The sequence below is a fragment of the Williamsoniiplasma luminosum genome (assembly GCF_002803985.1).
Lineage (GTDB): Bacteria > Bacillota_I > Bacilli_A > Mycoplasmatales > Mycoplasmataceae > Williamsoniiplasma > Williamsoniiplasma luminosum.
The window spans coordinates 576,713-692,055 of sequence record NZ_CP024963.1 but is presented as its reverse complement, the minus strand read 5'-3'; the positions used below and the strand labels follow the sequence as shown (position 1 = coordinate 692,055).

The 115,343-nt window shown below is 28.1% G+C and carries 118 protein-coding genes and 1 tRNA gene (2 of these 119 running past the window's edge); 72 read left to right on the top strand and 47 right to left on the bottom strand.

The features are described 5' to 3' along the window. The 9 genes from recD2 to ELUMI_RS04540 form a co-directional block, all read right to left on the bottom strand. Nucleotides 1-1,595: the 5' portion of an SF1B family DNA helicase RecD2 gene (gene recD2, locus ELUMI_RS03045; RefSeq protein ID WP_025734233.1), read on the bottom strand. 613 nt of this gene lie to the left of the window's left edge; the window shows 1,595 of its 2,208 coding nt (coding positions 1-1,595); it begins with the start codon at nt 1,593-1,595; the stop codon falls past the left edge of the window. A gap of 121 nt (nt 1,596-1,716) precedes the next feature. Further along, nucleotides 1,717-2,649 carry a hypothetical protein gene (locus tag ELUMI_RS04600; RefSeq protein ID WP_025734234.1) on the bottom strand — a complete coding sequence of 311 codons (933 nt, stop codon included), beginning with the start codon at nt 2,647-2,649 and terminating at the stop codon, nt 1,717-1,719. Next, entirely contained in the window at nt 2,649-3,248 is a 600-nt protein-coding gene (locus ELUMI_RS03035) for an FMN-dependent NADH-azoreductase (RefSeq protein ID WP_025734235.1), read from the bottom strand. Before ELUMI_RS03035 ends, ELUMI_RS04600 begins: the two co-directional genes overlap by 1 nt. A 50-nt stretch (nt 3,249-3,298) precedes the next feature. Beyond that, nucleotides 3,299-6,079 (bottom strand): DNA topoisomerase IV subunit A, encoded by a 2,781-nt coding sequence (gene parC / locus ELUMI_RS03030; protein ID WP_198514011.1) that lies wholly within the window; start codon nt 6,077-6,079, stop codon nt 3,299-3,301. 9 nt (nt 6,080-6,088) lie between these two features. Next, nucleotides 6,089-8,032: a DNA topoisomerase IV subunit B gene (gene parE / locus ELUMI_RS03025; protein WP_025734237.1), complete on the bottom strand. Its 1,944-nt coding sequence runs from the start codon at nt 8,030-8,032 to the stop codon at nt 6,089-6,091. Nucleotides 8,033-8,130: 98 nt separating this feature from the next. Then, a complete protein-coding gene (locus ELUMI_RS03020) occupies nt 8,131-8,562 on the bottom strand; it encodes a hypothetical protein (protein ID WP_156921418.1) in 432 nt (143 codons plus the stop codon). A gap of 317 nt (nt 8,563-8,879) precedes the next feature. Next, on the bottom strand, nt 8,880-9,509 hold the full coding sequence (gene udk / locus ELUMI_RS03015; RefSeq protein ID WP_025734239.1) for a uridine kinase: 630 nt from the start codon (nt 9,507-9,509) through the stop codon (nt 8,880-8,882). Nucleotides 9,510-9,651: 142 nt separating this feature from the next. Then, complete coding sequence (locus ELUMI_RS03010; protein WP_025734240.1) at nt 9,652-10,044, bottom strand: hypothetical protein; 393 nt, start codon at nt 10,042-10,044, stop codon at nt 9,652-9,654. Nucleotides 10,045-10,068: 24 nt separating this feature from the next. Next, entirely contained in the window at nt 10,069-10,284 is a 216-nt protein-coding gene (locus tag ELUMI_RS04540; protein WP_025734241.1) for a hypothetical protein, read from the bottom strand. A gap of 343 nt (nt 10,285-10,627) precedes the next feature. Between ELUMI_RS04540 and ELUMI_RS03005 the strand changes: the two genes are divergently transcribed. Beyond that, entirely contained in the window at nt 10,628-11,551 is a 924-nt protein-coding gene (locus ELUMI_RS03005) for a lipoprotein (protein WP_025734242.1), read from the top strand. Nucleotides 11,552-11,690: 139 nt separating this feature from the next. Here the strand turns inward: ELUMI_RS03005 and ELUMI_RS03000 are convergent, their stop codons facing one another. The 5 genes from ELUMI_RS03000 to ELUMI_RS02980 form a co-directional block, all read right to left on the bottom strand. Then, nucleotides 11,691-13,805, bottom strand: a complete 2,115-nt coding sequence (locus ELUMI_RS03000) for a PTS transporter subunit EIIC (protein ID WP_025734243.1) — start codon at nt 13,803-13,805, stop codon at nt 11,691-11,693. A gap of 2 nt (nt 13,806-13,807) precedes the next feature. Further along, on the bottom strand, nt 13,808-15,256 hold the full coding sequence (locus ELUMI_RS02995; RefSeq protein ID WP_025734244.1) for a glycoside hydrolase family 1 protein: 1,449 nt from the start codon (nt 15,254-15,256) through the stop codon (nt 13,808-13,810). 299 nt (nt 15,257-15,555) lie between these two features. Next, nucleotides 15,556-17,007: a glycoside hydrolase family 1 protein gene (locus ELUMI_RS02990; RefSeq protein ID WP_025734245.1), complete on the bottom strand. Its 1,452-nt coding sequence runs from the start codon at nt 17,005-17,007 to the stop codon at nt 15,556-15,558. Between the two features lie 220 nt (nt 17,008-17,227). Beyond that, the gene (locus ELUMI_RS02985; RefSeq protein ID WP_025734246.1) at nt 17,228-18,325 is read right to left on the bottom strand and encodes a DUF871 domain-containing protein; all 1,098 of its coding nucleotides are present in this window, start codon (nt 18,323-18,325) and stop codon (nt 17,228-17,230) included. 189 nt (nt 18,326-18,514) lie between these two features. Beyond that, complete coding sequence (locus ELUMI_RS02980) at nt 18,515-19,243, bottom strand: SDR family oxidoreductase (RefSeq protein ID WP_025734247.1); 729 nt, start codon at nt 19,241-19,243, stop codon at nt 18,515-18,517. Between the two features lie 206 nt (nt 19,244-19,449). Here ELUMI_RS02980 and ELUMI_RS02975 point away from each other — a divergent pair, with 206 nt between their 5' ends. From ELUMI_RS02975 to ELUMI_RS02955, 5 genes are all read left to right on the top strand, one after another. Then, on the top strand, nt 19,450-22,119 hold the full coding sequence (locus ELUMI_RS02975; protein WP_025734248.1) for a glucose PTS transporter subunit IIA: 2,670 nt from the start codon (nt 19,450-19,452) through the stop codon (nt 22,117-22,119). Between the two features lie 151 nt (nt 22,120-22,270). Then, a complete protein-coding gene (locus tag ELUMI_RS02970) occupies nt 22,271-23,356 on the top strand; it encodes a glucose PTS transporter subunit IIA (RefSeq protein ID WP_025734249.1) in 1,086 nt (361 codons plus the stop codon). A 51-nt stretch (nt 23,357-23,407) separates the two neighbouring features. Then, the gene (locus tag ELUMI_RS02965; protein ID WP_100618544.1) at nt 23,408-24,022 is read left to right on the top strand and encodes a hypothetical protein; all 615 of its coding nucleotides are present in this window, start codon (nt 23,408-23,410) and stop codon (nt 24,020-24,022) included. Next, complete coding sequence (locus ELUMI_RS02960) at nt 24,012-24,551, top strand: DDE-type integrase/transposase/recombinase (RefSeq protein WP_100618543.1); 540 nt, start codon at nt 24,012-24,014, stop codon at nt 24,549-24,551. Before ELUMI_RS02965 ends, ELUMI_RS02960 begins: the two co-directional genes overlap by 11 nt. Nucleotides 24,552-24,578: 27 nt before the next feature. Next, nucleotides 24,579-26,159: a PTS transporter subunit EIIC gene (locus ELUMI_RS02955; protein WP_156921442.1), complete on the top strand. Its 1,581-nt coding sequence runs from the start codon at nt 24,579-24,581 to the stop codon at nt 26,157-26,159. A gap of 74 nt (nt 26,160-26,233) precedes the next feature. Here ELUMI_RS02955 and mtnN read toward each other — a convergent pair whose 3' ends face one another. The 9 genes from mtnN to ELUMI_RS02910 form a co-directional block, all read right to left on the bottom strand. Next, nucleotides 26,234-26,902: a 5'-methylthioadenosine/S-adenosylhomocysteine nucleosidase gene (mtnN, locus tag ELUMI_RS02950; protein ID WP_025734834.1), complete on the bottom strand. Its 669-nt coding sequence runs from the start codon at nt 26,900-26,902 to the stop codon at nt 26,234-26,236. Next, a complete protein-coding gene (locus ELUMI_RS02945; RefSeq protein ID WP_198514010.1) occupies nt 26,890-27,549 on the bottom strand; it encodes a hypothetical protein in 660 nt (219 codons plus the stop codon). Before ELUMI_RS02945 ends, mtnN begins: the two co-directional genes overlap by 13 nt. Before the next feature lie 155 nt (nt 27,550-27,704). Then, nucleotides 27,705-28,817 carry a nicotinate-nucleotide adenylyltransferase gene (locus ELUMI_RS02940; RefSeq protein WP_025734832.1) on the bottom strand — a complete coding sequence of 371 codons (1,113 nt, stop codon included), beginning with the start codon at nt 28,815-28,817 and terminating at the stop codon, nt 27,705-27,707. 86 nt (nt 28,818-28,903) lie between these two features. Continuing rightward, complete coding sequence (locus ELUMI_RS02935; RefSeq protein WP_025734831.1) at nt 28,904-31,642, bottom strand: DUF262 domain-containing protein; 2,739 nt, start codon at nt 31,640-31,642, stop codon at nt 28,904-28,906. 2 nt (nt 31,643-31,644) lie between these two features. Beyond that, nucleotides 31,645-32,949, bottom strand: a complete 1,305-nt coding sequence (gene dcm / locus ELUMI_RS02930; RefSeq protein WP_025734830.1) for a DNA (cytosine-5-)-methyltransferase — start codon at nt 32,947-32,949, stop codon at nt 31,645-31,647. Between the two features lie 75 nt (nt 32,950-33,024). Then, nucleotides 33,025-35,820, bottom strand: a complete 2,796-nt coding sequence (locus tag ELUMI_RS02925; RefSeq protein ID WP_025734690.1) for a DEAD/DEAH box helicase family protein — start codon at nt 35,818-35,820, stop codon at nt 33,025-33,027. A gap of 156 nt (nt 35,821-35,976) precedes the next feature. Continuing rightward, on the bottom strand, nt 35,977-36,912 hold the full coding sequence (locus ELUMI_RS02920; protein ID WP_025734691.1) for a 1-phosphofructokinase family hexose kinase: 936 nt from the start codon (nt 36,910-36,912) through the stop codon (nt 35,977-35,979). 30 nt (nt 36,913-36,942) lie between these two features. Continuing rightward, nucleotides 36,943-39,150: a PTS transporter subunit EIIC gene (locus ELUMI_RS02915; protein WP_025734692.1), complete on the bottom strand. Its 2,208-nt coding sequence runs from the start codon at nt 39,148-39,150 to the stop codon at nt 36,943-36,945. A gap of 28 nt (nt 39,151-39,178) precedes the next feature. After that, on the bottom strand, nt 39,179-39,913 hold the full coding sequence (locus ELUMI_RS02910) for a DeoR/GlpR family DNA-binding transcription regulator (protein ID WP_025734693.1): 735 nt from the start codon (nt 39,911-39,913) through the stop codon (nt 39,179-39,181). Nucleotides 39,914-40,098: 185 nt separating this feature from the next. On the opposite strand from ELUMI_RS02910, the gene ELUMI_RS02905 reads away from it, so the two are divergent. Continuing rightward, nucleotides 40,099-40,860, top strand: a complete 762-nt coding sequence (locus ELUMI_RS02905; RefSeq protein ID WP_025734694.1) for a hypothetical protein — start codon at nt 40,099-40,101, stop codon at nt 40,858-40,860. Between the two features lie 347 nt (nt 40,861-41,207). Here ELUMI_RS02905 and ELUMI_RS02900 read toward each other — a convergent pair whose 3' ends face one another. Further along, a complete protein-coding gene (locus tag ELUMI_RS02900; protein ID WP_025734695.1) occupies nt 41,208-43,274 on the bottom strand; it encodes an ATP-binding protein in 2,067 nt (688 codons plus the stop codon). Between the two features lie 254 nt (nt 43,275-43,528). Beyond that, nucleotides 43,529-44,152, bottom strand: coding sequence for a J domain-containing protein (locus ELUMI_RS02895; protein ID WP_025734696.1), 624 nt, complete (start codon nt 44,150-44,152; stop codon nt 43,529-43,531). 375 nt (nt 44,153-44,527) lie between these two features. Here ELUMI_RS02895 and ELUMI_RS02890 point away from each other — a divergent pair, with 375 nt between their 5' ends. Further along, nucleotides 44,528-45,175: a phosphotransferase family protein gene (locus ELUMI_RS02890; RefSeq protein ID WP_084040372.1), complete on the top strand. Its 648-nt coding sequence runs from the start codon at nt 44,528-44,530 to the stop codon at nt 45,173-45,175. 16 nt (nt 45,176-45,191) lie between these two features. Here the strand turns inward: ELUMI_RS02890 and ELUMI_RS02885 are convergent, their stop codons facing one another. The 6 genes from ELUMI_RS02885 to ELUMI_RS02860 all read right to left on the bottom strand — a co-directional run bounded on the left by ELUMI_RS02885 (nt 45,192) and on the right by ELUMI_RS02860 (nt 50,339). Further along, entirely contained in the window at nt 45,192-46,901 is a 1,710-nt protein-coding gene (locus tag ELUMI_RS02885; RefSeq protein WP_025734698.1) for a DEAD/DEAH box helicase, read from the bottom strand. Between the two features lie 113 nt (nt 46,902-47,014). Further along, nucleotides 47,015-47,872, bottom strand: coding sequence for an HAD family hydrolase (locus tag ELUMI_RS02880; RefSeq protein WP_025734699.1), 858 nt, complete (start codon nt 47,870-47,872; stop codon nt 47,015-47,017). Further along, a complete protein-coding gene (locus tag ELUMI_RS02875) occupies nt 47,872-48,411 on the bottom strand; it encodes a tRNA (cytidine(34)-2'-O)-methyltransferase (protein WP_025734700.1) in 540 nt (179 codons plus the stop codon). Before ELUMI_RS02875 ends, ELUMI_RS02880 begins: the two co-directional genes overlap by 1 nt. Then, entirely contained in the window at nt 48,398-49,009 is a 612-nt protein-coding gene (locus ELUMI_RS02870) for a non-canonical purine NTP pyrophosphatase (RefSeq protein WP_025734701.1), read from the bottom strand. Before ELUMI_RS02870 ends, ELUMI_RS02875 begins: the two co-directional genes overlap by 14 nt. A 105-nt stretch (nt 49,010-49,114) precedes the next feature. Beyond that, a complete protein-coding gene (locus ELUMI_RS02865) occupies nt 49,115-49,837 on the bottom strand; it encodes a hypothetical protein (protein ID WP_025734702.1) in 723 nt (240 codons plus the stop codon). Between the two features lie 64 nt (nt 49,838-49,901). Beyond that, on the bottom strand, nt 49,902-50,339 hold the full coding sequence (locus tag ELUMI_RS02860) for a hypothetical protein (protein WP_025734703.1): 438 nt from the start codon (nt 50,337-50,339) through the stop codon (nt 49,902-49,904). A gap of 468 nt (nt 50,340-50,807) precedes the next feature. On the opposite strand from ELUMI_RS02860, the gene ELUMI_RS02855 reads away from it, so the two are divergent. After that, complete coding sequence (locus ELUMI_RS02855) at nt 50,808-51,560, top strand: phosphotransferase (protein WP_025734704.1); 753 nt, start codon at nt 50,808-50,810, stop codon at nt 51,558-51,560. Between the two features lie 65 nt (nt 51,561-51,625). Here ELUMI_RS02855 and cdd read toward each other — a convergent pair whose 3' ends face one another. Continuing rightward, nucleotides 51,626-52,054, bottom strand: a complete 429-nt coding sequence (cdd, locus tag ELUMI_RS02850; protein ID WP_051449475.1) for a cytidine deaminase — start codon at nt 52,052-52,054, stop codon at nt 51,626-51,628. Between the two features lie 64 nt (nt 52,055-52,118). On the opposite strand from cdd, the gene ELUMI_RS02845 reads away from it, so the two are divergent. Continuing rightward, nucleotides 52,119-53,111 (top strand): hypothetical protein, encoded by a 993-nt coding sequence (locus tag ELUMI_RS02845; protein ID WP_025734706.1) that lies wholly within the window; start codon nt 52,119-52,121, stop codon nt 53,109-53,111. A 133-nt stretch (nt 53,112-53,244) separates the two neighbouring features. Here ELUMI_RS02845 and ELUMI_RS02840 read toward each other — a convergent pair whose 3' ends face one another. The 11 genes from ELUMI_RS02840 to rpsO form a co-directional block, all read right to left on the bottom strand. Next, nucleotides 53,245-54,024, bottom strand: a complete 780-nt coding sequence (locus tag ELUMI_RS02840) for an ABC transporter permease subunit (protein ID WP_025734707.1) — start codon at nt 54,022-54,024, stop codon at nt 53,245-53,247. Next, complete coding sequence (locus tag ELUMI_RS02835; RefSeq protein WP_025734708.1) at nt 53,999-54,739, bottom strand: ABC transporter ATP-binding protein; 741 nt, start codon at nt 54,737-54,739, stop codon at nt 53,999-54,001. Before ELUMI_RS02835 ends, ELUMI_RS02840 begins: the two co-directional genes overlap by 26 nt. Nucleotides 54,740-54,758: 19 nt before the next feature. Further along, nucleotides 54,759-55,136 carry a hypothetical protein gene (locus ELUMI_RS02830; protein WP_157843908.1) on the bottom strand — a complete coding sequence of 126 codons (378 nt, stop codon included), beginning with the start codon at nt 55,134-55,136 and terminating at the stop codon, nt 54,759-54,761. A 237-nt stretch (nt 55,137-55,373) separates the two neighbouring features. Then, nucleotides 55,374-56,300, bottom strand: coding sequence for an ABC transporter permease (locus ELUMI_RS02825; protein WP_025734710.1), 927 nt, complete (start codon nt 56,298-56,300; stop codon nt 55,374-55,376). 1 nt (nt 56,301) lies between these two features. Further along, a complete protein-coding gene (locus ELUMI_RS02820; protein WP_025734711.1) occupies nt 56,302-58,842 on the bottom strand; it encodes an ABC transporter permease subunit in 2,541 nt (846 codons plus the stop codon). Further along, nucleotides 58,826-60,391, bottom strand: a complete 1,566-nt coding sequence (locus ELUMI_RS02815; protein ID WP_025734712.1) for an ABC transporter ATP-binding protein — start codon at nt 60,389-60,391, stop codon at nt 58,826-58,828. Before ELUMI_RS02815 ends, ELUMI_RS02820 begins: the two co-directional genes overlap by 17 nt. A gap of 2 nt (nt 60,392-60,393) precedes the next feature. Beyond that, the gene (locus tag ELUMI_RS02810; protein ID WP_025734713.1) at nt 60,394-62,166 is read right to left on the bottom strand and encodes a hypothetical protein; all 1,773 of its coding nucleotides are present in this window, start codon (nt 62,164-62,166) and stop codon (nt 60,394-60,396) included. 290 nt (nt 62,167-62,456) lie between these two features. Then, nucleotides 62,457-64,145, bottom strand: a complete 1,689-nt coding sequence (locus ELUMI_RS02805; RefSeq protein WP_025734714.1) for a hypothetical protein — start codon at nt 64,143-64,145, stop codon at nt 62,457-62,459. A 425-nt stretch (nt 64,146-64,570) separates the two neighbouring features. Next, nucleotides 64,571-65,305, bottom strand: a complete 735-nt coding sequence (locus tag ELUMI_RS02800) for a DxFTY motif-containing membrane protein (RefSeq protein ID WP_025734689.1) — start codon at nt 65,303-65,305, stop codon at nt 64,571-64,573. Between the two features lie 78 nt (nt 65,306-65,383). Then, nucleotides 65,384-65,457: transfer RNA gene (locus tag ELUMI_RS02795), tRNA-Gly, on the bottom strand. A 48-nt stretch (nt 65,458-65,505) separates the two neighbouring features. Further along, nucleotides 65,506-65,772 (bottom strand): 30S ribosomal protein S15, encoded by a 267-nt coding sequence (gene rpsO, locus ELUMI_RS02790; protein ID WP_025734688.1) that lies wholly within the window; start codon nt 65,770-65,772, stop codon nt 65,506-65,508. Between the two features lie 802 nt (nt 65,773-66,574). Between rpsO and ELUMI_RS04625 the strand changes: the two genes are divergently transcribed. From ELUMI_RS04625 to ELUMI_RS02550, 50 genes are all read left to right on the top strand, one after another. After that, the gene (locus tag ELUMI_RS04625) at nt 66,575-66,700 is read left to right on the top strand and encodes a hypothetical protein (RefSeq protein ID WP_275667560.1); all 126 of its coding nucleotides are present in this window, start codon (nt 66,575-66,577) and stop codon (nt 66,698-66,700) included. Nucleotides 66,701-66,761: 61 nt separating this feature from the next. Further along, entirely contained in the window at nt 66,762-67,316 is a 555-nt protein-coding gene (locus ELUMI_RS02785) for a hypothetical protein (RefSeq protein ID WP_025734687.1), read from the top strand. Between the two features lie 35 nt (nt 67,317-67,351). Beyond that, nucleotides 67,352-67,744, top strand: a complete 393-nt coding sequence (locus ELUMI_RS02780) for a hypothetical protein (RefSeq protein ID WP_025734686.1) — start codon at nt 67,352-67,354, stop codon at nt 67,742-67,744. Then, complete coding sequence (locus ELUMI_RS02775) at nt 67,744-68,100, top strand: hypothetical protein (RefSeq protein ID WP_025734685.1); 357 nt, start codon at nt 67,744-67,746, stop codon at nt 68,098-68,100. The genes ELUMI_RS02780 and ELUMI_RS02775 overlap by 1 nt, the downstream gene beginning before the upstream one ends. A gap of 154 nt (nt 68,101-68,254) precedes the next feature. Next, complete coding sequence (locus ELUMI_RS04535; RefSeq protein WP_156921433.1) at nt 68,255-68,428, top strand: hypothetical protein; 174 nt, start codon at nt 68,255-68,257, stop codon at nt 68,426-68,428. 148 nt (nt 68,429-68,576) lie between these two features. Beyond that, entirely contained in the window at nt 68,577-69,056 is a 480-nt protein-coding gene (locus ELUMI_RS02770) for a hypothetical protein (protein WP_025734684.1), read from the top strand. Nucleotides 69,057-69,067: 11 nt separating this feature from the next. Next, on the top strand, nt 69,068-69,304 hold the full coding sequence (locus ELUMI_RS02765; protein WP_025734683.1) for a hypothetical protein: 237 nt from the start codon (nt 69,068-69,070) through the stop codon (nt 69,302-69,304). A 149-nt stretch (nt 69,305-69,453) separates the two neighbouring features. Next, nucleotides 69,454-69,684, top strand: a complete 231-nt coding sequence (locus tag ELUMI_RS02760) for a hypothetical protein (protein WP_025734682.1) — start codon at nt 69,454-69,456, stop codon at nt 69,682-69,684. Nucleotides 69,685-69,696: 12 nt separating this feature from the next. Then, entirely contained in the window at nt 69,697-70,041 is a 345-nt protein-coding gene (locus ELUMI_RS02755; protein ID WP_025734681.1) for a hypothetical protein, read from the top strand. A gap of 16 nt (nt 70,042-70,057) precedes the next feature. After that, entirely contained in the window at nt 70,058-70,219 is a 162-nt protein-coding gene (locus tag ELUMI_RS02750; RefSeq protein WP_156921432.1) for a hypothetical protein, read from the top strand. Nucleotides 70,220-70,282: 63 nt separating this feature from the next. After that, the gene (locus ELUMI_RS02745; RefSeq protein ID WP_025734679.1) at nt 70,283-70,774 is read left to right on the top strand and encodes a hypothetical protein; all 492 of its coding nucleotides are present in this window, start codon (nt 70,283-70,285) and stop codon (nt 70,772-70,774) included. A gap of 13 nt (nt 70,775-70,787) precedes the next feature. Further along, nucleotides 70,788-71,135 (top strand): DUF3850 domain-containing protein, encoded by a 348-nt coding sequence (locus ELUMI_RS02740; protein WP_025734678.1) that lies wholly within the window; start codon nt 70,788-70,790, stop codon nt 71,133-71,135. Between the two features lie 17 nt (nt 71,136-71,152). Beyond that, a complete protein-coding gene (locus tag ELUMI_RS02735; protein ID WP_025734677.1) occupies nt 71,153-71,401 on the top strand; it encodes a hypothetical protein in 249 nt (82 codons plus the stop codon). Beyond that, the gene (locus ELUMI_RS02730) at nt 71,373-71,753 is read left to right on the top strand and encodes a P-loop NTPase family protein (RefSeq protein WP_025734676.1); all 381 of its coding nucleotides are present in this window, start codon (nt 71,373-71,375) and stop codon (nt 71,751-71,753) included. The genes ELUMI_RS02735 and ELUMI_RS02730 overlap by 29 nt, the downstream gene beginning before the upstream one ends. A 5-nt stretch (nt 71,754-71,758) precedes the next feature. Beyond that, the gene (locus ELUMI_RS02725; protein ID WP_025734675.1) at nt 71,759-71,977 is read left to right on the top strand and encodes a hypothetical protein; all 219 of its coding nucleotides are present in this window, start codon (nt 71,759-71,761) and stop codon (nt 71,975-71,977) included. Between the two features lie 3 nt (nt 71,978-71,980). Continuing rightward, entirely contained in the window at nt 71,981-72,238 is a 258-nt protein-coding gene (locus tag ELUMI_RS02720; RefSeq protein ID WP_025734674.1) for a hypothetical protein, read from the top strand. 232 nt (nt 72,239-72,470) lie between these two features. Continuing rightward, complete coding sequence (locus ELUMI_RS02710; RefSeq protein WP_025734672.1) at nt 72,471-72,812, top strand: hypothetical protein; 342 nt, start codon at nt 72,471-72,473, stop codon at nt 72,810-72,812. Nucleotides 72,813-72,826: 14 nt separating this feature from the next. Next, entirely contained in the window at nt 72,827-73,246 is a 420-nt protein-coding gene (locus tag ELUMI_RS02705) for a 6TM ABC transporter family protein (RefSeq protein WP_025734671.1), read from the top strand. Between the two features lie 120 nt (nt 73,247-73,366). Then, on the top strand, nt 73,367-73,681 hold the full coding sequence (locus tag ELUMI_RS02700; protein WP_025734670.1) for a hypothetical protein: 315 nt from the start codon (nt 73,367-73,369) through the stop codon (nt 73,679-73,681). A 60-nt stretch (nt 73,682-73,741) separates the two neighbouring features. After that, a complete protein-coding gene (locus ELUMI_RS02695; protein ID WP_156921431.1) occupies nt 73,742-74,080 on the top strand; it encodes a hypothetical protein in 339 nt (112 codons plus the stop codon). A 4-nt stretch (nt 74,081-74,084) separates the two neighbouring features. Beyond that, nucleotides 74,085-74,555, top strand: coding sequence for a hypothetical protein (locus ELUMI_RS02690; protein WP_025734668.1), 471 nt, complete (start codon nt 74,085-74,087; stop codon nt 74,553-74,555). Nucleotides 74,556-74,749: 194 nt separating this feature from the next. Next, nucleotides 74,750-75,373, top strand: coding sequence for a transporter permease (locus ELUMI_RS02685; protein ID WP_025734667.1), 624 nt, complete (start codon nt 74,750-74,752; stop codon nt 75,371-75,373). Continuing rightward, nucleotides 75,366-76,946: a relaxase MobL gene (locus ELUMI_RS02680; RefSeq protein WP_025734666.1), complete on the top strand. Its 1,581-nt coding sequence runs from the start codon at nt 75,366-75,368 to the stop codon at nt 76,944-76,946. The genes ELUMI_RS02685 and ELUMI_RS02680 overlap by 8 nt, the downstream gene beginning before the upstream one ends. A 118-nt stretch (nt 76,947-77,064) precedes the next feature. After that, nucleotides 77,065-79,821: an Mbov_0397 family ICE element conjugal transfer ATPase gene (locus ELUMI_RS02675; RefSeq protein ID WP_025734665.1), complete on the top strand. Its 2,757-nt coding sequence runs from the start codon at nt 77,065-77,067 to the stop codon at nt 79,819-79,821. A 14-nt stretch (nt 79,822-79,835) separates the two neighbouring features. Further along, nucleotides 79,836-80,222: a hypothetical protein gene (locus ELUMI_RS02670; RefSeq protein WP_025734664.1), complete on the top strand. Its 387-nt coding sequence runs from the start codon at nt 79,836-79,838 to the stop codon at nt 80,220-80,222. A gap of 6 nt (nt 80,223-80,228) precedes the next feature. Continuing rightward, nucleotides 80,229-82,673 carry a type IV secretory system conjugative DNA transfer family protein gene (locus ELUMI_RS02665; protein WP_025734663.1) on the top strand — a complete coding sequence of 815 codons (2,445 nt, stop codon included), beginning with the start codon at nt 80,229-80,231 and terminating at the stop codon, nt 82,671-82,673. A 223-nt stretch (nt 82,674-82,896) separates the two neighbouring features. Further along, nucleotides 82,897-83,274: a hypothetical protein gene (locus ELUMI_RS02660; RefSeq protein ID WP_025734662.1), complete on the top strand. Its 378-nt coding sequence runs from the start codon at nt 82,897-82,899 to the stop codon at nt 83,272-83,274. A gap of 78 nt (nt 83,275-83,352) precedes the next feature. Next, nucleotides 83,353-85,401 carry an Mbov_0396 family ICE element transmembrane protein gene (locus ELUMI_RS02655; protein WP_025734661.1) on the top strand — a complete coding sequence of 683 codons (2,049 nt, stop codon included), beginning with the start codon at nt 83,353-83,355 and terminating at the stop codon, nt 85,399-85,401. 30 nt (nt 85,402-85,431) lie between these two features. Then, on the top strand, nt 85,432-85,680 hold the full coding sequence (locus tag ELUMI_RS02650; protein WP_025734660.1) for a hypothetical protein: 249 nt from the start codon (nt 85,432-85,434) through the stop codon (nt 85,678-85,680). 2 nt (nt 85,681-85,682) lie between these two features. Next, nucleotides 85,683-86,153 (top strand): hypothetical protein, encoded by a 471-nt coding sequence (locus ELUMI_RS02645; protein WP_025734659.1) that lies wholly within the window; start codon nt 85,683-85,685, stop codon nt 86,151-86,153. A gap of 132 nt (nt 86,154-86,285) precedes the next feature. After that, nucleotides 86,286-87,194, top strand: coding sequence for a hypothetical protein (locus tag ELUMI_RS02640; RefSeq protein WP_025734658.1), 909 nt, complete (start codon nt 86,286-86,288; stop codon nt 87,192-87,194). Nucleotides 87,195-87,441: 247 nt separating this feature from the next. Further along, entirely contained in the window at nt 87,442-88,038 is a 597-nt protein-coding gene (locus ELUMI_RS02635; RefSeq protein WP_025734657.1) for a type II toxin-antitoxin system antitoxin SocA domain-containing protein, read from the top strand. Then, nucleotides 87,995-88,609 carry a hypothetical protein gene (locus ELUMI_RS02630; protein WP_156921430.1) on the top strand — a complete coding sequence of 205 codons (615 nt, stop codon included), beginning with the start codon at nt 87,995-87,997 and terminating at the stop codon, nt 88,607-88,609. The genes ELUMI_RS02635 and ELUMI_RS02630 overlap by 44 nt, the downstream gene beginning before the upstream one ends. A 360-nt stretch (nt 88,610-88,969) precedes the next feature. Then, nucleotides 88,970-89,470 carry a hypothetical protein gene (locus tag ELUMI_RS02625; RefSeq protein WP_025734655.1) on the top strand — a complete coding sequence of 167 codons (501 nt, stop codon included), beginning with the start codon at nt 88,970-88,972 and terminating at the stop codon, nt 89,468-89,470. 1 nt (nt 89,471) lies between these two features. Further along, complete coding sequence (locus ELUMI_RS02620) at nt 89,472-90,092, top strand: DUF1281 family ferredoxin-like fold protein (protein WP_025734654.1); 621 nt, start codon at nt 89,472-89,474, stop codon at nt 90,090-90,092. A 1-nt stretch (nt 90,093) separates the two neighbouring features. Beyond that, the gene (locus ELUMI_RS02615) at nt 90,094-90,600 is read left to right on the top strand and encodes a hypothetical protein (RefSeq protein WP_025734653.1); all 507 of its coding nucleotides are present in this window, start codon (nt 90,094-90,096) and stop codon (nt 90,598-90,600) included. 2 nt (nt 90,601-90,602) lie between these two features. Continuing rightward, nucleotides 90,603-90,938, top strand: a complete 336-nt coding sequence (locus ELUMI_RS02610) for a hypothetical protein (RefSeq protein WP_025734652.1) — start codon at nt 90,603-90,605, stop codon at nt 90,936-90,938. Nucleotide 90,939: 1 nt separating this feature from the next. Further along, nucleotides 90,940-91,104, top strand: coding sequence for a hypothetical protein (locus ELUMI_RS04530; RefSeq protein ID WP_156921429.1), 165 nt, complete (start codon nt 90,940-90,942; stop codon nt 91,102-91,104). Beyond that, complete coding sequence (locus ELUMI_RS02605; RefSeq protein ID WP_025734651.1) at nt 91,097-91,339, top strand: hypothetical protein; 243 nt, start codon at nt 91,097-91,099, stop codon at nt 91,337-91,339. The genes ELUMI_RS04530 and ELUMI_RS02605 overlap by 8 nt, the downstream gene beginning before the upstream one ends. Next, nucleotides 91,332-91,736 carry a hypothetical protein gene (locus ELUMI_RS02600; RefSeq protein WP_025734650.1) on the top strand — a complete coding sequence of 135 codons (405 nt, stop codon included), beginning with the start codon at nt 91,332-91,334 and terminating at the stop codon, nt 91,734-91,736. Before ELUMI_RS02605 ends, ELUMI_RS02600 begins: the two co-directional genes overlap by 8 nt. 1 nt (nt 91,737) lies before the next feature. Next, on the top strand, nt 91,738-92,043 hold the full coding sequence (locus tag ELUMI_RS02595; RefSeq protein WP_025734649.1) for a hypothetical protein: 306 nt from the start codon (nt 91,738-91,740) through the stop codon (nt 92,041-92,043). Next, complete coding sequence (locus ELUMI_RS02590) at nt 92,036-92,713, top strand: hypothetical protein (protein WP_025734648.1); 678 nt, start codon at nt 92,036-92,038, stop codon at nt 92,711-92,713. Before ELUMI_RS02595 ends, ELUMI_RS02590 begins: the two co-directional genes overlap by 8 nt. 1 nt (nt 92,714) lies before the next feature. Then, nucleotides 92,715-93,158, top strand: a complete 444-nt coding sequence (locus ELUMI_RS02585; RefSeq protein ID WP_025734647.1) for a hypothetical protein — start codon at nt 92,715-92,717, stop codon at nt 93,156-93,158. A 2-nt stretch (nt 93,159-93,160) separates the two neighbouring features. Beyond that, complete coding sequence (locus ELUMI_RS02580) at nt 93,161-93,904, top strand: SprT-like domain-containing protein (RefSeq protein ID WP_025734646.1); 744 nt, start codon at nt 93,161-93,163, stop codon at nt 93,902-93,904. 185 nt (nt 93,905-94,089) lie between these two features. After that, entirely contained in the window at nt 94,090-94,719 is a 630-nt protein-coding gene (locus ELUMI_RS02575) for a hypothetical protein (RefSeq protein ID WP_157843907.1), read from the top strand. A gap of 47 nt (nt 94,720-94,766) precedes the next feature. Then, a complete protein-coding gene (locus ELUMI_RS02570; RefSeq protein WP_025734644.1) occupies nt 94,767-96,059 on the top strand; it encodes a hypothetical protein in 1,293 nt (430 codons plus the stop codon). 165 nt (nt 96,060-96,224) lie between these two features. After that, nucleotides 96,225-96,704 (top strand): hypothetical protein, encoded by a 480-nt coding sequence (locus tag ELUMI_RS02565; protein ID WP_025734643.1) that lies wholly within the window; start codon nt 96,225-96,227, stop codon nt 96,702-96,704. A gap of 117 nt (nt 96,705-96,821) precedes the next feature. Continuing rightward, nucleotides 96,822-101,831 (top strand): Mbov_0399 family ICE element protein, encoded by a 5,010-nt coding sequence (locus tag ELUMI_RS02560; protein WP_025734642.1) that lies wholly within the window; start codon nt 96,822-96,824, stop codon nt 101,829-101,831. A gap of 186 nt (nt 101,832-102,017) precedes the next feature. Next, a complete protein-coding gene (locus tag ELUMI_RS02555; protein ID WP_100618542.1) occupies nt 102,018-102,485 on the top strand; it encodes a hypothetical protein in 468 nt (155 codons plus the stop codon). A 1-nt stretch (nt 102,486) separates the two neighbouring features. Further along, nucleotides 102,487-102,762 carry a hypothetical protein gene (locus ELUMI_RS02550; protein WP_025734869.1) on the top strand — a complete coding sequence of 92 codons (276 nt, stop codon included), beginning with the start codon at nt 102,487-102,489 and terminating at the stop codon, nt 102,760-102,762. A 17-nt stretch (nt 102,763-102,779) separates the two neighbouring features. Here the strand turns inward: ELUMI_RS02550 and ELUMI_RS02545 are convergent, their stop codons facing one another. Further along, on the bottom strand, nt 102,780-103,103 hold the full coding sequence (locus tag ELUMI_RS02545) for a hypothetical protein (RefSeq protein WP_156921449.1): 324 nt from the start codon (nt 103,101-103,103) through the stop codon (nt 102,780-102,782). A gap of 467 nt (nt 103,104-103,570) precedes the next feature. Here ELUMI_RS02545 and ELUMI_RS02540 point away from each other — a divergent pair, with 467 nt between their 5' ends. The 12 genes from ELUMI_RS02540 (at nt 103,571) to ELUMI_RS02485 (ending at nt 113,346) form a co-directional block, all read left to right on the top strand. Then, nucleotides 103,571-104,038: a hypothetical protein gene (locus tag ELUMI_RS02540; protein WP_100618542.1), complete on the top strand. Its 468-nt coding sequence runs from the start codon at nt 103,571-103,573 to the stop codon at nt 104,036-104,038. 1 nt (nt 104,039) lies between these two features. After that, on the top strand, nt 104,040-104,765 hold the full coding sequence (locus tag ELUMI_RS02535; protein WP_025734316.1) for a hypothetical protein: 726 nt from the start codon (nt 104,040-104,042) through the stop codon (nt 104,763-104,765). Nucleotides 104,766-104,961: 196 nt separating this feature from the next. Beyond that, nucleotides 104,962-105,153, top strand: coding sequence for a hypothetical protein (locus ELUMI_RS02530; RefSeq protein ID WP_025734317.1), 192 nt, complete (start codon nt 104,962-104,964; stop codon nt 105,151-105,153). A gap of 1 nt (nt 105,154) precedes the next feature. Then, complete coding sequence (locus ELUMI_RS02525; protein WP_025734318.1) at nt 105,155-105,469, top strand: hypothetical protein; 315 nt, start codon at nt 105,155-105,157, stop codon at nt 105,467-105,469. 1 nt (nt 105,470) lies between these two features. Continuing rightward, on the top strand, nt 105,471-105,821 hold the full coding sequence (locus tag ELUMI_RS02520) for a hypothetical protein (protein WP_025734319.1): 351 nt from the start codon (nt 105,471-105,473) through the stop codon (nt 105,819-105,821). A gap of 149 nt (nt 105,822-105,970) precedes the next feature. Beyond that, the gene (locus tag ELUMI_RS02515; protein WP_025734320.1) at nt 105,971-106,396 is read left to right on the top strand and encodes a single-stranded DNA-binding protein; all 426 of its coding nucleotides are present in this window, start codon (nt 105,971-105,973) and stop codon (nt 106,394-106,396) included. 499 nt (nt 106,397-106,895) lie between these two features. Continuing rightward, nucleotides 106,896-107,456, top strand: a complete 561-nt coding sequence (locus tag ELUMI_RS02510; RefSeq protein WP_025734321.1) for a hypothetical protein — start codon at nt 106,896-106,898, stop codon at nt 107,454-107,456. A 2-nt stretch (nt 107,457-107,458) separates the two neighbouring features. Further along, nucleotides 107,459-107,659 carry a hypothetical protein gene (locus ELUMI_RS02505; RefSeq protein ID WP_025734322.1) on the top strand — a complete coding sequence of 67 codons (201 nt, stop codon included), beginning with the start codon at nt 107,459-107,461 and terminating at the stop codon, nt 107,657-107,659. A 1-nt stretch (nt 107,660) separates the two neighbouring features. Beyond that, nucleotides 107,661-109,790: a type IA DNA topoisomerase gene (locus ELUMI_RS02500; protein WP_025734323.1), complete on the top strand. Its 2,130-nt coding sequence runs from the start codon at nt 107,661-107,663 to the stop codon at nt 109,788-109,790. After that, a complete protein-coding gene (locus tag ELUMI_RS02495) occupies nt 109,790-110,092 on the top strand; it encodes a hypothetical protein (protein WP_025734324.1) in 303 nt (100 codons plus the stop codon). Before ELUMI_RS02500 ends, ELUMI_RS02495 begins: the two co-directional genes overlap by 1 nt. 1,117 nt (nt 110,093-111,209) lie before the next feature. Further along, nucleotides 111,210-112,388 (top strand): Mbov_0401 family ICE element transposase-like protein, encoded by a 1,179-nt coding sequence (locus tag ELUMI_RS02490; protein WP_025734325.1) that lies wholly within the window; start codon nt 111,210-111,212, stop codon nt 112,386-112,388. Nucleotides 112,389-112,893: 505 nt separating this feature from the next. After that, nucleotides 112,894-113,346, top strand: coding sequence for a hypothetical protein (locus ELUMI_RS02485; RefSeq protein WP_025734326.1), 453 nt, complete (start codon nt 112,894-112,896; stop codon nt 113,344-113,346). An 86-nt stretch (nt 113,347-113,432) separates the two neighbouring features. On the opposite strand, the gene ELUMI_RS02480 is transcribed toward ELUMI_RS02485, so the two are convergent. The 3 genes in view from ELUMI_RS02480 to rbfA are tightly spaced (at most 48 nt apart) and all read right to left on the bottom strand, a layout consistent with a single transcriptional unit that may run on beyond the window. Next, nucleotides 113,433-114,176: a nucleotidyl transferase family protein gene (locus ELUMI_RS02480; protein ID WP_025734327.1), complete on the bottom strand. Its 744-nt coding sequence runs from the start codon at nt 114,174-114,176 to the stop codon at nt 113,433-113,435. Then, nucleotides 114,176-115,039 carry a tRNA pseudouridine(55) synthase TruB gene (truB, locus tag ELUMI_RS02475; protein WP_025734328.1) on the bottom strand — a complete coding sequence of 288 codons (864 nt, stop codon included), beginning with the start codon at nt 115,037-115,039 and terminating at the stop codon, nt 114,176-114,178. Before truB ends, ELUMI_RS02480 begins: the two co-directional genes overlap by 1 nt. Nucleotides 115,040-115,087: 48 nt before the next feature. Further along, nucleotides 115,088-115,343: the 3' portion of a 30S ribosome-binding factor RbfA gene (gene rbfA, locus ELUMI_RS02470; RefSeq protein ID WP_025734329.1), read on the bottom strand. It continues 98 nt past the right edge of the window; 256 of the gene's 354 nt are visible here — the last part of the coding sequence; its start codon lies beyond the right edge, outside the window; it ends in the stop codon at nt 115,088-115,090.

Below are 115,343 nucleotides of genomic sequence, written 5' to 3'. Positions count from 1 at the left end.
AACATTTTTTCAACATTACTATCAAAAAGAGTTTCGATTTCTCTATGCCCTTCTCAATCAAATTCATCAATGGTGTTGGTTTCAATCGCTTTGGCCAAAGCAATGATTCCATTGCCTTCTTTTTGACGATGAATTTGATTTAATTTGACTTTTTTGAAAACATTTGAACGAATTAAATCTTCAAAAATGTTTCCATAACTAACTGATGGTAATTGATTATAATCCCCAACTAAAACGATTTTTTTTAACTCGCCTTTGGCATTTAATAAATTTGCAAATAAATGATTATCAACCATTGAAATTTCATCGATGATAATCAAATCATAAGTTAAGGGATTGTCTTTGTTTTTTCTGAAATTATCTTTTTCATCAGCTTCTAATAATTTATGAATTGTTCCGGGAATTGCTAATTTTAATGTTTCTTTCAATCTCGCACTCGCCTTACCAGTTGGAGCGGCAATTGTATAATTTGTCTTGCGATAAATTTTTTCATACAACTTGATCATCCCTTGAATCAAACGTGTTTTCCCAGTTCCAGGACCACCAGTAATTAAGGTCACCGGATTTTGAATAAAAATTGTTAAGGCTTTGATTTGATCATCATCATATTTGAAATTTAAAATTCCAGTTTCAAAAGCAATCTCTTTTTCGATGGCCTTTATTTCTTTTTCATAATCTGGTTTTAATTTGGTTGTCGTTTTTTGTTTCAAGATTTCAATCAGTGAATCAACAATGACTTGTTCATCTTCTCAAGCTTCGCTTGAGTAAAATTTTTCACCATCAATATAGACTAAATTATTTTCACAAGCATAAGTTAATCCTTGTTCATATTCTTCTTCAGTTAGTGCTAAATCCTTGATTGTTTTTCGCTTGATAATTCCAAATGAGGTATATGTATCACCACTATTAAAAGCGATATCAACGGCATTTTTTTGAATTCAATAACCAATTCTTTCGCTGGATTTCACATCTAAACCAAAATGCACCGCCACCTTATCAACTTCGTTGAAAGGTTTAATTTTGTGTCTTTGAGCAAAACTAAAAAAATGATTTTCAAAAACAACGTTTGCTTCTCGTTCTGACTCACACAAAATTTTGACTGAATTATAAATATCAATTTTCAACCCATTTTCATAAAATAAAATTTGTAAATGATTTTCTTGATCCATCATTTTTAATTGCGTTTCAATGATCATTGCTAAATGTTTTGGTAAATCTTTGACACTATAAAGTGCTTGATAATTTTCTTTAATTTTAGCAATGGTGTTTTCATTAAAGTGTTCAACAATTAATTTGGCGTATTTTTTTCCAACTCCTGGAAAATTATTTCCAGATAAAAAATTAATCACGGCTTCTGGGGAATTAACTGGAGCTGGTTTAAAATTCATCACATTAAAACTCTTCCCATAAACAGCGTGTTCTTCAATTGTGCCTTGAATTTCATAAAGCATTTTTATTTTCATACTTGAAATTGAACCTTTGATTTTGATTTGCATTTTAGCATTATTTTCCATGCAAAAAAGCGCCATTGCTCAACCGTTATCTTTTTTAGTTAATATTTTAGTAATATAACCACGTATAATTTTGTGTTCCATCTTAAATATTTTACTAGATATCCATTTGGAATAAAAAAATAAATTTTGTTTGTGCTGACAAACAAAATTTATTGCAAATTTATTTTATTTCAAACTTGCTTTCAAGCAAGCAAAAACGCGATTATCTCGCGTTTAAGTTTTCTTGTTGTTTATGTGCTAATCTCTCATATTTCAACATATGAACGCCATCTTTTGCTCAGATACCTCTCATTGTTGCAATAGTGATTTGGAAAATATATGTGACATACAATAAAGTCATTGATAATCTTGCTAAAGCTGCAAAGATTGCGAAAACTTTTCAAGCTCCGCTGTTGTTGCTTGCTGCATAAAAGATATCCATAATTGCCCCAATCAAACGAATGATTGCCATAATCAGAACTCCGATTAATTCTAAAGTAATGATTACAAGTCAAACAATTGAAATTCCATTCATAATTTTAGCTTTTGCTGAATCATGATCGTTAAATTCTTGTTGAGTGTTTTTTGGTAAAAAGAAAATTGATGTAATTAAACCAATCACAAACATTAAACCTAAGAAAATCATCAAGATTAATGGTCCAACTCCGACAACTGTTTTATTGAAAATGTCAGCAAAAGCAATTTTTGAAGCCCCTGTCATTGTAAAAATAAAGAAACTTCCAATCGCAATCACAGAACCAATTAAAGCAATTGGTCCCATGACTTTGGCGATTGTGTAACGTGGGTTAATTGATGATTTTACCTCTTCGTTTGGCATTGATGCCATGATGAAGGGTGTGAAAATTCCACCCAATGATAAACTTAGTGCTGAAATAATAAATCTGTTGTCTGAAATTACTTCATCAGTGTTATTCTTAACAAAGATGATGATTCAAACTCCAGCATAAATTGATTTTCATGCAAAATAAGTGATGATAGCTAATCCTATCCCTGATGTTACGACATAACTGGGTGTTGAATTGGTGTGTTTATTGAAAAAATAAAACGCCATTCCAAACATCATCACAGCCATGAAGATACCAAGATATTGGGCAATATATATAAAACCCCTTGGTACTCTACTATAATTGTTCATTAAAATTCACGTGCTCCTTTTTTAATTTGCTCTTCTAATGTTAATGCTGCCTCACTTGGACTCATTTGATTTAAAGGTGGAAGTTTTGTGCCTGCTAATAAGATTGGTGTATTTACCTTAGCTCCGACAAATTCTCATGTCCCTTTTAAATTTTCAGTATGATTACCTCATGTATATCATCCAAATGGTGCGCCTTGAGTCGTGATTATTTGCACTTTTAAATGCGGTAATAATCCAATCGCCTCTCCTTTTTTTGAATATTTATAAGAAAATGTTTCATTCGCTAACAAAACATGATCCAAATAATTTTTCATTAATCCGGAGATGTTAAAATTGTTCATTGGTGAAGTGACCACAACCTTATCAACATCTTTTAATTGTTGAATATATTTGTGGGCATCTTCCTGGTTCCAATATGTTACAGCATTCGCCGTCGTTAACGTGATGCCAGCCATTTTCTCATTATTTAAGTTTAAATAAATAACTTCATCATGTGGATTAAGTTCTTGATAATATTTTAAAAATAAATCAGTTAATCCTTTTGTGTATGATTTTTCACAAGGAGTTGATGAAGCATTGATTACTAATAATTTACTCACTTTCTTTACCTCCTTCTTAATATTCTAACAAGAAAAAAAGAAAAAAGATTTTACTCATCAAATAAATCGTCAAAATCTAATTGAATGCTTTTATCGTCCTTTTTCTTGTTTTCTGCGACTTTTTTCTTTTTTTCTTGGTCTTTTTTCGGTTTTTGAATCGGAGTTGAAAAATTTCCAAGCACCGAACTAATGTTGCCAAGCATATTTGATAAGCTTGGCATTTCAGCATTTAATTTTGCTTCTGCATCTTTTTTCTCATTTTTCGAAACAATAACTTTTGCGCTGACCTGTCCGCGATTTGCATCGCGGGTTTCCTTATTTTTTGCCATCTTGTCAGCTTTGGAAATATAAATTTCACCATCTGCCACGATTGATGATTCTGGGGCAATATCCCCGTTAATAACAATAAAATCTTTTTCTAAACTTGCATTATTTATGTCTTTAATGCCTGAATCATGTGTCTCGTTGCCAATATTTTGTCTGCGTAATCCGTTGATGATCAATTCTTGATATTCATCATTGCCATCTAAAACATGCACAATATCATTGTTGTCAACAACAAAACCAAATAGCACATCTTCTTTACCGCGTTTACGTTCTGGGAATAATCTCACCCCTCGTTTTGGTCGGACAAAAATTGGAATTTCATTTTGATCAAGACGTTTATAATTATCTTTACTTGTTAATAACATGATGTCGTCATCATCTTCTAAAGGCTTGCTGGCAATAATTAAATCATCTTTAAGATTAGCAGTTTTAACTCCTTTGGAAGTGGTTCCCTGAACTGGAATATCTTCAATGTTGTATCTCACTCCATATCCATTTTGGGTGATCACAACAACCCTTCTTGTTTTGGAAGTGACTAAGCTTGCACTCACAATTCGATCATCATCTGTTAGTTTCATTAACTTAAATGCACGTGTAAAAATCTTGGTTTCTAAATCATAAATTGGAGTTCTTTTAATTAAACCATTTTTACTTGCTAACAAAATTTGTTGGGTTGCTTGTTCAAAATCAGAAACGATGAATGCGGAAATAATTTCTTCATTTCCATCCATTGTGGCCAAGGCATTAATATGCACACCCATCTCTTTTCATTTACTCATTCCAACTTTATATAACGGGATTGAATAGTAAGTTCCGACATTTGAAATCAATAACAAATGGTTTAAATTTGAAACTTCTGCATGTGTGATTCACATATCATTTGGTTTTCGACCGAAAGTGTTAATTTCATTTTTAGCGACAAGATTTGGTTCAATCGCTTTGATGTATCCATCTTTGGAAACCCAAAGATGGAATTTTTTTTCAACTAAAGTGTCTTTGAATTCAACTTCTAAATTTTCGACTAATTCTGTCATTTCAGTTCTTCTGGCAATCGCATATTCTTTTTTAACTTCTTTTAAATCACTAATAATTTCTTTATTTAATTCTTCTTCATGTTTTAAAACAAGTTTTAAATGCGCAATTTGGGCAGTTAAACTGGCATTTTCTTCAGTTAATTTAACAACGTCCGTTGAAGTTAAACGATATAAACGCATATCAACAATCGCTGTTGCTTGGGCTTCGGTAAAGCCAAATGGGGCAGCAACTAAATTTTCAATTGCATTAGCACGATTAGTTGAAGCGCGAATAATTGCAATCACTTGGTCTAAAACTGACATTGCTTTAATTAATCCATCAACAATTTCAATGCGTTTTTCAGCTTTATTTAAATTGAATTGTGATTTAAGTGTAAAAACTTGTTTGTAATGATTAATGTATGCTTGCAGCATCGGAATAATCCCTAATTGTTTTGGTTGTTTATCAACAATTACAACGTTGTTGTAATTGTAAGAAATTGAAAGGGGAGTGTTTTTAAATAAAAATTTACGCACAGTTGTTAAGTTGGCATTATCTTCTAATTCAATCACAATTCGTAAACCTTCACGATCAGTTTCGTCGCGAATTTCTTGAATTCCTAAACCTTGATTGTTGTCAATCACATCCCCAATTTTGCGCACAAGTTCTTGTTTGACAACTTCATATGGGATTTCATCAATGACAATATTACCATTCTCTTCATGTCATTTTGAGTTGATAACAACTTTTCCTTTACCGGTGATAAAAGCATCACGAATTCCGTCCATTCCTTGGACAATTCCTCCGGTTGGAAAATCTGGACCTTTAACAATTCCTAGAATTGTGTCAATTCTAGCACCTGGAGTTTTAATTAAAGCAATTGTTGCATCAATAATTTCTCCAAGATTGTGTGGAGGCATGTTGGTGGCATAACCGGCTGCAATTCCAGTTGCTCCATTGGTTAAAACGTTGGGAAAATAAGCTGGAAGCACAGTTGGTTCTTTTTCACTATCATCAAAATTGGGGGCAAAAACAACAGTGTTTTTGTCCAAATCTTGTAATAATAAACTGGCAATTTTGGCCAAGCGAGCTTCAGTATAACGCATGGCTGCTGCCTCGTCACCATCAATTGAACCATTATTTCCTTGCATGTCAATCAACGGCATATTTAATTTTCAACTTTGACTCATTCGAACCATTGCGTCATAAATACTTGTATCCCCATGAGGATGGTATTTACCAATTACTTCCCCAACAACACGCGCAGATTTTTTATGTGCTTTTTCAAATCAAAGCCCTAAATCTCCCATTGCATATAAAATTCGGCGTTGAACTGGTTTTAAACCATCTCGCACATCAGGGAGCGCTCTTTCTTGGATAATATATTTTGCATAACGACCAAAACGATCACCCATTATGTCTTCTAATGGAAGACTGATGATTCCTTTTTCGTTTTCAACTTGTGAATTATCAATTCCTTTTTTAGCCACAATAACCCCCTATTCTATTTCTTGTTCAGCAAACAAGCCTTTTTGCTCATCTTCTAATGTGAATTGAACATTCACGTCAATTCAATCTTTACGTTTTTCAGCATCATCACCCATTAAAATTTTAAAGGCGTTTTCAGCTGCTAATGCATCTTCAATGGTGACTAAAATTAATTTACGACGTGCTGGATCCATCGTTGTTTCTCATAATTGATCAGCGTTCATTTCTCCCAATCCTTTGTAACGTTGGATATCAAATTTCTTTTTACTTTCTTTCATGATGTTTGCCAATTCAATTTCATCTCAAACATATTGGAATTTTTTATCTGTATATGTCAATTTATATAATGGTGGTAAAGCCAAAAATACATGTTTTGCCAAAATCAATTCTTTCATATAGCGGAAAAAGAAAGTTAATAATAAAGTCTGAATATGTGCCCCATCAGTATCAGCATCAGTCATAATAATAACTTTGCCATAATTGGCATCTTTGACATCAAAATCAGAACCAATTCCAGCTCCAATTGCATTAATGATCGTATTAATTTCTTCATTTTTCATTAAATCAACTAATTTAGCTTTTTCAGAGTTGATGACTTTACCTCTTAGTGGTAAAATTGCTTGAAAACTACGATCACGTCCAGATTTAGCACTTCCTCCAGCTGAATTACCTTCAACTAAATAAAGTTCATTCATTTCACGTTTACGACCTTGAGCTGGAGTTAGTTTGCCTAACATTTTGTTTCTCGAAGTATTTTTTCCTTTAGCATCTCGCACTGCTTGACGAGCTTTTCGGGCTTCATCTCTTGCTTTACGTGTGATTAAGGCTTTTTCAATAATTTTAGTTGCTTGAATTTTGTTTTCTTGTAATCAAAAATTCATGTAATTAAAAGTGGTTGATTCTGTGGCCCCTTTTGCTTCAATCGTTCCAAGTTTTGATTTGGTTTGACCTTCATATTGAATTAAATTTTCCGGAATTTTAACTGTGACAATGGCTGTTAATCCTTCACGTAAATCATTTGAATCCAATCTCGGATCTTTGTCTTTTAAAATTTTTGAAGCTTTGGCATAATCATTGATTGCGCGAACCAAACCTGATTTAAAACCAGTAATATGTGCTCCACCTTCACTAGTTTTAACGTTATTGGCAAAACCTAAAATTGTTTCATTATAATCTTCAGTATATTTTAAAGCGATTTCAACTTCGATTTTTGAGTTAGTTCCTTCAATTTTAATTGTGTCGGTGATCGGGGTGAATTCTTCTGTTAAATCTTTAATAAATTCATGTAATCCATTTTCAAAAATGTATTCAATTTTTTTCTCAGTTTGAGCATCTGTTAAGGTGATTTTTAAATTTGAATTTAAAAAAGCAGATTCTTTTAAACGTTCACTAATCGTTGAAAAATTGAATTTGGTTACAGGAAAAATTTTGGGATCTGGTAAAAAATTCACAACTGTTCCAGTTTTATATGTATTCCCAATTTCAATTAATGGGGTTTTTAATTTCCCACCATTTTCAAATTCTAATTCGTGAATTTTTTTATCACGATAAATTGTGACTTTAAATTTACTTGACAAAGCATTAACAACACTTGAACCAACCCCATGTAATCCTCCAGCAGTTTTATAACCTCCATCACCAAATTTTCCTCCAGCATGGAGAATGCTAAAAATTACTTCTGCTGCACTTTTCCCAGTTGCATGCATTCCAGTTGGAACTCCACGACCGTTGTCTGTGACTGTCACTGATCCATTTTTTTCTAAAACGACATCGATTTCACTAGCATGACCAGCTAGGGCTTCATCAATTGAGTTATCAACAATTTCTCAAACCAAATGATGAAGTCCACGAACATCTGTTGAACCAATATACATTCCGGGACGTTTTCGAACTGCTTCTAACCCCTCCAGAACTTGGATACTTTTTTCATCATAAGTGGTTGTAATTTTTGCCATAAATCTCCTTTTTAACATATTAATTATAGAGAATATTTCCCAAGTAAAAAAGGAAAAATCATTTTTATGATTTTTCCTTGGTTGATCGTTTTAAAATTTTATGTTTTTTCAACAACTTTTTTGGTTTTTTTAAATTGGAAAAAAACACTTGCAGTCATGACTGCTGCAACCCCAGAAATGACGATTCCAGAAACTAAAACAATTGTAATTGGAGAGTTAGGACCGAGGGTTTTATCACCGTCTGGTGGGGTTTTAATAAAATCCAACATTTTCAAAAGCGAATTTGTATCGTTGGCTGCTTTATCAATTCTGCTATAAATAACTGCAAACATAATTAGCAAAGCAACCGAAAAGATTAAACCAAAAACAGCCAAAAGATTTTGGTGTTTTTGACTAACACCATTTTTAACATTTAATTGACGATAGACTAAAACAGATAATGTGATCAGAATATTAAAAATCATAAAAATCATACTCAATCAAAGCACAACATGTAATCAACTTTGAGTATTCACTAAATTATAATCCATTCAATTTCATCAGCTTGCTCAAACATTGCCATTATCTGTTAAGAAATTTAGGTTTGTAAAACCATGAATCACTAAAACGATGAGAAAAGCAAAGACAATTAAAAACGAAAAACAAGAGAATAAATGAAAAAGATTATTTGAAAATTTTAAAGAACGCTTCATAAATATGACCTTCTTCTAGACTTTTTATTAAGTCATATTAATTTTATCAAAGCACAAAAACAATAAAATAGAAATTGCATTTTTTTTGTAAAAAATGCACTATTTTATTGTTAAATTATGGTTTTATTGATGAATTAATTCATTTTTTGAAGTTTTTATTTTGCTAAGATTTCTCGCACTTTTGTTGCAACAAGATCAATGGCAATCTCATTTCCGTCATGAAAAGGAATGATTATATCTGCTTGATTAATACTTGGTTCAACAAAAACATCATGCATCGGTTTAACTGTGGTTAAATATTGTTCAATCACATTGTCAAAAGTACGACCACGTTCTTTGATATCACGCTCTAATCTTCTGATTAAACGAATATCATCACTTGTTTTGATGAAAATTTTTAAATCTCCTAATTTCATAATTTCTTGAATTTGTAAAGCTAAAATTCCATCTAAAATTATGACATCAGCTGGAGCAAATTCTGTTCATTCTTTTTCACGAGAATGAGTGACAAAATTATATTGTGGCAGTTTAATTGCTTGGCGATTTTTTAGTTTGATTAAATCTTTACACAAAAGGTCAACATCAAAACTATTTGGGTGATCAAAGTTTAAGTTTTGTTTTTCTTGCAAAGTTAAATTTGAAAAATCCTTATAATAGTTATCCATTGATAAATAACTCACTGATTTATCTTTCAAAATTTGATTTGCAATTTTAGTAGCAACACTTGTTTTACCAGAAGCAGTTCCTCCAGCAATAATAATTAAAAATACAGGTTTATGGTTCATTGTTTTTTACTCCATATAGCATTATAAAACAAAAACCTAAAAAATCTAAAATTTCTTTGACATTTATTTATGTTTTATCGAGATCAAAATTATTCTCTGGAAAAAAACTTCCTTTTTAACAAGAAATGGAAGTTTTTTTCAATTAAAGAGATTTTTTAACAAGTGGATTTTCACATTTCAGACATTTTAATTCCATATCATGCTTGGAACTAAAATCATAAAAACACAAACCACATTCATATTTATATCTCTTTGGTTTTTCAGCAAGCATTTTTTCAATTTCAGCTTGTAAATCTGCATGATTATTAAGTCAATTGACATTTTTAAAAGCATTTATTTTTGTATGATCAATATCAAGGTCTTCAAAATATTTATTCAAATATTCAGACACATCGGTTGTATAACCGATATGTTTGATTATTGGGCTATGCACTTTTAAATGCACTTGTTCTGCATAATATTTAAATTTTCGATTATGTCTTCCATTCGATGAAGTATCTCGGACTTCGATTTGATGACAATATTGATGCACCATTTCGTGTAATAAAGTTGCTAAAGTTTACTTATAATCTTCATTAAAAGCAAGTCCCCAAATAATAATTTCGTGATATTCATGTTCATGATAAGTTCATAGTTTCCTCGGGGTAAAGTTCCCTCGAATAAAACTTCTTTGTCTATGGTTAGATGCAATAGAAATAATCGCATCTTCTTTTAACTCGTTGTTAAACAAATCTTTGTTCATTTTTTTATAAGCTTTATATAATTCTTTAATCACATAATCAGTTTGAATTGAGTTTTGTTCAATTATTTTATGCTTCTTATTTAAAATTAATGAATTGAGTTTTTACATAATAAGATAAGAGGTTTTTTGCCTCTATTAATTATCTTAATCCAAATAAATTCAAAAAATAAAACATTTTAAAAGGTTGATACTTTTATCTTACAAAAAACTTATAAAGCAGATTTTTAGTAAGAATTAAGCCTTAATAATGAATTATTCTAACTTTTTTGACAATATTTTAATCAATTATTAAAAACTTGCATTTAAATTGGGAACAAATGATGTGTTTAAAATATATAATAATATTTAAGATAAAAACTGTGAAGGGAGTTTAAAAATGAAAAAATTATTAATCTTATTAGGGAGTTTCGGAATGCTCGCAACAACAGCAACCTCTGTTGTTGCTTGCAATCCACAAGTTGAAACTTCAATTAAATATACTAAGCAAAAAACAATTGCACCAACAGGAAATACTTACTTTATGTTTGATAAATCCTTAATTAAAGATTATGACAAAGTTGATGTTGTGGAAGTTGATGAAAATGGGTGAGAAGCAATAAATACAGGATCTAATATGTTAACTCGAGTTTATTTGAACAATAAGTTTGATGAATCTAGTAATGAAATGATGTTCGTGGCTTCGGCAGGCAAGTCTGAAGGAAGAACATACGTTAAATTTAAAGGGGTTAACCGATACAATCCAGCCCGATATCCAGTTTTATTTGGACCATCTTTTGTTGTTGATATTGAAAAATTAGACATTAAAAGCATTAATGTAAATGCATATGTTGGTCAAACCGAACAAGTAATTAAAAATGAAATTGAACGTGTATTATCCGATGTCTCTGGAGCTTCAATAAAAGAAAATATCGACTATAAAATTAAATGACCTGATTCAATTATGAGTGTTGGTGCTGAAATAAAAATTGAAGCCGTGAAAGACATTAAAGCTCAAAAAGGTTCTGACAAAATTTATGGAAGTTTTATTTTTCAGATGAAAGAAGATACCAGAAAACCGATTAATAATTTAGCTTATAAAATATCAGCAAAAGTTGGTGAAAAAGTTGAAAGTGTTGAAAGTAGAATTCAAAACGAAATCAAGAAACTATCACCCAAAGCTAAACTCAATGAGGATTATTGAATCATTTTTAATAACAGCAACCAAAATGGTGTTATGATGTCTGGAAGTGTAGCGGTTCAAACACATCCAAATTCAATGAAAGTTAAAGGCGGTTTTGAGTTCATTGTTTTCAAAGCATAGACGAATAATTTAACCATCTATAAATATCCCCTCCCCCCCTTCTTTTTTTGCACAAAAGGGTTATTTTTTAATAGAAAAAAGCATCTTTAAATGGTGATTTAAAGATGCTTTAGTTATAGTATAGTTTTGAAATTTAAAATTATGCTGTTTTAATTTTTAATTTAGCCTTTCCTTCTTTAAGAATTGGTATTAATGAGACTTCTTCAAGAATTGGTTGTTGATATTCACCTTTATAAACTTCATTAATAATATTTGTGTAATTATTTTTTAAAGCTTTTAAGGTTTCATCATAATTTTGATTTTCAAAAGTTTTGTTAATTAAATTAATTGTTTGCTCATTAATTTTTACAATATTTTCATATTGTAATTTAGCTTGTTTTTCACATTCAGCAATTTTAGTTTTTAAAATTTGAATTTTATTTTCTAAAGTTGTAATTGCTTTTTGGCTTTTGTTAACTTCTTTTAATTTATCTAATTTAATTTCGCTTTTGTCTAATTTAGCAACAAAATTATTATATTTAATATCATTTTTTAGATAAATTTGTTGTAACTTAATATGTTCTTTATCGTTTTGAATTTTTTCAATTTCTGCTAATTCAGCTTTGAAACTTTCAACATTAAGATCTTGATTGTTATTTAAAGCAATATATTTTGCTGCTAAATTTGTTAATTTTTTGATTTTTTGTTTAGCTTGAACTTTTCCATCTTGACCAAATAGGAAAGCAGTGATTAAACATGCTGATCCAGCAGCCATGGCAAAAGTTACTAATGTTCATAAAATATCAGCAACTCCTCCATTAGCATCACCAGCTAGAGTTCCTGTGATGGTATTCATCACAGCTAAAATTCCAAGTCCACCTTGTGAAAAGTAAGGAATTTTCATTATTCCAAAGAATAATCCTCCAATTCCAGCACCAATACATCCAAAGATTAGAGTTTTAAATCTAATTAGTGTAACCCCAAACATCATCGGTTCTGTGACTCCGAAAGCACATGGAATAGCTGCCTCAATTGATTGTTTTTTCAACATACGATCTTTAGTTCTAACAGCAATTCCAAGACCAGCCCCCATTTGTCCAAAGGCTGCAATTTGAGCACCCATCAACATTGGAATTGCAATAGTCATACCAGCTGTTGAATCAGCCAGTCATGGGCCCATGACTAGCATCACCAAAGTCATGTGAGCTCCGGTGATAACTAAGAATTGTCATGATAATGAATAAAACATCACCCCAAGTCCATATGGAATTTCTGATAATAAATTCACAGCTCGTCCTAAAATATTTTCAAAAATTCCAATTACTGGTGCAAGACCAATAAAAACAACAACTGTTGTAATAAACAAGGCGATTGCTCCAGCAAATAAATTATTTAAAAGGTTTGGAACAACCTTATCAACTCCAATTTTTATGTATTTGAATAAAAAGGCTGCGGGAATTAAAACAAAAATACTTCCCATCACTGGTCCCATTTTAATTTTGAATCAACCATCCAAAACATTAACTAGTTGAATGTTTCAACCTTGTAAGATTAATGATGGTGCACAAAGCATAAAGCCTAAAACCGCACCAAATGTTGGGTTTAATTTTAAATATTTAAAACCATTGAAAAGGATTAAAATACCTAAAAATGACATGGCTCCAGTTCCACCAATATAAAATAGAATTCCGATAATAAATGTTATATTATGACCGCCTTGAGCAATTCATTCAGCTTTTTGTTGTAAAAAGCTATTTGCAACAATTACTTGACCTTGAATATCCATAATTGCCATTTGTTGGATTGAAGGGATTACTTTTGCTAATGCCAAAATCGCTTGGATCGAAACAATGATTCCCAAACCAATAACTGCCGGAATCATCGGCATTACAAATCCTTTAATCATATTGAGTAATTTATTTGTCACGCTTAAATGTTCTTGTCCTTGAACTTTTTCAACTTTAAATTCACCGATTTCACCACTTGTTGTGGGTTTGGTTTGAAGCGTTTCAAGATAATTGTTAAAAGCATCAAAAACTTTAGAAACTTCCATCCCAATAATAACTTGTAATTCGTTACCCAATCAATTAATTCCTTTGACCAGTCCTTGTTTTTTTTGCTCCAGAATTTTAGCTTCATTAACTTTGGTTTTATCTAAAATTTTAAATCTTAACCTTGTAACACAATGATAAATTTCACCAAAATTTTCCTTCCCGCCAACTGCTTCATATGTGGTTTTTAAAAACTCATCATATTTATTTTTCGTTTTTGCCATAATTATAATTCACCACTTTCCATAAAATGTTTAAATCAATCAAATGATTTTTTCTTGAAACGATTTCCAGTTCCATTGTGAAAATCATCATAATCAACATAAACTAAACCATATCTTTTTGACATTTCATTAGTTCCTCCTGAAACTAAATCAATCACACCTCACATGGTGTAACCAAAAATATTCACACCATCTTCAATTGCTTCCTTAATTGCCAAAAAGTGTTGTTTTAAATAGTCAATTCTATAATCATCTTCAACTGTTTTTTGATCATTTAATTTGTCATCATAACCCATGCCATTTTCAGAAATAAATAAAGGTAAATGGTAACGATCTCATAAATCATTTAATGTGTATCTCAAACCTTGAGGATCAATTTGTCATCCTCACTCAGTTGCTTTTAAAAATGGGTTTTTTCCTGTGGCTGATAAATTACCACTTGTATTTTCAACTGTTTTTCCAACAGTTCCTGACATGTAATAACTAAATGATAAGAAATCAACTGTATTGTTTTTTAAAATATTCATTTCTTCGGGATTAGTATCAATTTTGACATTCAATTTTTCAAATAATTTCAACATATAAGTTGGATATTCACCAATGGCTGCCATATCATAGTAGAAATAACGATTAAGTTCTTGGTGTTTTTGTCATTCAATTATATTGATTGGATTACAATCAATTGGATAGGCTGTCATGTTGGCAATCATTGATCCAAAAATCTTTTTGTTCAACATTTCATGTCCCAGTTGCACAACTTTAGCTTGTGCTACCATCTGGTTGTGCAATGTTTGAAATCTTAATTGATCATAACTCATCCCAGGATGGTCTTCAAGAAAAGCAACCCCACCCATCATTGGGACAAGTGCACTAATATTAATTTCATTAAAAGGTAGTCAATAATCGACCAAGTCTCCAAATTCAGTCATTAAAGTTTTAGCATATTTAATAAACATCTCGATTACTTGCTTGTTCATTCAACCACCATATTTTACCCCAATTGGATATGGTGTATCAAAATGATGCATCGTTACCATAATCTTTAGTCCCTTTTGTTTACAATAAGTTAACAAATTACGATAAAATTCTAATCCTTTGGGATTTGGGGTTGATTCATCTCCATTGGGATAAATTCTTCCTCAGGAAATTGACATACGATAAATGTCAAGTTTAGCTTCTGCTAATAAATCAATATCTTCTTTATATCGATTGTAATGATTTGATCCAAAACGTTTTGGATAATGTAAACCTTCTTTGTTTTCGATTGCTGGTTCAACAAATGCTCTTGCAAAACCTTTGCGTTTTGAACCAGGGGAAGCACGGTCTTCTAATTTGATATAGGGGATCATTTCCCCCATATTCATAGATTTACCATCTTTGTCAAATTCACCTTCGAATTGATAAGCAGCTGTCGCTCCTCCTCAAAGAAAATCTTTTTTTATAAATTTCATAATTTTACTCCTATTGAAACCCGAAGATTCCAACACTCTTTTATTTTGTGGTAATGAACAATAAAAATAAAGAAAAACACTTAAATAAAAAAGTGCTTTTAAATAAAGAAAATTATTTTTAATTTTTGAAATTTTAGATTAAAAAAATGAACAATGCAATCTCGAAACCAAGATCAACATTAGTTCATTTTTATCTAAAATTTGAATGCGTATTATAATTAAATAATGAATAAAAAAACATTTAAACAAAATTCTCTATCACGCCAATATTTTGATATTTATTATCATTTTTTATGAAATTATAATTCGCCAGTTTCTTGAAATTTTTTAAATCAATAGAATGATTTTTTCTTAAAACGATCACCAGTTCCGTTATGTAAATCATCATAATCAACATAAACTAAACCGTATCTTTTTGACATTTCATTAGTTCCTCCTGAAACTAAATCGATCACACCTCACATGGTGTACCCAAATACATCAGCTCCATCATCAATCGCATCCATAATTGCTTTGAAGTGTTGTTTTAAATAGTCAATTCGATAATCATCATCAACTGTTTTTTTGTCGTTTAATTTGTCATCATAACCCATTCCATTTTCAGAAATAAATAAAGGTAAGTGATAACGATCTCATAAATCATTTAATGTGTATTTCAAACCTTGAGGGTCAATTTGTCATCCTCATTCTGTTGCTTTTAAGAATGGGTTTTTCCCTGTTCCTGTTAAATTACCACTAGTGTATTGAACATCAGTTGTCCCAACAGTTCCTGACATATAATAACTAAATGATAAAAAGTCAACTGTATTATTTTTTAAAATTGCCATTTCTTCTGGATTAGTATCAATTTTGACTTTTAATTTTTCAAATAATTTCAACATGTAAGTTGGATATTCACCTTTAGCAACCATATCAAAGTAGAAATAACGTTGAGTTTGTTGATGTTTTTGTCATTCAAGAATGTTAACTGGATTGCAATCAATTGGATAAGCTGTCATGTTTGCAATCATACATCCGATATTTTTTTTGCCCAGCATTTCATGCCCTAGTTGGACAACTTTTGCTTGACCAACAAATTGATTATGTAATGTTTGAAATCTTAATTGATCATAACTAGTTCCTGGAAAATCTTCAAGGAAAGACGCACCACCCATCATTGGGACAATTGCAGTCATGTTAATTTCATTAATTGGAACTCAAAAGTCAACTAAGTCTCCAAATTCAGTAAAACAAGTTTTAGCAAATTTCACAAACATATCAATTACTTGTTTGTTCATTCAACCACCATATTTTTTCCCAATTGGATATGGTGTTTCAAAATGAGACAAAGTTGCCATTACTTTTATCCCTTTTTCTTTGCAATATTTTAAAACTTTTCCGTAAAATTCTAACCCTTTTTGATTTGGTTCTAGTTCATCACCATTTGGATAAATTCTTGATCAAGAAATTGACATACGATAAATATCAAGTTTAGCTTCTGCTAATAAATCAATATCTTCTTTTCATCGGTTGTAATAATCTGATCCAAAACGTTTTGGATAGTGTAAACCTTGTTTATTTTCAAACACTTCTTCAACTCATGCTTTTGTAAATGATTCAAAATTCAAAGGAATAGATGCTCGATCTTGTAATTTTATATAAGGAATCATTTGTCAAACGCTTAAAGAATGACCGTTATTTTCGAAATTTCCTTCAGCCTGACTTGCAGAGGTTGCACCTCCTCATAAAAAATCTTTTTTTCTATTTTCCATATTTTCACTCCTATATTGATTGAATACCTAAAGTTTCAACACAATAATATTTTCTATTAATTTGAAATAAACAATAGATAACCACTAGAACAAAATAGTACTTTTCAATAAAGAAACTTATTTTTAATTCTTAAAAAATTAGATGAAAAACATTTCAAACAAAGAGTGAAAATTTTTGTTTGGAATGTTTAAATTTTTAATAATTATTGCGTTTAAAGTTTTAAAATTCAAATTTAAAAACTGCTCAAGGTTTAACATAATCTAGTAAAATTATTTCGTTGGGATCAATTTTCCCAACCAAATTATATTGATTATTTTCTATTTCAAAATTGTCTTTTAAAATAATGTGTGCTTCGCCTTTGTAGCTATTACCATTTTCATTCATAATCACAACATCCCCACGATTAAAAATTGATTGTTTATTTTTTGGTGTTACTTTAAAATCTTTAAAAACAATTCTTGAATAAACAGAACGAATAAAAAATTCTGCAATATCTCCACGACTAAAATGTTGGGGAAAATTTAAAATTGTTTTTTCTTCTTGAGTAATATCATTTTCTAAAATTACTTTTAAAGCGATCGTATCACGATTGATTTCAACAACCTCTTCTAATTCTTCTTGACTAGCAAATGCGTTTCCGAACATCACATTATTTATTTCATTTGAATAAAACAATAATTTTGCTTGAGTTGAGCATGGTAAATTTCTAGTCGCTTCTAGGGTTGGTAATTCCTTATTCACACTAGCAACTCCTTGATTTCCAAAATGAGAACCAATAAATGCTGCAGTTTCGATGTTATGTTTGACAAATTTTTGGTTGCAATCATGAAAAAAAGCTAAAGGTAAAGCAGTATTTTTTTGAGGATAGAAATTGTGGCACCCACTAATTCTTGTTCTTGCAGGTTGATAATCTAAAATAGTATCAATCAAATGGTCGTTACTACTCATATTAATTTGAATATCAACTCCATACTCGTTGTGTGATATAAAAGCTAATTCCATCGCTGTTAGTGGTAGATCAAAACGAAGGCATGAAATTCCCATTGCTTTAATTTTTTCATAATTATTTTTTGGAACATTTAACAGTTCAAAACTTGAAGGAGCAACATCAGCAATGACATAATATCCTAACTTGCTTGCATATTTTGTAGCTTGGATTGTCATTTCCAGTTCTTTTTGTTGTTCTTTTTTTAAATGTACAAAACTTACAAACACTAGTTCATAGCCTAATTTTTTAGCACGCTCCAAATAATCTAAAGTTTCATTTAATGGCGCTTGTTCTGGATAAATAGTTATCCCAACTTTTTTCTTTTGCATATTTTTCTCCTTTAACATGTTAAAAGGTGCAAAATATTTAATTTGTTTTTAAAATTTGATGAATTTATCTAAACAATTTTTAAACCCGATTTTGACCTTCTTAAGTATTTTAAAAATTAATCAATTTAAAATCTTAATTTAAAGCAAAAACAAAAAATGCTTTTATAAAAAGAAAGCATTTTTTGAATTTTAAATTTTTTGTTGAGTATGTGTGATCAGCAGTTCTTTAATACTGATGTGTTGCGGTAGTTCATAAGTATATAAGATTGCATCAGCGATATCTTTAGCAATCAAACCACCTTTTAAACGATTCTTATTAATCAAATAAGCATCTAAGACTTCTTGATTGGTTGTTGTATCCAATAAATTAGTATCAACCATTCCAGGTTCAATTAAAGTAAAACGCACATTATTTTCAGCATTTTCTCGTCTGGCTTGTTCAGTGATTGCATTAACTGCAAATTTAGCTCCGTTGTATAAAGCATGATCAATTGAAGTTCAACGTCCAGCCACGGATGATAAATTAATAATTGTTCCATGTTGACGAGCATTCATATCTTTTAAAACACAATCCATCCCGTTCACAACCCCTTTAATATTTACATCTAATGTGTCATATTTGTCTTTAAGCGACTGGTCCACATATTTATCCATTGGCATAATTCCAGCATTATTAATTAATAAATCAACTGGTCCATAAACCGCTTCTGCTTTTTTTATTGCTTGACGAATTTGTTCGATGTCAGTGACATCGACTTTGGCAGTAATTTTATGTCCAATGTCCATTTCATCTAATAACTGAACACGTCGAGCCATCAATAAAACTGGATATCCTTTTTCTGCAAATAATTTCGCTGTTGCTTTACCGATTCCAGATGATGCTCCTGTAATGGCGACTAGTGGTTTTGTTGGTTTCATATAACACTCCGTTTTTCTATTCAAATTATACACCTATTCAAAAGTCACTAATTCATAACTTATTTGTTTTTTAGACAAGAAAAGCCAGGAAAAGGCATTTTAAATGAAAACACTATCTGATTTAGAAACTGTTTTTTAATTTATTTGAAGACAAATTTTTATTTTTATTAATCATAAAATAAACGGGAAAGGAAAAAGAAAATTAAATGAAAAAAATACAAATTTATTCTCCAGTTGATGGGGAAATTGATTTAATCGAAAACCTTAATGATGGCATTTTTAGTGAAAAAATGTTGGGTGACGGTTTTTTCATTAAACCAAAAAAGAGTGCATTTTATTCACCGATTGATCATGGAAAAATAGCTTTAATTGCAGATACAAAACATGCTTTCTTTTTTGAAATTGAAGGTGTTAATGTTTTAATGCATATTGGTTTGGACACTGTCGGACTTGATGGTAAACCATTTGATCTAAAAACAAAATTAAATCAAGATGTTGATTTGAAAACTAAAATTGTTGACGTTGATTTAGATATGATTGAAAAATCAGGATTAAGTTCAGTTTGCCCAATTACAATTGATGGTATTGACAAGACTTTTGAATTTAAATTATTAAATCAAAATAAAGCTGTTAAACAAGGTGATTTAATTGGTGAGTTTTTATTAGTTGAAAACCAAGAAAACATTCATGAAATTCAAATGAGTTTCAGAGAATTTTTCCAAGGAGATAATACATATCGGAAAGTTGGAAAACAAATCAATAAAGCAGTTGGTGGTCCTGAAAACTATACAGAAGTATTCAACTGTATGACTAGATTACGTTTTCGAACTATTGACACCAACAAAGTGGATGTTGATGCAATTAAAAAAATTCCACTCGTAAAAGGAATTATTTGAAATGGTAATCAATTACAAATTATTATTGGACAAGATGTATTCAGACTTAAAGATGCAATAATTCTTTTAAATCAGAATGGAAGTGATGAGTTCCTTACAAAGAAACCTCAATCAAAAGGACCTGTTTTTTTTAGATTTTTGTCGATGTTTGGAAACATTATGATGCCGCTAATTCCGGTCTTTATTGGTTTAGGGATGTTTCAAGCTGTTCTTGGAATATTGAGTTATGATGGACTAAATCTAGTTCCAAAGGATATTTTAAATAATAAAATTAGTCCCGATTCTCCAATATATTGAGTTGTTTTATGGGTCATGGGTAGAGCTGCGACATTATTTATTGGAATTTTAATAGCCTATAGTGCTGGTAAATTCTTCGAATTCAATAGACCGATGTCTATTGCTATTGGACTTATTTTATGTGCCCCATTTATGTTTGGAAATGGGGGTCCAACCATGCAAGGGCAACAATGAATATTGGCACAAGGAGATCCTTTAAATACAGGTATTCTGGTTATTGATGGAAATATGGAGCATATGGGTATGGCGCCAATAAATGCCTATGTTATTGCTCCACAAAATACTAAAATTTTCGTAATTATAGCAGCTATTTGATTAGCTAAACAAGTAGATAGTTGAGTTGTTAAATGAATTCCTTCATATATCGAATTGACATTTAGATGAGTATTTGTCGTAGGTTTAGTAACAATTCCAACATTCTTTGTTTTTGGACCAATATGATTTTATATTGAAAAAGTTTTAGGAATTGGAATTCATTATATTTCTAAAGCACCAATAGGTCTTGGGGTTGGTTTCCTTTTTGGGATTCAAATGTTCTTTGTTTTATTTGGGGCACATGTTGTTCTGATGACAATTTATTCAATAGATACAATGACACATCAAGGATTTTCAACATTCCAAGAAGTTGGTAATCTATCAGTTTGAGCACAATGAGGAGCAACTCTTGGTGTGGCAATTGTAACTCGAAATGCGGCGACCCGACGCGATGCGATAAGTACCGCGATCCCGGCAATATTTGGTGTTGCCGAACCACTATTGTTTGCGGTGAATTTACCAAAAAGACGACCATTATATGCCGGGGCATTAGCTTCTTTTGTAGTTGGTATTATGGCTAGTCTGTTAGGTGTTACAGCAAGGGTTACTACCGGAATCGGAATATTAGGAATTGTTGGTTACTTTTCTAATTCATCCGGATTTGGATTCGATGGTGTAACGCTTGGATATTTACCAGGTTGATTAAATGGATTATATATGTTACTTTGTTGAATAGCTGCTGCTGGTTTAGCAATGGGATTAACCATGTTAATGTACAGAGAAAGAACTTCAGAAAAAAAACAATTAATCAAAAACGATAAATTATTTGTTAAATATTTATTAACTAAAAAATACATTAATGAACAACAAGCACAAGATTTATTAAAAAATTTAGTTTCAATTTCTGCTTTAATTTCAAAAGAAGATGCAAGCAAAATAAAAAGTATTGAAAAACAATATCAAAAAATTGCTAAAGTACAAGATAATCTCGCACATGTTGAAACACAATTGATTTTATATAAAGACAAATTTATTTTAAAAGGCAAAAAATTAATGCAAAAGGGTAAAGATAAACAAGCAGAACTATTATATGGAAAATACGATGTGAAACCTTTTGAAGAAAAAATAGCAAAATTGAAAATCGAACTTAAAAAAATAAGTAGCGAAGTTGATGATCGTTTTGTTTATGACTTTCAAAATAACTTAAAAGATAAATATTTAAAAATAGTAAATGGAATGAAAAAACTTAATGAGATGGAAAAAGATAAAATCAGTAGAAAATATAATAGTATTTTAAATTCATTAAGAATTGCTTATCGCTTAGATGAATTTGATGAAGCTGAAATAAATTTTGCCAAAGAAATTAGTGAAATGGAAAAAGCAAATAAGTTAGAATTAAAGAATCAAAAAATTCAAGTTCGTACATAAGTTTTAATAAAAAAAATAAACAAAAAATAATCTTTAAAGAGATAAATTAAAATTACCACTTTCATAAAATGAAAGTGGTATTTAATTTTTTGGTTTGTTTTGGAATTTAAATATCTCTGTTTTAAGATTGAGAGGAAAGGAAAAAAATAAAATGAAAAAAATTAAAATTTATGCTCCAGTTGATGGAGAAATTGATTTAATCGAAAACCTTCATGATGGCATTTTTAGTGAAAAAATGTTGGGTGATGGTTTTTTTATTAAACCAAAAAATAATGAATTTTATTCACCAATTGATCAAGGTACAATAGCTCTAATTGCAGACACAAAACATGCTTTCTTTTTTGAAGTTGAAGGTGTAAATATTTTAATGCATATTGGTTTAGACACTGTTGGACTTGGCGGTAAACCTTTTGATGTAAAGACAAAAATTAATCAAGACATTTCTTTAAAAACCAAAATTGTTAATGCTGATTTAGATATGATCGAAAAATCAGGATTAAGCACAGTTTGTCCAATTACGATTGATGGAATTGGTAAAGATTTTGAATTTAAATTATTAAATCAAAATAAAACTGTTAAGCAAGGGGATTTGATTGGTGAGTTTTCGTTAATTAAAAACGCAGCAAAACAAAAAATAAAACCAAACTTTTTGGAATTTTTTGAAGGCGATAATACTTATCGCCGAATCGGTAAGAAACTTAACAAACTAGTTGGCGGACCTGCTAATTATGAAGAAGTTTTCAACTGTATAACAAGATTGCGTTTTAGAATCATTGATGTTGATAAAGTTGATGTTGATGCAATCAGAAAAGTTGAACTAGTAAAAGGGATAGTTTGAAATGGTAAACAAATTCAAATTATCATCGGTCAAGATGTTTATAAGGTTAAAGATCAAATCGTGATTTTAAACCAGGAAAAAGAAGGGGATTTCACTACCAAACATAATGTTAAAGTCCCAATTTTTTACCGATTTTTAGGAATGTTTGGAAATATTATGGTTCCTTTAATTCCTGTTTTAATTGGAATGGGATTGTTTCAAGCAATTTTAGGAATCTTGAGTTATGACGGGATTGGTTTAGTTCCAAAAGATATTTTAAATAATATCATAACCCCTGACTCTCCAATCCTTTGGGTTATTTTATGAGTGATGGGTAAATCAGCATTCATGTTTTTTGGAATTTTTATTGCATATTCTGCTGGTAAATATTTCGATTTTAATAGACCGATGTCGGTGTAAACACGGAAAAAATAATTCTACACATTCAAAAAAGAAAGTGTGGAATTTTTTATGCCAAAACAACTAACTAAAGAACAATGAATTAATGTTATAGAAATCTATAAAGAACAAGGGATGAACGATGCTGTAAAGTGATACTTAAAGATAAGGAAACACAACCCAACTTTAAGAGAACTTAGACGTTGAATTAGAAAAAAAGCAAAATTATTAGATAATTTAGGTATGGAAACATTTAAAAGCAAAAAAGGTTCAGGAAGACCAAACAAAAGAGACGACTCTGATATTCCCCAAATTATTAATGATTTAACAGAAGAACAAAAAAATGAAATTCTTGAACATTGAATCAAAGAACAACGAAACAAAAAAGAAAAGGAAAATTTAAACACATTTGACACGCTATCTAAACCACTAAAAGCCAAAATTTTAGGCATGCATAGAACAACAATGTACAAAAAAGCAGTTGTTAGAAAATATAAGTTTGACTATTTAAGAAAGAAAGTTACGGACATTTTCAAGAAGAACAATAAAATTTTAGGCAGCAAAAGAATAACAGTCGAATTAGCGGAAGAAGGTATCATTATTGACGAAAGAACCCTTAGAAACTACATGGTTAGATGAAATTTAGTTTGCTTAACAAGGCAAAAAAAGAAAAAAAATGGAAAATAAAAATACTGATGTTAAATTTGAGGATCTTGTAAGAAGAAACTTTAATCCTGAAGAAGACAACATAATAGCAACTGATGTTAGCTATATTCCTGCTGATGCAGCTGAAAATTTTGCTTATTTATCGATTGCTATTAGTCATAAAACTAAAATGATTGAATCATGAAAATTATCTCAATCAAATAACGTCCAACTCGTTTTAGATACAATTGATGGTTTAAAAAGAAAAAACTTTATCTTTCATTCTGATCATGGTTTTCAATATTCTAGTTATAAAGTTCTTGATAGATTAAAAACTATTAATGCCAAAACCTCGATGGGAAGGGTTGGGAATTCATTAGATAACCGAGAAGCTGAATATTTCTTTGGTTGTTTAAAAGGAGAATATTTAAATCAGCTAGCTACTACAAAAATGAAATTTGATGAAATTTATAAGTGTATATCAGAATATATAGAGTGATATAATTTTAAAAGAAAACAAAAAGTATTGAATTGAAAAACGCCAGCTTCCGCTAGCGCTATTAATTCTTAAATTGTAGAATTTATTTTTCCGTGTTTAGTGGCTATTGGTGTTATTTTGTGTGCACCATTCATGTTTGGAAATGGGGGAGCTGGTATGCAAGGACAACAATGAATATTAGCCCAAGGAGAACAATTAAACACTGGAATTATCGTGATTGATGGTAGTTCGATGGTTGGTATTCCACCATTAAATGCATATATTATTACTCCTCAAAATACTAAAATATTTGTCATTATTGCTTCAATTTTTTTAGCTAAAAAAATTGATAATTGAATTATCACTTGAATCCCTGCACAAATAGAATTAACATTCAGATGATTTCTTGTGATTGGTTTAACAACATTACCTGCTTTCTTTGTTTTTGGGCCAATCTGATTTTATCTTGAAAAAATTATCGGAATCGGAGTTCACTTCTTAACTAAAATCCCTGGAGGGATTGGAGTTGGAATTAGTGGAGCAATTATCCAAATTGCTGTATTATTCGGGGCTCATGTGCCGCTTGGTTTCATTTTTGGAATTGACGCAATGGTACACCAAGGATTTGGAAGTTTTACATTTGTCACTGATGTCGGAGCTTGAGGGCAATTTGGAGCCTTAATTGGAGTTTGATTAATTACTAAAAACGCGACAACAAAACGTGATGCGGCTAACTATTCCATTGCTGCAATTTTTGGAATTAGTGAACCGATGTTGTTCGGGGTTAACTTACCAAAAAGATGACCGTTGCTTGCTGGAGCCACTGCTGCGTTTTTTGCTGGTGTTTTAGCTGGACTACTTGGAGTGACTGGAAGAATTAATTCTGGGGTCGGAATTTTCTTATTGATCGGATTCTTTTCTAATTCTTCTGGAAATGGTTTTGATGCTGTAACACTTGGATATTTACCTGGATGACAAAATGGATTATATATGTTGTTATGTGTTGGGGTTTCTATTGGTTTAGGAATTCTGTTCACAATGTTCCTTTATAAAGAAAGAGTTTCAGAAAAAAGACAATTAATTAAAAATGATAAATTATTTGTTAAATATTTATTAACTAAAAAATACATTAATGAACAACAAGCACAAGACTTATTAAACAATTTAATTTCAATTTCGACTTTAATTTCAAAAGAAGATGGCAAAAAAATTAAAGACATTGAAAAACAATATCAAAGAATTGCTAAAGTTCAAGATAAAATTTCTCACACTGAAACGCAATTAATTTTATACAAAGATAAATTTATTTTAAAAGGTAAAAAATTATTAAAAAGAGGTAAAAAACCTCAAGCAGAATTATTATATGAAAAATATGATACAAAAGCATTCGAAGATAAAATTGCTAAATTTAAAATCGAACTAGAAAAATTAAAAGGTGAAATTGATGATCAATTCATTTATGATTTCCAAAATCATTTAAAAGATAAATATTTAAAAATTGTTAATGAAATGCCAGAACTTAATGAAGTTGAAAAAGATAAAATTACTAGAAGATATCAAAGTATTTTAAATTCATTAAGAATCACTTATCGTTTAGATGAATTTGATGATGCTGAAATTAATTTTGCTAAAGAAATTGGGAAAATGAAAAAAGCCAATAAGTTAGAATTAAAAACTAAAAAAGTTCAAGTTCATACTTAGAATTTCAAAAAAATAATTAACTAAAACAAAAGAGTCTCGTGAAGACTCTTTTGTTTTGAAATAAATATAATAAATTAAACTAAATCATTAATCTTTTTAGCAGCTTGAGGTAAAAAGTCATCAAATTCTAAAGTTGATTTATGATCACTTGCCACTAGATCGCTAATGATCTTCACACCAACAAAAGGAATGTTAAATAAATGCGCAACTTGCATGTAAGCGGCTATTTCCATTTCAACAATTTGAGCATTAAATGGTAATCGACCAATTACATTATCAACAATGCTTTTATTATCAACAAAAACATCCATTGTCGCTGCATTAACAATTTTAAACTCTTGATTCATTTGCTTAAATTTATTAATTCTTTGATCAATTAAATTTTTATCACTTTCAAAATAGACTGGCATTTTTGGAACTTGTCCATGTTGATAACCAAAACTTGTCACGTTTGTTGTTGGATAACTGGCCTTGTCAACAATGACAACATCACCTTGTTTTAAACTAGTGCAGATGGCACCAGATGTCCCGATATTAATGATTTGTTCAACATGATTATATTTAGTTAATAAATAACTTAAACAAGCACTAGCATTGACGGTTCCAATTCCAGACACACAAACAACAAGTTTGTTATCTTCGGTTTTAAATTCTTGAAAAACGGAATTTAAAACCGGAATAAGTTTGCGTGAATTAATAATAACCTCTAATTCTTCAAACATTGCTCCAATTATAATTTTCATTTATTTTTTCCTTGTTTTCTTGTTTGTTCTAAGATAAAGTTTGTAAATCCTATATACAATTCTATTCATGATTCCATTTCTGAAACATCTTTTTGAAAAGATGGATTAATATGAAATAAATCATTTTTTTTATCAAATTCTTTGAAAAAATCTACTTCATTTTTTTTATTTATAAACTTATTTTTATTTGGTATTTTAACAACACCACTCTCTCATTTGGCAGCTTTATTATTAATAATAATTGCAACTATTTCTGAAATTAAATAGAATAAAAAATTAAAAGATCAGAAAGTCATTTCAATTTCCAAACTTGTTTTAAATTCAATTTTACTTCGAAGAAAAATAAAAATAAAACCTACAAAACCCGAAATAACCAATATAGAACACACCCTATAATATGGTGATATTCATTTTCTAAAAGAAAATCAAACTTGATGTTCTCTAACTCACTTTTCAAAAATTGTTCAACTAAATATTTCTACAAACGATTGAAATAAATTAAATTCATTAATTTTGTCTTCAAGTTCTTTGATGTTAATTTTTTTGAATTTTTGAGTTTTATTTTTAATTAATTTCTTGGCTTGTTTTTTTCAAATTGATTTTATTTCAAATGAATAATCGGCCTTTTTTTTACAAAAAAAATCCATGTTAATTTTTTTTGTAAATTCCTCTCTGGTTTTATCATCGAGTCAATATCAATTTGTGTATCCGAGTTTTAGAAGAAAATATATTATATAAAGAATAACAGGCCCTAAAAATACCGCCGCTTCTATTCCTATTAGTTCTAAAACTGTAAATGACATTAATCCTTCTCTCCTTTAACAAAATAATTATAAGTATTGGTTAATAATAAACCAATACTATTTGGTCCATGTTTTTTAATTGCTTGTTCATATTGCATTTTAACTAGTGCGATAAATCCTTGTTCAATATCTTCAAAACATAGTTTACGCATTGTTTCAACTTCATCATAGTCGCGTTCCAGACTAATTTTATCAGCACAAAAAACAATTTTATCTAATAAACTCATATCAATTGAACCAACTGTATGATTAAAAACAGCTTGAAGAATTTCTTGATCTTTAATTAATCAATCTTTTTCTAAATGCAACATCCCAGTAAAAGAATGCCAAATCGGAAATGGTTCTTCAATTAAAAATGGTAGATAATGTTCTAAATATCATAAGTTCTTTTCTCTTGTTCAACATTTTGCAATATCATGCAATGTTCCAGCAACCAACGCTTTATTTTCATCAGCTCCTCATTTAACAGCAAGTTTTTGCGCCATTTTACCAACATTAATTGAATGTTGGTAACGTGCTTCATCCATTTGACCACCCATGCGTTCTGGTAAATATAAAAGATGGAAATTAATATATTCGTTAATTTTTGGAATTTGCTTATTTAAGTTTTTCAACTGACGAATATCAGTTGAACTTAAAAAGTTATTATTAAATGTAAAAGTTTCTAAAGCATATTTTTTTACTATTTCTTGGTTAAAGTTTTTTTCATCGCGTAAAAAAACTTTAAACGGCATGATTTTAATTAATTGATTGAAGTTACTTCATTGTTCAAAAGTATCTAATTGATCACTACCCATAATAAAAGCAAAATCATTATCAGGATAATGCTTAATAATATAACTTAAAGTTTCAAAAGTACTAGTTGGACGATTATTCGAAATTTCATATTGATTAATTCGAATAAAATCATATTTTTCTTCAACAATTCGCAACATTGCTAAACGGTCTTTAATGGATGATAATTGGGCTTTTTTAAACGGATTTAAATAAGCTGGAATAAACCAAACTTCTTCAAAACCTAATTTTTCATAACATGTTTTAGCAATATTGACATGATCGGTGTGGATTGGGTCAAAACTGCCGCCAAATAGGGCGATTTTCTTTTTATTCATGTAATTATTTTACATTATATTAAATAATAACCTCAACATAATAAAATATTAATCTATGATGATTAACAATTCCTTAATTTATAAATTTAAATACTATAAATTTCTAACAATATTTTAACTATTTGTTCTGTTCTTTCTTTTATATCTTTAAAGTTGAATTCATCCTTTTTAGAAAGATCCATTAATTCTAAATTATTGTTTTTGAAACCTTTATATTGATAATAATCTTTAATGTTCGGATCTGTTTTGTAACTTTTATTTTTTTCTTGAAAAATTTTGTTTTGGGCTTTACTATTTGGACTTCCGTTAATTAACAATTCATTACCAATGGTTTCTAAAAGTTCGTTGTGCTTTTGAATAACAACTGATTCATCATTTGTGTTCAAACCTTTCATTAACATTTTTTTTCATTCTTCAGTTAAAGTTTGAGGTACAATATGTTCTCTAGTTCCTTCAGAAATTTTAAACCATTCGTAATTTGAATCGATATCTAGTGAGAAATCATTAGATATTCAAAAATTAATTCTTCTTAATAAGTTTTTAAAGGTTTTATCATAGATTTTTAATTTTAAGTTGGTAATGAATTCTTCATTTGAAGGAGTTGTAAGTTTTCCCATAATTTCACTAGAATTAAATTGTTTTTTTAAAAATTCAGCAGTGACATTAGAGTTTCCAATTAGTTTTTCAAATATTTTTTTCATTGTTTGTGTTAAAGATTGCCCTCGATATAAAATTACTTGAAATCTATTTTCATAATTTTCAATAACGAATATTTTTTTTCTTAATTCATTATGATTTATAAGTTCTCCATCATTATTTATATGTTTTTGTACCAAAAACATAAGCAAAGGTGTATAGATACTTCTTTTTTCTAAATTTATAAGAATATCACTTAAAACATATGTTGAATTATCTTGGTTTTGATAAATTTTTTTATCAGTAACACTTCTGAAAAGAATAATATGCTTATTTAAAAAATTTATTAATTCAATATATTGTTCATTTGTCATTTTCTCATTTTTTTTATTTTTGAATTTGCCAATTTCTTTTAAAATAATCTCTTTAAAGACTGTGTATAGTTCATCTTTGTTATTTGAAACATTTTGAATATTTTTATATATTTCATCGTTTTCTTCTAAATAGTATTGATAATAATTTACAAATGCAGCTATAAAATTATTAATTTGAGCAGAATCTAATTTTTTGTTGTTTTTAAAATTTTCTAAAATCTTGGAATTAAATATTGAATTAATATTTGCTTCATGTCCAGCTTCTAATATTTCATCTTCAATGTTCATCATAATGATGTTTTTAATTAATTCAATTGTTTCTAATTCAACTTTTTTAGTATTCATATTTTCAAAAATTTCAAATTCATTGTTTGAGCTATCGACAGTTATTGTGAAAATTACTTTTGTTAAAAGAAATTCGGTTAAATCAAATAATTCTTGATCAGATAAAATTTCTGAATTAATTTTTTTGTCTTTTATATACCAAAAATTTTCCCAAATTAGAGAGTGAGGGTTTTTTACATCTTTTCCTGCTAAAAGTTCTTTGAATGCCTCTTCATCTGGATTATTCGTAACCCTTAAAAACCTCTTTTCAATAAGATTTTCGTGATTTTTATTAGATAATAAATCTTTTAAAAAAGGATCTGGTACAATGTCCCTATCTAAAGCTTCATCATAAAGAGATTTCAAAATTATTATTAATGAAGTAAGTCTTTGTTGTCCATCAACAATTTTTAAAATATTATGATCAATTTCTTGTTTATTAGGTCTATTAACCAAGAGAGTACCCATGTAATGAATTTCATTACCTTTTTCACAATTTGTAGCCTTTAAGATATCATCAAAAAGTTTTTCAATCATTTTTTTATTCCATTTATAATCCCTTTGATAAATGGGTATTTTAAATGTGAGTCCGTTGTTTTTTATATTATGCATAAGTTCACCAAATGTTTTTATTTCAGATTTCATTGGTTTATTTTTTTGCTTTGATTCATTTACTATTTTATCTTCTAATTCTAAAACACTTTGGTATTTATGCTCATCATCATCACTTTTAGTTTTTCTATTCATTTTTGTACTTGAATTAGTTAATCTATTAAATTTTTCTCTTGAACCAAATGAAAATTTAATAGCCAATTCTTCAATCTTTTCTTTTTCTTCGATAGACAAATTATTATAATTAATTATATTATTAAAATATTTATAGAACTTGTTTGCATCCGTTTCTTTTTCAATGTCTATTAATTTGGCAAATTTTTTCATCGATAGGTTATGTATTTCTTTTAACAAACATATAAAAAATGAATTATAAAAAACAATATCTCTAAAACTTTTAAAAAAACTAATTTTTGCTTCTTCTTCATTTGAATCATAATCAGTATTAGTGTTTAATTCACTATTTTTAGCAGATTCTAAATAATCATCAAATTGGTCTGTCATCTCTTTGCTTAATAAATAGTTTTTCACTAATTCATCATTTGGGATTTCAGCAAAATATAAATTTGTTCTAAATTCAACATTCCCATCTAAAATCATTCGATAATCAGAAATATAATTATTTTTATTAAAATCAACAACTTCTAAAACTCCCAAAGCAATTAAAGAAATTATATTTTGACGAAGTTTTGATCAAGACCAAGTTGCAATATATTGTTTTGCTCCAGCATTTGGGTCATTGTATTTAAAAAGATATTTATCTTTACTATCATTTATGATCACAAAAGAAAAATTTTTCAAAAAGGGAAATACTTCCTCTTGTCACTCATTAATTATAGATGCTACATTTGTACCTATTTTTCAAATTTCTAAATTCATAATTATTCTCCTAATTCATTCATGTGGTTAAAAATTCCCACCAATACATTTACAGCAATAGAATTACCTGCTTGTCTTAACAAAATATCTTTTTTGTTAAAATTTTTCAAAACATTTTCAAAGTCTTTTTCTTCAAAACCCATGAACATATAACATTCTCTTGGTGTTAAAAATCGATATTTCGATTTATTGATTAAACCAATTTGATTTATTTGTTTTTCTAAATCAGAACCTTTTATATCAATAACTCCAGCATTTGGATTTCTGTCTTGTTTTGTTGTAATGGTTCTACAATTGGGTAAAAAACCCGCTTCATCTCTTCTAACTTTTGTTTTAATCTTTTTTTCTTGATTAGAACAAAATAATTTTGGGTTTTCTTCATACATCCTTCTTCTAGATGGAGTGTCATTGGGAACTGATGACATAAATTCCTTAATTTGTTCTTGATTCAATTCTTTATAATCAACTTTTATAATTTCATTTATTTTTTTAGTTATCTCAAAAAGATCAGAAACAGAATTTGGCACATTTTCACTTTCTACAACTTCTTTTATTGTAGAAAGTGTATCTTTGAAATTATCTCCAGCTTTTAAAACACTTAAAGCAAAAACTCTTGTTCTTTTTTGTGGCGTGCCGAAATCTTCAGCGTTCAATAAATATGTTTGAGTGTTGTAACCTAGTTTTTTTAAAAATTTAAGTCAAACTTTATAATCTTCAATATGTTTAGAAGAAAGCATATTCCTAACATTTTCTAACAATAAAAATTTAGGTAATTCACCATTTGTTTTAAGTTCTTTTAAAATTCTTTCAATTTCTCAAAGTAGACCAGACCTAGTGCCTGAATCTTTACTCATACCTCTATTTCCACCATGAAAACTTCCAGCTGTTGATAAATCTTGGCAAGGAAATGAATATGTTAACAAATCAAAACCTTTAGTTTTTTGATACAGTTCCTGACCATTAATTTTTGTAATATCAGATAAGTTGTTATTTAATTTTAATGATGAATATAACACTTCTTTATTCTCTCGACTTAATTTTTTAATTGATTCAAATTTGGCTGGTGTTTTTGAATCTAAAGAGAGAGTGAAGGTTTTTAAAAAATTATGAATTTCTTGATCAGATAAATTTTTTGCAATGTTTTGATTATGATTATGAATTGCATGATAAGAAATATTGGCTCAAACATCCCATTCACTAGTAGCAACAATTTCATAATCCATTATCTTTTTTTGTTTTAAAATTTCTAATGCTTTATGTTGTGCTCCAATACCTGCAAATGTTTCAAAAACTCTAATTTTTTCCATATTTTATCTAACCCTTCGCATATAAAAAGGTTATCTTTTTTTTTTTTTTTTTCAAGAGCCAAAAAATAAAAAAGCCTATAAAGGCTTGATTTTGAATTGAAATTGGATTTTTTTGATTCCATTTTCAGTTTTTATCTCATTTTTTTGCAAAATGTGATCTACGAGTCCGATAAAAGTTCCGTACTTTTTAGTGTTAAATTTTTCTATTATTTTATTGCTTTTGTAAATAATATATACTGGGAGATTATTGTTTAATATTGCCAGTAAATCTTTAGATTTTTGATTATCTAAGGATCACCCATCAGGAGAATCCCAATGAAGAATATTTTCATTTTCATCAAAATAATTTTTATGACCAAATTTAGAATTTTGTGTATTTTCTCCTGCATTAATAAATATTTTATTAGATATTTCTTGAACACCTTTCATAATTGTTTTAGCCTCAATCGTTCCATTTTTAGAATAATCATTCATGATAACTTGCATTTGAAATTGAGATAAAATCATTTTATTAAAGTCATTAAGTTCATTAGGAATCAAAACTTCATTATTTAACTTAAATGTTAAAAGATATTCAAGTTCTCTTAACAATTCTGTTTTAGAAAAAATTGTTTCCAGTGCTCGAGTTAAATTTGGTTTATATTTATTAACTGTGGTTCTGTTAGTATAAAAATAAGATATAAATAATTCTTCTAAAAAAGGATCAACTTTATTTTCTGTTTTTATAATTTTTAAAAATTCTTCAATTATTTTCTGATGATTTAAAGTCGAAAAATTCATTAATATGTCTTTGTCTTTCGAACCTATTTCCAAATTTTCTTGATTGCTAATTAAATTTTCTTGATTTAATTTTTGGTAAAATTCGTATGTTTCTAGCTGACTATTAAAGAAGAATTCTTCATACTCATCATACGTATTAATTTTTTCAAAATAACTATCAAATAATGAATCAAATGCATTAAATTTGGCATATTCTTTTAATTTATCAATTATTATTTTTTTATTCATTGGATTAAAATGAACAATTGAATTTCCTGGCATTCATTTTTCCCTTGTATTAAATTCATTATCTTTAATGCTAGAAATAATTTGAGTTGTGTTTTTAATGTTATCACCCATTAATAGTTTAGTTAATCAAAATGGATGATATTTTTTATTAACTTTTAGATCTACATTATTTACAAAATCATAAACTGATAAAACCTTATTTTCTTGTTTTCTAAGACCACGACCAAATTGTTGAATATAAATCAAAAAAGACGAAGTTGGTCTTAAGAATAAAATATTGTTAATTTCAGGAATATCAATTCCTTCATTAAAAATGTCAACAACGCAAAGAAAATTTATGTTTCCTTTTTTAAAATTTTCTAAAATTTCTTTTCTTTCTTTATCATTACTATTAGAAGTTAGCGCTTTTGATTTAAGATTTTGTGTCTCTAAAAAATCTGATGTGTTTTGGGCATGCTCAATATTTACACAAAATAATATAGCCTTAACATCATCATCTTCATATGGGATAATTTTTTCATTAATAGTTTTTAAAATTAATTCATGTCTGTTTTTGGTGTTTAATTGTTTTGCTAATTTAGTTAAATCTTTATTAATATCTAAACCAGTTAAAACAGTAGAAGTATCATCAACAAAGAAATAATCAAAATCTGATAAATGGCCCGAATCTATAGCTTCGTGCAAAGACATATTAAAAAGAATTTGATTATCAAAGTATGAAGCTATATTAACGCCATCGGTTCTTTCTGGAGTAGCAGTCAAACCAATTATATGTTTTGTGTTTTTATCTATTTTAGAAATAACATCTTTTAATCCAGAAGCTTCTGAATGGTGAACTTCATCAATAATAACTAAATCAAAATGCTGATTAACTAGTCATTCTTGATTAAAAAGAGCTGATTGGTATGATGAAAAGATGAAAGCTTCATTTTTATAATTATTACTTTGATTTAAACTATTGAAAAATTTAAATATATCATCGTTTTGAATTTCGCTAAATGTATTTTTTAAACTTATTATTGCTTGTTCCAAAATTTCATTTTTTGGTGCTAAATATAAAACTTTAGGTAAATCGTGATTTTTATGAACATCAGGATTCTCATAATATTGTTTAACAAAAGACATAATTGTAAACGTTTTGCCAGTTCCCGTTGCCATTACCAACAGATGTTTTTTATTTCCATTATTTATATTTTCAAAAATTTTATTAATTGCAACTTTTTGGTATTCAAAAAGTTGCATAGGTTCATTTTTGGTAACAATGGAATGAAAATCTGTATCTTTCAAATCAGGTTTAATAAATTGGTTTTTAAATCTTTCCATTTTACTTTCAACAATATTTAGCATATCTTGATTTGTAATATTAAAAAAATGAAGATCATCTTCTCAAAGCATGTCAAAATAATTATTAATTTTTTCAAATAATCTAGGATTAAAATTTGAATCAACTCTAACACTAGACTCTTTCCCGGTTTTTAATCCTTTATCTGTCATATTTGATGATCCGACAAAAGCAGAAGAATTATTATTTTCACTTTTTACAAAAATAATATTTTTAGAATGTAATCTTTCCATATTTAACAAATAAGAGTTTTCAATTATAATTTCAACTTTTTTATTTTGTTTTTTAAAAGTTTTAAGCGCATGTAAGTCCAAAAATTTAGATGTTCCATCAAATGTTGTAGTAATAATTTTAAAAGTTTTTAAAGCTTTGGCTTCATCGATTATTTCCTGCATAAATTTAATTCCTTTTTTAGAAATAAATGGTGAGATAATCTTAATTTCTTCGACATTATTATTTTCTTTTTTAATATATGCTTCTAATTTTTTAAAAATAAATTCATTTTGTTTAACAGTATTCATATAAACAGTTTAACAGATAAAAACGAAAAAATAATTGTTAAAAAACTCGATTTTTACTACAAAAAATAAAACAAAATCTCTATTTTATTAAAAGTTAAAAATGAAAGCATTACTTTTGTAGGTTGGTCGCCTCGTAAGTCATGCTTTCATTTTTTGCTATAAATTTGTAACTTTAATATCTTCGATGGGTACAGTAAGTTCATTAATTAATTCTATTGATGCAATTTTATTCGAATAAGCTGTTGCACTTCCGCAAATAATCGATTTCTTTAAAGCTTGGGTGTAGTCATTCGTTTTTATAAATTCACTGATAAAACCACCCAACATGCTATCCCCGGCTCCAGCAACATTAACGGTTTGTTTATTTCAATTACCAATTGGACATTTTAAAATTTGATTTTTATTTATAAAAATCCCTCCATCACTGCCCATTGAAATTAAAATATTTTGAGCGCCTTTTTTTAATAATGATTGTGCTGCTTGAATTATTTCTTTTTCATTTGATATTTGCATTTTCGTTGTAAAAGCCAATTCTTCAAGATTGGGTTTTATTAAAAAAGGTTTTTTATCTATGCACAAATTTAACGATTCGCCAAAAGCATCAATAACACAATGTCCTTTTAAGGAATTAGTAAGTTCGACAATCTCTGAATAAATATTAGACATATTTGATGGAACACTACCAGTAGCAATTACATAATCACCTTCTTGAAGATTATTTTTCAAATATTCTTTCATTTTATTAATTTCGATTTGATTAATACTTGGAGCCTGAACACTACATTCGGTTTGTTGAGCATCAATTAGTTTTAAATTAATTCTAATATCTCCTTCTGATTTAAATTTTTTATATTTAATGTTGATTTTGTCTAAATTAGTATAAAAATAATTTTCAAAATCACCATTAGAAAAAATGATTGATTCATTTTTTACATTTAAATTATTTAAAATCATCGAAACATGAATTCCTTTACCAGCTGGGTACATTTCTGTAAAATAAGGTCTATTTGTTTTATCTTTAATTAGTTCATCAAATTTTAAAATGTAATCAATTGCAGGACTTAACGAAATTACGTATATATTATTTGCCATATTTGAATTTTTTCTTTCTATGTTTATATTTTACTTTTGATTTAATGCAACTTTTGGATTAATTAATTTTTCGGAAATTTCTAACTTGTGAATATCATTAAAATATAATGCTTTAAATTTTGAAAGATCTTTATTTTTAATTAATTCAACTTTTTCAACTTGTTTTTCAAAATTTTGATAATACTTTTCAGTGATTTCGCTTAGATATAAACGACTATTTTCAATATCTGTTGTTATTGTTTTAATTTTTGTTTCTAAGTTTTGAATTTTATCTAATTGAGAGTCTTTATTTTTAAAGGAATTAACTACTATTGATTTATTTGCTTCATTAGAATTTATCAACTTTTGGTTTTTGTTAAATGATTTTGCATCATGATCTTCTTGTTTTTCTAAAAGTTTTTTTAATTTGAATTCTAAATTATTTTTGACAACCAGTTTAGATTTTCCATATTTTTTTAATTCTGTTTTTAGAATTTTTAGGTTTTTCAATTCAGCTTGAATGTCTAAATATATTTGATTTAAATTCGATTGATCTTCTGATTGAATCAATTTCGCTTTTTGAATAATTTCATTAATTAACTTTTTATCCAAATTTTTATTCTGAAGATTGTCAATGAATTGATTTATTTTATTTGTTAATTCTTGGTCATATTTTTCTAAGATAATTTTTAAAAATTCTAATCTTTTAATTGCTTCTTCATAATTTTTGTTGTTTTTTAGATGTTTAAGTAAATGAATCAATTCATTCGCATTAAAGTCAATTTTGCTTTTTAAGAATTCTTCTTTAGCAAATGATCTAGTAGTAATTGTTGCTAAGGTTTTTTCATTTTTTTCTTCTTTTCACAAAAGGACTGTTAAAATTATTCCCAAAGCAAATGCTGATAAATCAATGATAATAGCATAAACTAGTTTATCAGTATATGCTAGGAAACCAACGATTCCTCCTAGTCCGGCTAGATTATTTAAACCAACACCAAAAATTCCAATCGCTCAAGCACCGATTCCCCCAGCTAATACTCCAGTTATAAATGGAATTAATCTTGGTAAATTAACAGCATAAATACATGATTCAGTTGGACCCGAAATAATTCCAGGAACAGCAGCTGCAACTGCAGCAGACTTATCAGTTGCTTTACGGCTTCGTAATGCAACTCCAATGGTTGCCCCCATTTGTGCTCAAGCTGCAGCAAAAGCTGCTGCTAAAAATATTGATGGGTTAGCACCAGGTTGACCTAAAGCAGTTACGGCGGCAAAGAATAAAATATTATGTACACCCAACACAACCAATGGTTGTCAAGTTAAACCAACAATTAAAGCTCCAATTCCGAATGGCAAGCCCATAAATCAATTAAATGCAGTTAATAGGGATGATTCAACAACTCCCATCACAGGTCCGAATACAAAGAATGCTAACAACCCTCCTATGAATAATGATAGAAATGGATTTAATAAAAAATTAACTGTTGAATTAAGATATTTTTCCATTATTTTTTGAAAATAAGCAATAACAACCCCAATTAAAATGAAGGCTAAAATTGTTGAATGGAACGGTTTTAAAATAATTTCTCAATTACCTAGTTCAAATAATTTAATTCCATCAATTGGAATAATTGGAGAGACCATTATTAGCCCCAAAGCGATGGCGATTGGTGTTTTTCCACCTAAATATCTAACTGTTGATCACAAAGCGATTACACCCATCATTTTAAAGCCTGTACTCGCTATTATGTTAAGAACTAAATCAAAAACATTATAATCTTTACCTAGAACGGCATCTTTAATTGTTGAATCAGATCCTAATCCGGATCTAATTAATAATTGTTGAAAGGCCATTAATAGACCAACCCCAATTAAAAATGGGATTAAGGGTCCAAAAATCGCTGATATAGATTTAATAAATCTTTTGTATCATGCTACATTTTGTTTTATGTTTTTGTTCTCATAATGAATTTCAAATTCGTTCAAATTCTTCTTTGGGGTTTTTGCAATTTCTTTTTTAAATATTTCCGTAACTATTGATACATCTGGTCCAATTATGAGTTGTAACTCACCATTAGACCATAATGCACCTTTTAAATTAGTGATTGTTTTTAATTCTTCGACGACTGGAATGTTAGGATCGTGTAATGCCAAACGCATTCTAGTCGCACAATGATAAACATCTTTAACATTATTAAATCCACCAATTTTTTCTAAGATATTATGAACAAGCAATTCATGCTTATTATGTTTATTCATAGAATTTCTCCTTTTTTGCTTATAAATTTTAAGCAGGAATAAAATTTCCTTTGTATTCAGAGGGTGTATTTTCACTTATTAATGTTGTAGCATTTTTGGTTTCGACTTTAATTTTATTTTTAGAATTAAATTTACTTGAGTCCATTAGAATAAAAGATTTTTCAGAATTTTTTATCACTCGTTCTTTAACCATAGCTTCTTTAATGTTAGTGGTATAGAAATTATTTTCATCAAGACTGTTCATTCCGATAAAAGATTTATTAAAATAAAAATTATCGATAAATTTTAATGATAATTCTCCAGCAGTTGCATGGGTTGATGGAATGATCACCCCACCAACTAAACAAACTTCAAAATCTAATTCTATCAACTCAAGCGCAATAGAATATCCATTAGTGACAATGGTGATATTTTTATTGATTAAATATTTAATCATTTGTTTAGTAGAAGTACCTGTATCAATAAAGATTAAATCTCCATCTTCGATTAATTCAACAGCTTTTTTAGCAATTAGATCTTTTGCACCAAGATTGATTCTGCTTTTTTCTTCATCAAAATGTTCTTGCATTTTTTTAGAATTCGAATTTAAAGATTTAGCTCCGCCATAAACTTTAATAATTTGTCCTTCGTTATGCAATTCATTAACATCAGATATAATCGTTTGAATAGTTGAATTAGTTAATTCGGCTAACACTTTGTTTTGAACAAAGTCTTTTTCCTTAATGATTTTAATGATTTTTTCTCTTCTTTCATCTTTTAACAAAATAAAACCCTCCTATCCATAATATAACACGAGTTTTAAAATAGTTTAAAATTTATTAAAAATATTTAAAATAGTTTAAAACTTAAATGTTATTTTCGTTATCAATATTATAAACCAATGAACACATTCAAAAAAATTATAAATCACAGGAAAAAAGCATTTTATAATAATGATGAGGTGAAAAAATGAAAAAAATTTATTATTTATTGTTGGGTGTGTCGCCTACTTTAATGCCTTTTTCAAAGAATGCAATTGATATGATAGCTATTAACGACGATAAGTTTCAAATAAGTGTTGATGAATGCAATGTAGACGATTGAAATGAAAAGTATATTGTTATTGATTTTTCGATAATGACAACAACTCAAAATTCCGGATTTAGAACATTTGATTTAGAAGTAGAGAAAAGAATTACAATTGATAGAAATGGTAAAAAGGAAATTATTATTAATTGAAAATATTATTCTGATAATAAATGATCAAAAATACACAAAGAAGGTATTAAATGAAATCACAAAGGATTTTGAATAGGAGAAATGATAAATGATTTTTTTAAAGATAATCAAATAATGTTATTTAAAAATTTAGTTCGTGGTGAAAGATTTGGATACGATATCCAACAACCTGATGCAATGATGGCACAATTATTTATGATTGTATTTAAATTGCATTTTTCGACATTGACCGTAAATTATACAAGCCCAGAATGATTTATAGCAATTACTAGTATTGGTGGTTTTAGCACTTCTGCAAAAGATACTCCTAAATATATGAAATTAAGAAAAACTAGAGAAGGTAGGCATGAACTAAATTTAAATTATTTTACTAAAAATAAAGAAGATCAAAGAGAAATTATGGAAAAATGTTTTGATTTTATTTTTTACTCAAATATTTTTTCAAAATATAATATCGAAGATCTATGACATAAAAATTGAATAAAACTTTAAAAATGAATTTACACAAAATTTATAAACTCCCATTTATTTTTGCCAATTTACAGCCTATTAAATTATTATCTAAATCGAGGTTTGTTGTTTCTTCTTAAGAAATTACAACATAATCAAAAGAATTATGTTGTTTAACTAATTTTGCAAATGATGGGTATGAAATATCGTATAAAACTACAAAATTTTACATTTTTGAATTCTAAATTTTTTTTCTCTATGATTATATTTTCTAGCCATAATAAAATCCATTTTCTTTACACATAATCTTAAAAACCGTTTTATTGTGATTTTGATTATGTGTTCTGAAAAAGAATTAACTGTAACTTAAAAAATTACATTAAGTTATTTTAGCTATTATTCATTTTATTTATCATTTTAGAAAATACATTAAACATTTTAGATATACCATCATGAAGATCATCTTTCTTATTAGAATCAAAGTCATTACCATGAATAATGTCATTTATATAGGAAATGTTCTTTTGCATTATTTTAAAATCATATTTCTCAATATTAAAATCTTGAATTATTTCATCCGCAAAATCAATCAATTCATTCGGAAAATCCTTATATTTTGTCTTTATTTCAATTGCTTTAAAACGACGTTTAATTTTTGACCCATCTTTATATTTTTTTAAGTAATCGGCAAAACTCTTATTTTCTTTAGTTTTTATATTGTTTTCGATTTCTGCTATAGTTTTTAAAATTGAAATTATCGATTCGAATTTTTTATCATCTAATTCTAGATCATCTGAATTATTTGTTTTATTAAATATACTAAAAAAATATTTTATTTCATTATTCTTATAAACAACCTCAAAGTTTCAAATAATATAATACACAAGAAAGATTTCGCTAAACATTCTTATTAATGCATAAAATGTATATTCGTATTTTATTAGTATTTTTTTATCAACTTCTTTGTTGGTAGTTATTTTATAAATTTCCGATAATATCTTACGAATGTAATCAACTCTATGATCTATTATATGTCTATCGCCCAAATTATTTCACATGTCCAATGTTGATGATCTAATGTTTTTTGCTATTTCAGCCTTAATTTTTAGCGGCTTTCTATCAATCTCTTTGTTAATTCTAATTATTTTTTTCTCTTCATTAGTTAAATTTTCTTTATAAAATTTTTTCACACAATCATGAATTTTGTTATTTATTTTAGAAAAAATTTCAATTAATTCTTGGTCTATTTTATTTTTATTTTTATCTATTAAATGGGTTCTCACCATATTTGTATCTAAACCCATTTCATTAGTTAAATTAAAACTTATATAAATTAAAGATTTTTTTGTGTTTAAATCAAAATCATCTTTTTCTTTAATGAAATCTTTTGTATTTATAAAATTTTTTACACCATTTATGAAAAGGATTCTATGAGGCTTAGAATTTTTATCTTCATTTGATTTTTCTAAAAACATATTATTAATTCTATCTAAATGAGTTTCATCTATAGAATCATTATCTTCTGTTTCTGGTTTAAGACTTCTTAATCCAAAATTTATATTTGTGTTTATATAATATTGTTTTTCTAAAGGATATTTTATTTGTTCAAAAACTTTATTTGGTTCGTATATTTCATCATTAATTGGTTTAGTGTATTCAATGTCAATACAAACTTTATTATCTTTATGTAAATATTCTGCATTTATTTTTCATATAAAATAATTATTATCATCTATAAATTTAAAATCCGATTTTATATCGGATGGTGTAAAAACATCTTTCTTGTCTACTATTTTTTTATTTTCTTCATCCGAAATAGTTAATTGTTCTTGGATATAACTTGGAATAAAAATAAAATTAACTTTGAAGTTTTTAGATAATGTTAAATAGGCTAATTGTTGTTGGATATTTTCAAAAAGTTCTTTATATATTAAGTTAGGAGAAAAACACTCATTTAATTTATTTTCCAATATTATTATTGTTTTAAAATTTTTAAAATCAATTGGGTTAGCATCAATAATTTCTATCTCTTCTATTTCATTATTTGAATCATTTAAATATTTTCACCACTCTATTTTTTTATGCAAATTATTTATAGAGTGTATTTCTGTTTGATTACAAAATCTTAAACATGAGAAAAAACCATTTCCTTTTGAACCCGTAAAAATTCTTTCTTCTAAAATTCCATCTTTATTTATAATTCTTGGTTCGTTTGTTTTTTTATTACTAACATCAACAATTTTTAAATTTTGAAAATCTTCTTGAGAAAACCCATTACCATTATCAGAAACAATTATTTGATTTAATTTTGCATTAAATAAAATTTCAACATTTGTAGCATCTGCATCATATGCATTTTTTATTAATTCCATTAAGGCTTGTTCATCAGTAATAAAAAATTGATCTCTCTGGTTTTTTATGTAATTTATAGATGCTTTTAAAAAATCTTTACTCATTATTATCTCCTATGATTATTATAGCAATATTAAATTTTAGAATTGGCAATAAATTAGTATCTATTTATTGCCAATTGTAATTTTCTACTTGAACAAAATATAATTTTAATAATTTAAATGTTTTTCATAGATTACAAAATGTTAAAAACAACACATTTTTTTTATCAAGATGGTGCTTTTAACATGTCGAATTCAAAATTCGTTTGAGTATGTTTAATGTTTTATAATTAATTACCCTTAATTAAAGATATATATTATGACAAGTTTCTTATTTGTTTAATCAAATCATAAGCCATATTTATTTTAGTCATTATTTCCTTAGCTTCTTCAGTTTTGTTTCTATCAGGATGATATTTCAAGGCAAGTTTTCGATATTTGGTTTTTAAAGCTTGATCAGAAATATCCTCATGAATCCCAAGTGTTTGATAAGCTTGATTCAGAGAACTTGCTTGTTCAACCATATGATCATCAATGACTTGTTTGAGGTTTTCAATTTCTTCTTTCAAATCATCAATTGCTTGTTGAATCGGTTGTTGTTTTGCTAATGTGCTGCACAATTTTATTATCTCTTCTAATAATTTGATTTGGCCTCGAGATATTCTCATTATTTTCTTTAAAGTTTTCACAAAAGTTTCTTTTGTGATTTTTTCTTGTAACGCTAATTTTTCTGCTTCAGCATTTAAGACAAATTGTAAGTTTAAATTAATTAATGGATCATTGTCATCATTTTTATCAACTTTTTTAATTAACCATGAAAACAAGAAGATTCCAACTTCCAAAGCAGTAATAATAACAAAACATATCATTCAATCAAGACCAGTACTAAACTTGATAATTAAACCGATTCCAAGTGTTAATCACCCTACTCATCATTTCATAATTAATCCATCCTTTTTAATTATTTATCTCTTCTTTTTTGTAATTATATAATGCTTTCATTCATTTCAACTTATTTTATTTCATTCTCAAAAGCACTTACTTTTGAGAATGAAATAATTCGCTTTTTATTAGGAAAATTCCCAATTTTAGTACCTTTTTCTTTATTTAAAGTTGATTTCTGCAAAAAATATATTTTTTAAATTGAGGGATAAAGATAAATATTGGTCAATCCAAGAATAAAATAAGAGTGTGAAAGGATGTGCTTGTGATGAAAAAATTTAAATTACATGGTTTAACGAACAAAGTTAAAGTCAAAAAAAATAAAGTTGTGAAAAAGTCGAGTAAAAAAGTTGATTATTTTATTGATCGTGAAAATGAAAATAATTTTTATCAACAATCCCGGAAATTTATCCTTCACTTTAACCCCCAATAAGATTGAACATAAAGGCAAACGTTGAGTTTCCAAAATGCGTTATTACCCAAATAGTAAAACATTATCGATCAAAAAATTAAAACTTGATCGGATGAAAATTATTCTTAGTTTAATTGATGAGTTACATCAACAAAAATACGATTTAAAAGTTTTTGACCCTCGTGAGTTTTTGGATTTATTTATTAGTAAAGTTGGTTTAATCGAAGAATTAAACCATTGAACTCCCAAAATTGATTTAATTTTGCAAAACTATTATGACGGAACACCACCGGTGTTAAGTCATAACGATTTAGTTCCAGAAAATTTCTTAATTAAAGAACATCAAATCTTTTTGATTGATTTTGAATATGTTAGTTATAATCATTATCTTTATGATTATGCAAGTTTTACCAATGAATTATATCCAATGGTCAAAAAACGTGAATTTATTAAATTGTTAAATTTAAGCCATCAAGAATTAATCAAACTCAATCAATTAATGCAATATCAAACTTATCTTTGAGCTCATTGAGCAAAATATATGTATCAAGCAAGTCGAGAAAGAAAATACTTAAAACTCATGAAAGAAAAAATAGAACAACTTGGTTAGTTGTTCTATTTTTTGCTTATTTATCGTTTCTGAAATTTTTTCCAGGTTTTGACCCACCATCAAATCCATCACGATTTGATGAACGTTTAGGTTTTGAATCACTTCATGAATTACTTCTTGAGCTTGGTTTTTTATCACCTCAAGAATTACTTCTTGAATCAGATCTAGCTCCATCTCTTGAACTTGGTTTTTTGTCCCCTCAAGAATTGCTTCTTGAATCAGATCTTGCTCCATCTCTTGAAGTTGGTTTCTTATCTCCTCAAGAATTACTTCTTGAACTTGGTTTTGAATCACCTCAAGAATTGCTTCTTGAGTCATCTCTTGAATTAGTTCTTGATTCAGATTGAGCTCCATCTCTTGATGCTCCTCGATCAGATCATGAATTGCTTCTTGAACTTGGTTTTTTATCCCCTCAAGAATTGTTTCTTGACCCATCTCTTGAACCACTTCTTGATCCACCACGTGAGTCTGATCGTTGACCATCTCTTGATCCACTTCTTGAACCACCACGACTGTTTCCGCGACCAGAATCTCTTCTGTCAGCATAACTAGTTCTTGGACGGTATTTGTCATGAATTTCAGGACGGTCCATGTCTTTTGATTTTTCCAAACCAATATCGTCAATTAATTCTTCATCAATTTCTAAATTAAATTCTTTAATCACATGGTTTAAATGTCTAACTGCATTAATACTATTAATGAAAGTAATTGTTGATCCAGTTTCGTTGTTTCTTCCAGTTCTTCCAATACGGTGAACAAAATATTCGTCATCCACAGGCATTTCAAAGTTAATCACATAATCAATTCCATCAACGTGAATTCCACGAGCAACAACGTCAGTTGCAATTAAAGCTCTAAAACGACTTGTTTTAAAATCTCTCATCACTCTTGTTCTTTGAGATTGTTTTTTATCTCCATTAATTACTTCGTTTTTAATTCCAGCTTGGTCTAAAACACGAGAAATTTTAGTTGTGTTAGCACGAGTATTGGTAAAGATAATAAATCTTTGCATGTTGTGTTTTTCGATTAATTTAACCATTACATCTTCTTTTTTGTAACCTTTAGTAATTACATAAGTGTTGTTGATGTTGTTGTTTACATCCATTTGGTTTTGAACTTCGATAAACTCGTATTCACCCATATATTTATTTGCGATTGCTAAAACTTTTGGTGAAATTGTTGCTGAATATAATCCAATTTGAACTTTGTTTTCAACACCGTTGAAAACAGCGTCAATATCATTTTTGAATCCTAATTTTAGCATTTCATCAGCTTCATCAAGAATAATTATTTTAACATTATCTAAACGTAATGTTTTACGGTTAATGTGATCATTAATTCTTCCTGGTGTTCCGACCACGATTTGACAATTTTTTAATTTAGCAATTTGGTCACCCATTCTTGCTCCACCAATTAATGGTGCAATTTGCACATTTGCCATCATTGAACTAAATTTTTTGAATTGGTCCAAAATTTGTAAAGCTAGTTCTCTGGTTGGTGCCATCACCACTGCTTGTACTTTTTTATCTGTTACATCTATTTTATGTAAAATCGGTAAAGCGAAAGAAGCTGTTTTTCCAGTTCCTGTGCTTGATTTTCCGAATAAGTTTTTGTTTTCCAAGAAAACGGGAATTCCCTTTTCTTGGATTTCTGTTGGTTTAGTAAATCCATTTTTCTCAAGTGATCTTAAGATTGAATCGTTCAACTCTAATTTTTTAAAAGCCATTGTTTCTCCATCTGCATCTTGTGCATTTATTCATGAAATAAAACAATTTTTTCCCTTTTAAATCATAAACTTTCCTAATTATATCACAATTGCTCAAAAAGCAACTAAAAACTTTAATCTTTTTCAGCAATCATTCGTTCTAACTCTAACCCAACCCCATTTTCATGAACTGGTTCAATAATTTTTCAAGCAACTTGTTTCAATTCATCAACCCCGTTGCCAACACAAATACCTTTTTTTACACCTTGGATCATGGTTAGATCATTATAATTGTCCCCAAAAGCCACAATTTCTTGATAATCAGCATTAACAATTTCAGCTCATTTTTTCAAACCAGAGAATTTATCCACCCCAAATGCGGTAATGTTATACATTTGTGGGTACGATTCGACACTTGTTGTTGCATGAGCGTATTTTTGAAAAATTTCATGCAATAATTTTTCTTCTTGGTCACTATTAGTTTTAATAATAAATTCAACAATTGAAGAATTCTGTTCCTCAACAGCTTGACGTAAATCTGCATAAGTTTCAAATTGTTGAATTTCTCAACGATGCTTCTTCTTGATTGATTTTTGGTATTGAATTCAATATTCAATTCTCATAGCACCAATTTTGGCAAGCATTTGGGTTGGGCTGTAAAGCATAATTTCGACCCCAATTGCTAAACAATCATCAAAAATTTGGAACACTAAATCATTAGGAATAGTTTGGGCAAATAAAACTTTTTGGAGTTTTAAATCCATCACGACCGCCCCATTACAAGCAACAATTGGGAGTTGCACGTTTAAATCATCAACTAATTTAAGATTGGCCATAGCCAATCTTCCAGTAATTAAACCAAAACGATATCCACTTACTTTTTGGTATTTGCGAATGGATTTTTTTGTCGCTTCTGATGGGTAAAAACCGTTATCCACAATTGTTCCATCACAATCGCTTAAACAATATTCATAAGGTGTATCAAAAATCATTATTCCTCTTTTCCAACCCAAGCCCCACTCAATAAGTAGTCTCTGCCTTTTTGGGTTTCTTCTTTGCTTAAATTTAAATAATCTCACTGTCTTAAAACTTCATAACTAGCAATTCCAACAGTGTTGGCAATATTAATGCTTCTGGCTTGTTCAACCATCGGAATGCGGAACGTTGTCTCAATATTGTCAATCAAAACTTGTTTTGGAATCCCGGTTGATTCCTTGCCAAACATTAAATAAACTTCTTGATTAAGATCTTTGAAGTTAAAATCACTAATTGGTTTTTGTCCATATCTTGATAAACAAAATAAGGGTTGTTGTGGATGTTGGTTGATAAAATCATTTCAATCATCATAGCGAACAACATCCACAAATTGATGTTCGTTGGCACTTGGTCGGGCTAAATGACGATCATCATAAATAAAACCAAATGGTTCGATTAAATGTAATCGAGCATCAATCGCGACACAAGTCCGCATAATTGCCCCCACATTTTGAGCAATTTCAGGTTGATATAAAACAATGTTAATTTTTCTCATTTCTTCCTCCTAAATATGTTTTTAATTTTTGACTTGCAATTTGTCTTGATGAATATTCGTTCTTCTTGGCTGGTCCCATTTCTGAATAAGTAACTTCACTTCCATCAGGAATAAAAGTTAAATCATAACCAAAGCCTTGGTGATGATTTTGAACTTGATGACTAATTTTACCTTGAACAATCCCTTCAAAAGTTTCGACTTTATCACAAGTCACATCAACAAGAGCCATCACACTAATCATTTGTGCATTTCAATTACTTTGATCAGTTTCAACGTTAATTTTATCAATTAATTTTTGATTAATTGTTGGTCAATCAGTAATTGGATATGCTCAACGTCGTGAATAAATTCCGGGAAAATTATCTAATGCTTCAACTTCAATGCCGCTATCATCAGCCACAACCATTCCTTGAATATGTTCTGATAATGCTTGGGCTTTTTGGACCGCATTTTCAGCAAAAGTTGTTCCAGTTTCGTCTGGTTCAACATAGTCTGGTAAATCTTTTAAAGTTTTTATTTCAAAATTTGAAAGAAAAACTTTAAATTCATTAACTTTATCTTCGTTGGATGTAGCAATCCAAATTATTGGTTTATTCATACTATTTATTTTAAAACAAAAACAAAAAAAGATACGAAAAACTAGCATTAAGTTTTAATATATCTAATCTTTTTTTGAATTTTAATAAGAAATTTTAAAATATTTTTATTTGTTAATTTCTGGTTTATTTGGTTGGGGATTTATACCAATAGTAAAAGAACCTAGAATGTAAGATGAATCAGATGAAGCTATAACATTTATGTTTCCAACTTCAACCTCATCACCTAAACCAGGGATTATAATTTTCAAATCTTTTTCTAAAGTAATGTCATTTAAATTAGGTAATTTTTTTATAATTTCCCAAATTTTTATTCTAGCTAATCGTTTTGTTTGACCAATGGTGATTGTTTTTAAAGATTTTAAATAATCAATATATTCCGAAGGAGTAAGTATTCTTTTAATTGTATTATCTGGAACACCTCATGCAATATCTTTTGGAGTAATATCAACTTTTCTTCGTAAAGGAAAACTGCATATCAAATATCTACCACCACCTGCAAATATACCCCCATTCTTTATTCAATGAACCTTTAATTTAGTATTTGTTGTTGGTAAAATGTCAATTCAACCCGTTTCAGAAGTTGTTGATAAATCAATTTTGTAATCTATATCTTTTTTTGTAGCTTTATTATACGCAGTTATTGATTTTTCAATAATTTCTTCGATTTGTGTAACAAACATTCCTCCAAATAATTTGGGTGTTTGTTTATCTGACATTTTATAAAGATCTGTTATGTCTTCAGTTTTACACGAAACGACCATTGTCGCAGTACCAATAGTAGTGCTAATGACACCAAAAACACCTAGTAATGTTAATAATTTTTTCATTTCTAAAACCTCCTTTTTAGTTTTATTTTGCTTTAAGTTTTTTATCTCTAATTAATTAATGATGTTACATGTTTCAAATGCCAATATTTTGCATGTCTTTAATCATTAATCCTAATTGATAATCAGAAATTTGAAATTTACCATAATTTTTTAGAAATCAATCATTAAACATCCTTTCACCAAAATTAACTTGATTTTCAAGCATCCAAATTTGAAGTTCAGAAGTTACTGTATCTGTTACACGGTTTCAAAGAATTGCTGTGCCCACTGCTGCTGCAATCACGAGTCCCAATCCAAAGATAAGACCTGCTCATGCACTAAAAGGCTCTTCGGAAAATCGATCTGGAATAAATATAAAACAACCAATTAAAAATATTATTGCTAAAATTATTGTAACTACCAATAAAATAATTGCTCAAAAATTATAGCTATAGTGTTCTAAAAATTGTGTAGGGAATGATTTTATTAGTTTATCGGGGTTTATCTGTTCTAGATTTAACATATTTTTCTCCTTCTTATCTGGCTATAGATTTATGTTTTATACATAGAATTAAATTGGAAAAAATAAATTCTACAATTTGCAAAAATTGGCATTTTGAACTATTTTTTTACTATATTCTTTTGTTATTATATCAATTTATAGAGATTAGAGTATGTTAAATGCAATACTCAGGGAAAAGAATTGGCGTCTTTAACATACTCTAATCTGCTTCTAATTTTTATAATTTAGAATTTTTTATTTATATTTATATATGCTTATTTTCTATTGATATTAAAAATTTTCACAATCCCATCTTTTTATACATTAATATTTCAACATTGTATGTGTACGTTTAAAACACATATCATTAAGCAACAATACTATTCAATTAATTAATTAAACAAGAAATTTTATTAAAACACTTTTTTATGATAAAAATCATTTTTTGATAACCTATCAAATGAACTCATAATATTGTAAAATCATTGTATGAAAAAAATCCTTAATACAACAAATAAAATTAAAATAAAAAACAATGTTTTTATTAAAACTTCGAATAAAAACATTGATTATTTTATGGATCGCGAAAATGAAAAAAAGTTTTATGAACAAGTTCAAAATTTAGACTTTATTCTTGTTCCAAATCAAATCAAACATAAATGAAATAAATGAGTTTTTAAAATGCCTTATTATGAAAATGCTACAACTTTAAAGCTTAAGAGTTTAGACATTCAAAAAATGAAAGAAGTTATCGAATTAATTCATCAATTACAACAACAAAAAGTTGATTTAAAGTTGTTTAATCCTCAAGCTTTTTTAAAATTATTCACTAACAAAGTTGGAGTGATTGAAGAATTAAAAGTTTGAAAAACAGAAATTCACTTAATTATTGAGAACTATTATGACGAAACACCACCGGTGTTAAGTCATAATGATTTAATTGTTGAAAATTTTTTAATTAAGGATCACAAAATGTTTTTAATTGATTTTGAATATGTGAGTTTAAATCATTATCTCTTTGATTATGCAAGTTTCATCAGTGAAGCGTTGCCAAAATCAAAACATCAAGCATTTATTTCGTTGTTAAATTTAACTCCAAAAGAATTAATCAAACTTAACCAATTGATTCAATATCACAACTTTCTGTGAGCTCATTGAGCTAAATATTTATACCAAGTCACTCATAGACCAATTTATTTAGAAATCATGAAACAAAAAATTCGTCAAATCAATGATAAGTAAAACCAGGAAGCAATTATCTTGTAATTGCTTCCTAGTTTTTAATTTTAAATTATCATTAATTTTGGTTATTTCTTTAAATCATTTTTACTAAATGCATAAGGAAGAAAATCTTGAACTTCAAATTCATCTTGATAGCCTTTTTGACTATAAATCCAAACTTTTTGGTTTGGATTTAATAATTCCATCATTACTTGACGACACACACCACATGGTGATCCGAATTCCAGAGCATCAGTATACAAGGCAAATAATTCAACATCATCTTTTGTATAATCGTTGATAAAAAGTTGAGGTAAAGCAACCCTTTCAGCACAAATACTTGGTGAATAAGCCGCATTTTCAACATTCACACCATGAATTTCTTGACCATTTTTCAAGTACAAAATACAACTCACTTTGAAGTGAGAATAAGGTGAATAAGATTTGTTTGCTAATGTTTTTAAATCATTAAAAATTTTGTCTTTATTTAAGGGTTGGTTGCTTTTTAATTTCATATTTATATTATAATAAATTTAATCTTAAATAGAAAGTTTAGTTTCAAGTAAAACGAGGTGAGAGATGTTTTCCTTTAAAAATAAGTTTAATCCTAGTTTCTATAAAGATTGAAAATTTTGATTTGAATCGATTCTTGGTTTCATGATTCTTGGATTTTTAATTATGCAACTTTTATTTGGAATTTGAGGGATTTTAAAAGTTCAAATTCAATTAAATGGTTGAATTGAAGCGCATCCAGAAGCTAGTTTAGAAAAAATTTTAGAGCATCTACAGGACAAAACAATCTTTGAACGTTCAAGTGCTGTTTGAGTAACTGTGGGAATGGGTTATGATTCAAAAGGACCAGTTCCAATGGCATCTGGGGCAATTGGGTCATATATTTTTTACTGATTTAGTTTTTTTACTCACCTTTCAAACATTTTAGTAGCAGTTTGATTATTGTTGCTTGCTTGATGCAAAATCTACCCAAGAAATGAATATCGCTTTTTAAATTATAATTGAAGCTTGGTTGTGCTAACTTTCATTACTTTAACATCAGTTGTTTATATTTCGATTTTAGCTCCTGCTTATTTCTTGGATCCAAAACAACGAGTTGAAAAATTAACTGTTATGAGTGTCTTTTTCGGAATTGCATTACATGTCGTATTCCCTTGATCATTTATTGCTTATCAAGTTTTTATTAACCCAATGAAAGCGCAATATTCACCAAAAGAATATGCCAGAAGAAAACTTTGAGGTGGTCCTTTAATCCTAATTATTTATACTGGATTTATTTTAATTCGTGGTGAAGTTCGTTATCAAGATACAAGTGTTGGTTCAACAAGATTTCCTTATTTCTTCTTCAATATTCATGCTGACAATATTTTAGGTCTACCTGGATGAGCTTGATTTGTGATTGCAGTGATATTAATTTTAACAATTTATTTTTCTGCTTCTAATTTTTATAACTATGTGATTTGAAAAAAAGAGCATAAGAAACCTAAAAATAAAATTCAAGAAATTCAAGAAATTCAAAAAGTTCAAGAAGATAAAGAGGTTGTAATAATCGAAGAATAAAATCTTGCTTTGATCACTTTATTCTATAAGCACTATCTTTCGAGTTTAATTAATTTAAAAAACAATCATTTCGCAATGATTGTTTTTTAAATTTTTGTCTTTTAGAATAATGGATATTTTTTCTTAGTTGTTTTTATAACAATAAATCTTTATTTTTGAACACTTTTATTGAACCAATAAAGAAACCTATATTTGCAGGAATACCAACTAAATAGGCAAAAATCATTGTTCAATCGCCTTGGAGGATAGTGTTTAAATCTGCAAAACCAAAAACCGAAATATAATGAAATTCTTTTAATATTTCATACTCACGGAATATAAATGAAATCATATTCATAAGGATTGAAAAAACCAAAATCCCACCAGTAATTAATAAAATCTGTTTTTTCTTATTAAAAATGACATTACATAAGAAACTAATTGATGCTAATGTTCATGTCCCTAAAAAATAAGTTCAATTTAAATTAATAAATTTACCATAATCAGATCCAGAAAAAAATTTGGATAAAAGGATTGTGCCAAAAAGCATTTGAAAAATAAATAATGCAACAATTGTTAAAAACATTGCGATGTATTTGCTTAGTAAAATTGTATTTCGCGAATTTTTAGACACTAGCAGAATGGCCAAACTAGTATTATCAATTTCTTTGTTTAATAAGCTAGTTGGAAATAAAATTGCTAATAGCCCAAAAACAATGACAGCTAATGGTTGATAAACTGTCGTACTAAACCCCATCAACGTATTACCATAAGGTTTTTCAGGAGTTGCTTTATTTTGTTTAACGATTTCAGCAATCATGCCCATTAAAAATAAAACAGCAATAAAAACGAAAATGGTGATTAAAAATGCTAAATTTTGTTTGATTGAACGAAGAATAATCGTTCAATTAATTTTGGTTTTTGATAGTTTCATTGAACCCCTTTACATTATAAATATCTCAAAAGATTTTTTGAATTGTTAAATTTTCTTTTTTGATATTTGCCATTGTGTTGTTATACATAATTCTGCCATGTTTTAAAATTAAAACTTGATCACATAATTGTTCAACTTCATCCATAATATGTGAACATAAAACAATTGTTTTACCTTGATTGCGCATTTCAACAATTGTTTCAATAAATTTAGCCTGCATGACCGGATCTAAACCAGCTGTTGGTTCATCTAAAATATAAAGATCAAAATCTGCCATTAAACAAGCAATGATTGCGACTTTTTGTTTCATTCCTTTGGACATTTTTTTAATCAAACTTTTCGCATCTAATTCGAAATATTCAATCAATTGATGCATTTTTGTCAAGTCTTTGATTTCTCTTAATTTTGCATAAAATAACAAATAATCTAACCCTGTTCCTTCGTTGGGAATAATCGGTTCTCCTGAAATAAAACCAATTGTTTGATTGATTTGATCATTGTTATTTCACACTTCTAAATCATTAACTCAAACATTACCTTTTTGTTGTTTGATAAAACCAAGAATGATGCGAATTAATGTTGTTTTTCCAGATCCTGATGGACCCATAAAACCAAAAATTTGTCCTTGTTGAATCTTGATATCAATGTCAAAAACACCTTTATCAGATCGGGGATAAATCATGGTTAAATTTTCTAATTTAATTTTTTCTTTCATAATAATTAACCTCCTATTTTTAAGAAAATAACTCAACAATTGTTGGTGGGGGAATGTTGAGTTTTTGGAAATTATTAAAATTATGAGCACGAATGATTTGATAGTTAATTTCACATTTTTGCAAAAATTCGACAATTTCAAGAATGAAAAATAATAAGCAATTCAGAACTAATGTTTTGAATTGTTGGTATCGAATTCAAATTAAAATTTTAAATTTATATTTTCTAAATAATAAGGCGATATTTGCAGATCAAGAAATATAAAAGGTTTGAAGAATAATTAAGGTAGTTAAAAACAAAGAACTAAAGAATAAACATGTAAAAATAATTCATCGAAAATATTTACTTGTTTCTAAAATCAACAAACTAAAGATTCCATCCTTTAGTATTAGTAACACAAATAAGTAATTCATCAAAATTAGGATCACAATTTTACATGCGAAGTTAATCGTTGATTTGATTGATTTAAAGTTGATTTTATTTTCACCAAACATAAATGGAAATAAGAAAGTTAAAAGTAAAATAAACTTAAAAAACTTAGAGACGATAATTTTCATATCTATATTTTAGCAAAATAAAAATCAGCTAGGCTGATTTTTACTATCTTTTGTTTTAAATCAATAGAATTCTTAGATCTATCTTTTGGATTTATTAAACGGAATCCCAACAGCGGCTGGCGCTTTGGAAGATTTCGAGAAAATCACCATCACAATGATTGTTCCAACAAATGGTAGAATTTTAAATAAAGGTGCAATTTTTTGAATAGATTCTACATCTGTAATATTTCCAAGGTTTTGACCAAGTGCAAATAAGAATGAGAATCCAACTGCCCCAATCATCATGTAGTGAATTTTTCATTGTCCAAAGATCATAATGGCAATTCCTAAGAATCCAAATCCTAACATGTTTCCTGTAAATGAACCATTTCCAGCAGCGGTTAGAACAAATAGTCCTCCACCAAGTCCAGCAATCACTCCAGAAATGAAAACTGCAAGATAACGGTATTTTTTCACACTAATTCCAGCTGCATCAATTGCGTTTGGATTTTCTCCAACCATTGCATATCTCATCCCTTGTTTTGTAAATTTAAAGAATAAGAAGACTCCAACTGCTAAAACAATAGCTAAGATCAGCGCCAAGGGGACGATACCACCATCAGCTGCATCTAATTTGATTGGTTTGTAATTTGATGAAATAACCATTGATTGTTCACCAAAGTATCCAGAAGAAGCAAAGAATAAACCAATTCCTAAGGCTAGGATATTAATTGCTACTCCAGAAACAATTTGATTGGATTTTAATGAAACCGAAGGAAATGCATGAAGCATTGCAAAGATTCCAGTGACTAACCCAGCTAGTGGTAAAACTCATAATTGTGAAAGGTTATCAGCACCTTTTTTGTTGACGAAAGTTCCGATAACTGCAACAAATAATGCCCCGATAATCATCATCCCTTCAACAGCAATATTAGTCACCCCTGCTTTTTCAGACATCAATCCTGAAATCGAAGCAAAGGTTAAAACAATAAATAAAGCGATAGCTACTGCAAATAAATTTGTCATATTATTTTGTCTCCTTTAAATTATTGTGTTTTGATTCTAACTTAAGAATCTGCGCTTCGAAATGTGCATAAATCTTGTGTTCTTGATGAATTAATTTTTCTAATTCATCAAGACCATGAGTTGATAAATTATTTAAATCTTTAATTTTTGTTTGAGTTTCTAGATTTAAATTTTCTAAGTTTTCTGCAAGTGTTTGAGATTTTTGTTTTTCCAACTCAATTGCTTGTTTGGCTTTAAAAATTTCAAGATTGACAGTTTGTTGATATTTAATTTTTCGAATTTTGAATGCGATTCTCATGCGATCAACAATTTTTTCTTGAGCATCATATGCTTCAAAAACTTGTGGTGTTAAAATAACATCGATTTTTTTCAAAGTTTGTTTAATTTTTTCTAATAAATTTAAATGTGATTCAAGATCTGTTAGTTCAGTTTTTTCAAATTCACTTTCTAAAGTTAATAAAACTTTTTGTGCAGCAAGAATTTTTTCATCACTTTTTAATAAATCAATCTCGCTCTTTTTATGATTAAATTCTGCTTTTAATTTAATAATTTTAGCATCCAATTCATTTTTGGCTCTTAGTTTTCACTCTTGAACATTTTGTTGAATTTGTCCTAATTCAACTCCGTCATTTTTAACAAATTGAATTTGGTTAGTACGTTTTGTTTTTAATTCTTGTAATTTAGTTTTGGTTTCTAATTTTAAAGTTTTAATTTGACTATTGTTTTTTTCAAGCTGATCTTTTAATGAAGTTTTAATTTCTAAAATTGATTTAGCTTTAACATCTTCAATTAAATCAGGATTGTTTTTAACAACACTTATTTTTCATTTAGCCTCTGATTTAGCACTTACGTTTCTTTCATGAAGGATTAAAATATTTTTTTCTAATTCAGAATTTAAAGCAAGTTTACCATCACGATATTCGAATAATAATTCTAAGCGTCCTCTTTCGGCTTGACCAAATTCTGTAGCTGCTTGAATCTCTTTTTTATAATGTTGTTTAGCAAGTTTAATATTATTTTCTAATCAATGTAATTGTTTATTTTTTCTTGTTTTAACTTCATCTTTGAAGATACCAAATTTTAATTTTGCTGCTTCAATTTTATTGATTGTTTCAGCATTGATTGTTTGTATTACTTCATCATTTCTTCTTTTAATACCTTTTAATCCTTTGATTGTATTTTTTTCTCAAATTCATTTTTTCAATTCTTTAATTGAGGTTTTGATATGTGTTAAAGCTAATGAATCTATTGCTTTAAGATCTAATTTAACAATTTTTTGATCAGCTTTTGTTTCGGCTGCTTTGACTGCTTTTTGATAATCTTTATTAAAAATGATAAGCATTTTCTTTAACAATAATGCCCATTTCTTTTTATAGAGAATGAGTAACATCTTGCGATCATTTTTAGATTTGAGAACAAAAATTCACATTTTAAAGATTTGCACAGGATTAAACATAATAAAGACTGCACTAATGGCTGCTAAATAAATGATGATTCCTGAAACTAAACCAGCAATTTGAGTAGGTATTCCATAAAGTGATGAAATTGGTGCTCCCGCATTTTGAATCACCCCTCATAATGCTCCGACAAAGATCAATCCAACAGGGTTATTAAAAGCAACTAACGAAATCGCAATCACATCAAATCCTAAGGTTGGTAAATTATCATTCCCAAAATAAGTATTTGGGTTCAATGTACACATTGAAATGAAACCAGCAATTCCAGCAATTCCACCAGAAATTGTCATTGCTAAAACAATTTTTTGTTTAACATTAATTCCAGAATATTTGGCAGCTTCAGGTGCACTTCCCACAGCTTTTAATTTAAAACCAAAAGTTGTTTTAGCAAGTACGATAGCCGCGATAATAACTACCCCAAAAGCAATTAATAATGGGGCAATGATTTCATTTCCACCCATTGATAATAACCCATCAGGAATGTGCTCTGATGCTCCGGCTAATGAACTAGAACCAAATTGATCAGGAAAACCATTGGTAAAAATTCATTTGAAGAAATATCAAGAAAATCAGTTTAATAAAATTGTTGTTACAACTTCGTGAATATTAAATAACGCTTTTAACATTCCGGCAATAAACGCCATGAATGCTCCTGAAAATACTGAAACCAAGAACAATAAGAAAATTGTTTGACCATTAATATCAGTTGTTCCTTTAGGAACAATGCTGAATAAAACAATGGTCGACATGCTTGTAGCAGTTAGGATTTGTCCTGGAGCACCAATATTAAACACTCCCGATTTAAATCCAATCGCCATTGCCACACCACCAACGATATAAACAGCAATTCAGTTAAAAGTTTGTGTTAAATATAGCTCATCAAATGCGACTTGAAACATTTTGAAGAAATAATCAAAGGGATTCACATTTAAAATCCCAATTAAGACTCCCGCAACAATGAATCCAACAATAATGGCAAAGATTGATCCTTTTAAATATTTACCCTTACTTTTAAATTCTTTTGAAGTAACAGTATCTTTAAATTTTGATGTTACAAATCATTTTTTATTATTGAATGTATTCATTTTTTGTTACTCCTTTTGTTTGGTCACCACCAGCCATCAATGCTCCAATTTGTTCTTTTTTAGCACCTTGACCTGGTAGTTCACCAATTATTTTTCCTTCGTTGATAACAACGATGCGATCAGCTAATGCCATCACTTCATTCAATTCATAAGAAACTAGTAAAACACCTTTGCCATTACTTTTTTCTTCTAAAATTTGTTGATGAATATATTCGATCGCCCCAACATCTAATCCTCTGGTTGGTTGAACAACAACCAACAAATCATGTTCTTTTCGTAATTCACGACCAACAACAACTTTTTGTTGGTTACCTCCAGATAAACCTCGAGCAATTGCGATTCCATTTCTAGAACCTCTAACATCAAAATCTTTAATAATTGATTGTGAATATCGGGCAATTGCTTTTTTGTCAATGATTCCTTTTTTAGAGAAAGGATAATTGTCAATTTGTTGAGAAATTAAATTGTCTTGAACAGAGAAATCTAAAAGCATTCCGTATTTGTGACGATCTTCAGGAATGTGTGACATTCCCAATTTATATCTTTTGTGAATATTTTCACTAATAAGGTTTAAATCTTTAAAGAGAATCGCTCCCGAATGAGCTTTAACTAATCCAGTGATTGCTTCAACTAATTCCTTTTGACCATTTCCTTCAACCCCAGCAATTGCTACAATTTCTCCAGGTCGAACGACTAAGTTAAAAGTTTCTAAAGCATTAACTTTATTATTTGTTTCTTTAGGTACACTTAAGTTTAGAATTTCTAAAATTGGTGCCTGACTTAAAACTGGGGTGTATTGGTTTTTAACCTCAACTAATTTACGTCCAACCATCGCTTCAGCAATATCACTAACTTCCATGTTTTTAACATCTAAATCAATAATTTTTTTACCACGTCGAATGACTGTTGCTGTGTTGGCAACTCTTTTGATTTCTTCCATTTTATGAGAAATAAAAATAATTGTTTTACCAGCTTTTTGAAGATTTAACATAACTTGTAGTAACCCATCAATTTGTTGTGGGGTTAGAACTGCTGTTGGTTCATCAAAAACTAAAATCTCAGCATCACGATATAAAATTTTTAAAATTTCTACACGTTGTTGCATTCCAACCGAAATATTTTCAATCTTAGCATCCAAATCAACATGTAAATTATATTGATTCATAATTTCAGTTAGTTTGGCTTTGATCTTGTTTTTATCTAAAAGGATGCCAAATTTTGTGCTTTCAACACCAAGTGCAATATTTTCTCAAACAGTTGATACATCAACTAATTTAAAGTGTTGGTGAACCATTCCAATTCCTAGTTTATTAGCTTTAATTGGGTTTGAAACAACAACTTCTTTTCCATTAACTTTAATTGTTCCACTTGTTGGTTGATATAAACCAAAAAGAATTGACATCAATGTTGATTTTCCTGCTCCATTTTCACCAACAAGAGCATGAATTGTTCCTTTTTTGACTTTTAAATCAACATCTTGATTCGCAATAATTGCCCCGTTTAAAAAGGTTTTAGTAATTTTATTTAATTCAATTGCGTATTCACTCATAATTACTTATCTCCTTTTGTTGTTTCTTTAAATGATTGTAATAATCTCACTAAGTAGTTGTTGTAACCATCAATTCCATTTACATCAATTTTTCAATCTTTAGGATCTAATCCTTTAGCTGTTTGAATAATTAATTCAGCTGCTTTTTTGAGTTCTGAGCCTTGAATATAATATTGTGGTTTTTCTCCTAATGATTTATAGAATGCAGGAATTTTTGTAAACAATTCTTTGGCAAAACCTTTATTGTAATCAACAGCATTAATTGCTTTATTTTCTCCAGTTTTTCATTTAACATTTGGATTTCTTGATGAAGAAACAGTTCAAGTTGGTTTTTGAACAGCTAAATAACCATCATCCGTCTCTTTACCATTTACATAGTGTGAGATTTTAGTTTTTGTTTCATCTTCATAAATATACTTTAAAGATTTACTTTTTTTGAATGAGTCAATTGCTGCTTGTGCTAACCCTTTTGTTGAAGAAGTTATAAAACGATCTTGAGCATTTTTATCAGATCCTACACTTTTAATTTGATCAGTATCAATTCCAACAATGAATGGTTTATATGATGCATCAGTTTCTGCAATATCATTTGTTTGTGGTCCGGCCACACCCATTATAATATCAGTACCATTTCCTGTTAAATAAGGTATGATTCCATTTCGATTAGCATCTCCATATCCAAAACTATTTGAAAATCAATTTCCATCAGAATTATTAATTGCCTTAACTTTATCGATAGTTCCTTCTCTAGCGTCGCCTTCTTTAGCATTTCCAGCATTTCCGAATTTTATTTTTTTTGGTTTGAAGTTTTTAACTTTGTCGTCACTATCTTTTAATTCAAATTCTTGTCCAGCAATGGTTTGATTAAATAATTCAATTGCAAGTAAATATCCTCACATTGAGTTATCGACAGAAAATTTAGAAGAAATCCCACCAAATGTTCCCATTGAAATTTCTCCATCTCCATTGGCATCACCATTTAATTTATTACCTTCAGTTCATTTTCCTGTAGTCATATCAATTTCTGGCATGTTAGCTCACAATGCTGTATCTCATGCAGCATTAAATCCACTTAATTCAGAATCGTATTGAACAGAAATAACGTTTTTATTTTGTGTTGGTATTGGTCTACCATTAGCTCCTAATTTAATGTTGCCATCTGCATCTTTTTCATATTTATAATCGACTTGAGCATCTAAAAGCACAAGTGTTTTTTCATCTTTTTCCATTCATTTAATCAGTTTCCCAACAGATCCTAAATGTCCAAAACCAGCTAACAAAATTGCATCAGCTTTTTTATATAACCCCATTTTGTAACCTGCATAAAAATTAGTTAAATCATGTCCAGCAGTTTCAACATAATTACTTGATGCTTTTTCAGAAGCCTCAAAAGTTTCTACTTTACCGTCTTTACCATATTTACCAATAGTATCAATTTGAGGATTTTCTAAACGAAATTCTCTTCCTGCTCAAGATGATGCATAATCAAATTTAAAAGCTTCTGCTTTGCCTTCTGGAGTATCAGTAAATGTCTTTAATTGTGTTCTTGTTTCATCAGTATAAATGTTGGTATGAATTTGAGCACCATAATCAATAACACTTTCTCAAGAACTTTCGTTGAAAGAACGATCACGAATATTTCCTCCATCAGTTACAATCACAACCCTTTGTCCAATTGGACCATCTGCAAATTTAGCAGGAATACAAGAGACAACAGTTGCAGCTGTTAAACCCACTGTTGAAAATGCGCTTAAATGAACTATTAATTTCTTCATATTAATTTGTTCCCTTCCGTATATTTAATAATTTTTTCCACTTTTCCACTTGTAGATAAAATATTTTTATTTCTTAATTCTTTTATCAAAATTAAGTACTTATTTATTATATAAAAAAGTTGAGCTTTTAAAAGCAAAAAAAGTAAGAAATTCCAGAATTTGCAAAAAAAATTGGAAATTTTTTAAAAAGTGCAAAAATGAGTGCTATAATTCAAAAACTAATTTTTAACCATCAAAGTTTTGCAAGCAAGATTGTTTTTGAATTGCTACTTTTTTTGATCTAAATTTGATTAACTAAAAGATGATAATAACCTTTTCAAATAATTGACATATCCATCAACACCATCAACTTCAATTTTTCAAGCAAGTGATGGTTTTCCCTCACTTGCTTGCAAAATTGTTTTAACTGCCGATTGAATCGTTTTTGCATTGAGATAATTTTCAGGTTTAAAACCTGCTTCTTGATAAACTTTGGGAATCGCTGTGAATAAAGTTTTGGCAAAACCGGTGTCATATTTAATCGCATTAATTGCTAAATTTTTACCAATTTTTCATCTGTCTGCTGCATCACGAGATGCAGAAATTGTTCAATCTGGTTCTTGTTTTGCTAAATAACCATCTTGAATTTCTGGGTCATTGACAAAATGTGTAATTTCACTTTTGGATTCATCCTTATAAATATGTTTTAATGATCGACTTTTTTTAAAGGCAGCAAGTGCTGCTTGGGCTAAACCTTTGGTCGAAGAAGTAATAAATCGTGCTTCAGTTTGGGTGTCTTTTCCGATAGTTTTAATTTGATCGGTATCAATTCCAACGATAAATGGTTTATACCTTGCCCCAGTAATTTGCAAAGCAATATCGTTGGTTTGTGGTCCGGCTACCCCCATAATAATATCTGTCCCATTTTCGATTAAATGCGGTAGAATTCCATTGCGATTTGCATCACCATATGCAAAACTATTTGAAAATCAATTGGCATCAGCATTATTCACTGCTCTCACATCATCAATCAGTCCAGAATGAACATTTCCGAATTTAATTTTTTCTGGTTTAAAGTTTTTAACAACCCCATCAACATCAGTTAAAACATATTCTTTTTCAGCAATGATTTGATTAAACAATTCAATTCCAACTAAATATCCTCACATGGAGTTATCCACAGAAGTTTTAGAAGAAAGCCCACCAAATGTCCCCATTGAGATTCTTCCATCTCCAGACGCATCTCCATTTAAACCACCATTTGGATCCCATTTACCTGTTGTCATATCAATTTTGGGCAGGTTTGCTCATAATGCTGCATCTCATGCAGCGTTAAAACCACTTAATTCTGAATCATATTGAACAGAAATCACATTTTGATTTTGGGTTGGGATATCTTTACCATTCGCATCTTGTTTGTATTGATAATCAACTTTAGCATCTAACAAAACAAGGGTCTTTTTATCCTTTGCCATTCATTTAATTAATTTTTGCACAGAAGCTAAATGCGAAAACCCCGCGACTAACATCGCATCTGCTTTTTTATACAACCCCATTTTATAAGCAGCATAAAAATTGGTTGAATCATGACCTGCAGTTTCAACATAATTAGTTGAGGCTTTTTTAGCATCCTTAAATGATTCACCATTTTTAAAATCAATCATTGGATTATCAAGACGAAAGTCTCGTCCAGCTCATGATGAAGCATAATCCAATTGGTAAGCTTCTGCTCTGTCTTCCTTTGTATTTGAAAAAACTTTTTTGGTTGTTCTTGTCTCATCTGTATAAATATTGGTATGAATTTGTGACCCATAATTGATAATACTTTCTCAAGAACTTTCGTTGAAAGATTGATCGCGAATGTTTCCCCCATCACTGACAATTACAATCCTTTGTCCAATCACACCATCTGCAAATCTAGCAGGAAGACAACCAACAACTGTTGCACCTGTTAAACCGATTGTTGAAAGTGCACTTAAATGCACCATTATTTTTTTCATATTGTTTTTATTTCCTCTTTTTATATTTTTCAAAAAAAAAAAAAAATATTTTCACTTTAATTTCTTGATTAGAAATTAAACCTTGTCTAAGTATATAGAAAACTTATTCTTTGGGAAGTGAAAAAACAAAAATTTTAAAATTTGCAAAAATTTCTATTTTTGCAAAATAAAAAATGATTTTATAAGTATATGTGAAAACGTAACAATTTATCTTTAAATGTTAAAAAAACCAACGATTAAATCGTTGGATTGTTATTTTTTTAAAAATTTGAAAATTGTGAAATTTAAGAGTTATAATTTAACCAATCGTAAGAGGAAGTCACACGCATTCAATTGAATGAAGAAATTTTACAGATCCGTCTGTAAAATACCATCGGAAAAAGTACCTTGGTACTTTTTTTTATTCTCAAATTGCTTTTAAAAAATTAAGTTTTAGATTTTTTAGTTCTTTGTTTTTCTTCTCTAAGATTGAGTTTTTGCTTAATCTGTTCTTTTTTAATTTGGTCTTTTAAATCATCAGTGTTAGATGCTGTTGCTAATTTTTGTTCCAAAATATTTTTTTTCTCTTGGTTGATTTTTTCTTCAATTTTGGCTTTTTCATAATTTTGAATAATTTTAGTAGTGGTTTTGGTTCAAGTATTTTTATCACCCAATTTTTGATCATGATAATCATCAATAATAATTTGAATTTTATCTTCTTGTTTATATTCAAAATTTCTGGCAAGTGTTGAAAGTAATAAACCTAAAAAAATCCCAATTAAACCAAACATGATGGCAATAATAAATCTAATTAATAGTTTCACGATTGTATTGTTAAAATCTCAAGCTTGAAGTCATGTTTGGTTGACAATTACAGAACTTAATAAAAGTGTTAAACCTAAAACAAATGTAAAACCATCCACTTTTTGCCATTTTAAAATTCAGGTGATAAAAGTCAAAATTAATCCAACTAAAACATAACCAACACAAATTAAGACCAAATATCCGACTTTAGGATTTGGGAGTTGATGGTATAAATTAATTGCTAATTGTTGAAAATCTGGTGATAAGAAAAAAAGAATAAAAAGAAAAGGAACAATCGCAAAAAGTAATTGAAAAAGTGCACTGATTCAAAAATTAGTTCTTGATAAATTAAATGATCTAATTTGCTTTTGTTCCATAAAACCTCTTCTTATTGATTAATTTTATTATTTTTTTAAATAAAAAAATACCTTGATGGTATTTATCTTTTTTTATAATGGAGCAGGTGAAGGGAATCGAACCCTCACAGTCAGCTTGGAAGGCTGAAGTTCTACCATTAAACTACACCTGCATGATTACTTTATAAATAATAAAGAATTATTTATAAAGTGTCAAGTTTTTATTTTCTAATTCCTAGTTTTTCAATAACGTTTTTATAACGATTAACATCTTCTTTAGTTAAGAATTCTAATAAATGACGACGTTGAGCAACTTTTTTTAATAATGTTCGACGAGTTGGAACATCTTTTGTATGTGCTTGTAAATGTTGAGTCATGTTTTTAATGTCTTCTGTTAAAATCGCGATTTGCACTTCTGCTAAACCAGTATTTTTTTCATTTCCACCAAATTCTTTAATTAACTCAGCTTTTCTTTCTTTTGAAACCATGTTTCCCCTTTTCTTGTGATTTAAAACATTTATCTAAGTAATATTCTAGGGTAGAATTAAAACTCAGGTAAATAATCATCTTTTATATAATAGCATAATTCCCCTAAAAATCTGATTATTTTTTCTAAATTTTGGGAGTTTAAGAAAATCATGAAATTTATAAGAGTAGTTGTGAAACTACTTTTTTTATTGGGTGATAGTGATGTCTATGTTTAAATTTTCTGTGCACTTTCTTTGTAAAAACGTGTCAGAAATAAAAGACTACTTTAATGAATATTTAAATTATTGAGTAGTCTTTTTTAACAAACATAACTTCATATAAGTGTAATGAAAAATACATATTAACAGGTTGAACACAATATTTAACTGAATGGGTCTTACAAAAGTACAGATCGGGGCAAGATACCTTATGCGACATGCGAGAGCGGCGAAACAAATCTTCGGTGACTGTGACCGTGAACAGTTAGTGTCTACATAACTAGTTATTAAAACAAAATGTAGGGGCGTTTAACTTTGCTAGTTAGACACGTTGTACATAGCAAGTACAAGGTAGATAAGTTGATTTGATCAACTTATGGATAGACCATTTGCAACATCAATCTCCATTTTAACATAAGCTAGTTAACTTGGAACAAGGGGGGTCTGAGTTTAAAAACTGATGATAGCGGACGGAACAGTACTCAGTGTAAACTGAAGATTTATTTCTAACGCAGTTTGCATCAACAAGGTGCAAACTGCGTCAAAAAGCAGAATACTCGTGAACCTGAAGATATGTATTAAGTAATAAATGAGGAGAAATGTTATGAAAAGAATTGATTATCTAACAGCTTTAAATGTTGAAATAGTTAAGACCAACAAGGAAATTGAAAAACTTGAAAGGGAAATGTTACAAACTTTAAAGGTCTTAGAAAAATATGCAAAAGTGTAATTAAAAATACACTTTCTACATGAATTTGAATATATCGAAATGATAAAGGGGAAATTAAATAATGAATAATTTATTAACAAATATTGGAGAACACGTTTGTCCATTACCGGAAGGTTCAATTAAAACTTGACCTTTTGGTGAATTAACATTAGCGGGTTTTATTTTAATGGGATTTGCTTTATTAATAATTGGAGCTGTTATTTTATATTTTTTATACATGCTTCTAGAGTCTTGACTAGAATATCGATATCAAAAGGCACATCCATTAATGTATCAAAAAGACGTTTCTTTTAAAAAAATATATTCAAAAGAAATTGAAGAAACGACTGTTTTATCATTAGATTGTTTCATTTTGCTGTTTGGATTCATTATGTCAATTATTGCAGCAATTTTAATCGGAGTTGGCTGAGGTAATTTAAGTTATATTTTTACTTCAAAATTTGACACATGGTTAGTTACAAATCAAACATTGTTTGGTGAAATTCATTTTAATACTTGATTACAAGAAAATTACACTCAACTTGGAATTACAAATTTACAATGAGACTCGCTAGTAAATTCTATGAATTTAAAATTCGGATGTATTAATGCTATTGGTTCATTAATCACCAAATAGAACTATAAACATTACAAAACTAAGGGGGCATACACATGTCAAATATAAATATCACAATAACACTTAAAGGAATGTCTGCAATTCATTTTTGCATTGATAACTATTGAAATGCCAAAAAAGCACTTTGATATATGAAAAATCCACGTTCTGGAATGACAGGAATTCCAGAATGAATTTGTGGAATTTGTCATGAAATGGAAATTAATGACTCAGCTGGAGAAGAACACTTATTAAAACACATTCAAGATTATTTAATAATTCTTGAAGATTATCATCCAAATATTTTAAAACGACTTATGGATGATGAAGAACAATATATTCGTAGTTGAAAATTCTATTATGACTGTGAAACTCATTACTATAAATTGAATTATTTAGATCCAATAAATTGAGAAGTAAAACCAAAAGAACCAAAGGAAACAAAATAATGAATATTTTATTAACAAACATAGGAGAACAAGTTGTCCCATTACCTGAAAATTGAATTTCAGTTGATCCAACTTCTTTGTTACCATCAGGAGCACTTCTTGCTTTATCAATTATATCTGGAATTTTAGGATTAATTATTTTTCTAGTTTTTATTAGAAATACTTCTTGCTTTGTAACATTAAAGAAATCCAATCAATCCGAATCTGGGGATTGAAAAATGATAGTTGAGCCTTTGCTTGTATTAATAGCTTTTATAGGGGTTAGTGTTGGGACTGCAATTGGAGCTTACAAACTTTGGGAGGAAATTAACTATATTACTCAAGATACAAGAAAATTATATTCACCTCGGCATTAATTCATCCCAATGAAATTTGATAGTAAATTCTATGAATTTAAAATTTTAAAACATAAAGCCACTTGAAAATATACTAGCTCTAACACAAAAAAATGTTCTGTTAAGCTTGGCAAAGAATTAATAATTACAAATTATAAGATTGGAGAGAATTAATATGGAAAAATACCCAAAAGGTGATATGCCACCAGAATATAGACTATTATGTGGAGTTTGTGGTTTGGAATTAAAAAGCACAGGCAGACACCCGTTGTGATATAAAACAGGTTCAAATTATAAATGTGAAAATGAACATTGTGATCACCAAGCATATATAACACTCAATAGTTAAAGGAGATTAGGAAAATGGATCAGTGAGAAATTAACCGAAACGACCCTAACTTTGTTTGAGAAAAACGTATGTGTGTTAGGTGTTCAAAAAATGAAGTTATAAATCAAGTATGACTACATTTATGCGATGTATGTTTAGGAGAAATAAAATGAAAAAAGTAGAAATTAAAGTCTTACAAAATGGTGTAATGACCGAAATCGAAGGTGAATTAACAACAACACCAATCGACGACTGTGATTTTGACGTCACAGAAAAATATGCTGAAAATGAGTGCGAAGCAGATTGTGATGCAATCTATGGCGGTAGTGCAACATTAGAAACCACAATCACTTGTTGAGAGTGCGAGAAACCAGAACACCAAGTAAAAATAGGTTTTTGTAGTTTATATTGTGCATACGATTACTTTGGGAGCAACAAAAATGAATTATTTGATTGTGACGAGTGCGAAAACAAATTAGAAATTGCAGGTGAAGAAGGCAAAAGATATATCAAACATTGGTGTGAGGCCGAGGATGAGGATGAGGACGAAATACCTCACGAAGAAGATAACCCAAATTGTGATTGTGACGATTGTGCTGACTTTGACGAAAATGATGGTCAGTATGGTAGTGGTATGGGAAATGATTAGTAGGAGAAACTATGAACAAATATAAAGCAGAAAAACCAAGATTAAAAAAAGATTTTTTTGGAACATACAAAATATCTAAGGTGTATGACGAAAACCAAGGACTTGTAGCAGATCTAATTATTACCGAACTACCAAAACAAACTATTGAGTTTGTGTGTTATTCTCACGACCCAAGTGTTATTAAAGAAGTTTGAAATAATGTGTCTCACATTATTAATAACTTAGTACAGGAGCAAGAAAATGAGTAAATATTACACACTATCTAAACAAAAATGTGCGGTATGTAAAACAAACAAAGCACAAGTAATAGTTGTTAAGGCTTACTCAAGCAAGTCCCAATATATTTGTGGTGAGTGCTACGAAAAAGGCGAACAACATTTTTGAAAGGAGTTAAATAATGTGAAATAGTTTAATAAACAATAATATAGGTTTAGCAAAAGAATTAAGAGCTGAAAGAAAAGAAATCAAAAAGTGATTAACAAAAAATGATACTCCAACACTTTGATACAGTGGGGGTAAAGAACATAGGGCACAAATAATCGCAATGGAAAAATTATATGAAGAAAAAGGAAAAGAATTACAAAAATTAAATCAAGAAATTACCGACGAAAACAAAGAAAGTAATTAGAAGGAAAAAAATATGTTTAAAACACGATTAGTTTTTAAGTTTGAAATTGCACAACAAAAACAAGATTTTGCTAAGCAATTAGAGCTATTAATATATATGACAAAGCAACCAAGCTCAACAAAAGCAATAAAAGCTTTAATCAATGAAAAATTACCAAAAAAACACAAAAGCAATAACGAATCAATAACACTGGAATTGGTAAAATTTTCCTTTCCTGATGATTCAGCAGTTAAATCAGCTGTTAAAAAAGATCCCAATTCTTTCGTTAAAGGTAAAGCCCTTGATGGTAAAAAAGTTGAATGAAACAAAGATTATATATTGTCTTTAATTGACGAGAAAAATGAACAAAAAAAATAGAAAAGAGATAAAAATTATGGAAAGAGAAAAAATTGTATACGAAGAAATCGACCTTGTCGTTTGCGGTGAATGTAATCTGATTATTGAACCTGACTACGGTATTTCTTTAGACGAAAGTTGCTACTGCAATTGTGATGATGAAGAAGATGAATTAGAAGAAGATGAATTAGAAAATTAAACAAACCAAAAAGAAAAAAAGTAATAAAAAACATTAAGTAACACCGAGAAAAGGAGCGTGACTATGCAAAACAAATACAAACCAGGACCAAGAAGACCTAAGAACCAAGACCAAATTGATTTCTTAGAACAACAATTGGTTGAAGAACTTTTACTAACAGGACTTAACTTTTTTAAGTTTAACGATTACAAAAAGGCCTTTAACAAAATTGACTATGCCTTAACCTCCTGTCTCAAGTCTCATAACATTGATAAAATGACCCGAGAAGCAGAGGCAAATTACCAAGACGATGAGGAATTTACTTATTGCCGAAGAGATTGCGGAGATGAAGAAGCATGCGTTGGGCATGACGAGGAGTTTTGTGAAGACTTTTGCGACTTAGACCCTTGCCCGATGAGACAAGATGACGATGAGGACATTTGTGACGATGAGAATTGTTGGGAAGGTTACGAACCTTGCATGGACCCAGAACATGCCAAACCAAAGGAAATTGACGAGGTTGATGACTTAACTAAAACACTCAACGAGTCATCCGAAAATAAAGAAAGTAATTAGAAGGAAACAAATTATGAACGAATTAAAAATACAAGATAACTTTTTTCAATATGTTAAAGAGGGAATCAAAAACTTTGAAATTAGAAAGAAAGATTATGGTTTTAAAGATTGAACTAAAGTTAGATTGTTAAATATTGAAACTCAAGAAACTTTGATTGTGAAATTAAAACAAACTAAAATGAATACATTTGAAATAGGGCAATATTTAAGTGAACTACTCCGCACTAAAGGAAATGAATCGGACTTTTGGGAATATCCAAAAAGACAAATGTTGTCCGATGTGAACAACTTTGTATTAGAAGATTATTTTAAACAAGGTGATTCCTTGTATTGATACGATCTAGAACTAGTAAATGAATAAAGAAAAGGAGATAGTAAATGGAAACCAACCATCAACAAATGAAAATTATTAAAGAAAAAATATGTGGTTCTAAGCGAAAAATTGCGCACGACGAAGAACATGCTGAGTATTTATACAGAAATGGAGAAGTAGTGGGTGCCATTCTTGTTGAAATGGAAATTAAACACTGGCAAGCAGTTATTTTGGACGAAAAAGAAAATTTAAAATTGCTCAAGAAAAAATTAAAGGAGTTAGAAAATGAACAAAAATTTAACTATAACTTATAAACAAAGAAACAAAATGAATGACACCATTTATGTTACTGGTCGATCAGGAGTTGGAAAAACAAGTTGAATGGTGAATGAACTTAAAAATATTGTGTCAACTAAACACAAAATAATTATTTATGATGCCGAGAATGAATATCACGTCATTAATAAAACAGCAACAATAACACATGACTTTTTAGAATTAACATTGTTAGTTAATTCAAATAGATCAGCAAAGCCAATTATTTTAATAATAGATTCACTGGACACAATTCCTACTCATCCATTTGGTAGAACTCTTTCATTTGAAAATGAAATATTAAATTTACCGATTGAAAAAATTTATTTAGTAAAACAAGAAAAAGAGTAAAAATTATGAAAGTAAAACAATTCCAAAAAAAATATCAAGAATATTTATATATATTTGAAAGAAATACAGATGTCATAATATTACATTGTCCTTTATGTCATAACAATACAGGCTTTATGTTTAAAAATTTAAATAATCCAAATAATCAATTTGAAAGTGAATCCTTTTGAGCATGTGAATGTAAAATTGATCCTATTGAAGATGACTGCGTGGAGGTTAAATAATTTATGAATAAATGTCAAAAAAAAGGTTGTTCAATTTTTTTTGATTATACCCCCAATGATGGTTATTTGATAGCTCGTGGAAAAAATTTAAAAATATGTGATGAGTGTCATAAAAAAGAATTAGATCTTAGATCAAAGAAACTTTATTTAGGTTCAAATCGAAAAGTTGAGAAGCAAATTTCAGAACTAATCAACATAGTTGATCAACAAACAAAATTGCTCACAAAATTATTAAATAATGGAATATTAAGAGATAAATAGTATTATGCAATTTCCATTATCAAGAAAAGATTATTACATTTTAGAAACTTTAATAAATAAATATAGTTTTAAGTTAATAAATCTAGTGTGCGGGACACAACAAGATTTAGATCAAAACGTAAATACCTTTTCACACAATGAGTTTTATATTTTGAAAAACTTACACAAAAAATATAGTTCGAGCGATTTACAATATGTTGCTTCATATATTAAATCTAGAAAGGAAAAATAAATGGCCGAAATCGTCAAAAAAGAATTACACGAAAATCTGCAAATGGAAGATAAAAAATTTAAATCTTTAGCATTTAAATCAAATATCAGAATGAATAAAGTTTTATTTAAAAATTGCACATTTGAAGAAGTTGTGTTTGATGCAGAGTTTACCAATTGTAATTTTATGAATTGTATTTTTAAAGATTGCAAAATCAAAGAAACTTCTATTTGAAAAAGAAATTTCTTTAATAGACAAACATATTTTTGAAATGTTTTAAATCAATCAAAAAATTGAAACAACAATTACTTTGAACCAAAGACAAAAAATAAAAAAACAACAACAATAAAAAAAGAAACATAAGGAGGACACATCATATGTCAAAAAAATTAAATTCTAATTTATTAGAATTAAAGACAAAACACAAAGTTGAATTAAAGGAATTACAAATTAAATCTAAAATTAAAAGATTAAAACAAAAAATTAATGACGAAAACAACAAAAACAAAAAATTAAAAACAATTGTTCTTGAAAGTAAAAAAAGAAAACAAAACTTTTTATGATGGGGTCTTTTCGGTATTGCAATATTACTTGCAATGGTCAGTTTAGGTCTTCAAATATACGGAGCGATTACTCAACCTCATTGGATTATGTTTTTATGCTTTTTAATTGATTTTTTCATGGGAATTTTACTTGGAATTCTTCTGATAGAGACTATGAAATTTACCGACGAAAACAATCAGGAAATTAATGAATTAATTAAACTTTTAAAAGAACAAGATTCGGAGGTTGAATAATATGAAAAATAATGAACTTTATTGTTTTCATTGCAAAAAGTTATCTGGTACTCAATTTTGGAATGACAAGACAAATTCAAACCAATTCCATCGCACTTTATGTGGTAGAAGGTGAATATAATGCCGAAAAAGAAAAGAAAAAAAATATATTTTTGTCAAGAAGAATGAGATAAACTGGAATGATCCCTTAAAGAAATTTATAGCGAATTTTTAGTTATAACAAATAGTTTGTTTGAAGATTCCGAGAATTTGGCTAAATTGAAAAAAATCATTGAAGAAAATGTATTGATAAAACATGATTTAAATAGCCAAGAATTAATTTTGTTATTTGATAAGATTAGTTATATTTTTATCAAAATTAATGAAATGTTGAAAAAACAAAAAAATAAACTAGATCCAGAAACTATCTCACAAATTTTTCAATTATTTATTTAATGTTATATATAATTGTGAAAATTAAAGAAAATGATTCTGAAATTGAATTATATTTATTTAATGCGTAGATGAGCAATCACTAAAGCTTGAATGACAAGCAAGAAAGGAAAAACATTAATGAAAGTAGGACAATTATTAAAATTATATAGAAGCAGTCTTTATGCTGTTAAATATATAAATTATAAAAACGGAAAAGATATTATGCCTTTTGATTTTGAAAATGTGAATGATATGTTAAAAGTCAAAGGGTTTAAAGTCTATTTTGATAGTATCAATATGGTTGATACTATTGTTATTGGAATTTGTGAAAAACAATATATTTCGCTTAAAAATGATCCAGAAATTGGTGGTAATATAACTAATGTAGATTATTTAGAAAATCAAAGAAAGTGAAATTAATTAAATGAATGCATTAAAACACCGATGAAAAGAAAATATCTTAACCATTTTTAAACAAAAATACCAAGATACCAAAATAGCTTTTGAAGCTATCCAAGGGAACGATGGAAACAAGTTTTTTTATGACAAATTAGATGATAAAAAATATTTAATGGGTGATGTTATTTTTGAAGTGAATAAGGAATATTATACATTTGAATTTTTTACTGATCCTTCTAAAGAATATCGATTTTCACCAAATTTAAAAGAATTTTGAGAATATGAATTTCCGAATGGTAAAAGAACCAAACGCCAAACAAACTGACCTAATATATGAAAAAATTCTAAAATATATATTGATAAATATAACGGTAGCTATAATAAATTCTTTTTGATTGCAAAACACGTTAATCATAACGGTTCTGGAAATGGAATTTATGCAGTTGGTATTGATTTTGTTGAAGAATTTATTTCAAAATTTGTTTTAAATCAATAAACCCTAAAAGGCTATATTGTGATAAAAGTGTATTTTTAATTACACTTTTTCAAAAGCCAGTTAAATTAATTTAGATAATTTATGTTATAATCAATGTAACAAAGAAAGTAGTACGAAAGTACTGCTTTTTTGTTTTTATATATCACAATTGTATCCTTTCGTACATTATTTGAAATTATAAAAGGAGAAATAAAATGGAAAAAAAACTCAATAAAACCAAAACAATTAGTCAAGAAAAAAAGAAAATGAACAACAAGAAATTTTACATCGACCCTTTCGTTAACTTGGAATTCAAAAAATATAATTCAATTTTCAAGAATAAAAAATATAATCAGTTAACGGATGAATTTATCAATTTTAAAACTGAGTATGAAAAAAACTATAAATGAAAAAGAGGTTTGTATTATTTCTTAGGACTTTGTCTTTTAACTATGTTGGCTTTTTTTATATTCTCAACATTTGTTTGAATTGTAGTACTGGGAGCGATTGCAGGGATTGCTCACGAAACACATGACATTGATTTGATAAATATAGATCCAGAAATGTTATCGATAGTTTCTACTCATTTTTTGATATCTACTACTTTATTCTTTTTAATTCCTATCCTTTGTATTATTCTTTTTTGAATTAATAAGAAGTGACCAGCAAAAGATAATTATAAATCTTATTGAAATTTATTTATAAAATCATCATTGAAATCCAATGAATTTAAAGAAAAATTTATATTTAATGATAAAGATGTTTCGTTGATGTTGAATGGTTCTAAAACGACCGAAAAAAAAGAATCAATTAACAAGGAGCTTCAACAACATGATTAAAAAAACAACCCCTGTTTTATTAGAAGTTAAAGCAGTGTCTAATGCCATCCCAAAACCAAGCAAAAAAGCTAACTGATATAAATCAGGAGATTATTTGGATTATATTGCCAGACACGAAGCAACTAGAGGAATTGAATTTTCAACCGAAGAAATTATTCAATTACAATCAAAAAAAGCAAATGCTTGAAAAAAATATAATTATTCATTAAAACAAAAAAAGACATTGCTTGAAAGTCTTTCTGAAAATCATGATGTTTATACAAGTATTAAAAAGGCTATATGGGATGAATCGTTTAAAGACTATAAACAAACACTATTAGATTTAACATCGACAAAAGAACTTCATACAGGTGTTTTTGATTTAAAAGGTGAAATTTCTAGAAAAGAAATGTATTTCAAAAAGAAAGCTTTTAACAAAATTGTTGATGACCAACTTATTTGATCGGGAGTGATATCTTTTTCTGAAGATTTTATGAACGAACATCAAATTTTTTCAGGTAAAGAATTTCACAAAATTGTAAGTCGTAATTTAAAGAAATTAATGATTCAAAATGAATTAAACCCAAAACAAATGGAAACAGCAATTTCTTTTCACAAAAATACCGATAATACTCATTTTCACTTTGCGTTCTTTGAAAAATATCCAACAAAGTATAATAATGAAACTAAGCAAAAAGAATTTAGAAAAACATTTATGTTAAATTTAAATTCTATGCGTGAATTAGAAATTAATATTGAATCAGATATTAAATCTAATATGGAAGTTTTTGATGATTTGTTTCAAAGTAGGGATGAATTAAGAGCTGCTTATAAAACTACACATAATAATTTTCAAGAAGTTTTTGAAGATTTGATTTTAACTAAAAAACCTTTAAGTAGCAATCTTTTAAAATGTTATAGAAGTGTCAAAAAAATTAAATCAAAAAACAATAATCTTACCTTTGGTTCAAAAAATTTATCTAAAAAAGACAAGAACAATTTATTAAATTTAACAACAATTTATTTAGAAAATAATCCTGCATTAAATGATAAATATCTTGAATTTTTAGAAATAAATAAAAATGTTGCTAAAAAACAGTTTGATTTATTCTTTGAATCATATAGTGATTCTGACTTTGTAAAATCTAAATATCCAAATCTTGATAAAATTGAATTATACAATTTAACTAATTTAAATGATGAAGAATTGCAATGAGATTATAAATTTGATTTATCTGATCCAATTGAATTTCTAAAATTTAAAAATAATGAATTTATAAATGAGAATATCTTTCATAAAAATGAAAATGGAATTTATGAAGGAATTCTTGTACAAATCGGTAATGAACTATTAGAAGATGTTGAATATATGACCTTACCAACATTAAGGAAGAATCAACCAACTAGTTTTAAAACGGATAATACTTTTAATTCTACTGATAATTATTCTTTTGTTGATTGAAAGAAAAACAAAGATGAATATTCAATTAATAAATTTATAGATGAAGTTCAATATTTATCAACTCAAAAAGCTCGCGAAATTCAATATTTAATCGATACAAAAGACAAACAATTAACTAAGCAAATTAATTAAAGTTTATGTTATAATCAATGTAACAAAGAAAGTAGTACGAAAGTACTGCTTTTTTGTTTTTATAACCACAATCGCGTGCTTTTGTACCTTCTTTGAATTTATAAAAGGAGAAATAGAAATGAGTATAAGAAATAGTTACATACCCAAGAAATTGGATAATAGGTTGAAATTAAGTAAAAATAAAAGTTGGTTTACAGTATATGATTTGATTTGACTTTTTGTTGCTGGAGTTATTGCAATTATTGTTGGAATAACTTTATCAATTGCAGGGATACCTGTGCAAGTTTTAACAGGTCTAATTGTTTTTGCATTAGGGTTTATTTTAATTTTACCTACTAAAGTTGGAAGAGAGTTAAGAGTTTATCAAGTTATTTATAAGTCTTTCAAATTTAATTCGGAAATTAAGAAATTTAAATTCAATACAGTGAATGATACACGCAATTTAGTTGCGTTTGATTCAATTGTTGGTGATGAAAATGAGTCGCCAAAATTTGTTGCAACAAAAACAGCTTCTAAAAATAAAAGCTTTTTAGCAACGGCTGTTAAGGTTTCGGGTTTTGATTTGTTCCGTTTTTCACAAGAAGAACAAGACCTATTAATGGGTAACTTACAAAAATTATTTTTAAGAATAGAATTAAATGTTTCTTTAGTAAAAATTAATCGTCCATTAGAGTTGAAATCTAATAAAAAATTTTTTGAAAATAAAATTATCGAAGTTAATGAAAACTTAAAATGAAATAAACATGAAAAAAAATCAAGAATTAAACAATTAAAAAGTTATATAAATTTACATGATAGTGAAGATTCTTTTATTTCATCTAATAACACAGATCGTGAATTTTACTTTGTTTTGTATTCAACCAATAAACAAAAGTTATATAAAGAGGTTGCACAATTAAAACATGAGTGTTCAACTGTGGGTTTTAAATCTGAACATATTGAAGCTTTTGAATTAGTAAATGTTTATTTATCTTTAATTAATCCATATCAAAAAAAATATTCTAAAGAATATATAATGGAACATAAAGATAAACTAGATGATATTTTGTCATTTAATAATTTAAAACAAAGTGGTAAATATCTATCTGTTTTTAGTGAATCGCAAAATGAAGAAGAAAAATTTAAGTATTATATAAACGTTACAAATATTAAGGAATATCCTGCATATCCAACAAGATCATGACTTGCTCCATTGGTCTTTTCTCCTTCTAACTTTGTTATGAATATAAATGAGATAAAAAATGAAGGAATTTCACAAAAAATTTCTCAACAAATTCAAGTTCTTAGAGCAAATACACAAACACACTCTAATAAAGATTTAATTGGTAAAGCTAAATTAGAAAAAGAATCTGAAATTCTTTGACAATTAGTAGAAGATTTATCTTCTGGTAATGAAAAGATAAAAAGAGTTAACACTTACATCTATTCTTATGATACAAATTTAAAACAATTGAATGACTATAAACAAATTTTCTTTAAACAATTAAAGAACAATAAAATTTTGATTGATGATATGAGTTTTTTACAATTAACTGCATTTTCTGGTGCATTGTTAAAACCAACAGATGAATATGGAAATAAATATGGAGTACATATTCCTGCAACAGCACTAGCTGAATCATTTCCTTTCTTATCATCAAATTTACGAGATGAAACCGGCACACCAATAGGATTAAATGAATTAGGTGAACCAGTTCTTTTGGATATTTTTATTAAAGATGATAATCGTATGAATCACAATGGTTTCTTTGTTGCTAATTCTGGTGGTGGTAAAACAACCGCTCTAAAGGTTTTGATGACAGGTGAACTTGCTAAAGGAAATAAAATTAGAGCCATTGATCCAGAAAATGAATATGCTTCAATTGCTCATTATTTTGGTGGATTGGTAATTGATGCTGGAACTGGAAGAGAAGGAAGAATTAATCCATTACAACCACAAATTCAACTTATTGATAATGATAAAGATACTTTATCTAGAAAAGAAATTCTTCAATACCATATTGAGTTTTTTGAAACTTGATTAAAAACATTATTTAGCGATCGTAAAAATATTAACGAAATGGCTCCAATGATTTCATTTGCGTTAGGAGAATTATACCAAACACCAAAATATGTTAAAACCAAAAAAATTACAGAAAAGAAAGTTGAATGATATCCAACTTTTAACAATTTAATAGATTTTATAAAATCACAAATTAAATCAAAGAATCCAAAATTTCAAGCAGAAATTTATGATGACTGTGTGACTTTATTGGAACAAAACTTTCAAGAAACAGGTAAATATGCCGAACTTTATAATGGCCCAAGTGTAATCACTCCAAAGGCCACAAAAGATATTATTGTTTACAACATTCAATCTTTATTAGAAAAAGCACCAAATTTAATTCAAGCACAATTAATGTTAATTACTTCAATTATTCAAAATGAAGTTAAATTGAATAATTTAATGACTGATAAAAAAATGTTTGTATTGATCGATGAAGCTCACTTATTATTAGATGAAAAAAATATGATGGCTTTAGATTTTATTTATCAGTTAGTAAAACGTATTCGTAAACGTGCTGGTTCTGTTTTCTTAGCAACGCAAAACTTGGAAGATTTTTATTCCACACCTGAAATTGCTAAAAAAACAAAAGCAATATTAAACAACTCAATTTATGTTTTTATTGGTAAAACATTACCTCAAAATATAGAAACGGTTGAAACAATGTATCGTTCAATTGGTGGTTTAACTGAATCTCAAAGAGATTTCCTGCTAGGAGCTAAGCGTGGAGAATTCATTCTTAGAGTTGGATCTTATGAAACACACAATATTAAATTTAATATTTCACAAGAATTAGAAAATGTTATTCAAGCTAAAGTTGAATTTAACTAGAGAGGAACACTAAAATGGAAATAGCATTACAATTATTAGCTTTATTAAGCGTAGGTTTTTTGGGAGTAAGTATTTTTTTCTTACTTCAAAGATGAAGATTGAAAAAGAAAACAAAACACATAAAAAAAGCTAAAATTAATTTAAAAACTTACTTGCGTCAAAAAAAACAAGAAGCATCATCAACAGATTCTTTTAACACAGTAAAAGAAACCATAGTGGGCACATTAGACAATGATGCTTCATACCAGTTATTACACAAAAAACTAAAACTTCAATTTTGAATTTGTTTTGGAATTACCGTAGTTTTGTGAATTATATTTTTATCAATTGGTTTCGGATCTGGATTCTTCCAAGAATGAGTTAATCTTCATGCAATTGGTAAAGCGTTGGTTAATAAATAAAATAATATGAAAACAAAAACACAACACAAGTTTTTAACAAATATAAAAACCCCAAACCAATGATGAAAGTTTGGATTGTACATTTTAGGTTCAATAGTAATTGCATATTTATTGTTTATAGTATTAAATTCAATCTTGATTTTAATCTCATTAATTGTTGACAAGACGTTAAAACTAACATTTTTAGAAGCTTTTAATAAAACTTTTAAATCACCATTTTTTGTACCAAAAGCAAATATTGCTTTATATATTTCTTTAGGTGCATTGCTATTCTTAATTATAAGATCTTTTAACATCTGCTTCTTTAAAAAACAAAAAAATCGTGACCATGTTACTAAAACGGATAATATTGAATATGGTTCAGGTAAATGACTTTTGGATGAACGTAAACCTGAAAAAATTAATTTAAAAGACTTTGAGAAGGTATATACTCCTAATTTTGAAATTCCATCGTATTTAACTAGGACAACTTATACTAATAAGAATGGTAAACATAAATTACTTTATCATGGAATTTCGGTGCGAGATGTGGTGCATCAAATTATTATTGGTTCAACAGGATCGGGTAAAACTCAAAAAGTTATTTTTCCAACCATTTTCACAAATTCAAGATTAAAAGATATTGTTGATCCCACTACAGGAATTAAAACAAATAGAAAACCTAGTTTTGTTATTACTGATCCAAAAGGCGAAATTTTTGATGTAACAAAAATGGATTTAGAAAAACAAGGATACAATGTTCAAGTTTTAAATTTTAAAGACCCATCTAAATCAATGGGTTGAAATCCTTTGGCTCAAACATTAAAATTTTTTACAATTGCGATTACATATGAAAAGGATTTCATTCAAGCAATTAAAAAATCATCCAAACAAGACAACGCAAAAATAAACCATGATTTTTCTTGTCTAAAAGATACAATTCCTAATTGTACAAAATGCTATGATGATTTTAAAAATAATAAAAAGCAAAAGAAATTTTGAATTGATAAGTTTGATAAAAAAATTATTTATACTCAAGAAGATTACGATAAATATTTAACTTCTCAAATTAAGTATTTTAAATCATTAGCTCAACAAGAGATTGTGGATTTAGCCGAAACTTTAATCAATTCTAGTTCATCTAAAGAAGATATTTGACCGAATGGAGCTAAATCTTTAATTAAAGGGGTTTTAATGGCAATGTTAGAAATTAAAGAAAAAGATTTTGCTGCAATTACTGAAAAAAACTTTAATATGGTTACTGTTCAAAAAATTTTAGCAAACAGAACTTCATTGAACAATTGATTTAAAAAATATGGTTATTTAAATCCTACATCCGGATCTTGAGGTACTTGTTCTGCTCAAATTGATTGTGGTGAAAATACTAATTCTTCGTATTTTAGTGCTGTATCTAACGGTACAAGAATTTTTGCAGATGAATCTTTACAAGATATATTGTGTAAAAATGATATTAATTTATTTGAAATTGCTTCTAAGGATAAACCTACCGCATTATTCTTGATTGTTCCTGACCAACGTAAAGATAAACACCCATTAGCTTCATTATTTGTTTCACAATTATATTTAGCATGTTCTTTTGTTGCTGATCGAAATAGAATTGATTTTGGGCGAGAAGAACTAGATCGAGATTTAATGTTCTTGCTCGACGAGTTTGGGAATATGCCAGCCATTGCTAACTTTGATACTATTTTGTCTGTTTCACGTTCAAGAAGAATTTTCTTTACATTAATTGTGCAAGATTTGGCTCAAATTGATAAAGAGTATGACAGAGGCGCAACAACAATTAAATCTAACTGTCTATTAACAGTGTATTTGAAATCAGATAATGAAAACATTAATGAAATGATAGCAAAAAAATGTGGAAAAGAAACTGTTTTAACAAGATCAGTTAGTGATGATAATTCACAATCTTCCAAATCGTCAACATCAATGGTTGGTAAGGATTTAATTACTGCAGCTGATCTATTTAAATTAACTAACAGTGATGATGAATTAGCTGTTGTCTTGTATGCTGGTATGCAACCTGCAATTACTAGATTTAAACATTTATATAAATTAAAAAAACTTGGAGTAATGAATTTCTTTGGAAAATTGCAATTTGATTCAACTCCCAATCCAATAATGTATGATGAAAGTTATTTTTTTGATTTAAGCAACTATAAATTTCAAAAAGATGATGTTGAACCGATAGTTGATCCGACAAATTTATCAAGAGTTTCCAAAGAATTTGAACGACCAATGTTCAAAAGACCTAAACCAAATTTTGATATTAATAATTTAAAATTGATGGAATTTAATTCTTTGTCTGCAAGTGAAAAACAAAAGAAAATTGAAGACTTGAAATTATTGCTAAAAACACAAAAATTATCAACATATCCAGACGAAAATCAAATAAATGGATTAAAAAAAGACATTGAATTATATGAAAATTCATTCAATGGAATGAAATAATCTTCAAAACTTTAAACAGAAGATTACGAATGCTAAAAAATGATTTAAATGACCAAAGAATTAAATCCAAAAAAAGATTATAACCATTGTGTTGAAGATATATTTTATGGTATAATGAAGGTAACAAAGAAAGTAGTACGAAAGTACTGCTTTTTTTGCTTTTACAATCTAAAACTGTATACTTCGTCCTACTCTTTGGAAACAGAAAATAGGAGGTAAAAAAATGATTAATTTTTATGCAGGTTTGGATTTTTCGGGAATTACAAAACAAGTAAAAGAATGAATTGGACCAATTCTATCAATTGTGGGTTTTATTGCGGCAGCATTCGCTCTATTTGCAGTTATTAGAATTGCATTTGCAATCGTTAAATTAAATAAAGAAGATGATGTTCCAGAGGGAGCGATGACCAAAAAAATATGACAAATTTGTGGAGTTGGAGTTGGTTTAGCAATTTGTTTAGCGGCTGGAACAATTGGAACATTGATGTGAGAATCACTATCTGGTTTACAACAAGATTGAGGAGTTGGAGGAAACACTAAAATGTTAAGTGTAAGATCATTGGTTGATTTTTATTCATTGACACCATTGCTAAAACTCTAGAATAACTATGAAAAAAGTGTAATTAAAAATACACTTTTATTTGCATTTAAAAAACAATTTTAAACAAGGAGGTACTAAATGTTTGATTGATTATTTGACTTATTAAATAATGTAATTAGCTCATCTTTAACGGGGTTTGTTTTTTCTATTGTTTGATTAGTCTTAATTGGACCGATATTAATGTTGTTAGAAACATTTGAACAACTTTTTGTGTACTTATCTGGTCAATTAGTATTACAAGTTATTTTTGGAATTGGTTCAACTGATGCAGCCGGAAACACGATTACAACATTCTCATTTGCAAATCTTCCAATAGCCTTTTGAGCATTTCTAATATTTAGTTTTATGCTCATGGGCGTTCTTTGGGGCGTTAATTATTGGAGCATTTGTATGAGTGACGATTTGGAAGTCAAAGAAAGACTTGTTAAAGCAACAAAATTTTCATTAATTGGAATTGCAACAGCAGTCTTTATGCCACTCGCATTATTTATTCTTGCTGGTTTTACAGTACATCTGGTGAATTTAATTGTTTTCATTTTTGGAAACAATGAAGGAGGTGCTAATAAAGCAAGTTCAATTTCTGGGATGTTATATCACATTGGTGATGTTAATTGAGACGGTAAAATTACAGTTGCTGGTGGAACTGCTTTATGAAAACCACCAGGAAATTTATTGGAAAAAGGACAATATAATATTCTTGTAACTATTGCAGGAACATTTGGAATGTTTTATGGAATGGCTATTGGGGTAGTTTCATTAGCTTTAAAAACTTTTGAAATTTTTTGATTATTTATTAAAGGACCAGTGGTAGCTGCTACAACCGTTCAAGATGATGGTGCAAGATTAAAAGTTTGAAGAGAAGCAATCTTAAACAAATTCTTAGCAGTCGCCTTAGGCTTAAGTACATACTTGTCGTCAATTGTTTTATTAGGAATACTAATTAAAATTAAACCATCTCAAGTTATACCTGGAGCTGGTGGAATGACTGACACTACCTTTAGATTAATTATGATCTTAGCAAGTGCTGCTTGAATCATGATGGGGCCAAGTTTAGCTTCAATGTTTACAGGTGGCGAAAAAGCCATTGATAGAGCAGCTAATGAGTCAGTGAAAGGTGCAGTTAAAGCTGCCGGAGTTGGAGTATTAGCATCTGCTCGTGTTGGTGGAGTTGGAGCCGGAATTGCGATTGGAAGTAAAACTTTACAAAACAAATCATGAGGGCTTGGAAGAAGTGAAGACTGAAAGAAAAAACATGGTCTTGGTGGACTAAACAATCGTATGATGGGAGGATCTGACCAATTAAGTCCTCAAGAATCTGATGGAGTTGAAGGAATGGCTGATGCAGCTGAAAAAATGACTCAAAACACACCTGAACCAGTAAAAAATATGTTTGGTGCTTGAAGAGGTCGTGGTGGAGCTGTTATGGCTGGAGTTGGAATTGCTGGAGCTGTTTTAGGAACTGGAGCCGCTTTATTATCTAAAAAGAAAAGAGGGGCCGCTAAAGCTAAAATTGGTGAACGATATACTCAAATGCGTAGTAAAATTTCTCAAAAAGTTGCTGATGTTAGAACTGGTGAAGTTGGAGGTAAAGGAACTGCTAAATTTGAAGGTGATTATGAAACTCGTTTCAATAATGCTACACAAAGATTAACTGAACAATTTAACGAATATGGTCATTTCGAAGAAGGCACAAAAGAATACGCCAAAGCACATAAAGGTTTCATCAATCAACGTGCAAAAGATATCAAGATGGTGCGAAAAGCTGGAGCAAAAGAAAAAGCAATTCAACACACTGATAAACCTATTGCATACAAAACAACTAAAATAGAAAAAACTTTAAACAACAAACAAGCTCTTGCAGAAAAAAAAGTTAATGATTCAAATCGAAAAGTTGAGAAAATTAATGCTCGTGTTGAAAAACAGAACGTTAAACCATTAACTGCCGAAGAAAAATCTGCTCATAAGATTGCTAAAAAGCAAACTTCTGCTACAGTAAAACACCAAAACAAAATTGAAACAAAAGCAATGAAAGACTTTAAACCTTCAAAAGAGGCCCGTAAAGCAGACAAAACTATCGGAAGAAAAAAACAATTAGAATGAAATGAAGGAATGAACAAAACAAAATAAACCAAAATAATAATTAGGGGAATAAACAATATGACAATTGGACAATTACTAAAAAAATATGGCGAACAACTTTATGCAATTGAATTGTTTGACTATGAAACCGGAGATACATTACCGTTGCTTTTATATCCTAAAAAAATTATTAACAAATTAAAATTTAAAAGTTTTCAAGTTTGATATAATGAAAATGAATCTATAAATGTTTTGATGATTGGAATTGATGCTAAATATTATCATGACTTTTGAGTAAATATTATAAATAATGGTCTTGGAGGATAGTTGTGTTTACAAATTTAACAAAACAAAAATGAATTGAAGAAATTGAAAATTTATTAAAGAGATATTTTTTAAAGGTGAATAAAGTGTTTCAATCAAATGATTCAGAAGGCGGGAATAAATATTATTATTATAATGAAAAGTATTTACTGGCTCATGTAATATTTGATTGTGAAGGAACATTATTTGTATTTAATATTTTTACAAACAACAAATATGAATATCGTTTTTTTATTAAAAATAAGTTTTTTTGACAAATAGATCGCAAAACAGGAATTAGATCTAAAAAAGCAACAAATTGAGTAGAAATTTATCAAAACAATAAATATCATTTAGATAACCATACCAATAAATACAATATGTTTTTTATCGCTTCTGAATATATAGATTTTGAAGGTGCTGGACATGGTATGTATGGTGTTAATTTGTTATCCTTAAATCAATTGCTTAGCGATATATCAAAAAAACACAATTAAAATTTTAGAAATAAAGTGTATTAAAATATACACTTTTTTCTTTATTTTGTCAAGGGTTTTAGATTGAATTATTTTATCTTAAATGTTATAATAAACATGTCTTTAGTAACAAGATAATAAGGAGAAATATATATGTTTGGATTTGGATGAGATGCAAAACAACAACGAAAATTAGATCAATCACAAGTGGTCTTTAAACAATACGAAAAAATTTATGGACAAGGAACATTATGAAGATGCGACCGCTCACGAATTTGATTAGCTTATTTACTTTACAAAAATAATCCTCAAATTCCAGGAGTTGATGCAAAGTTTTTTAATTATGAAAATTTTCATAATAATGTGAATAAAAAAACAATTTACAGATTTGATCCAGATTGGCCAACTAGTGATAAAATGCGTAAAGTTCAAAGTGGATTTCATTCTCCATCTGGAGGATATTTAGGTGGAGGAAATGATGAAGTTAAAGTTAATAATTATGTCATTACTCCATCAATTACAGTTTCTTGATATTGAGCCTTGAAATTAGGAACACCAATGTATCGCATGGGAGATGATATGAAACAAATTCATGAAGCGATGGCGACTGGGGAGGCAATGAAAAAATTTATTAAATCTCGTCCAGATTATTTTGCATTAGCTACACAAATGGCTGGAATTGAATTTAAAATTTATGATGCAAAATTGAGATCAATCTTTGAAGCATTTTGAGAAAAAGATTACAATCTTTATATTCAAGAAGCAACTAATATTTTACCTAATATTATGGATCTAAAAGCCTTTGCTGAAACTGCTAATGATTTTGGTGCTGGTTTATCAAAACAACAAACTCTTGAAATATTCTTAGATGACTTTTATGGAATTGATGCTGCATATTTTGGCAAAGGTATCGATATCTGACCCCCAATTGAAACAACATTACCACTAATTGTTGAACAAATGAGTGTTAAACAAGCAACACCTGAAGAAATTGCAAAAGAAAAAGCCAAAAGTGCAGAACGTGAAGCTAAAGTTGATGACTTCTTAGCCAATATTGGTTAATCGATGCATTAGCATTAAACAAATGTTGAGTTAATACTTAGTATTTGTTTAAGATTGATAGTCCCTAAAAGGACTATTTTTTTTTGGATATGCTATAATATTTGTGTAAGACCTTGAAACTGAGTCAAACAAACATTTGGGTTTTAAGCGTAATCTAAGTACGTGACCGTTTAGGCTAAATGTTGGTGTAAAAGCCAACGTTTTTTTATACTATATTGTATAATTAATAATGTAAATGAGGTTTATTATGAATGTAGAATATATAAAAGAAGTGATCTCAAAAAGAAAAAAAATAAATTCTTTTTTTGAGTTAGACACCGAAGATATTGAAAAGATTTGGTTTGCATCTAATCGTTTTTTTGATATATCAAAACAAAGAAAATTTACTATTTACAAAACTCATTTTTTAAAATTTATTTCAATATTAGAAATAGAGTACATGAAACAAGCCGGAAATTATTTTACTAGTCAAAAAATGATTAGAATGGAGAATGGACCTGTTCCATCTAAAATGAAAGATTTTATAGATTATTTTTTTTTAGAACAATTATCTTCAAATAATGAAATTAGTCCTTTTAAAATATCTAACAAAACTAATGGAAAAAAACAATTAGAATGAAATGAAGAATTTGAAACATTCAAAATATTTTCTTCTGAATTTGAATTGAATTTGATAGAGTGATGCACAAACAAAATTTTTGAACTAAACAATTCGAAAAAACTTTCTGATTTTACACATAAATATAAATCTTGAATTAATGCTGTTGATGGCAAAGAAATGAATTTATTAGATGAAATAGATGATAAAGAAAGAAGGTTTGATATGGAAATCATCTATGGATAGTTATTATAATCTGGAATTATTTTTTTTAAAAAACAATGGTGGTGAATGTGTTTTTCCTATTGAAACTTGTAAACACAATAATAAGAATTTATGCAGAACAAAAATAATTATATTAAAGTTAATCGATGAAAATGAAAGAATTTCATATGATGAAAATGAAAGTAAATCTTTATATTACAAATTAACTAGTCAATTTAATTCTAAAGAACCAAAAAATTCATGAATAAAATTAAATAATTATGATGCATTGAATCTGTTATTCAAAAAAGATACATATATAAGGGTAGGAAAAGAAAAATCAGATTTTATCCGTCATCAAAAAGATAAAAAAATAACATATTTTCCAGATGATTTGAGAAAACCTATTCTTTCACTAAAACTTCAACAAGAAATTTTAAATCTTTTTTTAAATAATGAATTTTCTCACCAAAAAAAATATATCCATTTTAAAGATTTAGAATTAATGAACCAAAAGCTAGAAAAATTAGAAAGTCAAATCAACAATGTAATTGAATTGATCGAAAATGATATTTCAATTTCTAAAAATGATAGTGAATGAGAAATGGATTAGCTTTTTATGTTATTATATTTATGCAATAAATAAATCAAAATAAATCTTAAATGATTTTTGGGGTACTTACGGAGTGGTAAGCGCTTTTTTCTTACTTGTTCAACAATTTGTTTAACAAGAGACTGTTATTACACATCAAATCGAATAAGAAGATAAAAGTGTATTTTTAATTACACTTTTCCTAAAATAAGTTAATTTATGTTATAATCAATGTAACAAAGAAAGTAGTACGAAAGTACTGCTTTTTTGTTTTTATAACCACAATCGTATGCTTTTGTACCTTCTTTGAATAAAAAGTCCACAGGACTTTAAACGGAGGATTACAAATGCTAAGAATTTTTGCATTAATGGAGATGCAGTATGAATAAGAAAAAATGAAACTACTTTTATGATGAAGTTAACAAATTAGAAATTGTATCAAAAATAAAAGAATGGTGTAAAAGCAATAATGTTCTCTTCGAACCTTATGCTAGAGTCGGATCATATTATGGAGATGATGATAATAGTATGGCTTGTTCTTGTTGTTTTAAAGGAGAAATTGACACCAGATCTAAAGAACCAAATTATGAATATGTTTTTTTAGCAATTGGTGACAATGCTGGGTCTTGAAAAGTTGATAATTCTGAAGAACGTGATCCCGATGTAATTATTAAAGAATATGAAAGAAACTTAACTCATGAAAAATATGCAATCCCAGTTTGATTTCAATTTAAAAATGAAGAAAGAACAAATGATTTTTTAAATTATATGAATTGAACAAAAACTGATGAAGTTAATCCATTGTATCTAACAAATGGTTTAACCTTTGAACAATCACGAAAATTAACATTCACAGATGAAGCTGAAATGGAGGTTGAATAATATGCCTAATTGATGTGCAAACAGAGTAACCATTATTGGTTCTAAGAAAAATTTAAATCAATTAATTAAAGATAGCACAACATCTGAAGGGTTCTTTAAATTTAATTGTTTAATTCCAATTAATGAAAATATCAATCCTGATGACAAAACTAATATTAGTCAAGTTGAGCACCAAATAGATATGTGAGGAACTAAGTGGGATTTGGATGATGAAGAGCATTTACAATTGTCTTTATTTGAAATTGATTCTGACAAAGATCTTGAAACAATTGAATCAATAAGCTTTGGATTCGAAACCGCGTGAACACCACCAACACCAATTTATTCTTTAATGAGAGAAAAATATAATTTGCACATTGTAGCAAGTGCTGTTGATGAAGCTGAAAATTTTATCGCAACTTATCTTGACGGTCAATGAACAGGACATGAAGATGACTGAAATAAATATTATGATCAAATTTGTCCAAAACCACTTGACGACTATGATGACGATGAGCAAACAGAAATTTTGGATAAATTAGATGAATGAATTGAAGAAACTATTGACACTGTTAATTTAGAGAATATTGAAAGAATTACATCTAAATTGCAACAAGAAAACAATGAAATGGAGGTCAATTAAGATGACAAAAATACAACCTAAATACAAACAATTCAATGTGGAAAAAATGATAAAGTTTTCTGACTTTCCTAAAAGAATTAAAAACGCAGAACGAGATTTAAGAATTATTAATGCTATTCAAAAATATGTAAATGATTATATGGATGACACTATTGATGATAACAACAGTACAACCATAAAGACTTTCTCTAAAAATACTGGTGAATTAGTAAATGAAGAAGTAGTAATTGATCCTGGGTATTGGTTATGAGAAATTAATCTAGTATCGATGCAAAATACTTTACCTTGATCTGATCATTGAGATTCTATGACCATGTTTGGCGATTATGTTGAAATTTATCAAGTTCTAGAAGCTGAAGGAGATTGAAATACCCAATTTTTCAGCTTTAATGTTGCTGGTGAATTAGTTGCTCAAAGCGACAATATCACAAACATTTATCGTTCTATGGCTGGTGAAAACGAAAATTCAATATGGAGTTCTTCAGATAATGATATGGAAATGGAGTAATTATGAATAAAAAATTTTATTACACTGAAGTAAGTATAAATGATTTAAAAAAATCAAATTTGTTTTTAAATGTACTTCGTGACGAATTTAATGAAAATAAATTTCAACAAACTTCAGGAAACCATGATGAAGACTACTTAACAACACCTTATTCGTTAGCTTACAGTTCAGAAACAAACGAAGTTGTTTACAATGTTGGGGAATGAGCTGATATGGATTTTATGGATGAAATAAGCAGTCTTGAAAATAATGGTTTTGAAGTTTATCAATTAGAATTTAAAGATTTTGAAAATGAAATTCTAAAAATTCGAAATTATAACGAAATGGAGGCTAAGTAGTATGGGTTTTAAAACACCACAAGACGTGATAAGTAAAATGTCTTCACTTGGAGACAACGATTGAGTAAAACACGATGATAAAGCAGCACACAAAAACAAAGAATGTGCTTCTTGTTTTCTTGATCAATACAATAAAAAAACAGAAAAGAGACAAAACAATGAATAAATATGAAAAAGAAAAATTATATAGCATATTATGTGATGCTAATAAAGCAATCATTGATTTTAAAGATGAATTAGATGAAATGACCCAAGACGATGAGGAATTTACTTATTGCCGAAGAGATTGCGGGGATGAAGAAGCATGTGTTGGGCACGATGAGGAATTTTGTGAAGCATTTTGCGGGTTAGAGGATTGCGACATGCACCAAGATGACGAGGGGGAATTAGAAAATGAATAAAATTAATAAATTCTTGTTAAATACCGAAGCACGACTACAAGATTTAAAAGTATATTTAGAAGATAATCAATCCAAAATTAGAGAAATAAACGAAAACAATCAAAAGATTTTAGCTGAAATTGACGATTTAGAACAAACAAAAAAGTTGTTAGAAGGGGTTGTTGAAAAAGAAGGAAAAGTGGATGAACGTAAACCTGAAACAATTAAATCATTCTTGTTAAAAAACGAAAAACAAATACAAAATTGAAAAATACAATTCAAATGTAATCAGGACAGAATTAGAAACATAAACGAAAGAATTCAAAATGTTTTAGTTGAAATTGACGATTTAGAACAAACAAAAAAGTTGTTAGAAGAGATTGTTGATACAGCTGATGATGGAATGGAAATGGAATAATATGAACACCACCTGAACAAAATTAATTGCAGAACAAGAAAAACCAAAAAATAGAAAAGAGATAAAAATTATGGAAGAATTAGAAGATTTTTTATATGATGCTAAAAGTTCAATTGAAGGTTTTATTGACCTATTAGGACCAGGACAAACACAAACAGGTGATTCAGATACTTCTGCTTGAGTTATATTACAAAACAAAGGCTGAGAGATATTGAATGAAATAAAAATAACCTTGTCTTTATTAGACGATTATGAATATGAATTAGAAGAAGATGAATTAGAAGAAGAGGAATTAGAAAATGAATAATATGAACACCACCTGAACAAAATTAATTGCAGAACAAGAAAAACAAAAGATTAAATATTTTTCAAAATGATTTAATAAAGACGAGATTGAAATTATTTTAAACTTGTTGAATGGAGTGTATGTTGAATTTAAAAATCAAGAAGAATTAAAAAATATTGATATGGATAAAATTCTATGAAAAATAGGTATGGATCATAGTATCGTGGAATGCAGTAATTGCGACCTTTGTAATCTCGAAGGTTTGCAAACGAGAAGAGAATGAGTATCTTTGGAAAATTCTGATATTTCTTGAAATGATTGAGAAGGAGATTATTATGAATTTTATGAATGTAAATCAAATTATTCACATGAATTTATTATAACAATTGAAGGCTTGAATGTTGATCATAACAAATTATCTCAATACGATGTTGAATCGATTTTTGTAAGTCCGACTTTAGCTGTTAAAAATGGTGAAGAATATAATAAAGTTGAAAAATTAATTAAAAATGATTTGGAATTTCAATTTAATGAAAATTTTGATGAATTCAAAAAACAATGATCATTAAATGATAAATATCTTTCAAACGATGAAGTAGATAAGTATTTACCGAATGCTGCTAAATTGATTAATGAATTACATTTAACATATCCAAGAGTTGAAAATTCATTAGAAATGGAGGTCAATTAATATGATTAAACCAATTTTAAAATTTTATAGTCTGTTTGGTTGAATTGGGGAGAAGATAGGAAAGTTTTTTAAAGGCATTAAAAAATTATTTACTTTTAACTTTCAAAATAAAAAGACCAATATAAAATCTTTAGAACCAATTCCTCAAACACCAAAAGTCAGTTATGCCTCAAAAGCACACATCCAAGAATCTGCTGCTAGGCTTGGCTTGGGACATGATATGACTTCTACTGCACTTATCAATCAAACTTTAAATAACCTAAAAAATGAAACAATTATTAATAATAATGTAATGCCAAACATGCAAAAACACTTGGATAGTCAGACTAATGTATGCCAAAATATGAAAAATGTTGTTGTCAATAATAACAGCACATCATCTGAACCAACTTTTAAACCTATTGGTGATATTGCATCAGAAGACAACGGAATGGAAATGAAATAATTATGGAAAATAAATTAATAGATTCGACCAATTTGATCAAAACCTTTAATGATTTACATGCATATTTAAATGAAAAACATTTCAAAAATAAATTAGGTAAAGCGGTTATTACTATTGTTTCTAATCCGAAGAATAAAAGGGTTTTTGGTCACTACACCAATCATCCGGTTTGAAACGAGAAGTATCATGAAATTGTTTTACATGGATTGGTTTTTAATGGTAATCCAGCAAAAGTAACTGCGACGCTATTTCATGAAATGATTCATCAATATTGTTCTGAAAACAATATTCACGATGTAGAAAGTAATGGTCGCCATAATAAAAACTTTAAAAAACATGCTGAAGAATTTGGTTTAACCGTTTTAAAGCCGAACAATAAAAACATAGGATATAAAACAGAACTGGATGAGAAATTGTGAAATGATATTTCTACTAATAGTAATATTGATTTTAAAGTATTAGAAGATTACATTAATTCATTTAATGTAGATAAATTTAAAAATTCTAATACTAACAACGGTCAAAAACCAGTTGAAAAAACACCAAAACCTTTAGGTAAAAAAGATTTAGAAATTGCAAGTTTAAAATTTGAAGTTGAAGAACTTTTAGAAAGAATCAAAATTTTAGAAATTGAAAATGAATATCTTAAAAAACAAGATAAATTCAACAAAGAAATAATTTCAAATTACGAAAACAAAAAAGCTTCTGATAATAATCTAAAAGATTTAGAAGAAATCGAACTTTAAAAGTGTAATTAAAAATACACTTTCAAGGTTTAAATTGCTAAGTGAATTATTTATGTTTTATGTTATAATCAATGTAACAAAGAAAGTAGTACGAAAGTGCTGCTTTTTTGTTTTTATATAGCTGTGATCGCATGCTTTTGTACCTTCTTTGAAGAGTCTTTATGACTTTAAATGAAGGATTACGAATGAAAAAAACATTTTTAGTTTCTAATGAAACTTTAATCGCAAAAGAAATGTTCCAACAAGAACAAACAAAATTAATTCAATCATTGAAAGATGAATTTGAAAATTCAATATTAGATGATGTTTTTAGTATGTCAGATGCAGAATTATTGGGTATTACAAAAGACAGGTTTAACATGATTTTAGATGAAATGAAATCATATAAAAAATATCAGTTAGGCGGTGTGAAATCACAAACCAAACCATACAAAGATATTTTAAATGGTCTTAAAAAAGAATTAACAGATACTGAAAACTCGTTATCTAAACAATTAGATCTTTTAGGTGAAAAGATTCATTCTATTGGTTATACAAATGGGTTTGAATCAAAGCTTGAAGCAGCCAAAAATGGTGCTAAAGTACATGTTAAAACTCAATGTTTTGATATTAGTAAAGTACCTGAAGAGATTGTTACACAAGCTGTTGAATTTTACATGCACGAATTAACACTAAAAGCTTTAAAACAAGGGGAAGCAGTTCCTGTAGTTCCTGGGGTCTTAATTTCAGTACATATGCCAACTTTTGATCTACAAAAGCCAATTGTTCAAAATGATAATCAATCTTCAAATGAAGATGATGGATTGGAGATGTAATATGAAATTGTTAATTGAGAAAAACAACGAAATGGAGGTGAGTTGATGTGCCAATTAAGTGATTGTTAGCAACTAAAATTGTTGGAGCAACAGCTATTGGTGGTGGAATCACTGCTGGTGGGATTTTAGCTTATAATTATATTGCCGAAAATTCTCGACACGGTATTGACAATGATGAATGAAAACAAGATATATATCAACCAATAAGCATTTTGGATCAACGTTTTGAAAAAGAACCTAAAATATTTGATAAATATTTAAAAGATTTTGTTAAAAATTTTTCTTTTGGTGATTCTAAATCTTTTAAATTTAAAACAAAAGATGAATTGCAAGAACATTTATGAAAGTTAATCATTTTTGAAGAAGCAACTTATAAGCAATTTAATCAAAGTATTGCTCCAACCGAAGATGAATTAAACCCTCCATCTAAAGATCCAAATAGATTTTCTATTAAAAAACCACCAGTACACATTGATCAAGAAGAACAAATGAAAATAAATACTTCTTTTGTTGGAACTGCTTATGTTAACACATTGTTATATCAATTGGTTTATTCAAACATTGAAGCTAATAAAACAAATACATGAGTATATCAATATATGCTAGAAACATATCTAAATTCACCAGAATGAGAATATATTCAATCAGTTAAAGATTATGTACCAAAAGAAGTCAGTATGTCTTCTTTGAAAAAAGACTTAAAAACTAATAATTCTAAAAAAAATATTACTGGAAATGTAATTAAACTTGTGCGAGAAATAACAAAAGTGGATATAAATGATGTTAACCAAAAACCATCAGGAGTTAATCCCAGTCAATTTGATGTCAGTCCTTTATCTTTCAATATTAAGCATTTGAAATATGAACCTTTAGAGTTTAATTTAAAGCCTACAAACATTGAGAGTCCTGAATTTAAAAATTGAATAAATAATCAAATTGACAATTCATTTAAATCTATTGCAAATAAACTATGAGATTTAAAGAATTTTGATGAATTTAAGAGTCCATCTAACCCAAATTTTAAAATAAAAACATTAAAACATGGTTTGAATGGTTTCGGTAAAATTAAATTAAAAGAAAAAGATCCTAAAAATCCCGATGCACCAACTGAAATTTTTAAAATTCAACCCCCAAAGCAAAGTGATTTAAAACATTTAAAAATTTCAAAAGATAAAAACAACAACAACATTTCAGTTGTTTTAACAGGTTATGAAAATAATAAAAACAGTCCTTGAAAAAATTTATTACAAGGTGAACTGACTTTGAATTTTATTCACAATGAATCTAAACCAGAATGGAGACCATCATCAAACTTGAAGATAACATATCCAAAAGTGTAATTAAAAATACACTTTTTAAAGGAATGAACAATGTTTTGTCTATTCTTAATTTGTGTTATAATCAAATTAACAAAGAAAGTAGTACGAAAGTACTGCTTTTTTGTTTTTATAATCACAATTGTATCCTTTCGTACCTTCTTTGAAATTATAAAAGGAGAAATAAAAATGAGTAAAAGGACTAGATTTTGAATAGATCTATACAATGTTGAAGATATTGAATTAATGAATTTATTTAAGGCTAATTTAAAGCAAAATAATCAAAATTTGCAACCACAAATTCGTGTTATTTTTTTACAAGCTGTTTTAAATTATTTAAAAGATGGAAAACTGTTAGATAACTTAGAAAGTACAATTAATAATTCAATTAATTCTAGAAATGAAGAATTAAAATTTTTTAATGCTGTGACGGCTAAAAAATCTATTTTAGATTCAGAAAGACGTTTGGCAAAAATTGAAGCCAATGTGATTTTACTAACAAACCTATTAGCTAAAGAAATGAAATTTGAAGATCAAATTGAAGTGCCTAAAGAAAGTTTTTTAGAACCTTTTACATTTCAACACACAATCGATCGTGAAATGAAGTCCGAACAAAGAAATTTATTAGCTAATTTTAAAAAGAAAAAGCTAAAGGAAGAGGTGGAATAATATGTCGTTATTACTATGAGGATTGAAAAAATTTTTTGACAAAATGTTAGATACAATTGGGATTAAAAACCCGTGAAAAAATATTGGAAAAAAGAATAAGAAAGAGAAGGAATAACAATGAAAAAATTACTATTTTCAACAATACTAACTAGCTCATTACTTGTCTCAACATCTTTTACTGTTTCATATACTCAAAACTTAGCTAAGAAATTGGAACAATTGAAATCTAAACAATTAGAGCAAAAAAATATCAGAACAATCGATCCAACATACCCGAGTTTCACAATTGGAAACCCGTTAGAAAATTTAAAGCTTGAGCATGAAGGCTATGATTGATCCGACAATAAAAAAGATAATAAATTTTTGATTTCTTGAAAAACATATGCAAATTCTTTTGAAGAATTTAAGCAAAAATACCCCGAGATTCAAATAAATACTCCAAGATTTATTACAAAAGGTTACGCATCTTATACGCCCCAAACCAATGATAAGTCTAATCAAAATCCTGTTATTAATACAAACACAATCACACAATCTACTCCTCCAGATATTAGTTTGGAGAATGCCCCTAAATTTCATTTAAATTCAAGCATTTCAGCAAATCATGGTGGATCAAGTTCAACTGCTAAGGCAGCAGCTGGTGTTCATTTATATGAAGAAAATGGAAATATTTATATAAAAGCGGAGATTTGAGCACAAACTTGAAGAAACACTGCTTTTTGAAGTCCGGAGGTTTCTGCTGAAATTATATTAGGTGACATAACTTTCAAAACTTCTTACGATTTTTCTTCCGATTTATCAAATTATACAGCACAAATACAATCTCATTTTCAAATTAATTCTTTTACTTCTCCATGAATTAATTCTACAGAAACAATTAATCATTGAACTGGGTCTGGAGATTCATCAAATCAAGCAAAAATTTCTGATGAAATTAAAAGAAGAGTCAAAAATCTTCCAAACAAAGATGAATGAAATAGCTATATTGATTTAGATAATCCACAATTTTCAATTAACGAGGCTGTATCAAATGGAGTTATTAAAATTAAATTAAATAAACGTGGTGTCAACTCTACTATTGAAAACAAATTCAAAACAGATTTTGAAATGCCAGTTACAATTAAATTTGATGATAAAACAATTGACTTTGCTAATAGTGATGAATTTATAAAAAATATTGAATTTGAAAGTACAACATCACAACACATAGATTCTACAAATACAATTGATATTTGATCTGGCAACAATAGTTTAACTTCTAATAAAGATTTAACAATACAAGAAGTAACTGCACGTATCAGCAAATTCAAAAACAATAAACAATGAAATAAATACATTGATTTAGACAAGCCTATTTTTACTTGAAATAAAAACGATCCTAACAATTCATCACAAGGTTTTTTAAAAGTTGAATTTAAAAAAAGAGAAGGTGTGAATGCAGATTTTGTAAAAAAATTTAAATTAGAATATAACATTCATGTTAAAGTTAAATTTGATAAAAATGGGATTACTTCAAAAATCAATGATGTTTTTGCTAAAACACCTTTTGATTTGATAACCAATACTTCCCCAATTATGAACAATGAAAGTATTATAGATGATCAAGATGGAAGTCCGAACAAAGGTTTAAACAATAAACAAGTAATTGAAAGAGAAATTGATAAACGTTTTAAAACTTTGACGAATTCTCATCCAGCTATTGCTAACAATCTAGAAATTACAAACAAAAAATTTGTTCAAGAAGAAAATAAAGTGATTATTCAATTTAAAGATGCTCAGAGTTTAATTAATGAAGGACAATGAATTCAAAATATTCCAATAAAGGTTAATGTTAGGCCAACTGCAATTGCTTTAAATAGATCATTTTTGCAAAGAATATCAATTAAACCAGGAAATATGATTGACCCAAAAAATCCAGGAAAATCTGTATTAGATGAACCGGAGTTGATTTGAGATAAAGAGAAACCAACCTTTGTTTATCATAATAAAGTTGATTTTGAATTTGCCTCTTCAAAAAGTGCTAAAGAAACTGTAACTGTAAATGGTGAACCCATTGAAGTTTATGATAACATATTTAAAAAAGAATTATTAGATCAAAATCTAGGATTGAAACCAAATGAAAAATATGTTCAGTACGATATCATCGTTAATGGTTGAGATAAAATTGATGAAAATGGTCAAATTTTACCTCAACCAAAACCGCGAACAATCAATTTTTCAATTGCAATTAATTCATTGATTTCACGTTCCTCATTTAAATGAATGGCTTGAGATCCGGTTGAAGATAAAAATCAACCTGAAAAATATCAACAATGAGTGTTAACTCAAGAGAAATTACCTAACAAGGATGGTCAATTAGAAGCTAATCCAAAATATGATCCAACAATCGATCCTAAATCAGGAGTTAGAATACAACAAGTTTTTGTGAAAACAGATAAAAAATATTTAGATAAACATCCTTTCCCTCTAGATCCATTTGATTTAAATGGTAATTTCATTAAACCTGAAAATGGTTTTAACGAAAAAAATAGAACTGTTGGATATTTTGCAGAAGCTTATGTTGTAAATAAAGGGGTTTTAAATCTTTTCCAAGACAAAACATTTGATCAAGCTTTTGAAAAAGTGGAAAGAATACAAATTACAGATTCAGAAGGAAAACCCGTGAGTTCAGAGAATTCAAAACCAGAATTAGTTGATTTTAAAAATGAAGGACAATTTAGTTCTTCGGGGTTATATGAATATTTCTTCTATGTAAAAGATAAAGCTCCACTTTATCAAAATTCATCTGGTAAAAAATTAAATCCAGCAGATGTTTCAACTTATCCACCAACCGGAAATAATATTCCTGCTTCTGCTGGTAATATTCTTCATAAATTTTTATTTGTTTCTAACAAGGAAGTTGCATATCAAAAATTTACATCATTGCCTTTCATTAAAAATAATCCTGATATTATGGAATTTAATTCTGGGAATTCATTAGTTTCTCATCGTTTAAAATGATATTTAATAAATAAATATAACTTTACTACACAACAACTTGATGTTTTGAACTATGAAAATAATTTTGCTTATTGAAAGGAATATGTATCTGCTGCAATTGATGGAAAATTGACACCACCAGAACCAGGAAATAATTTTTTAGTCTTAAATCAACTAAAATTAGATTCTTTATTAAGAAACCAAACTGATGTTTTAAAATTATTCAAAGAAATTGAAGCTTATGCTCAAGAAAAAGTTAATAAATTCGCTATGAATAATAAAGGAACTGCAATATATAAAACTCATTGAGATTTATATATCGATGGTGTTGATGTTGCTTTAAATGAGTTTAATGCACCACAACACTTAAAACACTTAGCTAATATTACTGATGAAATAAAATCTGCTAATTTTATTATTAAAGCAAAAGACAATGTCAAAGAAGTACAGGGGGAAACAAAATTTTTAGTTGTTAATAATCCATTCTTTGAACCGGATAAAGTTTTAGATTTAAATAAAATAAACTGAAAAGCTCAAGAATATAACTTCTCAGGTGTTGAAGAAGGTACAAACACCAAATTAGATGAACCAACATTTAGAAAAAAATGAATTAAGGATTTAATGCAAAAACAATTAGAAATAGCAATTTCACATGTAAATCCAAAGGGAAAACCTAAATATTTACAAGATTATAAATTGTCAGTTTTAGAAACTGGTTTAGGAAACAAAGAATATGATTTAGAGGCTTTTGAATCAATTCAAAAAATTGAAGAATTTTTATCAAATTCAAATTCAAACTTAAAGATTAAAGTTACATCTAACCCAATGGTTAAACATCCATTATTGATAAATTCCACTATTCAAAAATATATTAATAATCCCGATGCACCACTTCCACCAATTATTCCAACTCCAGATGTTGCAACAGATCTTAGTTTATTCTTAAATGTTGAAAATTTAGAAATTGTAGACTTAATAAACAATGTTACAAATCCTGAATTACAACCAGAACAGATTTTTGATAAAAATAATCAACTTTTATGAAACAAATTAATTAGTGCTCAAAAAGAAAAGAATAATAAAGTGTGAAGCAATGATCCGGAGTCTGCACAACGTTTAAACGAGTTTTTAGATACATTAAACATTAAACATTTTAAATTATTTCACAAAGATTCAGGTCAAAGACCTAAACCTAATCCTGATAAACCAAATGAAGTCTTATACAAAGGCACATTTAATATAAAATCAAATAATGATCGATTATATTATGGTTCTCACAATGCAGAATTCTTTACTGCTACAAAACTCGATCCACCACCAGTTGACCACAGGAAAAATATTGAAGATTTATTTCCTATTACAAATATTGGTGAGGTAATTGGTGATGGTGATGATAAATATACAAAAGAAGAAGTTTTTGAAAAATTAATTCAAATGAATGCTGCAACATATGATCCTAAATTATTTAAAATTGAGTACTTTACATTTAGATGATTTTATCAAAACAAACCAAGTGAAAATGGTTTCGACCATTCTATGCAACTGGGTATTTCCACAGAAGGAGAAAATTATCTATACGGTTCTAAATTAACTATTAATTACTGAACAACTAAAAAAGACAAAGATCCAAAACCACCAGTAATTGATCCATACAAACCAATCATTGCAAATATTTCTGATGAATCAATGACAGTTGGCGATAAAAATAAGATAATTACAGTTGATATAGAAAATCCTATTAAGAATAAGGAAATTTCTGTCAAGTCAAGTGATAATGCTATTGCGAAAGCAAGTGTTAATTATGCTGGTAAAATCGTCCTTCAAGCTATAGCTGAAGGTACAGTTACAATTACTGTTTCATATCCAGAAGCTGATGATGTTACTTTTCAATTAATTGTAAATAGAAAAGAAATTATTAATCCAGACCCAGGGCCAATTGATCCTGAAAAACCAGACCCAGGGCCAATTGATCCTGAAAAACCGAACCCAGACCCAGGTGGTGAAAAACCAAATCCTGATAAAGATAAGTTTAGTCCATTAAATTTATTGTGAATTATACCACTAGCTTTAATTGGTGTTGGATTAATATTTTTTATAGGAAAACGTATTTCAATCCGAAGAAAATCTCGTAGAATAGGTAAGCGATAAAAGTGTATTTTTAATTACACTTTTCCTAAAACCAGTTAAATTAATTAATCTAGTTTATGTTATAATCAAATTAACAAAGAAAGTAGTACGGAAGTATTGCTTTTTTGTTTTTATATAGCTGTGATCGCATGCTTTTGTGCCTTCTTTGAATAAAAGGTCTACAGGACTTTAAACGGAGGATTACACATGAAAAAACACAACTGAGTTAGTGGTTATATTTGACCAAAACAATTAGGTAAAGGTGTTGTAAATGAAAAAACTGGGAAAATTAAATTCCCCATTACATTAGATAACAAGACTTTTTGAGTTGCAGAAAAAAATATTACTGAATGAAAATTAGCTAAGCTAGGAGATTTGAATGAAAAAGGAGTGCAAAAAACTTTTGTTCCTTTCGATTCAACTAAATCAAATTTTAATGCAGGATTTTATAACATTTCTGTTCCAACTGTTGAAGATGTCAAAATTAGTGTTAAAACCGAAGAATTAGACGCAGAAGGAAAACATATTTTTAAAAACGAAACATTATCACACAATGAATTAAATAAATTAGTTGCTAATAATACGTTTTCAGTTATCAACTGAGCTAAAGAAGCGATTCAAAAACATGAAGTTGTAAATCAAACCGAAGATGAATTAGAAATTGTTGGGGAATAACATGAAAGCATTTAAAGAAAATTTAACTAAAACACAAATTATAAGTAAAATTAAAACGATTCAAAATACAAATAAACAAAACACACAGTTTTGAATTGAATCATTGAGCACTTTTATAGAAGAAAACTTTACTAATGAAATTATTAAGGTCGATGATATTGTAAGCAAAATTAATGTATTATATCCAACTTCAAAAAACACTGTCACAGAATCATCTTTAGTTGCTTATTGGTTTTGTGTTTTGAATGAAATTAAAACAACTAACTTAAAAAGCTAGTTGTGAATTTAAAAAAATTAAGTTTTTTCAAAAATTTTTCAATAATCAGAATAATCATATCTTTTGGTTAATTTCGTTCCTTTAATTGTAGCTTCTTTTCCAGAAGCAAATCCTTGAAGCATACAATCGACACAAAATTTTATATAAATATCACCATTGTTGTCAGATTCAATAAAATATCGCCCTATTTTATTTTTGGTAGTTTTAACTAAACACATATTCATTCTTAAATTATTACGTTTATTAAAACTACATGAATAACAATCTTCAAAATTAGGATCATTTTCACAATTTTCATAATATGGATTATTTTCAATTCCATTATCACACATTCCGCTCACCCCCCCCTAGTGTTTACAACACCAGATTATTTTATCATTTAAGGTTTTCAAAAAAACCATCGTGGATGGGCGGACAAAAATTAGCAAGCTCATAAAAATTAAACTGATAAATGAAAGTATGCCGGAGGAGGTGAAGCAAAACCTCCAACCCTCCTGCATCACAATAAAAACATAGTGTATATCAGCACTATGTTTTTTGTTTTCTAAAAAACATAAATTCAGTTTTAAATTTATTTTGATAATTAAAGAAAGGGGTGAATTCAAATGAAATAAGATGATAAAAGTGTATTTTTAATTACACTTTTCCTTAAACCAGTTAAATTAATTAATCTAGTTTATGTTATAATCAAATTAACAAAGAAAGTAGTACGAAAGTACTGCTTTTTTGTTTTTATATAGCTGTGATCGCATGCTTTTGTGCCTTCTTTGAATAAAAGGTCTACAGGACTTTAAACGGAGGATTACGAATGAAAAAACACAACTGAGTTAGTGGTTATATTTGACCAAAACAATTAGGTAAAGGTGTTGTAAATGAAAAAACTGGGAAAATTAAATTCCCCATTACATTAGATAACAAGACTTTTTGAGTTGCAGAAAAAAATATTACTGAATGAAAATTAGCTAAGCTAGGAGATTTGAATGAAAAAGGAGTGCAAAAAACTTTTGTTCCTTTCGATTCAACTAAATCAAATTTTAATGCAGGATTTTATAACATTTCTGTTCCAACTGTTGAAGATGTCAAAATTAGTGTTAAAACCGAAGAATTAGACGCAGAAGGAAAACATATTTTTAAAAACGAAACATTATCACACAATGAATTAAATAAATTAGTTGCTAATAATACGTTTTCAGTTATCAACTGAGCTAAAGAAGCGATTCAAAAACATGAAGTTGTAAATCAAACCGAAGATGAATTAGAAATTGTTGGGGAATAACATGAAAGCATTTAAAGAAAATTTAAGTGAAAAAATAAAAGCACAAATTAAAATATTGGGAGCCAAAGATGCGGTTGCCTATTGAAATGAATTCAATATGCCAAGCGAAGATAATGGTGGAATAAACACTTTAAAAGATATTGAAAATATCATCATTGATGAAAGAGATTACACAGTTAATTTAGATCGTCTAAAAGAAGAGTTTTCAAATCTTGGGGAGACTCACAAAAATTTTAAGCGTGAATATAAAAGTGGTAATACCAATTCATATGAATACGAAAAAAATTGGGACAATGTTTTAGAAATATATTTAGAAGGTTTTGAAAAAGTTTTAACAAAAATATTGGAAGATAAAATCCAAATTGAAAATAATGAAAATCTAAAACCTGAAAATAAGAATCTAAAAAATCTTAAAAAAGAAGTTCAAGATTTTATTGTTAATGAAATTTTTAAAGAAAATTTTACAAATTGAAAAGAATGAAAATTAGGATTTGTTGGTACGGATATTGATGAAAATTATGATTTAAAATTTAAGAATTTTCAACCACAATTTTATGAGTTCTATTTTTATAAAGGAAAGGATATGTATGGTGATTCAAACTTTAGCAATATTTTGAATGAAAATGATCCTAAATATATCTCCATTGTTGAAAAATATCCAGATTTTTATAATGTTTTAAATTCAAATGAATTTTTAGAAGCTGATGAAGAAATTCAAATGAAATAAGATGATAAAAGTGTATTTTTAATTACACTTTTCCTTAAACTAGTTAAATTGATTTAGCTAATTTGTGTTATAATCAATGTAACAAAGAAAGTAGTACAAAAGTACTGCTTTTTTGTTTTTATATAGCTGTGATTGCATACTTTTGTACCTTCTTTGAATAAAAGGTCTACAGGACTTTAAACGGAGGGCATAAGATATGTCGAATAAACTAGACTCTAAACTACTAGAGTTAAAAACAAAGTATGAAATTGCTTTAGAAAATGCAGACGCATTTCTAGATAACGATTGAAAAGTTGGAGAAGTTTTAAATTTTTCATTTCAAAATTTTATAAACGAAATCAATAATTTAATCCAACTTTCAAAAGATCAAGAAATGGGGGTCAATTAATATGCAAAAAACTACTTTAAAAAATCTAATGATTGAATTAAATTCAGAAACGAATGAGTGAGTAAAAGAATGAATTGAAGTTCAACATTCATTTAATGCAGATATTACAGATTATGTAAAATCTAAGGGTTTAACTTTTAATGATGTTTTTGTGGAAGGTGACACCAATTCGGCTAATGATCATTTTTATTTAAGTGATTTTGATAGTCCATATGATGCCCTAATTCAAATTGTAGATACTTCAGTTCAACAAACTATTTTAAAAATGGCTAACAATTTTGAATTTGATGGTGATCAAGAATTGGGGGTTGAGTAATATGGGATATTATTTTTCAGATACAATGGCTGAATCTTTAAATGAAAATGCAAGTGATATTATTGATGAATTTAAAAAATATTTTGATGAAGAAAAGATTTCTGATATGTATTTAGATTTTGATAAAAATAACGCTTATCAATATAAGATATGTATTCTCACTCAAAAAGATGACACGATAGAAATACCAGTTGGTGATTTTAAATGGCCAAGTGATGAAGATGATTATAATGACTGTGCAACATGATGGTTTGTTGAAGAAAAAGATACTAGAGCATTATTAAAACCTTATATGAGTCAAAAAGGCCTAGGTTTGGTTGAAGAATATCTAAACGAATTGGGACATGAATAATTATGTCAAAAAAACAATTTTATTTAGAAATAGATCTTCTCAAAAAACAATTAAATAGGTTAAATAAACAACCAAATTCAGATTTAATAGAAATCCAAAAGGAATACATTTTATCAATGTTATGAGACTTGAGACAGGAGGTGAAATAAATGAATCAAATTAATTTAATCGGAAGAATTACAAAAAATCTTGAATTAAAAACAGCTTCTAATGGCAATGTTTTTTTAGGATTTACAATTGCGGTGTCTGAACATAGAAAAGATGGAGAACACACAAATTTTATTCCTTGTATAGCTTTTAACCACACTGCTGAAAATATGAATAAGTATTTAGGAAAAGGAAGTTTAATATCTGTTGAAGGACGATTGCAAGTACGTAGTAGTAACAAAGAGGGCAAATATGAAAATATTATCAATGTTGCAGCTGATCGAGTTCATTTTTTGGAATCTCAGAAAGTTAAAAAAGAATTAAGTGTTGAGCAAAATAATGAAGTTTTGACTTCACAATTCAATAATAATTCTACTGATGAAAATGAAGATTACCAAACACTTCAAGACTCTATTCTATGAGATTAGAAATTTAGTTGTTAATAGTCAACTTTAAAAAACTATTTTTGGAAGTGAAAGATTTGTTTTAATAATTATTGATAGTTTAATTTTAAAATGAGTAGGTTTGAGTCCTACCACTTCCACCAAAAAAGTCCGGAACGACTTTAAACTATCAACCTTCTATTTTATTTTTTAATCATTTTCTCCTTTCGAATTAAGATTATCTTTTCATACAATAATGTTATAATCAATGTAACAAAGAAAGTAGTACGAAAGTACTGCTTTTTTGTTTTTATAACCACAATTATGTACTTTTGTACTTTCTTTGAATAAATGGTCCACAGGACTTTAAAAAAGAAAAGGAAAAATATAAAATTTATATAAAAATTTGAATTTTGTTGTATAATTAAATTACCGACCTACAATTTAAACAGATAATGCTGGCCCTTTTATTGGGAATGTAGGCGCATATTTAAAGAGCAACATTGTTGCTCTTTTTACTTTTATTTTATATTAAATGGAATATATGAAAAAAAACAAATCAAATGCAAATCTGATAAAAATGAATCATCATAAAAAACCAAGAGAGGCACTGGTTTTGGAATCAAGAAACGGTTGAAGCTTAATCGCTGCATACGGAACTGTTAAAAACAATAATTTCAAAAATTTTATTGATTTAACCGATTATTCAATGTCCTTAAGAAGGCGTTCTCAACAATATAAATCTCCTAATACCAATCATTTTTATGTTAATACAACTAATATTTTTTGAACAAAACTCAACAAGCATACAAAACCAATAAAGAATATTGAGGATTTTGATTATGGGGCTTTAAAATCCCACCCCAAATTCCCTTTACGCAGATTGTCTGAAGATGTTATGGCGGTAATAGATTCTTCTATTGAAACAAACCACAAATCCAAACTTATTTACAATCTTCAGTTTAGCGGAAAAGAAAAACAAATTCAAAAACACGGTACTCAAGAGTTAAAAGCAATAAGAATGAAAAACGAAACGACAAATGCAACAATAACCACCCCAAACAATAATCAATCTTCAAATGAAGATGATGGAATGGAGATGTAATTATGATCATTAATAAAATAAACAAATCAGATTTTATTTACAAACCTGTCAATTCATTTTCATTTGAAATGGAATATAGAAATTGTAATTATTGTTCATCATCTAAATCATTTGATATTTTTAATTATGTAAATAAAAATTGTGGGACACCAATCTGTGATCAATGTTATGCAAAACTAGAAATTGAATCGGGAATTGAGTAGTATGAAATATTTAATTATTATGGAATCCCCATCTAAAGCAAAACATGTAGTTGAATATGCAAAAGAATTACAACCACAACATAAATGAATTGGTGGAGCATCAATTGGTCATATTCGTGAACTTTCAAATTCTTTTGATTATTCAATTGGAGTGGATTGAAATAAATTAGAAGCTAGTTGAATAGTTTCTGCAGATAAGAAAAAAGTAGTTGAGGAATTGAAAACCAAAGCAAGTGAAGTTGATCAAATTATTTTAGCATCGGATCCTGATCGCGAAGGTGAAGCTATCGCTTGGCATCTTTTTGAAATATTAAAAAATTTAAATAAACCATTTAAGCGAATGAAATTAAATTCAATTACAAAAGATGAAGTTGCTAGACAACTAAATAATCTAAGTGAAATTGATTATAATTTAGTAAATTCAGCTAATACTCGCACTATTTTAGATAAAACAATTGGTTATGTGCTTTCACAAGAAGTTCGCCAAAATACAGGTGGGGCATCTACCGGACGTGTACAAGGAGCAACATTAAGATTGATTGCTACTAATCAACAGGCAATTGAAGAATTTGTTAAAGATCTTAATTACACAATTAAAATTGAAGATATAAATCAATTAGTCTTTAATTTAATAACTGAAGAATTAAAAGATTGAAAAACCCCAAACAAACCAGAAATGGAGCAAATTCTAAATTCTTTAATTTCTAATAAAGCTAATGTGATTAGTTTTGTTGAAAAAGAATTTAAAGAAAATTTTTTTCAACCTTTTGATACACAAAGTGCATTGGTTGCAATAATTGGTAAATTAAAAGGCGGAACAAGCAAGGCTACAAAGGCTTTGCAAATACTTTATGAAGCTGGATTAATTACTTACATTCGTACAGATTCAAGAAATATTGATATAAAAACTAAAGAAAAACTTTCAGAATATATTATTAATAAATTTGGCCAAAAAGCATTAGGTGTTTTAAAGGATGTTAAAGTTGATTCTTCAGCTCAAGAAGGCCACCCTGCAATTATTCCAACTGATTTTTCTCTAGCAAAGGTTCAAGATAAAATTAATGATGAATATGTATCTGGTGTGTATGAAATTATTTATAAAAATACAATATCTTATGGTTTAAAAGAAGCTAGCGGTCTAAACCAAACACTAGTTGTCGAATTAAACAATTTTATATTTAGAGCCACTGCAAAAAACTATTTAGATTATGGTGTTTATGATCTTTACTTTTTTGATAAAAAACCAGAAAGTAACAACATTAAACCTAAAACTAATTTTATAGATATTCACAAAAAAGAATTGGTTGAAATTGAAAGCAAACCTAAAACTTTATTTACCGAAGTTTCTTTAATTAAAGAAATGAAAAAAAATGGTTTAGGTAGACCAGCAACATATGCTAATGCTGTTGAAGTAAATCAAAGACGTGGATACACTGAAATTAAGAGTAAATCTAAAATAAGTATTTTACCGTTAGGAAAAAATGTTAATGATTATTTAAAAAATAATTGAAATGATATTATTGCAGTGAATTATACTATTCAATTAGAAAAAGAATTGGATTTGATTTCAAGTGGAAAAATGGACCATAAAATTGTTTTGAAGGATTTTTGAAACAAACTAATGAAGGAAGTGTCTTCAAAAACTATTCAATACAAAGATTGCAAAAAGTGTAAGCAAAAAACTTGAAAGGAAGGTTTAATTTCAAAAAAAGGTTTTGAATATTCTAAGTGTATAAATGAGACTTGTGATCATATCGAATTTGTCCAAGAAACAAATCGAGATTCTAAAATTTGCACAAATTGTAAGGTTGGTTTTTTAAAACTCAACAAAACAAAAACTGGTAAAGATTATGAATATTGTTCTAACAAAGAATGTGAGTATATTAATTGAGATTATGGATTAAAAAAATGTAAAAAATGTAAAGTTGGTGTTGTATTTGAAGGTGTTGCAAAGAATGGCAATAAATATCAAAAATGTAAAAATCAACAATGTGATTTCATAAAATTTTTTGATAAAAAATCAAGCAAGTCTATGAAAGACAATTCTATGAAAGAATTTGTCAAAACATTAGATTGTGAAACTTTAGCTAAAATGATAAAAGAAGACGATAAAAGAAGAGGGTTTAAATAATGAATAAGATTTTAGAAGAAAATGAAAAAATCCTTAAACGAATAAATCAAGAATTTGAAGTTTTTGAAAATATAACTAATGAAAAATTAATAGATTATATCGATGGATTACGATCATCATTTAAATCTTTATTACAACATTTAAATCATAAATACCAAGATTGTGAAGGAACACATGTTTCAATTAAAGTACAAGCATTAACATTTTCATCTTGTTATTATTGCTTACATTTAAATTATTTTTTTGAACAATTGGATGAAATACAAGATTTATTTTCTAATAAATTGTTGTTAATGAATTAATAATCATCAACCAAAAGATTAAAAATGGAACGTTCCTGAAAGGGAACTTTTCTTTTTATACTGCTTTCAAAATGATCAAAATCAAAATTTATAGTTTGATTTAAAAATTAATGGATATAACAATTTAATCGAAAAAATTAAAGAAAAAAATAGATGATTTAAAGTGTAGAAAAAACTACACTTTTTTTGTATTGATGTTTGCTATTTTATTAGAATCATTAAAAACGAAAAAAGAACTATCATCCCATAGTTGTCTCAAAAAAGATTTAAGTTTTATTTTGATCTAATAATTGCATCAATTTTTATGTTTTTAATTATGATTTAATGCAAACAAAAGTTGTATAAAAGCATATTTAAATTCCATTTTATTATGTTTGACATGAAAAAAATTAGCTTTTCAATCAAAAAGTACTGCTTTTTGTGGATAAGTGGATATTTTAGTCAATTTTAACCTTTTCGTTCATGACAAAAGGCTAACAACCTTGCTTTTTTAAGGTTAATAACCTTGTTTTTGTCAAAAAACAACTAACTTAAAGAAGTCGGGTTAGACGTTTTCAAGGAAGTGGTTCCACCAAAAATCCTTTATTTATAAGGCTTTTTGGTTCATTTTGTTAAAAATGGAACCACGTTTTTTGAAAATGGTTCCACCAAAAGTCCTTTATTTATAAGGCTTTTTGGTTCATTTTGTTAAAAATGGAACCACCCCTTACCCTGCTTGTTAATAAATAACAAGAAAAGGGGTTTTAGGGGTGCTTTTCGGTTTTAATGAAATTAAAATGTTTTGATTAACAGGATAATTTGACCCCTAAAAATTTGATGAAGATTGAAAATTAAGATAATTTGAAGAATACGAATTATGAACAATTATTTCAAAATTTCAAAAGCTGTTTTGTTTTTAAAATAATCTAATTTTAATGTTGATTACTTGTGAATTTTTGTAATTAAATCCTTTGTTTCAAAACATATGATTAAATGTAATTGTAAATAAAAAAGTAGTGCGTTATCACTACTTAATTTAAGAAGAGAAGGTGTGACTTTTCTTCTCATTTTAAGTATAGCATCTCTAGCATTACGAATTTATATTTAGTAATGCCTTTTTATTTACTTAAGGAGATTTATGAACAATTCAAAATTAGAAACTACCATTGCTTTTATAAACGAGCAAGGGCTATCAAATTTAAAAAAAGAAATTGAAGATTATGATCAAACTTGATTTAAAACTAGAGACAAAACTCTTTGAAAAAAATCAACAAATCGAAAACGATTTTTAAGAACAAAAGAAGGTACGATATTATTTAGTTTCAGAATATATAAAAATGCAGAAACAAAAAAATGGTTTGCGCCCGTATTAGAAGAATTTGATTTATCTTCCAAAAGTCCAATACCAAATTTTATTAGAAAAGAAATTTTAAATTACATTGATACTTTTGGTAAATACAAAGCTGTAAAAGCTGCAATGAATAAATTGAAAATTACAAACATGACAATTTCAACTTATTATAGAAGTTTGGATCTACACCAAATGGAAATGGAAAAAGCTATCAAGGAGAAACCAAAACTTCAAGATGGTCAATTAGTTTATGTTTTCTTGGATGATGCATATCCAACGGTCAAAAACCAAGATGTGAAAAATATTACAAATAAGAAAGTTCAAAAACAGATTCGAGTAATATCGTTCAATTTAGGAAAAAAAGAAAATTTAGAATCAAAAAAGGAGAGTTTATTAATTTCGAAGCGTGTTGGTTTTATTGCTGGTTATGTTGGTTTTGGACCTACTATTTCAGTTGAAGATACAGTTCAATCTATAAAACAATATGGTAATAACTTTTATGAGAATTTTGATAATGCGCAAATTATTATTGGTGGTGATGGTGATCGAAGTTTTAAAAAAATTGCAAAAGAATTAAATGCCACTTTAATTTTAGATAAATTCCATTCAGTTAAATATTTAAAAGATTTTTTTATACGTGGTAAACAAAAGTACAACCCACAAAACCAAGCAAATTTAAGACACGCAAAGGAATTGCTTTATTTAGGCGAATTTGAATCTCTAATGGCTTTTCTCAAGCTTTTCCCTAATAGAAGCAAGGTTGTTAAGTATTTCACAAATAATAGCGAAGCAGTTGTCAATAATTCATTAGAATATAACTTTGGTGTTTCTGTGGAATCGGAAGTTTGTCGATTAGTTAAAGCTATTTTAGGTTTTGGATCAAAAGCATTGTCTGATTTAGTTTTTATGAATATGATGACAATGCGGGCCTTCAAAATTAATAATGAATATGACTTAAGTGCATAGTTATTAAACTTTTAATTAATCAAAAATAGCAAGACTATTGCTAAATTTTTAATTTGCAAAAAAATATTAGTTTAGATATTTCATTTTGCAAACAGCATGTTATAATTTAATTATCAATAAATCTTTTATAGGTTTCACAATTTTCTTATTCACTCTAAATTTTTCATTTTTTTAATGCTTCTCATCAAAATCTTCAAACCTTGTTTTTTAACATTAAAAATTGATTCTAAAACTTATTTAAATTACTTTTCTCAATAAATTTAGTGTTTTTCGCCAATTTTATTTTGTTTTTTTGATTTTACAAAAAAACAAAAGCAATTAATGGTCATTTTTAATGAAAAAATCCTAATCTATATTGGACGGGGGTAAACTTTATGAAAAACATAATTGCTAGATTAAAATGAAACTGATTAATCATCATCAAATTTTCTAATAAATTGATTAATACCAGAAGATGAAAATTCATTAACAAAAAGAAGATCAAAAAGCAGGAAAATAATCAAATATGAACGAAATAAAGGCTATAATTAATTTGCAAACAAATTCATTTTTGCCAAAATTATTGGAGCTAAAATATAGTCCAGAAATGAAAAGTTTAAGCAATAATAAGAAAATTGAATTTTCTAATCGATTAGCAAAGGAATTAAAACAAATGATAGTTCAAGATTTAAACATCCAAACTAAACCACGAATTAAAAAACCATCTTTACGTGAACAAGTGGAGAAGTTAACTCAAATGGTGATTGAATTACAAGCAGAAAATATTCGCTTGAATCAAAGAATTGTACAGTTAGAAATTGAAAATGCACAGTTGCGTGCTGAAAATGCTGAATTGCGAGCTGAAAATGCACAGTTGCGAGCTGAAAATGCCGAATTACGTGCAGAAGTTGTTCGATTGAATCAAAGAATTGGTGAATTAGAGGTCGAAAATAGAGCGCTTAGAAGTTCTAATCTCTAAGTGTGATTCATCTTGTAAAATTTAAAAAACGTTTCTACTTTAAATTGTAGAAACGTTTTTTTCTTATTTTAAGCATTAAAACTAAATTATTTTTTAAGCAAAATCTGTCAATGATCATTTAATAATTGTTCTTGTGATAAATCACAATTAATTTTATTGTTTTCATTAATTGTGATTTCATATTTTTCATTGTCTTGATTGGAAATTTGATAAGTTCCGTTCATAAATTTTGATTGTGGATATTTAATTCGAATCTCATTATCCTTATTTTCAAATTCAATTTCTAAACAACGTTTTAATTGTTTAGAAATTTTTTGAATTTCGCCTTGATTGACTAATTCTCTAATTTCTTGAGAACTTATAATATTATTACGTTTAAAAACAATGATTTGTTTGGCTGAAAAATATTCGATTAATGTATCAACATTTCCCATTGCTCGAGCACCAAATTTGAAATCTTGACCGACAATCAAAGTATCGGCAAGGAGAATATTTTTTAATCATCGAATAAATTGTTCTTTGCTATAATTCACTAAATAATCATCAACTTTTAACTCAATATACATGTCTGGATTATATTGATTGACTAATTTAATTTTGGTTGTCTGCGAAATTAAATCATGTTTTTCATTTTTCAAAAAATTACCAATTTTTTGATCAAAAGTCACAAAAATAAATGGTTTTTTTTGCTTCATCGCAAGCTGTTTGGCTTTGTTTAAAATTTGTTGATGGTATTTATGAAGACCATCAAAATAACCAATCACCACAATACTGTTTTGTGTTTGGTTTAAATCTTGTAAATTTTGAATCGTCTCTTGGAATATTTTCATTAATTATTTAATCCACCTCTCTTACTTTTATAAATTGGAAATTGATCAATTTCATAAATTGCCACTAATTGCTTTTGATGATTTTCAATAAACACAATTGGATGTGGAATTTCTAAATCTAATTTGACTTTTTTCCCTTGTTCAAAAACAAGGGTATTTTCAAATTTTAAAATGGGTTGTTGTGCAATCTCGATAACTTCTCTTAAAGGAATAATGTCTTGTTCAGTAATTTCATTTACTTGTTTAGCACGACTTAAATCAAAACCACCTGATGCTAATCTTCTCAGTTCTGTCACAAATCCAATGGTGTTTAGTTGTTTGGCAAAATCAAGGGCAAAACTTCTGATGTATGTCCCTTTACTTGCATTGACAATCATCTTAATTTTATCATTTTCAAATTCGATTAATTCGATTGAATTAATCGTGATTGTGCGAGGTTTAATTTCAACATCTTGATTTTGCAAAGCATATTCATAAAGTTTTTTACCATCGACTTTAATCGCAGAATAAATTGGAGGGATTTGATCATAAGTCAAATTTGTAAAGTGTTTAATCGCTGCTTGAACTTGTTCTAAACTAATTGCAAAGGGGGTTTGAGTTTCAATAATTTCACCTTCTGCATCCAATGTTGAAGTGGTTTCAAATAATTTAATTGTGACTTGATAAGTTTTATCTTCATTTAAAAGAAAATCACTAATTTTAGTTCCATTCCCAATCAAAGCAATTAAAACTCCGCTTGCCAATGGATCTAGTGTTCCTGCGTGCCCTATTTTTTTCAGCTTTAATTTACGTTTTAATTGTTGAATAATTTTATTTGAACTAAAATTTAGTTCCTTATCAATAATGATAATTCCATCTTGCATAAATACCTCGTTGTTTCTATTAAAAAAGTCCCATCGGACTTTTTTGATTTATTTTGTGTTAACTTTTTTTAAGATTTCCTCAATGTGATTAGCATTGTCAAGGGAAGTATCATAAACAAAATTTAATTCCGGAATGAACTTCATTTGTAATTTTCCTGCTAATATTTTGCGAATTTGTTTATGATGAATTTCCAATTCTTCAGCAACACTTTCCTTGTTAATACTTGGGTCAAAAGCTAAAAATGAATAGAAAATTTTTGCTATTTCATTGTCTCTTGTTAATCTCACTTCGTGGATTGAAATT